95 protein-coding genes and 1 pseudogene (2 of these 96 cut by a window edge) are annotated in these 115,343 nt (G+C 67.8%); 42 read left to right on the top strand and 54 right to left on the bottom strand.

From position 1 onward, the window contains the following. From RZE79_RS05165 to groL, 4 genes are all read left to right on the top strand, one after another. A protein-coding gene (locus tag RZE79_RS05165) for a phospholipase D family protein (protein ID WP_319359292.1) crosses the window boundary here: on the top strand, positions 1–824 show its 3' portion. The gene continues 769 nt to the left of window position 1, outside the view; only the last 824 of its 1,593 coding nucleotides appear in the window; the start codon falls outside the window, past its left edge; its stop codon occupies positions 822–824. Between the two features lie 249 nt (positions 825–1,073). Next, a complete protein-coding gene (locus RZE79_RS05160; protein WP_319359291.1) occupies positions 1,074–3,245 on the top strand; it encodes a TonB-dependent siderophore receptor in 2,172 nt (723 codons plus the stop codon). Positions 3,246–3,549: 304 nt separating this feature from the next. Then, the gene (locus tag RZE79_RS05155; RefSeq protein WP_056572926.1) at positions 3,550–3,840 is read left to right on the top strand and encodes a co-chaperone GroES; all 291 of its coding nucleotides are present in this window, start codon (positions 3,550–3,552) and stop codon (positions 3,838–3,840) included. 29 nt (positions 3,841–3,869) lie between these two features. Next, complete coding sequence (gene groL, locus RZE79_RS05150; RefSeq protein WP_153280487.1) at positions 3,870–5,525, top strand: chaperonin GroEL; 1,656 nt, start codon at positions 3,870–3,872, stop codon at positions 5,523–5,525. A 183-nt stretch (positions 5,526–5,708) separates the two neighbouring features. On the opposite strand, the gene xylB is transcribed toward groL, so the two are convergent. The 11 genes from xylB to RZE79_RS05095 all read right to left on the bottom strand — a co-directional run bounded on the left by xylB (position 5,709) and on the right by RZE79_RS05095 (position 17,520). After that, positions 5,709–7,175, bottom strand: coding sequence for a xylulokinase (gene xylB / locus RZE79_RS05145; RefSeq protein WP_319359290.1), 1,467 nt, complete (start codon positions 7,173–7,175; stop codon positions 5,709–5,711). A 52-nt stretch (positions 7,176–7,227) separates the two neighbouring features. Next, positions 7,228–8,169 (bottom strand): AraC family transcriptional regulator, encoded by a 942-nt coding sequence (locus RZE79_RS05140; RefSeq protein WP_062471853.1) that lies wholly within the window; start codon positions 8,167–8,169, stop codon positions 7,228–7,230. A 15-nt stretch (positions 8,170–8,184) separates the two neighbouring features. Beyond that, the gene (locus RZE79_RS05135) at positions 8,185–9,153 is read right to left on the bottom strand and encodes a carbohydrate kinase (protein ID WP_319359289.1); all 969 of its coding nucleotides are present in this window, start codon (positions 9,151–9,153) and stop codon (positions 8,185–8,187) included. 23 nt (positions 9,154–9,176) lie between these two features. Further along, on the bottom strand, positions 9,177–9,848 hold the full coding sequence (locus RZE79_RS05130; RefSeq protein ID WP_319361098.1) for a transaldolase family protein: 672 nt from the start codon (positions 9,846–9,848) through the stop codon (positions 9,177–9,179). Between the two features lie 113 nt (positions 9,849–9,961). Beyond that, the gene (locus RZE79_RS05125) at positions 9,962–10,750 is read right to left on the bottom strand and encodes an L-iditol 2-dehydrogenase (RefSeq protein ID WP_319359288.1); all 789 of its coding nucleotides are present in this window, start codon (positions 10,748–10,750) and stop codon (positions 9,962–9,964) included. Further along, positions 10,747–12,126: a D-arabinitol 4-dehydrogenase gene (gene dalD, locus RZE79_RS05120; RefSeq protein ID WP_319361097.1), complete on the bottom strand. Its 1,380-nt coding sequence runs from the start codon at positions 12,124–12,126 to the stop codon at positions 10,747–10,749. Before dalD ends, RZE79_RS05125 begins: the two co-directional genes overlap by 4 nt. 92 nt (positions 12,127–12,218) lie before the next feature. After that, a complete protein-coding gene (locus tag RZE79_RS05115; RefSeq protein WP_319359287.1) occupies positions 12,219–13,256 on the bottom strand; it encodes a sn-glycerol-3-phosphate ABC transporter ATP-binding protein UgpC in 1,038 nt (345 codons plus the stop codon). Positions 13,257–13,274: 18 nt separating this feature from the next. Further along, positions 13,275–14,099 carry a carbohydrate ABC transporter permease gene (locus tag RZE79_RS05110; protein WP_013539656.1) on the bottom strand — a complete coding sequence of 275 codons (825 nt, stop codon included), beginning with the start codon at positions 14,097–14,099 and terminating at the stop codon, positions 13,275–13,277. A gap of 13 nt (positions 14,100–14,112) precedes the next feature. Then, positions 14,113–14,970: a sugar ABC transporter permease gene (locus RZE79_RS05105; RefSeq protein ID WP_319359286.1), complete on the bottom strand. Its 858-nt coding sequence runs from the start codon at positions 14,968–14,970 to the stop codon at positions 14,113–14,115. Positions 14,971–15,114: 144 nt separating this feature from the next. Further along, a complete protein-coding gene (locus RZE79_RS05100; protein ID WP_319359285.1) occupies positions 15,115–16,425 on the bottom strand; it encodes a sugar ABC transporter substrate-binding protein in 1,311 nt (436 codons plus the stop codon). 183 nt (positions 16,426–16,608) lie between these two features. After that, entirely contained in the window at positions 16,609–17,520 is a 912-nt protein-coding gene (locus tag RZE79_RS05095) for a LysR family transcriptional regulator (protein ID WP_319359284.1), read from the bottom strand. Between the two features lie 123 nt (positions 17,521–17,643). Between RZE79_RS05095 and RZE79_RS05090 the strand changes: the two genes are divergently transcribed. Next, on the top strand, positions 17,644–18,624 hold the full coding sequence (locus RZE79_RS05090) for a tripartite tricarboxylate transporter substrate binding protein (RefSeq protein WP_319359283.1): 981 nt from the start codon (positions 17,644–17,646) through the stop codon (positions 18,622–18,624). A 40-nt stretch (positions 18,625–18,664) separates the two neighbouring features. Then, positions 18,665–19,729 (top strand): 4-hydroxythreonine-4-phosphate dehydrogenase PdxA, encoded by a 1,065-nt coding sequence (locus tag RZE79_RS05085; RefSeq protein WP_319359282.1) that lies wholly within the window; start codon positions 18,665–18,667, stop codon positions 19,727–19,729. 55 nt (positions 19,730–19,784) lie between these two features. On the opposite strand, the gene RZE79_RS05080 is transcribed toward RZE79_RS05085, so the two are convergent. The 3 genes from RZE79_RS05080 to tal form a co-directional block, all read right to left on the bottom strand. Further along, positions 19,785–20,117, bottom strand: a complete 333-nt coding sequence (locus RZE79_RS05080; protein ID WP_062472662.1) for a DUF805 domain-containing protein — start codon at positions 20,115–20,117, stop codon at positions 19,785–19,787. 164 nt (positions 20,118–20,281) lie between these two features. Continuing rightward, on the bottom strand, positions 20,282–21,835 hold the full coding sequence (pgi, locus tag RZE79_RS05075; RefSeq protein WP_319359281.1) for a glucose-6-phosphate isomerase: 1,554 nt from the start codon (positions 21,833–21,835) through the stop codon (positions 20,282–20,284). A 2-nt stretch (positions 21,836–21,837) separates the two neighbouring features. Then, the gene (gene tal / locus RZE79_RS05070; RefSeq protein WP_153280497.1) at positions 21,838–22,794 is read right to left on the bottom strand and encodes a transaldolase; all 957 of its coding nucleotides are present in this window, start codon (positions 22,792–22,794) and stop codon (positions 21,838–21,840) included. Between the two features lie 243 nt (positions 22,795–23,037). On the opposite strand from tal, the gene RZE79_RS05065 reads away from it, so the two are divergent. Beyond that, a complete protein-coding gene (locus RZE79_RS05065; protein WP_153280498.1) occupies positions 23,038–23,706 on the top strand; it encodes a lipocalin family protein in 669 nt (222 codons plus the stop codon). Here the strand turns inward: RZE79_RS05065 and RZE79_RS05060 are convergent. The 4 genes from RZE79_RS05060 to RZE79_RS05045 are packed head-to-tail and all read right to left on the bottom strand — an operon-like array spanning position 23,652 to position 28,648. Beyond that, the gene (locus RZE79_RS05060; protein WP_153280499.1) at positions 23,652–24,314 is read right to left on the bottom strand and encodes an HAD family phosphatase; all 663 of its coding nucleotides are present in this window, start codon (positions 24,312–24,314) and stop codon (positions 23,652–23,654) included. The two genes, RZE79_RS05065 and RZE79_RS05060, sit on opposite strands and share 55 nt — an antisense overlap. 12 nt (positions 24,315–24,326) lie before the next feature. After that, positions 24,327–25,367 carry an ABC transporter ATP-binding protein gene (locus tag RZE79_RS05055; RefSeq protein ID WP_319359280.1) on the bottom strand — a complete coding sequence of 347 codons (1,041 nt, stop codon included), beginning with the start codon at positions 25,365–25,367 and terminating at the stop codon, positions 24,327–24,329. Beyond that, on the bottom strand, positions 25,364–27,637 hold the full coding sequence (locus RZE79_RS05050; RefSeq protein WP_319359279.1) for an iron ABC transporter permease: 2,274 nt from the start codon (positions 27,635–27,637) through the stop codon (positions 25,364–25,366). Before RZE79_RS05050 ends, RZE79_RS05055 begins: the two co-directional genes overlap by 4 nt. Beyond that, complete coding sequence (locus RZE79_RS05045; protein WP_319359278.1) at positions 27,638–28,648, bottom strand: ABC transporter substrate-binding protein; 1,011 nt, start codon at positions 28,646–28,648, stop codon at positions 27,638–27,640. Positions 28,649–28,792: 144 nt separating this feature from the next. On the opposite strand from RZE79_RS05045, the gene zwf reads away from it, so the two are divergent. Beyond that, the gene (gene zwf, locus RZE79_RS05040; protein WP_319359277.1) at positions 28,793–30,265 is read left to right on the top strand and encodes a glucose-6-phosphate dehydrogenase; all 1,473 of its coding nucleotides are present in this window, start codon (positions 28,793–28,795) and stop codon (positions 30,263–30,265) included. Between the two features lie 28 nt (positions 30,266–30,293). On the opposite strand, the gene ygiD is transcribed toward zwf, so the two are convergent. The 8 genes from ygiD to RZE79_RS05000 form a co-directional block, all read right to left on the bottom strand. Beyond that, entirely contained in the window at positions 30,294–31,214 is a 921-nt protein-coding gene (gene ygiD, locus RZE79_RS05035; RefSeq protein WP_319359276.1) for a 4,5-DOPA dioxygenase extradiol, read from the bottom strand. A 103-nt stretch (positions 31,215–31,317) separates the two neighbouring features. Then, positions 31,318–32,358, bottom strand: coding sequence for a dipeptide ABC transporter ATP-binding protein (locus RZE79_RS05030; RefSeq protein WP_319359275.1), 1,041 nt, complete (start codon positions 32,356–32,358; stop codon positions 31,318–31,320). Continuing rightward, positions 32,355–33,425 carry an ABC transporter ATP-binding protein gene (locus RZE79_RS05025; protein WP_153280506.1) on the bottom strand — a complete coding sequence of 357 codons (1,071 nt, stop codon included), beginning with the start codon at positions 33,423–33,425 and terminating at the stop codon, positions 32,355–32,357. The genes RZE79_RS05030 and RZE79_RS05025 overlap by 4 nt, the downstream gene beginning before the upstream one ends. A 20-nt stretch (positions 33,426–33,445) precedes the next feature. After that, entirely contained in the window at positions 33,446–34,357 is a 912-nt protein-coding gene (locus RZE79_RS05020; RefSeq protein ID WP_319359274.1) for an ABC transporter permease, read from the bottom strand. A 74-nt stretch (positions 34,358–34,431) separates the two neighbouring features. Further along, complete coding sequence (locus RZE79_RS05015) at positions 34,432–36,012, bottom strand: ABC transporter substrate-binding protein (RefSeq protein ID WP_319359273.1); 1,581 nt, start codon at positions 36,010–36,012, stop codon at positions 34,432–34,434. Between the two features lie 34 nt (positions 36,013–36,046). Beyond that, positions 36,047–37,297, bottom strand: a complete 1,251-nt coding sequence (locus RZE79_RS05010; RefSeq protein WP_319361096.1) for a M20 aminoacylase family protein — start codon at positions 37,295–37,297, stop codon at positions 36,047–36,049. Between the two features lie 25 nt (positions 37,298–37,322). Further along, positions 37,323–38,303 (bottom strand): ABC transporter permease, encoded by a 981-nt coding sequence (locus RZE79_RS05005; RefSeq protein WP_056573001.1) that lies wholly within the window; start codon positions 38,301–38,303, stop codon positions 37,323–37,325. Between the two features lie 201 nt (positions 38,304–38,504). After that, on the bottom strand, positions 38,505–39,749 hold the full coding sequence (locus RZE79_RS05000) for a porin (protein ID WP_153280509.1): 1,245 nt from the start codon (positions 39,747–39,749) through the stop codon (positions 38,505–38,507). Between the two features lie 281 nt (positions 39,750–40,030). Here RZE79_RS05000 and coq7 point away from each other — a divergent pair, with 281 nt between their 5' ends. Continuing rightward, the gene (coq7, locus tag RZE79_RS04995; RefSeq protein WP_319359272.1) at positions 40,031–40,660 is read left to right on the top strand and encodes a 2-polyprenyl-3-methyl-6-methoxy-1,4-benzoquinone monooxygenase; all 630 of its coding nucleotides are present in this window, start codon (positions 40,031–40,033) and stop codon (positions 40,658–40,660) included. 26 nt (positions 40,661–40,686) lie between these two features. Here the strand turns inward: coq7 and RZE79_RS04990 are convergent, their stop codons facing one another. Next, the gene (locus RZE79_RS04990) at positions 40,687–41,136 is read right to left on the bottom strand and encodes an OsmC family protein (protein WP_153280511.1); all 450 of its coding nucleotides are present in this window, start codon (positions 41,134–41,136) and stop codon (positions 40,687–40,689) included. A gap of 273 nt (positions 41,137–41,409) precedes the next feature. On the opposite strand from RZE79_RS04990, the gene RZE79_RS04985 reads away from it, so the two are divergent. After that, a complete protein-coding gene (locus RZE79_RS04985; RefSeq protein WP_319361094.1) occupies positions 41,410–42,693 on the top strand; it encodes a porin in 1,284 nt (427 codons plus the stop codon). Between the two features lie 95 nt (positions 42,694–42,788). Here the strand turns inward: RZE79_RS04985 and RZE79_RS04980 are convergent, their stop codons facing one another. Continuing rightward, positions 42,789–43,919 (bottom strand): hypothetical protein, encoded by a 1,131-nt coding sequence (locus tag RZE79_RS04980; protein ID WP_319359271.1) that lies wholly within the window; start codon positions 43,917–43,919, stop codon positions 42,789–42,791. A 73-nt stretch (positions 43,920–43,992) separates the two neighbouring features. Between RZE79_RS04980 and ilvA the strand changes: the two genes are divergently transcribed. Continuing rightward, the gene (ilvA, locus tag RZE79_RS04975) at positions 43,993–45,558 is read left to right on the top strand and encodes a threonine ammonia-lyase, biosynthetic (protein ID WP_319359270.1); all 1,566 of its coding nucleotides are present in this window, start codon (positions 43,993–43,995) and stop codon (positions 45,556–45,558) included. Between the two features lie 27 nt (positions 45,559–45,585). On the opposite strand, the gene RZE79_RS04970 is transcribed toward ilvA, so the two are convergent. Next, the gene (locus tag RZE79_RS04970; RefSeq protein ID WP_319359269.1) at positions 45,586–46,218 is read right to left on the bottom strand and encodes a type II secretion system protein N; all 633 of its coding nucleotides are present in this window, start codon (positions 46,216–46,218) and stop codon (positions 45,586–45,588) included. Positions 46,219–46,268: 50 nt separating this feature from the next. On the opposite strand from RZE79_RS04970, the gene gspG reads away from it, so the two are divergent. From gspG to RZE79_RS04870, 20 genes and pseudogenes are all read left to right on the top strand, one after another. Then, on the top strand, positions 46,269–46,709 hold the full coding sequence (gene gspG, locus RZE79_RS04965) for a type II secretion system major pseudopilin GspG (protein WP_056573020.1): 441 nt from the start codon (positions 46,269–46,271) through the stop codon (positions 46,707–46,709). Further along, positions 46,684–47,190, top strand: coding sequence for a prepilin-type N-terminal cleavage/methylation domain-containing protein (locus tag RZE79_RS04960; RefSeq protein WP_373696541.1), 507 nt, complete (start codon positions 46,684–46,686; stop codon positions 47,188–47,190). Before gspG ends, RZE79_RS04960 begins: the two co-directional genes overlap by 26 nt. Beyond that, entirely contained in the window at positions 47,187–47,567 is a 381-nt protein-coding gene (gspI, locus tag RZE79_RS04955) for a type II secretion system minor pseudopilin GspI (RefSeq protein WP_319359267.1), read from the top strand. Before RZE79_RS04960 ends, gspI begins: the two co-directional genes overlap by 4 nt. Beyond that, a complete protein-coding gene (locus RZE79_RS04950) occupies positions 47,567–48,256 on the top strand; it encodes a prepilin-type N-terminal cleavage/methylation domain-containing protein (protein WP_319359266.1) in 690 nt (229 codons plus the stop codon). The genes gspI and RZE79_RS04950 overlap by 1 nt, the downstream gene beginning before the upstream one ends. Next, the gene (gspK, locus tag RZE79_RS04945; protein WP_319359265.1) at positions 48,253–49,287 is read left to right on the top strand and encodes a type II secretion system minor pseudopilin GspK; all 1,035 of its coding nucleotides are present in this window, start codon (positions 48,253–48,255) and stop codon (positions 49,285–49,287) included. Before RZE79_RS04950 ends, gspK begins: the two co-directional genes overlap by 4 nt. Positions 49,288–49,416: 129 nt before the next feature. Then, entirely contained in the window at positions 49,417–50,628 is a 1,212-nt protein-coding gene (gene gspL, locus RZE79_RS04940; RefSeq protein WP_319359264.1) for a type II secretion system protein GspL, read from the top strand. Then, entirely contained in the window at positions 50,625–51,179 is a 555-nt protein-coding gene (gene gspM, locus RZE79_RS04935) for a type II secretion system protein GspM (RefSeq protein ID WP_319359263.1), read from the top strand. The genes gspL and gspM overlap by 4 nt, the downstream gene beginning before the upstream one ends. A 22-nt stretch (positions 51,180–51,201) precedes the next feature. Beyond that, on the top strand, positions 51,202–52,005 hold the full coding sequence (gene gspN, locus RZE79_RS04930) for a type II secretion system protein N (RefSeq protein ID WP_153280522.1): 804 nt from the start codon (positions 51,202–51,204) through the stop codon (positions 52,003–52,005). A 7-nt stretch (positions 52,006–52,012) separates the two neighbouring features. Beyond that, on the top strand, positions 52,013–54,343 hold the full coding sequence (gspD, locus tag RZE79_RS04925) for a type II secretion system secretin GspD (protein WP_319359262.1): 2,331 nt from the start codon (positions 52,013–52,015) through the stop codon (positions 54,341–54,343). A gap of 27 nt (positions 54,344–54,370) precedes the next feature. Continuing rightward, entirely contained in the window at positions 54,371–55,762 is a 1,392-nt protein-coding gene (locus RZE79_RS04920; RefSeq protein ID WP_319359261.1) for an ATPase, T2SS/T4P/T4SS family, read from the top strand. Positions 55,763–55,771: 9 nt separating this feature from the next. After that, positions 55,772–57,016: a type II secretion system inner membrane protein GspF gene (gene gspF / locus RZE79_RS04915; RefSeq protein ID WP_319359260.1), complete on the top strand. Its 1,245-nt coding sequence runs from the start codon at positions 55,772–55,774 to the stop codon at positions 57,014–57,016. A gap of 22 nt (positions 57,017–57,038) precedes the next feature. Beyond that, complete coding sequence (locus RZE79_RS04910; protein ID WP_319359259.1) at positions 57,039–57,938, top strand: 5'-nucleotidase; 900 nt, start codon at positions 57,039–57,041, stop codon at positions 57,936–57,938. A gap of 285 nt (positions 57,939–58,223) precedes the next feature. Beyond that, positions 58,224–59,299 (top strand): annotated as a pseudogene (locus tag RZE79_RS04905) (IS110 family transposase). Positions 59,300–59,890: 591 nt separating this feature from the next. Further along, complete coding sequence (locus RZE79_RS04900; RefSeq protein WP_319359258.1) at positions 59,891–61,948, top strand: LamG-like jellyroll fold domain-containing protein; 2,058 nt, start codon at positions 59,891–59,893, stop codon at positions 61,946–61,948. A 40-nt stretch (positions 61,949–61,988) separates the two neighbouring features. Continuing rightward, positions 61,989–62,165 carry a hypothetical protein gene (locus tag RZE79_RS04895; protein ID WP_180288492.1) on the top strand — a complete coding sequence of 59 codons (177 nt, stop codon included), beginning with the start codon at positions 61,989–61,991 and terminating at the stop codon, positions 62,163–62,165. 32 nt (positions 62,166–62,197) lie between these two features. Continuing rightward, on the top strand, positions 62,198–64,417 hold the full coding sequence (locus tag RZE79_RS04890) for a phosphocholine-specific phospholipase C (protein WP_319359257.1): 2,220 nt from the start codon (positions 62,198–62,200) through the stop codon (positions 64,415–64,417). Positions 64,418–64,432: 15 nt separating this feature from the next. Further along, positions 64,433–66,694 (top strand): phosphocholine-specific phospholipase C, encoded by a 2,262-nt coding sequence (locus RZE79_RS04885; RefSeq protein ID WP_319359256.1) that lies wholly within the window; start codon positions 64,433–64,435, stop codon positions 66,692–66,694. 48 nt (positions 66,695–66,742) lie between these two features. Then, entirely contained in the window at positions 66,743–67,645 is a 903-nt protein-coding gene (locus tag RZE79_RS04880) for a LysR substrate-binding domain-containing protein (protein ID WP_319359255.1), read from the top strand. Between the two features lie 138 nt (positions 67,646–67,783). Further along, complete coding sequence (locus RZE79_RS04875; RefSeq protein ID WP_319359254.1) at positions 67,784–69,199, top strand: nucleobase:cation symporter-2 family protein; 1,416 nt, start codon at positions 67,784–67,786, stop codon at positions 69,197–69,199. Continuing rightward, the gene (locus tag RZE79_RS04870; RefSeq protein WP_319359253.1) at positions 69,196–70,638 is read left to right on the top strand and encodes an 8-oxoguanine deaminase; all 1,443 of its coding nucleotides are present in this window, start codon (positions 69,196–69,198) and stop codon (positions 70,636–70,638) included. The genes RZE79_RS04875 and RZE79_RS04870 overlap by 4 nt, the downstream gene beginning before the upstream one ends. Before the next feature lie 21 nt (positions 70,639–70,659). Here RZE79_RS04870 and RZE79_RS04865 read toward each other — a convergent pair whose 3' ends face one another. The 3 genes from RZE79_RS04865 to RZE79_RS04855 are packed head-to-tail and all read right to left on the bottom strand — an operon-like array spanning position 70,660 to position 72,879. After that, positions 70,660–71,958 (bottom strand): c-type cytochrome, encoded by a 1,299-nt coding sequence (locus RZE79_RS04865; protein ID WP_319359252.1) that lies wholly within the window; start codon positions 71,956–71,958, stop codon positions 70,660–70,662. 7 nt (positions 71,959–71,965) lie between these two features. Further along, on the bottom strand, positions 71,966–72,691 hold the full coding sequence (locus tag RZE79_RS04860) for a c-type cytochrome (RefSeq protein WP_319359251.1): 726 nt from the start codon (positions 72,689–72,691) through the stop codon (positions 71,966–71,968). After that, positions 72,691–72,879 carry a DUF2970 domain-containing protein gene (locus RZE79_RS04855; RefSeq protein WP_056573062.1) on the bottom strand — a complete coding sequence of 63 codons (189 nt, stop codon included), beginning with the start codon at positions 72,877–72,879 and terminating at the stop codon, positions 72,691–72,693. The genes RZE79_RS04860 and RZE79_RS04855 overlap by 1 nt, the downstream gene beginning before the upstream one ends. Before the next feature lie 110 nt (positions 72,880–72,989). Between RZE79_RS04855 and RZE79_RS04850 the strand changes: the two genes are divergently transcribed. Further along, positions 72,990–74,408, top strand: a complete 1,419-nt coding sequence (locus RZE79_RS04850) for a PLP-dependent aminotransferase family protein (protein WP_319359250.1) — start codon at positions 72,990–72,992, stop codon at positions 74,406–74,408. A gap of 93 nt (positions 74,409–74,501) precedes the next feature. On the opposite strand, the gene RZE79_RS04845 is transcribed toward RZE79_RS04850, so the two are convergent. Further along, positions 74,502–75,770 (bottom strand): MFS transporter, encoded by a 1,269-nt coding sequence (locus RZE79_RS04845; protein ID WP_319359249.1) that lies wholly within the window; start codon positions 75,768–75,770, stop codon positions 74,502–74,504. A gap of 98 nt (positions 75,771–75,868) precedes the next feature. On the opposite strand from RZE79_RS04845, the gene RZE79_RS04840 reads away from it, so the two are divergent. After that, positions 75,869–76,321: a GNAT family N-acetyltransferase gene (locus tag RZE79_RS04840; RefSeq protein ID WP_319359248.1), complete on the top strand. Its 453-nt coding sequence runs from the start codon at positions 75,869–75,871 to the stop codon at positions 76,319–76,321. A gap of 41 nt (positions 76,322–76,362) precedes the next feature. Here RZE79_RS04840 and RZE79_RS04835 read toward each other — a convergent pair whose 3' ends face one another. From RZE79_RS04835 to RZE79_RS04820, 4 genes are all read right to left on the bottom strand, one after another. Then, entirely contained in the window at positions 76,363–76,509 is a 147-nt protein-coding gene (locus RZE79_RS04835; RefSeq protein WP_319359247.1) for a hypothetical protein, read from the bottom strand. A 92-nt stretch (positions 76,510–76,601) separates the two neighbouring features. Beyond that, a complete protein-coding gene (locus RZE79_RS04830; RefSeq protein WP_319359246.1) occupies positions 76,602–78,311 on the bottom strand; it encodes a putative 2-aminoethylphosphonate ABC transporter permease subunit in 1,710 nt (569 codons plus the stop codon). 326 nt (positions 78,312–78,637) lie between these two features. Then, positions 78,638–79,711, bottom strand: a complete 1,074-nt coding sequence (locus tag RZE79_RS04825; protein ID WP_319359245.1) for an ATP-binding cassette domain-containing protein — start codon at positions 79,709–79,711, stop codon at positions 78,638–78,640. A gap of 22 nt (positions 79,712–79,733) precedes the next feature. Then, positions 79,734–80,768 (bottom strand): putative 2-aminoethylphosphonate ABC transporter substrate-binding protein, encoded by a 1,035-nt coding sequence (locus RZE79_RS04820; RefSeq protein ID WP_373696540.1) that lies wholly within the window; start codon positions 80,766–80,768, stop codon positions 79,734–79,736. Between the two features lie 258 nt (positions 80,769–81,026). Between RZE79_RS04820 and RZE79_RS04815 the strand changes: the two genes are divergently transcribed. After that, positions 81,027–82,841, top strand: a complete 1,815-nt coding sequence (locus RZE79_RS04815; RefSeq protein ID WP_319359244.1) for an ABC transporter ATP-binding protein/permease — start codon at positions 81,027–81,029, stop codon at positions 82,839–82,841. Here RZE79_RS04815 and queC read toward each other — a convergent pair. From queC to RZE79_RS04800, 3 genes are all read right to left on the bottom strand, one after another. Beyond that, complete coding sequence (gene queC / locus RZE79_RS04810; protein WP_319359243.1) at positions 82,823–83,536, bottom strand: 7-cyano-7-deazaguanine synthase QueC; 714 nt, start codon at positions 83,534–83,536, stop codon at positions 82,823–82,825. The two genes, RZE79_RS04815 and queC, sit on opposite strands and share 19 nt — an antisense overlap. An 87-nt stretch (positions 83,537–83,623) precedes the next feature. After that, complete coding sequence (locus RZE79_RS04805; protein WP_319359242.1) at positions 83,624–84,112, bottom strand: DUF1854 domain-containing protein; 489 nt, start codon at positions 84,110–84,112, stop codon at positions 83,624–83,626. Further along, positions 84,112–86,169 carry an ABC transporter ATP-binding protein gene (locus RZE79_RS04800; protein ID WP_373696539.1) on the bottom strand — a complete coding sequence of 686 codons (2,058 nt, stop codon included), beginning with the start codon at positions 86,167–86,169 and terminating at the stop codon, positions 84,112–84,114. Before RZE79_RS04800 ends, RZE79_RS04805 begins: the two co-directional genes overlap by 1 nt. Between RZE79_RS04800 and RZE79_RS34765 the strand changes: the two genes are divergently transcribed. The 6 genes from RZE79_RS34765 (at position 86,152) to RZE79_RS04775 (ending at position 93,037) form a co-directional block, all read left to right on the top strand. Next, positions 86,152–86,349: a hypothetical protein gene (locus tag RZE79_RS34765; RefSeq protein ID WP_373696538.1), complete on the top strand. Its 198-nt coding sequence runs from the start codon at positions 86,152–86,154 to the stop codon at positions 86,347–86,349. The two genes, RZE79_RS04800 and RZE79_RS34765, sit on opposite strands and share 18 nt — an antisense overlap. 190 nt (positions 86,350–86,539) lie before the next feature. After that, positions 86,540–88,786, top strand: a complete 2,247-nt coding sequence (gene cphA / locus RZE79_RS04795; protein WP_319359240.1) for a cyanophycin synthetase — start codon at positions 86,540–86,542, stop codon at positions 88,784–88,786. A 90-nt stretch (positions 88,787–88,876) separates the two neighbouring features. After that, on the top strand, positions 88,877–91,444 hold the full coding sequence (cphA, locus tag RZE79_RS04790; protein WP_319359239.1) for a cyanophycin synthetase: 2,568 nt from the start codon (positions 88,877–88,879) through the stop codon (positions 91,442–91,444). Between the two features lie 206 nt (positions 91,445–91,650). Next, on the top strand, positions 91,651–92,067 hold the full coding sequence (locus RZE79_RS04785; RefSeq protein WP_153280545.1) for a hypothetical protein: 417 nt from the start codon (positions 91,651–91,653) through the stop codon (positions 92,065–92,067). A gap of 46 nt (positions 92,068–92,113) precedes the next feature. Then, positions 92,114–92,620, top strand: a complete 507-nt coding sequence (locus RZE79_RS04780) for a hypothetical protein (protein WP_101491098.1) — start codon at positions 92,114–92,116, stop codon at positions 92,618–92,620. A 147-nt stretch (positions 92,621–92,767) separates the two neighbouring features. Further along, the gene (locus RZE79_RS04775) at positions 92,768–93,037 is read left to right on the top strand and encodes a hypothetical protein (RefSeq protein WP_319359238.1); all 270 of its coding nucleotides are present in this window, start codon (positions 92,768–92,770) and stop codon (positions 93,035–93,037) included. 45 nt (positions 93,038–93,082) lie between these two features. Here RZE79_RS04775 and RZE79_RS04770 read toward each other — a convergent pair whose 3' ends face one another. From RZE79_RS04770 to RZE79_RS04725, 10 genes are all read right to left on the bottom strand, one after another. Further along, positions 93,083–94,000, bottom strand: coding sequence for a dihydrodipicolinate synthase family protein (locus RZE79_RS04770; protein ID WP_319359237.1), 918 nt, complete (start codon positions 93,998–94,000; stop codon positions 93,083–93,085). Positions 94,001–94,007: 7 nt separating this feature from the next. Further along, the gene (locus RZE79_RS04765; protein ID WP_319359236.1) at positions 94,008–95,744 is read right to left on the bottom strand and encodes an IlvD/Edd family dehydratase; all 1,737 of its coding nucleotides are present in this window, start codon (positions 95,742–95,744) and stop codon (positions 94,008–94,010) included. Positions 95,745–95,754: 10 nt separating this feature from the next. Beyond that, entirely contained in the window at positions 95,755–96,783 is a 1,029-nt protein-coding gene (gene yjfF, locus RZE79_RS04760; protein WP_319359235.1) for a galactofuranose ABC transporter, permease protein YjfF, read from the bottom strand. Then, positions 96,780–97,814 (bottom strand): ABC transporter permease, encoded by a 1,035-nt coding sequence (locus RZE79_RS04755; RefSeq protein ID WP_319359234.1) that lies wholly within the window; start codon positions 97,812–97,814, stop codon positions 96,780–96,782. Before RZE79_RS04755 ends, yjfF begins: the two co-directional genes overlap by 4 nt. Before the next feature lie 674 nt (positions 97,815–98,488). Then, on the bottom strand, positions 98,489–100,015 hold the full coding sequence (locus RZE79_RS04750) for a sugar ABC transporter ATP-binding protein (protein WP_319359233.1): 1,527 nt from the start codon (positions 100,013–100,015) through the stop codon (positions 98,489–98,491). Between the two features lie 4 nt (positions 100,016–100,019). Beyond that, entirely contained in the window at positions 100,020–101,228 is a 1,209-nt protein-coding gene (gene mmsB, locus RZE79_RS04745; RefSeq protein ID WP_319359232.1) for a multiple monosaccharide ABC transporter permease, read from the bottom strand. Further along, entirely contained in the window at positions 101,215–102,741 is a 1,527-nt protein-coding gene (gene mmsA, locus RZE79_RS04740) for a multiple monosaccharide ABC transporter ATP-binding protein (protein ID WP_319361092.1), read from the bottom strand. Before mmsA ends, mmsB begins: the two co-directional genes overlap by 14 nt. Positions 102,742–102,770: 29 nt before the next feature. Continuing rightward, a complete protein-coding gene (gene chvE / locus RZE79_RS04735) occupies positions 102,771–103,841 on the bottom strand; it encodes a multiple monosaccharide ABC transporter substrate-binding protein (protein ID WP_319359231.1) in 1,071 nt (356 codons plus the stop codon). Positions 103,842–103,853: 12 nt separating this feature from the next. Then, the gene (locus tag RZE79_RS04730) at positions 103,854–104,819 is read right to left on the bottom strand and encodes an ABC transporter substrate-binding protein (protein WP_319359230.1); all 966 of its coding nucleotides are present in this window, start codon (positions 104,817–104,819) and stop codon (positions 103,854–103,856) included. A gap of 61 nt (positions 104,820–104,880) precedes the next feature. Then, positions 104,881–106,335 (bottom strand): aldehyde dehydrogenase family protein, encoded by a 1,455-nt coding sequence (locus RZE79_RS04725; protein WP_319359229.1) that lies wholly within the window; start codon positions 106,333–106,335, stop codon positions 104,881–104,883. Positions 106,336–106,482: 147 nt separating this feature from the next. Between RZE79_RS04725 and RZE79_RS04720 the strand changes: the two genes are divergently transcribed. After that, a complete protein-coding gene (locus RZE79_RS04720) occupies positions 106,483–107,442 on the top strand; it encodes a LysR family transcriptional regulator (RefSeq protein WP_153280557.1) in 960 nt (319 codons plus the stop codon). Here RZE79_RS04720 and RZE79_RS04715 read toward each other — a convergent pair whose 3' ends face one another. Then, the gene (locus RZE79_RS04715; protein ID WP_319359228.1) at positions 107,443–108,243 is read right to left on the bottom strand and encodes an SDR family oxidoreductase; all 801 of its coding nucleotides are present in this window, start codon (positions 108,241–108,243) and stop codon (positions 107,443–107,445) included. 105 nt (positions 108,244–108,348) lie between these two features. On the opposite strand from RZE79_RS04715, the gene RZE79_RS04710 reads away from it, so the two are divergent. Beyond that, positions 108,349–109,293, top strand: coding sequence for an SMP-30/gluconolactonase/LRE family protein (locus RZE79_RS04710; RefSeq protein ID WP_319359227.1), 945 nt, complete (start codon positions 108,349–108,351; stop codon positions 109,291–109,293). Between the two features lie 13 nt (positions 109,294–109,306). Here RZE79_RS04710 and RZE79_RS04705 read toward each other — a convergent pair whose 3' ends face one another. The 3 genes in view from RZE79_RS04705 to RZE79_RS04695 are tightly spaced (each overlapping or abutting the next) and all read right to left on the bottom strand, a layout consistent with a single transcriptional unit that may run on beyond the window. Then, positions 109,307–110,359 carry an aldose epimerase family protein gene (locus tag RZE79_RS04705; RefSeq protein WP_319359226.1) on the bottom strand — a complete coding sequence of 351 codons (1,053 nt, stop codon included), beginning with the start codon at positions 110,357–110,359 and terminating at the stop codon, positions 109,307–109,309. Then, a complete protein-coding gene (locus RZE79_RS04700; RefSeq protein WP_319359225.1) occupies positions 110,356–111,306 on the bottom strand; it encodes an alpha/beta fold hydrolase in 951 nt (316 codons plus the stop codon). Before RZE79_RS04700 ends, RZE79_RS04705 begins: the two co-directional genes overlap by 4 nt. Further along, positions 111,303–115,343, bottom strand: partial view of a CapA family protein gene (locus tag RZE79_RS04695; RefSeq protein ID WP_319359224.1) — the 3' portion only. Its footprint extends 747 nt past the window's final position; 4,041 of the gene's 4,788 nt are visible here — the last part of the coding sequence; its start codon lies off the right edge, out of view; the stop codon is at positions 111,303–111,305. Before RZE79_RS04695 ends, RZE79_RS04700 begins: the two co-directional genes overlap by 4 nt.

Genomic DNA, 115,343 nt, shown 5'->3' with positions numbered 1-115,343 from the left:
AAGCCGCCTTCGACACCGCAACCTCGCCGGCCTTCGCGCCGCTGCCCGATCCGCTGGCCGCCACCGACCTGCTGGGCGACCTGCCACTGGGCGCGCAGCTCGCGAACATGAGCGAGACGCGCTGGATCCGCGCCGAGGCCGCCGCCACCGCCGACAGCCCGAACAAGGCCCTGGGCACGATGGCCCAGCCGCAGGAGTCGCTGGCGCAGCGCTTCCACGAAATGCTGGGCGCGGCGAAGTCGAACGTGGTGGTGATCTCGCCCTACTTCATTCCGGGCGACGAGGGCATGGCGCGCATCCGCATGGGCCGCGACCAGGGCCTGAGCATCACCGTGGTCACCAACTCGCTGGCCGACAGCGACGAGCCGCTGGTGAACATCAACTACAACCGCTACCGCGTCGACATGCTCAAACTGGGCGTGAACCTGTACGAGGTGAGCACGCAGCAGCTCAAGCGCAGCGGCCAGTTCCGCAGCCTGCTCAAGAAGGCGCGCGGGCGCCTGCATGCCAAGCTGGCGCTGGTCGATCGCCAGTGGGTGCTGCTCGGCTCGATGAACCTCGACCCGCGCTCGGCCCTGCTGAACACCGAGTTCGGCGTGCGCGTGCGCAGCTTCGAACTCACGCAGGCGCTGCTCTTCGCCTACCAGCTGGACGACATGGAAGGCGTGTACCGCGTCGTGCTCAAGCCCGACGGCGAGAACGTGCAGTGGATCGGCACCGGCGACGTGGACAACGAGGTGCTCGACAGCGAGCCCGACTCCAGCATGCTCACGCGGTTCCAGCTGCTGCTGTTCTCGTGGTTCGTGCCGACCGACCAGCTCTGAGCCGCCCGCCATGCGTCGCATTGCCGCGACACATGGGAACTTGTCGCATCTGCTTCTCTAGAATCCAGCCCGCCGCGCACAGCGGCCGTCACCACGGTGCCGCCGGCGGAGCTTCCGCCTGAGCGGCCCCGCCTCACCCAGATTTTTTTCAAGGCAAGGCACGACACCGCCCTTCGTCCCCTGACGAGGGCCGTGCGTGCGCGTGCGCGGCCGCCGTGCGCTCAACGCCCTTCAAAAAAACTGGACAACATGAAGCCGACTTTCCGTACCGCCCCCACGTCGCGCCCCCTGTGGCGCCTTTCCCTGCTCGCCGGCGCCGCCCTCGCGTCACTGAGCGGCACCGCGCTGGCACAAACCACCGCAGCCTCGACCCTCAAGGAAGTGACCGTCAGCGCCGAGGACGACAAGGGCTACGCCCCCGCCGCCGCGAGCACCGCCACCAAGGGCAGCGCGCCGCTGCGCGACGTGCCGCAGGCCGTCAACGTGCTGCCCGAACAGTTGCTGCGCGACCAGGGTGCCGTGTCGATGCAGGACGCCCTGCGCAACGTGCCGGGCGTGAGCTTCAACCACGGCGACGGCCAGCGCGACCAGGTCGTGATCCGCGGCTTCAGCGGCATCTCCGACTGGTTCGTCGATGGCGTGCGCGACGACGCGCTGTACTTCCGCGACCTCTCGGACACCGAGCGCATCGAGGTGCTCAAGGGCCCCGCCGCCGTGCTCTACGGCCGCGGTTCCTCGGGCGGCCTGATCAACCGCGTGACCAAGAAGCCCGTGTTCGAGCGCCGCTTCGGCGAGGTCTCGCTGGGCCTGGGCAGCCACCACTACACGCGCAGCACGATCGACCTGAACACGCCCATCGGCGAGAACATGGCGTTCCGCCTCAACGTGGCGGGCGAGAAATCGGACAGCTACCGCGACCAGCAGTTCACCGACCGCTACAACATCGCGCCCTCGCTGGCGATCAAGTTCAGCCCGCAGACCGACCTGCTGCTGCAGTACACAAACCTGCGCGACCAGCGCCTCACCGACTTCGGCATTCCGGCGCTCAACGGCCGCCCGGTCGACGTGCCCATCGGCGCCTACTACGGCTCCGCGCACGGCAAGCGCGACGACACCGTGACCAGCAAGGTGCAGACCTTCACCGCCACGCTGAACCACCGCTTCAGCGACGCGCTGAGCCTGCGCAACACCACGCGTTATTCGAGCTACCACCTCGACCGCAACAACACGCTGCCCAGCGGCACCACCGACCCGGTGCGCCTCACGGTAGGCCGCACGCGCGGCATCGTCGACCGCGACGAGAGCGGCTGGTTCAACCAGACCGACCTGACCTGGCGCAACGACCTCGGCGGCTTCAAGCAGGAGTGGCTGGTCGGCGCCGAGTTCGGCGTGCAGCGCAAGCGCCTGTTCAGTGTGTCTTCCGCGACGGGCGCCCAGCGCGTGAGCCTGTTCAATCCGGTCGCCGACCCGCTGCCGATTCCGCTCGCCACGTACCTGGCCGACGGCGCGATCCCGAGCAACAGCGAGTTCAAGACCGCGGCCGTTTACTTCCAGGACCAGATCACGCTGGCACCGCACTGGAAGGCGCTGATCGGCGGTCGCTACGACGTGTTCAAGCAGGACACCGGCTTCGAGCGCAAGCTTGCGCCGCTGGAGCGCACCGACCGCAAGTTCAGCCCGCGCGCCGGCGTGGTGTGGCAGCCTGATGCGGTGCAGTCGTACTACGTGTCGTACAGCCGCTCGTTCCAGCCTTCGGGCGAGAACTTCGCGCTGTCTACCGGCAACATCGACAACGCGCCCGAGATCACCGTCAACAAGGAAATCGGTGCCAAGTTCGACCTGCTCGACGGCGGCCTGAACCTCACGACCGCGCTGTTCAACCTGGAGCGCTCGGGCATCAAGAACACCGACCCGAACAACCCGCGCCGCCAGATCAACGTCGGCACGCAGCGCACCAACGGCCTGGAGCTCGCGCTCAACGGCCGTCTGCCGGGCCGCTGGGACGTGAGCGCGGGCTATGCGTACCTCGACGCGAAGATGACGAAGTCGCTCGCCACCGTGAGCTCGCTGCAGCTGCCGGTGGGCGCCGCCATCCCGGTGCAGGGCAAGACCGCCGCGCTCACGCCGCGCCACTCGGCCTTCGTGTGGGCCATGAAGGACCTCGGCCATGGCTTCAGCGCCGGCGGCGGCCTGAACTACGTCAGCGCGCGTTATGCGTCGCTCAGCAACCTCGTCACGCTGCCCTCGTACCTGACCGCCGACCTCGCGGCCAATTACAAGACCGAGCGCTACGAGATCGCGCTGAACCTGAAGAACATCGCGAACCGCAAGTACCACGTCTCGGCCCACGGCAGCGTGGACAACCTGATCCTGCCGGGACCGGGACGCGAGGTGCAGCTGACGCTGCGCGCGAAGTTCTGAGCGTGCGGGGCGGCTGCGTGTTCGGCACGCGGCCGCTGCATGGTCTGAGCGGCCTCATTTCACCCGGGCAAAAAACCCCGAACGTTTCGACCGATGGCACCCCGGCAGCCCCGTGTTTCCCCGGAAAAGCACAGCCGTGCGAGACGAGGGCAAGGGGCACGCTCTTGAAAGGTCATCGAATGCCCTTATGATTAGCACTCGCTGCTGACGAGTGCTAACAGCCCTCCCATCCAGTCGACAGGTCGCCGGTTTCTCCGGTGCCCGACCACAAACAAACCCGTTTCTTACCCTTCCAGGAGATGCAATGAAACTTCGTCCTTTGGCCGATCGCGTGATCGTCAAGCGTGTTGACAGCGAAACCAAGACCGCCTCCGGCATCGTCATCCCCGACGCAGCCGCCGAAAAGCCCGATCAGGGTGAAGTCCTGGCCGTGGGCCCGGGCAAGCGCAACGACAAGGGCGAGCTGGCCGCACTGACCGTCAAGGTCGGCGACCGCGTCCTGTTCGGCAAATACAGCGGCCAGACCGTCAAGGTCGACGGCGACGAACTGCTCGTCATGAAGGAAGACGACCTGTTCGCAGTCGTCGAGAAGTAATTCAACAGATCCATTCGGAGTAAATAAACATGGCAGCAAAAGACGTAGTCTTCGGCGGCGAAGCCCGCGCACGCATGGTCGAGGGTGTCAACATCCTGGCCAACGCAGTCAAGGTGACCCTGGGCCCCAAGGGCCGCAACGTGGTGCTCGAGCGTTCGTTCGGCGCCCCCACCGTGACCAAGGACGGTGTGTCCGTGGCCAAGGAAATCGAACTCAAGGACAAGCTGCAGAACATGGGCGCCCAGCTCGTGAAGGAAGTGGCTTCCAAGACTTCGGACAACGCCGGTGACGGCACCACCACCGCGACCGTGCTGGCCCAAGCCATCGTTCGCGAAGGTTTCAAGCTGGTGGCTGCCGGCATGAACCCGATGGACCTGAAGCGCGGCATCGACAAGGCTGTCACGGCCCTGGTCGCCGAGCTGAAGAAGGCTTCCAAGCCCACCACCACGTCGAAGGAAATCGCGCAAGTCGGCTCCATCTCGGCCAACAGCGACGAAACCATCGGCAAGCTCATCGCTGACGCGATGGACAAGGTCGGCAAGGAAGGCGTGATCACCGTGGAAGACGGCAAGTCGCTGGACAGCGAACTCGACGTCGTCGAAGGCATGCAGTTCGACCGCGGCTACCTGTCGCCCTACTTCATCAACAACCCCGAGAAGCAATCGGCGCTGTTGGACAACCCCTTCGTGCTGCTGTTCGACAAGAAGATCAGCAACATCCGTGACCTGCTGCCGGTGCTGGAGCAAGTTGCCAAGGCTGGCCGTCCGCTGCTGATCATTGCCGAAGAAGTCGAAGGCGAAGCCCTGGCTACGCTGGTCGTGAACACGATCCGCGGCATCCTGAAGGTTGTGGCTGTGAAGGCTCCTGGCTTCGGCGACCGCCGCAAGGCCATGCTGGAAGACATCGCCATCCTGACGGGCGGCAAGGTCATCGCTGAAGAAGTGGGCCTGACGCTCGAAAAGGTGACGCTGGCCGACCTGGGTCAAGCCAAGCGCATCGAAGTGGGCAAGGAAAACACGATCATCATCGACGGCGCTGGCGCTGCCGGTGACATCGAAGCCCGCGTGAAGCAAGTGCGCGTTCAGATCGAAGAAGCGACCAGCGACTACGACCGTGAAAAGCTGCAAGAGCGCGTGGCCAAGCTGGCCGGCGGCGTGGCAGTGATCAAGGTTGGCGCTGCCACCGAAGTCGAAATGAAGGAAAAGAAGGCTCGCGTCGAAGACGCCCTGCACGCCACCCGCGCTGCAGTGGAAGAAGGCGTTGTGGCTGGCGGCGGCGTGGCTCTGCTGCGTGCCAAGCAAGCTGTGGGCGACTCGGTCAAGGGCGACAACGCCGACCAGGAAGCCGGCATCAAGCTGGTGCTGAAGGCCATCGAAGCCCCCCTGCGCGAAATCGTGAACAACGCCGGCGGCGAAGCCTCGGTGGTGGTGAACGCTGTGTTGGCCGGCAAGGGCAACTACGGCTTCAACGCTGCGAACGACACGTACGGCGACATGCTCGAGCTGGGCATCCTGGACCCGACGAAGGTCACCCGCACCGCACTGCAGAACGCCGCCTCGGTGTCCTCGCTGCTGCTGACGACCGAAGCCATGGTTGCTGATGCACCCAAGGACGAGTCCGGCGCTGGCGGCGGCGGCATGCCCGACATGGGCGGCATGGGCGGCATGGGCGGCATGGGTATGTAATTTCGCTCGCCCCCAGGGGGATTTGGCTCGCCCCCAGGCTGCGCGGCACTTCGTGTCCGCTACGCCAACCCCCTACCGGGGGCAACACCTGCGGCCCGGCAAAGCCGGTTCCGCGGTGTTTCGCGAAATAAAAAACCCGTCTCACGACGGGTTTTTTTATGGGCGCTCGGTTTGTTGTGCCGGCTAGCGGAACTGGTCACGCAGCGCCATGTACAGCACCTGAAAACGTGCATGCCGCGTCTTGTGCCCACTGGCCCCTTCGGACGAAGGCGACAGCGTCTGCTTCACCGGCGGCAAGGTGCACACCTCGGCCACCGCGCCCCCGTCGGCCAGCCACGCCAACCGCGCCGCACCGAGTGCCCCGCCGGTCTCGCTGCCCGCATAGAGCGTGAGCTCCACCTGGAAGATGTCGGCCAGCAACTGCCCCCACCAGACACTGCGCGCACCGCCACCCACGAGCGCGACTTCGCGCAGCGGCATGTCGGCCGGCAGGCGCAGCGTGTCGAAGCCGTCGCGCAGACCGAAGCTCACGCCTTCGACCACCGCATAGGCGATCTCTGCAGGGCCGTGTGCATGCGTCAAACCGAAGAGCACGCCTTGTGCGTTCGGGTTGTTGTGCGGCGAACGCTCGCCCGACAGGTACGGCAAGAACAGCGGGCATCGCGCCCGATCCGCCAACGCGACCGACGCCGCCGCTTCGAGCAACGCCGCTTCGTCCGCGAACTTGAAGGTCTTCGCTGCCCAGCTCACCGCGCTCGCGGCCGAGAGCATCACCGACATCTGGTGCCAGCGCTGGGGCAACGCGTGGCAGAAGGCGTGCATCGCCTGCGCGGGGTTCGGCAGGAAGCGGTCGGTCGAGACGAACACCACGCCCGAGGTGCCGAGCGAGACAAAGCCCTGCCCCGGCTCGACGAGCCCCATGCCGACCGCGCTGGCGGCGTTGTCGCCTGCGCCGCCGGCGATCTTCACGCCGTCGCGCAATCCCCAGCGCGCCGCCAGTCCGGGCTTGAGCAGCGCGGAGACTTCGCTGCCTTCCACGAGCCGCGGCATGTGATCGCGCGTGAGCCCCGTGGCGGCGAGCAGTTCGTCGGACCAGTCGCGCGCACCCACGTCGAGCCACAGCGTGCCGGCCGCATCGGACATCTCGCTGACCGCCTCGCCGCTGAGCATGAAGCGCAGCCAGTCTTTGGGCAGCAGCACGCGCGCGACGCGGGCGAAGATGTCGGGCTCGTGCTCGCGCACCCACAGCAGCTTGGGCGCGGTAAAGCCCGGCATCGCGAGGTTGCCCGCAATCTCGCCCAGGCGCGGCACGGCGCGCGTGAGCGCCTCGCACTGCGCGCCGCTGCGGCCGTCATTCCAGAGGATGGCCGGGCGCAGCACCGCGCCTTCTGCATCGAGCAGCGTGGCGCCGTGCATCTGGCCCGAGAGGCCGATGGCACGCACTTGTGACAACGCCTCGGCATGTGCCGTGCGCAGTTCTGTCATTACCGCGTCGAGCGCCTGCCACCACTGGGCGGGCGCCTGTTCCGACCACAGCGGTTGCGGCCGGTCGACCGTGAGCGGCGCGCGTGCCACGCCGACGATGCGGTGATCGTCCGCGAGCAGCAACGCCTTGAGCTCGGACGTGCCGAGGTCGAGTCCCAGATACAAGATGGTCTCCCTGATGGCGCCTTCAGTGAAGGCGTGTTGGCCTTGAAAGAAATCAGCCGAAGCGCGTGTCGGCCTGGCGCCTGAATTCGCTGGGCGTCATGCCCTTGATTTCAAGGAAGCGCCGGTTGAAGTTCGCCACGTTGTTGAAGCCCACCTGGTAGCAGATGTCGGTCACGTAGTGGTCGGTCTGCATCAGCAGGTGGCAGGCGCTGTTGATGCGCACGCGGTTCACGAAGTCGGTGAAGCTGTTGCCGGTCGAGCGGCGGAAGAAGCGGCTGAAGCGGCTCTCGCTCATGCCCAGCTCGGCGGCCACGTCCGACATGGAGATCGAGTCGGTCATGTTGTTGGTGATGCGGTTCACGATGTCGTTGATCTGGTCGACCTGCGCATCGCCGTCGCTGCCCTGCACGCCCTGCATCTGCACGCTCGACAGCAGCCGGTAGTCGGTGCACTGCGCCAGATCGGCCATGAACTCGCAGAACAGGCCGAGGCGCCGCACGCCGCGCGCCGCCTTGATGGCGTCCCAGTGCGCGAGCGCCTGCGCCGACATGCCGAAGAACTCGATGCCGTGGCGCGCGCGGTCGAGCAGCGGCATCACGTCGCGCAGCTCGGGAATCTCGGCGGCCGCGCGCTCGATAGGCTCGTGGCGGAACTGGATCACGCGGTCGCGGCCGGCGGCGCCTTCTTCGGGCACGTCGAGCGAGATCCAGTTGTGCGGCAGGCGTGGCCCGCACAGCACGAGGTGGCCAGGCTGGAACGGCCCGATCCAGTCGCCGATGAAGGCCTTGCCCGAGGTCTCGGTGATCAGGTGCAGCTCGTAGTCTTCATGGAAATGCCATCGCACCAGCGGGCTCGGGAAGCCGTGCGCGAGGCAGCGCACCAGGCCGGTTTCTTCCGGGGCCTCGTAGCCCAGCGACGGGGAGCGCGCGAAATCGCGCTCCAGCTCGGGCTGGCGTTGGCGAGGGATCGCGCGTTTGCGGGTGGTCGTTGTCATGGCAGCACGGATCGATCAGGGCCGGGAAGCGACGGCCTCATTGTCTTCCTGCGAAAGCGCCGTGTGAACGGCTTCCAGCGTCGGTGGATCTGCGCCCTCGCGGGTACAGTTCAGGGCCGCAGCGGTGGCGGCGAAGCGCATCACGGCGCGCCAGGCGTCGTCGCCGAGTTCGGCCAGTTGCGCGGGATGCTCGACGCCATGGGCCAGCAGCGCCACCGACAGCCCGGCGGTGAAGGTGTCGCCCGCGCCGATGGTGTCGACCACCTCGACGCGCGGCGCGGCCACGGTGAGCGGGGCGCTGCCGGTGCGCCACAGCGTGGCACCGGCGCCGCCGCGCGTGACGACCACGGCGCGCGCGCCGGCCGTGAGGCACTCGGCCGCAAGCGCATCGACGGGCCGCCCGGGGGCGAGCAACTGGGCGTCTTCGTCGCTGAGCTTGACCAGGTCGGCCATGGCGAACCACTCGGTGACGCGGGCGCGGAAGGCGGCCATGTTCGGGATCAGGCTGGGTCGCACGTTGGGATCGAACACGATCACGCAGCGCCCGGCATGGGCCGCCACGAGGTCGGTGATGCGCGACGACGCCGGCTCCTGCAGCAGCGAGATCGAGCCGAAGTGCACAAAGCGGCATTCCGCCGGCAGCTGCGGCAGCGGCTCGGGCGCCCAGGTCGCGTCGGCACTGTCTCGTGTGTAGAAGGCGTAGCGGTTGGTCTGCGGCGTGCGCTCGACAAAGGCCAACGTCGACGGCGCGTCGCTGCGCAGGATGAGGCGGGTGTCGACGCCGTTGCGTTCGAGAAAGGCCATGAGCCGTTCGCCGAACAGGTCGGTCGAGAGCTGCGTGAGAAAGCCGGTCGGCTGCCCGAGCCGCGCGCAGGCCACGGCGGTGTTGAGCGGCGAGCCGCCCTCATGGCCCAGGAACGCGAGGGTGCCCGCTTCGCTGGCGGTGAAATCGATCAGGGCCTCGCCCGTGAGTGCTATGCGCATGGTGTGTGGATTTTGTGCTTCTGTCAGGGCAAGGCGCGGGCGTCGGCCAGGAAACCCGCCTCGGCAGCCAGGGTGGCGGGATGGTCGAGCAACTCGGCAAAGAGGCGCGGCGGGATGGTGATGGCGCCCACGCCCAGCGCCAGCAGCGACAGGTACGCCGCGCGCGACCGGATGCTCGCCACCAGCAGCCGCGTGCCCGACGCGGGACGCTGTGCGACCAGCGACTGCATCTGTGCGATGAGCCCGAGCCCGTCGATGCCGGCGTCTTCGAGCCGGCCGAGGTAGGGCGCTGCATAGGCCGCACCCAGTTGCGCGGCAAAGTGCGCCTGCTCGGGCGCGTACACGGCGGTCCAGGTGACGGGCACGCCCTGGGCGATGAGCTGCGCGCCGGCGTCCAGGCCCTGGCGCGTGGCGGGAATCTTGATGACGAGCTGACCGCGGTCGAACTGCGGCAGCAGCGCCTGCGCGTCTTCGAGCATGCCGTCGACCTCGCTCGAATAGACCTGGGCCTGCACCTGCCGCGCACCCAGCTCGATGCAGCGCTTGAGCAGCCCCGGCACCGCCGCGCGGCCCACGCCGGCGCGCTGCAGCAGCGTCGGGTTGGTCGTCACGCCGTGCACCACCGGGTGCGGCAGGCAGGCCTGCAGGTCGGCCAGGTCGGCGCTGTCGAGGTAGAGATGGAAATCGTCGTTCACGGGTCGCTCGCTGCTGAGGGTGGCCATCTTCTCATCGGGCCGGAGGCGCTTCACCGCCCGAACACGTGCGGTCTCGGTACTTTTGTGCTCTGACGGGCATGCCGGCTCCCTCTTCAGCTCATGACATTGCCGCCATCGACATTGAGGGTCTGCGCCGTGATGTAGCGCGCCTCGTCGCTGGCGAGAAAAACCGCCGCCCCTGCAATGTCGCCCGGCACGCCCATGCGCCCGAGCGGCACGTCGAGGCCGACACGCCGCTTCTTCTCGCCCGGCGCCAGCCCTTCGGCTTTGGCGAACAGGCTGTCGACATGGTCCCACATCGGCGTGTCCACCACACCGGGGGCGATGCCATTGACGCGGATGCCGTGCGGCGCCATGGCCAGCGCGGCGCTCTGCGTATAGCTGATGACGGCCGCCTTGGTCGCGCAGTAGTGCGACACCAGCGCCTCGCCGCGGCGCCCGGCCTGCGAGGCCATGTTGATGACCGACGCGCCCGGCGTGCCGGCCTCGACCATGTGGCGCAGCACGGCCTGCATCACGAAGAACATGCCCTTCACGTTGACGGCGAAGAGCCGGTCGAACGAGGCCTCGTCGCTGTCGAGCAGCGGCGCGAGGTCGAACACGGCGGCGTTGTTGAACAGCGTGTGGATCGGGCCGAAGGCGACCTGGGCTTCGGCCAGCATGTGCGTGATGGCCTGCGTGTCGGTGACGTCTGCGGCGATGTACGCGAGGCTGTCGGGGTGGCGCTGCTGCAGAGCCCGCAGTGCGTCGGGCGCGGCGGTCGCGCGGTCGATCACGCTGCAGCGCGCGCCCTCGGCGATGCAGGCCTCGGCCACGGCCAGCCCGATGCCGCCGCCGGCACCGGTCAGCAGCACATGGCGGTCCTGCAGCCGGCCGCTCATGGCGCGGCCTTCTCCGCAACGAAGCGCGTGACGCGCTCGCCGGCGCGGCGCACCGCATCGACCAGCCGGGCGTCGCCCCCAAGGCTGCCCCACAGCCCGGCATCGGCGCACAGTGCCGCCACCGGATCGGCGGCGTCGCAGATCGCGTGCGCCACGGCGACGTCCATGCTCTGGTCCTGGTAGGCGTAAGGCAGCTCGCCCCGATGCCAGCGCTGCAGGAACGCGAGGAACAGCGCAGGCAGCATCGCCACGCTGTCGATGGTCTGCCCGGCCGCCAGCCGCTCGCGCACGGTCGGCGCGATGAAGCCCGGGATCTTCGAGAAGCCGTCGGCCGCCACGCGCTGGTTGGTGTCGCGGATCGCGGGGTTGCCGAAGCGGTCGAGCACCACGTCGCGGTAGGCCGCGAGGTCGATCGGGCTCGGGCTCAGGCACGGCATGACGTCATCGGTCACGTAGTCGAAAGCCATCTTGCGGATGGCGGCGTCGTGCGTGCCCTCGTGGATGAACCCCAGCCCTGCCAGCGTGCCCGCCCAGGCGATGCAGCTGTGCGTGGCGTTGAGGATGCGGATCTTGGCCTCTTCATACGGCTGCACCGAGTCGACCAGCTCGGCACCCACGCGCCCCCAGTCGGGCCGGCCGGCGACGAAGTCGTCTTCGATCACCCACTGGATGAAGCTCTCGCCCGTGACCGCGGCGCCATCGTCGCGGCCCGTGGCGGCTTGCACGCGCGCGCGCAGTTCCGGCGGAGGACGCGGCGTGATGCGATCGACCATCGCGTTCGGGCAGCGGGTGTTGGCATCGACCCAGGCCTGCAGCGGCGCGTCGCCGACCAATGCGATGAACTCGAGCAACCCTGCGCGAAAGCGGTCGCCGTTGTGGCGCAGGTTGTCGCAGTTCAGCAGCGTCACGGGGCCCGCCTGCGCGGCACGCCGTGCCCGCAGGATCGCGCAGACCGCGCCGTAGACCGTCTCGCCGGCCTCGCCGCGCCGCGCGCGTTCGATATCGCCCGCGAGGTCGGCAAACGACAGGTCGAGCCTGCCCTTGGTGTCGAGGTAGTAGCCGGCCTCGGTCACGGTGAAGGAGACGATGCGCGTGGACGGCGCGGCGCCGCGCGCAATCACCGCGGCCAGCGACGGCTCGTACGGCAGCACTTCGCGAATGGCTTCGATCTGCGCGTAACGGTACTCGCCGGCCGGCGACACGGTCTCGAGCGTGTAGCGCCCGCCCTGGGCCTGCAACGCGGCGACGACCTCGGCCATGTCGGGCCGGATGTTGGCACCCGACAGCGACCAGCGGGTGTCGCCCGCATCGATCAGCCGCTGCAGGTAGACGGCCTGGTGCGCGCGATGGAACGAGCCGAGGCCGAGGTGAAGCACCGTGAATTCCGAAGGCGCCGGTGGGGTGGGCACGAGGGCCGCTGCTGCTGCGAGGGTCACGGGGAAGGTCCGGAAAAATGAAGAGGGTCGGGTCAGGCGGCCACTGCGCGGCCTTCGCGGCTGAACAGGTGCAGCACGGACGGATCGAGCTCGACCGCCACGTCGTCACCCGCCTGCAGCGGCGTGCGCTCGTTCTGGCGCGCGATGAGCGGCACGCCGCCCACGTCGACGTGGATCAGCGTGTCGGCGCCCAGCGCCTCGATGAGTTCGACGCGGCCCGGCACGCCGGCAGCCGCGCCCTGCTTCGGATGCACGCGCAGACCTTCGGGGCGCACGCCCAGGAAACCGTCGCTCGGCAGGCGTCCGCCGGTGGCGGCGGAGAAGCTCGGGATCGCACTTGCCGCGACCATGTTCATCGACGGCATGCCGATGAACTGCGCGACGAACTGGTTGGCCGGGCGGTCATAAAGCTCGAGCGGCGTGCCGACCTGCTCGATGAGGCCGTCCTTCAGCACCACCACGCGGTCGGCCAGCGTCATGGCCTCGACCTGGTCGTGCGTGACGTAGATGGTGGTCGCGCCGAGCGCGCGGTGCAGCTTGTGGATCTCGACGCGCGTGTTGCCGCGCAGCGCCGCATCGAGGTTCGACAGCGGCTCGTCGAACAGGAACACCTTGGGCGCGCGCACGATGGCACGGCCGATGGCCACGCGCTGGCGCTGGCCGCCCGACAGGTCCTTCGGCGTGCGGTCGAGGTACTGCGTGAGGTTCAGCGTCTTCGCCGCGTACTCGACCTTCGTCTTGATCTCGCTCTTGGGCACGCCTGCGAGCTTGAGCGCGAAGGACATGTTGTCGTACACGCTCATGTGCGGGTACAGCGCGTAGCTCTGGAACACCATCGCGAGGTCGCGCTTGCCCGAAGGCGCCCAGGTGATGTCCTTGCCGTCGAGCAGCAGGTTGCCGCTGGTGATGGGCTCGAGCCCCGCGATCAGCCGCAGCAGCGTCGACTTGCCGCAGCCCGAAGGCCCGACGAAGACGATGAATTCGCCCTTCTGGATTTCGAGGTCGACGCCCTTGATGATGTGGACGTCACCAAAGCTCTTCTTGATGTTCTTGAGTTCGAGGTAGGCCATGAGATGTCTCGCTTTTCTTTACTTGACGGCGCCGAAGGTCAGGCCTTGCACCAGTTGCTTCTGGCTGAACCAGCCGAACACGACGATGGGCGCGATGGCCATCAGCGACGCGGCCGACAACTTGGCCCAGAACAGGCCTTCGGGGCTGGAGTACGAGGCGATGAGCGTGGCCAGCGTGCCGGCCTTTGCCGACGTGAGGTTCAGCGCCCAGAAGGCCTCGTTCCAGCTCAGCACCAGGCACAGGAGGCCGGTCGATGCGAGGCCGCCAACCGACAGCGGCATCACGACATGGCGGAACTCGGTCCACAGGCTGGCGCCGTCCATGCGCGCGGCTTCGAGGATCTCGTTCGGAATGTCCTTGTAGGCGCTGTAGAGCATCCACACCATGATCGGCAGGTTCGACAGCGTGAACACGATGGTGAGCGCGGTGAGCGAATCCAGCATGCCGGCGGTCTGCGCGAGCACGTAGATCGGCACCAGCGCACCGACGGCCGGCATCATCTTGGTGGAGAGCATCCACATCAGGATGTCGCGCGTCTTCTTCGTGCGAAAGAAGGCCATCGAGTACGCGGCGGGCGCTGCGATCAGCAAGCCGAGGATGGTCGAGCCCAGGCTGGTGATCAGCGAGTTGCGTGCGTACAGCAGGTAGTCGCTGCGGCGCTGCACTTCGCCGAAGTTGTCGAGCGTGGGCTCGAAGATGAACAGCGGCGGCACATGAATGGCCTGCAGCTCCGTCTTGAAGGCCGTGAGGAACAGCCAGCCGAGCGGGAAGAACAGAAGCAGCGCCACGGCCCACGCACCGACGGTGCGCAGCAGCTGCGGAAGGAAGTTGCTGGGTTGCATGGTCGTTCCTTCTTCAGTCGAGGTTCTTGCCGATGATGCGGATGAGGAACACGGCCACGATGTTGGCCAGCACCACCGCAAACAGTGCACCGGCGGAGGCCACGCCCACATCGAAATTCATGAGCGACTGCTTGAAGATCATGTAGGTCATGTTCGTGCTCTCGTTGCCCGGGCCGCCATTGGTGGTGATGGCGATCTCGGCGAACACGCTGAGCAGGAAGATCATCTCGATCATGATCACGACGGCCATCGGGCGGCCGAGGTGTGGAATGGTGAGATAGAAGAAGCGCTGGAACGAAGTCGCGCCGTCCATGCGTGCCGCTTCCATCTGCTCGCGGTCGAGCGACTGCAGCGAGGTGATGAAGATCAGGCAGGCAAACGGCAGCCACTGCCACGCCACCATGATGATCACGGAGAACAGCGGCACATCGGTGAGCCAGTCGACCGGCTGCGCGCCGAAGAAGCGCCACAGGTCGGCGAGCACACCGTAGATGGGGTTCATCATCATGTGCTTCCACAGCAGCGCGTTCACGGCGGGCATGACGAAGAAAGGCGAGATCAGCAGCACGCGCACGATGCCGCGGCCCGGGAAGGGCTCGTTCACCAGCAGCGCGAGCAGCACGCCGAACACCACCGTGATGACGATCACGCTGCCGATGAGCAGCAGCGTGTTCCACGTGGCCGGCCAGAAGTCGGGGTCGGTGACGAAGTAGTGAAAGTTCTCGAGGCCCGCGAACGTGCGTTCGCCGGGCTGCATGAGGTTGTAGTTCACGAACGAGAAGTACAACGTCATCAGCAGCGGCACGATCATCCAGAGGAAGAGCGTGAGCACGGCGGGCGCCATGAGGGCGCGGGGCAGGAGGCGTTTCATCAGAAGGTCCTTCTTGTGTCTCTGGCTCCTTCCCTCTGGGGGAAGGCGAGGATGGGGGCTCCCTGATCGATCACCGCGGCCATGCGATACGCCGCGTGACCCCACCCCGACCCTCCCCCGGAAGGGGAGGGAGAAAGCCAAGCCTTACTTGTAGTAGCCGGCCTTCTTCATCTCGCGCTCTGCGCTCGTCTGCGAGGTCTTCAACGCCTGGTCGACCGTGACCTTGCCCGACAGTGCCGCGCTCATCTGCTGGCCCACCGCCACGCCGATGGCCTGGAACTCGGGAATGGCTGCGTACTGCACACCCACGTACGGCGACTTCGGCAAGGTGCTGTCGCTGAGGTTGGCGCTGTCGATGGCCTTCTTCTCGGCGGCGGCGAACTTGGCGACCTTCTGGAACTCGGGGTTCGCATAGGTTGACTTGCGCGTGCCGGTGGGCACCGTGCCCCAGCCATGCTCCTTGGCGACGAGGCTGACGTACTCCTTGGAGGTCGCCCACTTCACGAAGGTCTGTGCGGCCGCGCCCTTGGTCGAGCTGGCGGGAATGGCGAGGTTCCAGGTCCACAGCCAGTTCGCGCCCTTGGGCGTGACGGCGACGGGGGCCTGTGCGAAGGCCACCTTGTCGGCCACCTTCGATTGCTTAGGGTCGCTGATGAACGAGGCGGCGATGGTCGCGTCGACCCACATGCCGCACTTGCCTTCGTTGAAGAGCGCGAGGTTCTCGTTGAAGCTGTTGGCCGAGGCGCCCGGCGGGCCGTAGGCCTTCATGAGGTCGACGTAGAAGTTGATCGCGTCCTTCCATGGCTTGGTGTCGATCTGCGGCTTCCACTGCATGTCGAACCACTGGCCGCCGTTCGTGTTGACCAGCGTGGTCAGGAAGGCCATGTTGTCGCCCCAGCCCGGCTTGCCGCGCAGGCACATGGCGTACAGGCCGCCCTTCGGGTCATGGATCTTGCCGGCGAATTCCTTCACCTGCGCCCAGGTGGGCTGCTCGGGCATCTTGAAGCCGACCTTGTCGGCCAGGTCCTTGCGGTACATGAGCATCGAGCTCTCGCCGTAGAACGGCGCGGCGTAGAGCTTGCCTTCGTGCGACAGGCCGGCGCGGATGGCAGGCAGCAGGTCGTCGACGTCGTAGGCGGCATCGGTGGCGATGGGCTGCAGCCAGCCCTTCTTCGACCAGATCGGCGCTTCGTACAGGCCGATGGTCATCACGTCGAACTGGCCGCCCTTGGTGGCGATGTCGGTGGTCACGCGCTGGCGCAGCGTGCCTTCCTCGAGCGTGACCCACTTGAGCTTGATGTCGGGGTTGGCTTTTTCGAAGAAGGGCGTGAGCTTCTGCATCTCGATCATGTGGCCGTTGTTGACGGTGGCGATCACGAGTTCGGTGGCGGCGTGGGACGCGAGGCCCACGCTGGCAAGTGCGAGGACGAGGCCCGCTTTCAGAAAACGCTTCATGTTGTCTCCTAGAGGTGAGCGACGCCCTCTTGTGCTTGTCGGGTCGCCGTGCCCGGATTCTGGAGAAACGCGCTTGCAGCTTTGGTACTTCGACCGTCACCATCTGTATTCTCTTGCACCAGTTATCTAGTGAATTCCCTAGTCCAACGCAATACAGCATGGAAAACTAGCCATCGGAAGTTCTCAGGCGTGCCCGCCATCCCCCAGCAGCTGGCGCCGGAACTGCGCGGCGGCCGGCGACAGCGCGCGGTCTTCGCGGGTGATCAGGCAGATCGGCGGCACGCGCACCGGCAGCTCGACCGGCACCGTGCGCAGCACGCCCAGCCGGCCGTAGTGGTTGGCCTGCGAGGCCGGCATGACGGCGGCCATGTCGGAGTTCTCCAGCAACGCCGTGATGGCGATGGGCGATGCCGTTTCGATGATGTCCAGCCGCGCCTGGATGCCCGCCTCGCGCATCGCCGCCTCGAAGCGCCCGCGCTGCGGCGACCCCGGCGGCTGCAGCACCCACGACCAGGTCGCCATCTCGGCCAGCGTGACCGTGGCCGCGCGCTCGAACACCGGATGCGCCGCGCGCACCACGACCACCTGCGACTCGCCCAGCAGCGGCACGCTCGCGTACTTGGCCTCGTCGTGGCCGTCGGTGAGGCGGCCCAGCACGAGGTCGACATCGCCCTGCTCCAGCTGCGCCTGCATCACGTCGCTGGTCTCGACCACCACCGACACGGCCACCTGCGGATGGCGCAGGTGGTAGGCGACCAGCGCCGGTGCCAACAGCTCCGGCACGGCGCCCGGCACGCTGCCCACGCGCAGCGCCCCGCTCAGGCCCGAGCGCAGCGCGAGCATTTCCTCGCGGGCGGTGCCGAAGTCGCTGAGCACGCGGCGGGCGTAGCGGATGAGGATCTCGCCGTAGGGCGTGGGCGCCATGCCGCGCGCCGAGCGTTCGAAGAGTTGTTCGCCCAGCGACTCCTCCAGCTGCTGCAGCAGCTTGGTGGCCGCAGGCTGGCTGATGTTCATGGCCTCGGCCGCGCGGCCGAGGTGGCGATGCGCGTCGAGCCGGGCCAGCAGGAGCAGCTGGCGCGGCCGGACGTGGAGCATCAGTGAAGCGTCCGTGAGGCCTGTATTCATGCACAAAAGTATATGGAGCTTCGGCCTTTTTCGATTGGATCGCGCGCCCGAAGCTCCTTAGGCTCGGGGCCACAACAAGCAGGAGACGACGCGATGACCCTCTTTCCCATGGCCCGCCATGCCGGCGTGGCGGCGCTGCTGGCGCTGGCCGCTTGCCTGAGCGCGGGCGCACAGCCGGCCTACCCCGACAAGCCGCTGCGCATCCTGGTCGGCGCCTCGCCCGGCGGCGGCACCGACATCCTCGCGCGCGTGCTGGCCGACAAGTTCGCGCCCGTGCTCAAGCAGCCCGTGACGGTGGAAAACCGCCCCGGCGCATCGAACACCATCGCCGGCGAACTCACGGCCCGCGCGCCAGCCGATGGCGCCACGCTGCTGCTGGCCACCAACACGGCACAGGCCGTGGCACCGCACATCCTCAAGCTCAAGTACGACCCGCTGAAAGACCTGCAACCCATCGGCCTCGTGGCCGTGATGCCCAACGTGCTGGTGGTGTCGGCCAACTCGCCCTACAAATCGGTGAAGGACCTGCTGGCCGCCATGGCGGCCAAGCCGGGCGGCTTCAAGTACGCGTCGTCGGGCATCGGCAGCACGCAGCACGTCGGCGGCGAAGCCTTCAACCTGGCCACGGGCATGAGCTCGATCCACGTGCCCTACAAGGGCAGCTCGCAGGCGCACATCGACATCATCTCGGGCGAGGTCGAGATGATGTTCGACAGCACCTCCTCCGCCATGGGCCAGATCCGCGCCGGCAAGTTCCGCGCGCTCGCCGTGAGCGCGCCGCAGCGCTCGCCCGAGCTGCCCGACGTGCCCACGCTCGCCGAGCAAGGCATCAAGGGCGCCGACGTGTCGACCTGGTACGGCCTGTACGTGACGGCCGGCACGCCGCGTCCGGCGGTCGAGCGGCTGAGCGCCGAACTCACGCGCACGATGAACCTGGCCGACGTGCAGTCGCGCATCAAGGCACTCGGCGGCGAGCCCGGCACGCTGATCGGCGAGCCTTTCGCGGCGATGAACAAGCAGGAGTTCGACCACTACGGCCAGCTCGTGCGCGCGGCGCGCATCAAGGCCGAGTGAGGCCGCCCTTTTCCCTTCCTTATTCCCCAGACATCCCACCATGCCCATCCCATCTTCCACCCCGAGCGTGACCTCCGCCAAACCCCGCATCGTCGTGCTGCTGGGCGACCCCAGCGGCGTCGGCCCCGAGATGGCCGTGAAGCTGCTCGCCCGCCAACGCAACCTCGACGCCGCCCGCGTGCTGCTGATCGCCGACCCCGTCGTGCTGGCCGCGGGCGAGCGCGTGGCGGGCGTGAAGCTGGCGCCGCTGCCGGTCAACACCCTCGACGATCTGCGCTTCGAGGACGGCCGGCTCAGCTTCCTCACACGCGACTGGATGGCGGGCGAGGAGCCGGTGCTCGGCGAGTCGAACGAACGCTCAGGCCGTGCCTCGTTCCAGGCGCTCGAAGACGCGACCCTGGCCGTGCGGCGCGGCCAGGCGGATGCGATCCTCTTCGCGCCCCTCAACAAGCATTCGCTGCGGCTCGGAGGCCTGACGCACGAGGACGAGCTGCGCTACATGCAGGAGCGCTTCGCCGTGACCGGCTTCGTCTGCGAGTTCAACCTCACCGGCTCGCTGTGGACCTCGCGCGTGACCTCGCACATTCCACTGAAGGACGTGGCGCGGCACATCACCGTGGAAGGCGTGAGCGACGCCGTGAAGATCATCGCGTCGGCACTGCGCCGCGCCGGCGTGGCCCAACCGCGCATCGCGGTGACCGGGCTCAATCCGCACGCGGGCGACGGCGGCTCGATCGGCATGGAAGAGATCGAGATCATCGCGCCCGCCATCGAACAGCTGCGCGCCGAAGGCTACGACGCGCGCGGCCCGTTCTCGCCCGATACGGTGTTCATCGGCGCGCGGCGCGGCGATGTCGATGCGGTGGTGTCGATGTACCACGACCAGGGCCAGATCGCGATGAAGCTCATGGGCTTCGAGGAAGGCGTGACCTTGCACGGCGGGCTGCCGGTGCCGGTCGCCACATCGGCCAGCGGAAGCGCCTTCGACATTGCCGGCAAGGGCATGGCGCAGATCGAAGGGCTGCAGCAAGCCTTCGATCTGTGTGTGCGCATGGCGAGCGGCGCGCCTGCTGCACCTGCGTCCGTCGAAACGGCGGTGGCCTGAGCTGCTGGTGCCGCAAAAGAAAAGGGCCGCGTGTGCGGCCCTTCGGGGAGAAAGATCAGGCGCTCGGCGGTTCGCCGTAAGCATTGCTCTCCGGCTGCGACGGCTGAACGAAGAAGTAGATCAGCACGAGATTGATCAGCGGGATGATCGACAGCAGCAAGAACCAGCCGCTCTTGCCGATGTCGTGCAGGCGGCGCACGCCCACCGCGAGTGCGGGCAGAAGCAAGGCCAGCGCTGCGATGAAATACACGTATTCATGGATCAGGCCCGTCACGACGAGCACCCCGAACTGGGCCAGAAAAAACCACCAGAATTCCGAACGCGACGCACGACCGGTGAAATCGGTGTACTTCGCAATGCACGTCTTGACCGCTGTTTGAAAGTCCATTGACTCGCTCCTCTTGATGAATCCCAGGGAAATTTCCCCGGGGCCATCATATCGGCGCACTGTGCAACGACAAACTCGGCCAAACCGGCCAGCACGCTGCAAACCAATGGCCTAACGGCCTATGAAATAGCGCGTTGGACAGAGGCTTGCAGTGACGTGTGCCGTCAGGCGCTCAGCCGCTTCAGCAGGCCGGCCGTCGAGGCGTCGAGTCCCGTGACATCGCCCGAGGCCAGGCGCGGCTCGATGTCGCGCGCCAGCACCTTGCCGAGCTCCACGCCCCACTGGTCGAAGCTGTTGATGCCCCACAGCGCACCGCTGGTGAACACGCGGTGTTCGTACATCGCGAGGAAGGCGCCGAGTGCTTCGGGCGTGAGCTTCTCGAACACGAAGAAGGTGCTCGGCCGGTTGCCTGGAAAGTTCTTGTGGCCGCCTTCGTCGAGCTTGCCGACCATCAGCGCCTGCGCCTGCGCGAGCGCGTTGGCAAGCAGCTTGGGATGGTGGCCATCCAAGTCGTGCGAGGCGTCGCGCACCGCCATGAACTCGAGCGGGATCACGTCGGTGCCCTGGTGCAGCATCTGAAAGTACGCGTGCTGCCCGTTGGTGCCGGGCTCGCCCCAGAGCACGGGCGAGGTGCCGAAGTCCAGCGGCGCGCCGCTCGCATCGACCTGCTTGCCGTTGCTCTCCATCTCGAGCTGCTGCAGGTAGGCCGGCACGCGCTTCAAGGCGCTGTGGTACGGCGCGATGCTGCGGCTCGTGAAGCGGTGGAAGTTGCGGTACCAGACGTCGAGCAGGCCCAGGCGCACCGGCAGGTTCTGCTCGAGCGGCGCGATGCGAAAGTGCTCGTCCATCGCATGCGCGCCCGCCAGCAGCCGGCGGAAGCCGTCGGCGCCGATGGCCAGCGCAATCGGCAGGCCGATGGCCGACCACAACGAATAGCGACCGCCCACCCAATCCCAAAAGCCGAAGGTGGTGTCGATGCCAAATTTGTTCGCGGCTTCGACGTTGGTGGTGAGCGCGGCGAAGTGGCCGGCGATGTCGGTGCCGCCCGACTGCTCGTACCAGCGCTTGGCCGAGAGCGCGTTGGTCATCGTCTCGGCCGTGGTGAAGGTCTTCGAGGCCACCAGGAACAGCGTGTGCTCGGGCGCAAGGCCCTTCAGCACGCCCGCCAGTTCGTGGCCGTCGACGTTCGACACGAAGTGAAAGCGCTTGCCGGGCGCCACGAACTCCGCGAGCGCCAGCACGGCCATCTGGGGGCCGAGGTCGGAGCCGCCGATGCCGATGTTGACCACGTCGGTGATCGTGTGATCGGCGCGCACCTTCTCGGCGTAGGCCAGCATGGCGTCGAGCGTGGCGTGCACCTCGCGCAGTTCGTGGGCCGTGTGGTGGCCGGTGGCTGCATCGGCCGGCGCGCGCAGCAGCGTGTGCAGCACGGCGCGGTCTTCGGTGTTGTTGATGTGTGCACCCGCGAACAGCGCGTCGCGGTGGGCCTCGAGGCCGCATTCGCGCGCGAGCGTGAACAGCAGCGCCTCGGTGCGCGCGTCGATCAGGTTCTTCGACAGGTCGGCAAAGACGTGGGGCGCCTCCTGGCTGAAGCGCTCGAAGCGCCCGGCGTCGTCCACGAAGGCATGGCGAAGATCGAACTGGCGACCGGCCGTGTCGAAGCTGGACTGCAGTTGCGCCCAGGCCGGCGCGCGGTCACAGCGCAGGGTCATGGTCATGTTTACTTGCCGCTTTCCTGCATGAGCTTTTCGAGCTTCACGGCGTCGGCCGCGAAGGCGCGGATGCCCTCGGCGAGCTTCTCGGTGGCCATCGCATCTTCGTTGAGCGCGAAGCGGAAGCCGGCCTCGTCGTAGCTCAGCTTCTCGGCGGTGCCGCTCGCGGCAGCCTTGGCATCGAGCGCGTGCGCGAGCGGCTCGTTGCTCGCGGCCAGCTCGGCCAGCAGCTCGGGGCTGATGGTCAGCAGGTCGCAACCCGCCAGCGCCTGGATCTGGCCGACATTGCGGAAGCTCGCGCCCATGACCTCGGTCTTGATGCCTTGCTGCTTGTAGTAGTTGAAGATTTCGCGCACCGACTGCACGCCCGGGTCGTTCGCGCCGGCGTTGGCGGCTTCGTCCCACTTGGCACCGGCCGACTTCTTGTACCAGTCGTAGATGCGGCCCACGAAGGGCGAGATGAGCTGCACGCCGGCCGCGCCGCAGGCCACGGCCTGCGCGAACGAGAACAGCAGCGTGAGGTTGGTGCGGATGCCCTTCTGCTCGAGCAAGCGCGCGGCCTCGATGCCCTCCCAGGTAGAGGCAACCTTGATCAGCAGGCGCTTCTCGGTGTCGATGCCTTCGGCCTTGTACAGCGCCACGATGCGCTCGCCGCGGGCCACGGTGGCCACGGTGTCGAACGAGAGGCGGGCGTCGACTTCGGTCGAGACGCGGCCCGGGATGATGGAGAGGATTTCGGTGCCGAAGCGCACCAGCAGGCGGTCGATGACTTCGTCGAGCGGCTTGCCGGTGTGCGCTTTCACGGTCTCGTCGAGCAGCGGCCGGTATTCGGCCTTCTGCACGGCCTTGAGGATCAGCGACGGGTTGGTGGTCGCGTCCTGCGGCTTGGAAATGCTGAGCTGCTTGAAGTCGCCGGTGTCGGCAACGACGGTGGTCCACTGGCGGAGGGCATCGAGTTGGTTCATGAAATCAATTATCCGGGGAGGGGTGTGACAAGTCCTGCACGCAGTTGCGCGGCGGTCGATGTTTTCATGCGAACCGTAGCACGGGTTTTCGCGAAGCTCCATCAGCCTGCGGCGAGAAGGGTTGTCAGCCGCGCTGCCCTACAGGGGCTGTGGTCCGTGGCTGACGGCGACGGCCCCTGTCCGGCGGCTACCCTGAAGCGGATGCGGCAACTCTGCCGGACGACTTTCCCCTCAGGAGCCCCCATGACCTCTCGCCATCCACGCCCCGCGCCCGCCGGCCGCCCCTTCGACGACCGCCGCACCAGCAAGGCCATCGGCGTCATGGCCACGGCCTTCGTCGTGGGAGGGGTAGCCACCTGGTACGCGCTGGGCGCCGCACGCACGGCCCATGCGCAGCCGGCCGGCCCCGCCGACGGTGCCCCGCTGATGCGCGCGCCGCTGCAGGTGGTGGCGCCGGTGGACCTGCACCGCTATGCCGGCCTCTGGCACGAACAGGCACGCCTGCCCAACCGATTCCAGAAACAGTGCGCCGGCCCGGTGAGCGCCGAATACACGCCGCAGCCCGACGGCACCGTGCAGGTGCGCAACCGCTGCGTGCGCGCCGACGGCAACTTCGACGAGGCCATCGGCAGTGCGCGCGTGGTGCCCGTGGCCGGCCAACCCGGCGCGGGACGGCTGCAGGTGCGCTTTGCCCCTGCGTGGCTGAGCTGGCTGCCGATGGTGTGGGGCGACTACTGGATATTGAAGCTCGACCGCGACTACCAGGTGGCGCTGGTCGGCACGCCCGACCGTGAGTACCTTTGGGTGCTCTCGCGCGCGCCGCGCCTCGAAGACGATGCGCTGCAGGCCGAGCTGGACTACGCCCGCAGCCTGGGCTTCGACACCGACAAGGTGGTGCTCACCGGCAGGTAGCGCTGCAGCTGCGACGGCAGCATGGCCGGCGCGGTGCAATGGATGGCGTGCCAGCCGAAGGCGCGGGCCATCTCGACATTGGCGGCCGAGTCGTCGATGAACACGGTCTGCTCGGGATCGAGGCCGTGGCGCATGGCCAGCACCTCGTAGATCTCGCGCTCGGGCTTGAGAAACTTCACGTCGCCCGAGAACACGCCGCCGTCGAAACGCCGCATGAACGCATGCCGGCGCTCGAGGGCGCGGGCAAACGGCGCGGGCATGTTCGACAGGTAGTACAGCCGCAGCGGCTGGCCGGCGTCGCGGTGGGCGATGAGCTGCTCGAGCATCTCCAGCGTGACGTCGATCGGCTCCAGCCGCTCGCCCAGCCCGTCGAGCATGGCGTGCAGCGACGCGGCCGGCAGCGCCAAGCGGGCCGACATGCGGGCGATCGCATCGTCCAGCGTGCGGGTGCCGCAGTCGAAACCGGTCCAGTCGTCGTGATGGAAAAGAGCCCGGCCCAAGGCCGCGGCAGCGGCTTCAGTGGGAGCGTGAGGGGCAAGATGGGCCTGGACGAGCCGTGTCGGCTCCCAGGCGAACAGCACGGCGCCAAGATCGAAAACCACGTTCATGGCGCCATTGTTTCATGCGCCGGGCACCACGCTCACGCCATGGGCTCCGAGCGACAGGGTGGTCTGCGTACCGGCCGCCAGCGGGCGCGACAGGTCGGTCGAGACCACGAAGACCGGCCCCAGCGGCGTGTCGAAGCCGTATTCGTAGTAGCTGCCGAGGTAGGCCGCCTTGCGCAGCGTGGCGGGCAGGCCGTCGAGCGCGCCGATGTCCCAGGCCTCGGGCCGCACCGCCACCTTCACCGTGCCGGGCGCCACCGCGTAGCGCGGCTGCAGCCGCAGCGGGCCGAGCGTGACGCTGCCGTCGGCCTGCGCCACAGCCGGAAACACCATCGCCTCGCCCATGAAGCCGGCGACGAACTCGCTCTCGGGACGGCCGTAGAGCTGCTCGGGCGTGCCGCGCTGGGCGATCACGCCATGGTCCATCACGATGATCTGGTCGCTCACGGCCAGCGCCTCGCTCTGGTCGTGCGTCACGTAGGCCACGGTGAGCTTCAGGCGCTGCTGCAGCGAGCGGATTTCCTCGCGCATCTCGCGCCGCAGGCGGGCGTCGAGGTTGGACAGCGGCTCGTCGAACAGCAGCACCGCGGGCTCGAGCACCAGCGCGCGCGCCAGCGCCACGCGCTGCTGCTGGCCGCCCGAGAGCTCGCTGGGCAGGCGCTCGTCGAAACCGACGAGGCCAACGCCCCTGAGCGCCTCGCGCGCCCGCACCGTGGCCTCGTCCTTCCTCACGCCGCTCATGCGCAGGCCGTAGCCCACGTTCTCGATCACGTTCATGTGCGGGAACAGCGCGTAGCTCTGGAACATCATGCTCACGTTGCGCTCGCCCGGGCCGAGCGTGGTGACGTCGCGCCCGCCCATGAAGATCGAGCCCGAGGTGGGTGATTCGAGCCCCGCGATCATGCGCAGCGTGGTCGTCTTGCCGCAGCCCGAGGGGCCGAGGATGGTGGTGAGCGTGCCCACCGGCACCTCGAAGCTGATGCCCTTGACGGCCATCGGGCCGTTCTTGTCGGCGCCGTAGCGCTTGGCGACGTTGCGGAATTCGATGCCGTTCATACGGAGAGGCTTTCCATTTTGTGATGTCCCTGATGCGGCGGCGCAGTGCCGCGCCGCCCCAGCTTGCGCTCCCCGACCACGAACTGCACCAGCGCGATCGCCAGCGACATCAGGATCATGAGCACCGTGCAGTACGCGAGCGCGATGCCGTAGTCGCCATTGCCGACGCGGCCGATGATGTAGGTGGTGGCGAGCTCGTTCTCGGCCGTGACCAGGAAGATCACCGCGCTCACCGTCGTCATGGCGCGCACGAAGCTGTAGACCAGCGCGGCCACCAGCGCCGGCTTGAGCAGCGGCAGCACCACCTTGAACAAGGTCTGCGAGGTCGAGGCGCGCAGCATCAGCGAGGCTTCGTCGAGCGAGCGGTCGAGCTGCTTGAAGGCCGCCGTGCCGGCCCGAACACCCACCGGCAAATTGCGGAACATGAAGCACAGCACGATGATGAGCCCCGTGCCCGTGAGCTCCAGCGGCGGCACGTTGAAGGCCAGGATGTAGCTCACGCCGAGCACCGTGCCCGGAATCGCAAAGGCCAGCAGCGCGCCGAACTCGAAGATGCCCTGACCCTTGAATTCGTTGCGTGCCAGCAGCCACGCAATGAGCAAACCGAGCGCGGCGGTGATCGGCGCCGAGATGCCCGCCAGCTTCAGCGTGGTGATCAGCGAGTTCCACGCGGTGCCGGCCCACACCAGCCCGAACTGGCCCCACTCCAGCGCAAAGGCGCTCTTGAAGTGGTTGAGCGTGAAGCTGTAGTCGCGGCCCCAGGTCTGCACGAAACCGCCCGCGAAGGCGAACAGGTAGACCACGGCCGTGAACGCGATCCACGGCAGCGCGATGCACTGGATGGTGCGGCGCACGCCGTCGGGCAGCGCCATCGCGATGCCGGCGTCGCCCTTGCCGCTCACGGTCGTGTAGTTCTGCTTGCCGAGCACCCCGCGCTGCAGCGCGAACACGCCGAGCGCGAACAGCGTGAGCACCCAGGCCAGCGAGGCTGCGCGGCCCTGGTCGTACTGCGCGCCGACGATGGCAAAGAAGATGTCGGTCGACAGCACCGAGAACTGGCCACCCACCACCACCGGGTTGCCGAAGTCGGCCATGCTCTCGATGAAGCCGACCAGGAAGGCGTTGGCCAGCCCGGGCTTGAGCAGCGGCAGCGTGACGGTGAAGAAGGCGCGGCGCCGGTCGGCGCGCAGCATCTGCGCGGCTTCTTCGAGGCTGGGCGCGATCCCCTGCACCACGCCGCGCATGATCATGAAGGCGATGGGCGTGAAGGCGAACAGCTGCGCCACCAGCACGCCCGGCATGCCGTAGAACCACCGTGTGGGCTCGATGCCGAACACGCTTTCGAGCACCTGGTTGACGATGCCCGCGCGACCGAACAACAGGATCAGGCCGAGGCCGACGACGAACGGCGGCGTGATGATCGGCAACAGCGCCAGCACCCGCAGCGCGCCCTGCCCGCGCCGGTTGCCGCGCTCGGCCATCAGCGCCATCAGCGTGCCCAGGAAGGTGGTGCCGGCCGCGGTCAGCAGCGCCAGCACCAGCGTGTTCCACGCGACGCCGCAGCGCACGCCGCCCGCGAGGCATCCCATGCCCCAGATGCGCTCGGTGAACACGCGTGCGACGAAGGCCGTGATCGACCATTGCCCGTCCTCGTTGAAGAACGCGCCCGACAGCGCCTTGCTCACCGGGTAGGCGATGAACAGCGCCATCAGCACGCCGCAGCCGACGACCGCGGCAGAGACGAAGAGGTCACCCTTGAACAGGCCGAGCCGCGCGATGCCGAAAGCCGCCAGCAGCACCAGCGCCGTGAGCGCCACGAAGCCGCCCGCGCCGATGCCGAACTGGTTGACGGCCAGCTCGCCGAACTGCGTGTTGAGCGCCGCGACGCTCCAGCCGCGCGCGCCGATGGTGAAGCCCGCCACGGCCAGGCCGATGGCGCCGATCGCGCCGCCCGCCAGCAGCCAGCGCCCCTGCGCCTTGCCGGCCGGCAAGGCCGCACCGACGGCGCACAGCACCAGCCCGGCCAGCCCGATGAAGAGCCAACTGCGGCCCTGCGTCGCCGCTTGCATCAGCCCATTGGCGCCCTCTGCACTGCCGAACACCTGCGGAACGGCTTCGTACCAGGTCGCGTCCTGGATCGCATACCAGGGCAGCACGAGGTAGGCCGCAAGGCCCAGTGCGACCCAGGCCCAGATCCAGCGCCGTGCGCGCCGGGCGGCGGCGAGAGACGCCGGGTTGACCGGCGCGCCTTCGTTGGAACGCGCTTCCACTTAGCGCGGCAGCGAATTGACGTCTTTTTCCCAGCGCGCAATCAGGCGGCGGCGCTCGGCGCTGGCGCCGTACTTGGCGTAGTCGTAGTTGATGAACTTGATCTTCTTGAAGTCAGGAATGCGCGGGTCGAGCTTGGCGGTCGCGTTGCTCGGCAGCTGGAACTGCTTGTTGGCGGCGCCGAGTTCCTGCGCGGCGGGCGTGAGCGCCCATTCGTAGAACTTCCTGGCGGCGTCGAGGTTACGCGCGCCCTTGATGATGCTCATGGAGCCGATCTCGGCGCCGGTGCCGTCGCTCGGCGTGATGGTCTCGACCGGGAAGCCCTGCATCTTCTCGCCCGGGCCGTCGTGCACGAAGCTGATCGACACGGCCGTTTCGCCACGCGCCACCGCCTTGATCGGGCCGGTGCCCGAGCGGGTGTACTGGCCGACGTTCTTGTGCAGCGCCTTGAGGTAGTCGAAGGCCTTGTCCTCGCCCATGAGCTGCACCAGCGTGGCGATCATGGTGTAGGCCGTGCCGCTCGATGCCGGGTTGGCCACCTGGATGTCTCCCTTGTACTCGGGCTTGAGCAGGTCGGCCCAGGTCTTGGGCACGGGCAGCTTCTTCTTGGCCAGCAGCTCGGGGTTGTAGCCGAAGCCCAGCGGGCCCGAGTAGATGCCCACGGTCTTGTAGCCCGACTGCTTGGCCTGCTGCTGCGCCCAGGGGTGCAGCTGCGGCAGCGTGGGCGACTTGTACTCGAGCGTGAGCCCCTGCTCGGCCGCCTGCAGGTGCGGATCGCCCGTGCCGCCGAACCAGACGTCGGTCTTGGGGTTGTCCTTCTCGGCGATGAGCTGGGCCAGCGCCTCGCCCGAGCCCTTGAGCGCCATGTTGATGCGCACGCCCGTGGTGCGGGCGTAGACGGTGGAGATCACGTTGCACCACTCGGCCTGCACCGAGCAGATGACGTTGACGGTTTGCGCCGACGCTGCGGCCGACAGACCCAGCAGCGCGGCTGCCGTGAAAAGCTTCTTCATTGGTATTTCCCTGCCTCGGACATAAAAAAAGGCCTTGCGGCCTTGGGGCAGCGTAGCTTTAGTACAGGTGTGCCGAATCGGTACAAGTACCATCGCGACTGGCACATTGCCTGCTCGGCATCCAGACAAAAGGAAAGTTTTCTCATGAGCTTCGATCTCGTTCTGTTCGGCGGTACTGGCGACCTTGCGTGGCGCAAACTGATGCCCGCTTTGTTCCAGGCCTTCAGGCACGGCAGCCTGCCGCAGGACGGACGCATCGTCGGCGTGGCACGCGACGACCTGTCGGACGACCAGTACCGCGAACTGATCCAGTCGCGCTTCAGCGCCGTCGAAGGCGCCAAGCGCCCTTCTCCTGAAGAGTTCAAGAAGTTCGCGTCCATGCTGCACTACCTGCGCATGGACCTGTCCAAGCCCGCCGACTACGCCAGCCTGGCCGAGCTGCTCCAGCAGCGCGACGCAAAAACGGTCGTGATGTACGTGGCGACGGCGCCCGCGCTCTTCACGCAGGTGGTCGAGCAGATCGCCGCCGCCGGGCTCAACGGCCCGCGCACCCGCGTCGTGCTCGAAAAACCGCTGGGCCACGACCTGGCCTCCAACCGCGCGATCAACGCCGCGGTGGGCAAGGTGCTCGAGGAAAAGCAGGTCTTCCGCATCGACCACTACCTGGGCAAGCCCTCGGTGCAGAACCTGTTCGCGATGCGCTTCGGCAACGCGCTGTTCGAGCCCATCTGGCGCCGCGAGCACATCGCCAACATCCAGATCACCATGGCCGAAGACCTCGGCGTGGAAAAGCGCGGCGCCTTCTATGACCAGACCGGCGCGCTGCGCGACATGGTGCAGAACCACGCGCTGCAGCTGCTGTGCGCCGTGGCCATGGAGCCGCCGATCAACGCGCACGCCGACGCCATCCGCGACGAAAAGCTCAAGGTGCTGCGCGCCCTCAAGCCCTGGACGCCAGAGAGCCTGGGCCTGCACGCGGTGCGCGGCCAGTACACGGCCGGCACGGCCTACGGCGAGCGGGTACAGGGCTACCGCGACGAGCCGGGCGTGAACCCCGACAGCCGCACCGAAACCTTCGTGGCGCTGCGCACCGAAATCGCCAACTGGCGCTGGGCCGGCGTGCCCTTCTACATCCGCACCGGCAAGCGGCTGGCCTCGCGCGACGCGCGCATCGAAGTCAACTTCCGCCCGACGCCGCACGCGATCTACCGCGCGCCCACGGGCAACGTGAACAAGCTGGTGATCAACCTGCAGCCGAAGGACGGCCTGGAGCTGCACATGCTCGCGCAGGCCCAGGACAACCGCCAGCGCGGCGGCAACGGCCACGCCAGCGCCGCGCAACTGGCGCCGGTGCAGCTCGACCTCGACTTCGACAAGCGCTTCGGCGCCGAGCGCGTGGGCGCCTACGAACGCCTGCTGCTCGACGTGATCGACGGCCGCCTCAACCTGTTCGTGCGCAGCGACGAACAGGAAGAAGCCTGGCGCTGGGTCGAACCGCTCATCGACAGTTGGGAATCCGACGGCGGCCCGCGCCCCTATGCGGCCGGCACCTGGGGCCCCAGCGCGTCGAGCGCCATGATCGCGCGCGACGGCTTCGCCTGGGGCGAAGAGCAGTAACGCAGCAGCAAGGCTGCGCGGCCTTCCTTCAGCCGAACTGAAGGCAGCGCATGCCGAGCGTGCCCGACTGGAAGCCTTCGTAGACGGTCTTCGCACGCTCGCCCGGCGCCGCAGCGCCCAGGGCATACAGGAAGGGAAAGTAGTGGTCCGGCGTGGCCACGGCGGTCGACGCCCCTTCGAGCTTCTGGTAGTCGATGAGCGCGCGGTCGTCCCGGCCGGCCAGCGCGGCTTTCACCGCATCGTCGAAAGACTGCGCCCACGGGCGGCTGGCCTTCGGGCCATCGGGCGTGCCGCGGTCGGTCACGCGCAGGTTGTGCACGACGTTGCCGCTGCCCATCACGAGCACACCTTGGTCACGCAAGGCCGCCAGGTCACGCCCCACCGCATGGTGGAACGCCGCCGGCTTGTCGTAGTCGATGCTGAGCTGGAAGACCGGCACGTCGGCCTTCGGGTACAGGTGCTTCAGCACGCTCCAGGTGCCGTGGTCCAGCCCCCACTGCTCGGTGGCGATGACCGGCGTCTGCTTGACCGCGCCGACCGCCTCGCGCGCGAGCGCGGGATGACCCGACGCGGGGTATTCGATGTCGAACAGCGCCTGCGGAAAACCGCCGAAATCGTGGATCGTCTTGGGCCGCGTCTGCACCGTGACGCCGGTTGCGCCCTGGCTGAGCCAGTGCGCCGACACGCTGAGGATCGCCGTGGGACGCGGCAACTCGCGGCCCCAGGCGGCGAGGCGGCGCGTGAACGCGTTGTCCGCCAGCGCATTCATCGGCGAGCCGTGGCCGATGAAGATGACGGGCATGCGGCGCGCGGGTTGAGCGCCGGCCGCGCGCGCGATCTCGGTCATCGACGCCAGCGCGGCCGTCGCACCCAGCGCCGAGCCCATGAGAAAGCCGCGGCGGCCGAGCAGGCGGGTCGCCCAAGAGGAAGGGATCGTCGGAGGTGTCATGGTTTCGTTCGGGACAAGCGCCGGACTCTGCCTCAACTCTCGCGGCGCCGCAGTGCCTTTACGCACACTTCGGCCGATCTCCTTCCGCTTCGGTGACGTACCTTCAGATCCGCCCTTCCTCCACAGCGTGGCAGGCCACCTGCACGCCCTTGAGACTCATCAGCGACGGCCGCTCCGACGAGCAGCGCGCATTGGCATGCGGGCAGCGCGGATGAAAGGCGCAGCCGGTCGGCGGGTTCAACGGGTTCGGCACCTCGCCTTGCACCGGCGTGCGCGCACGGCCGGTGTGCTTCATCTGCGGGATCGCGTCGAGCAGCATGCGCGTGTACGGGTGCTGCGGCTCGGCGAAGAGCTTCTGCTTGTCCGCCACCTCGACCAGCCGGCCCAGGTACATCACGCCGACCTGGTCGGCCACGTGACGCACCACGGCAAGGTTGTGCGAGATGAAGAGGTACGTCAGGCCCTGCTCGCGCTGCAGGTCTTTCATGATGTTGAGCACCTGCGCCTGCACGCTCACGTCGAGCGCCGAGGTGGGCTCGTCGCACACCAGGAACTCGGGCTGCGTGGCGAGCGCGCGCGCAATAGAAATGCGCTGGCGCTGGCCGCCCGAGAACTGGTGCGGGTACTTGCTCATGTCCAGCGGCGAGAGGCCCACCGATTGCAGCAGCTCGCCCACGCGCTGGCGCAGCGCGTCCTTGTCGCTGAGGATGCCGTGCTCGCGCAGCGGCTCGCCGATGATGTCTTCGACGATCCAGCGCGGGTTGAGGCTCGCGTAGGGGTCCTGGAAGATCATCTGGATGCGGCGGCGCAGGGTGCGGCCCTCGGGCGTCTTGAACGCGGCGTGCGCGTCCTGCCCGTCGAACTGCAGGCCGCCGCGTGTCGGCGCATACAGGCCGACCAGCAGGCGCGCGACCGTGCTCTTGCCGCAGCCCGATTCGCCGACCAGCGCGAGCGTCTTGCCGCGCTCGATGGAAAAGCTCACGCCGTCCACCGCATGCAGCAGCACGCGCGGCTTGCGTTCGAGCACGCGGTTGAGCCAGGGCGGCGAGACGTCGAAGGTGCGCGCGAGGTCGTGCGCGACCACGAGCGGCTCGCCGGTCTTTGTGGCCGCAGCGTCCTTGCGGGGTTCGGTCACGGCGCTCATCGGGTCACCTCCGCGAGGGGTTCGGCCGCTTCGGGCGTAGCGCGCTCGCCGGACGCCAGGGCGTCGTGGTGCTGCGCGGCGATCTCGGCCTGTCCCGCATGCGGGTCGGCGGCGTCGTGCAGCCAGCAGGCGGCGCGCGTGGCGCCCGCATGCATCAGCTCGGGCCGTTCGGTCAGGCAGCGCGCAAAGGTGCGCGGGCAGCGCGGGTTGTAGGCACAGCCAGTGGGGATGGCATTGAGCCGCGGCATGGCGCCGTCGATCTGGTTGAGCCGTTCGCGATCGATCGTCATGTCGGGAATCGACGCCATCAGGCCCGAGGTGTAGGGGTGCGCAGGCTGGTGGATCACCTCGTGCACCGGGCCGATCTCGGCGATGCGGCCCGCGTACATCACGGCCACGCGGTCGCAGGTCTCGGCGATCACGCCCATGTCGTGCGTGATGAGCATCACGGCCGCGCCACGGTCTTTGCAGACCTGCTTGAGCAGCTGGATGATCTGCGCCTGGATCGACACGTCGAGCGCGGTGGTCGGCTCGTCGGCCACGATGAGCTTGGGCTCGGCCGCGAGCGCCAGGGCAATCACCACGCGCTGGCGCATGCCGCCCGAGAACTGGTGCGGGAAGTGGTCGATGCGTTGTTCGGCGGCGGGAATGCCGGTGTCCTGCAGCAGGCCGATGGCACGCTTGCGCGCTTCCGATTCAGTCACCGGCAGGTGCGTGCGGATGGTCTCGATGAGCTGGCGGCCCACCGTGTACAGCGGGTTCAGCGAGGTCAGCGGGTCTTGAAAGATCGCGCCGATCTTGCGGCCGCGAATGGGGCGCATCGCATCGAAACCGAGGTTGTCGATGCGCTGGCCTTCGAGCAGGATCTCGCCGCTGGCCACGCGGCCCGGCGGTTCGAGCAGGCCGATGATGGCCGCGCCCGTGAGCGACTTGCCCGCGCCCGACTCGCCCACCACGCCGAGGATTTCTCCGGGCGCGATGTCGAAGGAAATACGGTCGATCGCACGCAGCGTGCCGCGGCGGTGCGGAAATTCGACGACGAGGTCTTTGACCTGGAGCAGCGTCATGGGGCGTTGTCCTTTTCTGTTCAGCGCAAGCGCGGATTGAGCGCGTCGCGCAGCCAGTCGCCGAGCAGGTTCACGCTGAGTGCAATGAGCACCAGCATCAGGCCCGGGAACACCGTGATCCACCATTCGCCCGAGAACAGGTACTGGTTGCCGATGCTGATGAGCGTGCCCAGCGAGGGCGACGTCGGCGGCACGCCGACGCCCAGGAAGGACAGCGTGGCCTCGGTGATGATCGCGGTCGCGACCTGGATGGTGGCCAGCACCATCACCGGCCCCATCACGTTGGGCAGCACGTGGCGCAGCATGATGCGCAGCGGCGCCACGCCGGTGACGCGCGCGGCCTGCACGTATTCCTTGTTGCGCTCCACGAGCGTGGAGCCGCGCACGGTGCGCGCGTACTGCACCCAGCCGGTGAGCGAGATCGAGATGATCAGCACGCCGAAGGCCAGAGATTCGTGCGCACTCGGAAAGAGCGCACGGCCGACGCCGGCGATGAGCAGCGCGACGAGGATGGGCGGGAACGACAGCATCACGTCGCACACGCGCATGAGGAAGGAGTCGAGCCAGCCGCCGAAGAAACCGGCCAGCAGGCCGAGCACCACGCCGACGACGACGGACAGCACCACCGACACCACGCCGACGATCAGCGAGATGCGCGCGCCGTAGATCACGGCCGACAGAATGTCGCGGCCCTGGTCGTCGGTGCCGAGCAGGTATTTGGACGAGCCTTCGGCGTTCCAGGCCGGCGGCAGGCGGGCATCGCCGAGTTCGAGGGTGGCGAGGTCAAAAGGATTGTGCGGCGACACCCATCCGGCGAACACCGAACAGAAGACGCACACCAGCGCAATGACGGCGGCGGCGATCGCCACCGGCGAGGTTCGGAAGCTGTAGCCGACATCGCTGTCGAGCCAGCGAGCAAGGGTTTTTTTCATCGTGGGCAAAAAAGAATGGGCCCGCAGGAAGCGGGCCCATGGTCGGGCCGCTCAGGCAGCGGCCCAGGGTCGACTTACTTGATGCTCATCCACTTGAAGTACATGAAGTTGTCGGCCAGTTGCACCAGCTCGACCTTCTTGCTCACGCCCCAGGCCAGCGACTGCTGATGCAGCGGCAGGTGGCCGATGTCGTCGGAATGGACCTTGAAGGCTTCCTTGATCATCTCGTTGCGCTTGCCCTTGTCCGACTCGGACTGGATCTTCTTGGTCAGCTCGTCCAGCTTGGGGTTGCAGTAGGCGCCGAGGTTGAACTGGCCCGTGCCCTTGTCGTCGGGGCACGAGGTGAGCGAGCTCAGTGCGTTGTGCGAGTCGTACGTGGTCGGGGTCCAGCCCAGCATGTAGAAGCTGGTGTCGCGGCGCAGGATCTTCGGGAAGTAGGTGCCCTTGGTCTCGGCCACGAGGTTGATCTTCACGCCGATCTTCGCGAGGTTGGCAGCCACGCTCTGGCAGATCTGGCCGTCGTTGACGTAGCGGTCGTTCGGGCAGTTCATCGAGACTTCAAAGCCGTTCGGGTAGCCGGCTTCGGTCAGCAGCTTCTTGGCGGCATCGACGTCGAAGGGCAAGCGCTTGTCCTGGTCGGCGGTCCAGCCGTTGATGCCCGGGCCGACGAGCAGCGCGGTGGGCTTGGAGGCGCCGCGCATCACGGTGCGCTGGATGCCGGCGATGTCGATGGCCTGGTAGAAGGCCTGTCGCACGCGCTTGTCCTTGAACGGGTTCTTGCCCTTCACGTTCGAGTACTGCAGCTCGTCGCGCTTCTGGTCCATGCCCAGGAAGATGGTGCGCATCTCGGGGCCGGTGATGACGCGGGCGTTGGGCGCGGCGTTGATGCGCGCGATGTCCTGCACGGGCACGGGCTCCATCACGTCGACTTCGCTGGAGACCAGCGCGGCCACGCGGGTCGCGGGGTTGGCGATGGGCGTGAACACGATCTCCTGCGCGTTGCCGTCGATCTTGCCCCAGTAGGTGCCGTTGCGCGTGAACACGGTGCGCACGTTGGGCTGGCGTTCGCGCACGCGGAACGGGCCGGTGCCGTTGGCCTTGAACGAGGCGGTGTTCTCGATGCCCTTGCGGCGGTCGACGGGCTTGGTGGCCTGGTTTTCCTCGCACCACTTCTTGCTCATGATCATGGTGAGCGAGATCACGTCGGGCAGGATCGGGAACGGGCCGTTGGTTTCGATTTCGACGGCGAGGTCGCCGACCTTGCGCACGGCCTTGATCTCGCTGAGCGTGGCTTTCATGTCGGAGCCGTCGCCCTGCGCACGCGCGAAGCTGAACACCACGTCGTCGGCGCTGAACGGCGTGCCGTCGTGGAACACGACGCCCTTGCGCAGCTCGAAGCGCCACACGTTCGGCGAGGTCTGCTTCCAGCTCGTGGCCAGCAGCGGTGCCAAGCTCAGGTCCTTGTTGCGGCCCACGAGAGTTTCATAGACGTTGGCGGTGACGCTCAGTTGCAGCGACTCGTTGAGCGAGTGCGGGTCGAGCGACAGGGCGTCGCCCTGGTTCGCGATGCGGATGGTCTGCGCGCTGGCGACCATGCTGACGGCGCTCAGAGCGCACAGGACAGCGACCGCGGCCGCCTTCTTCTTGAAACTCATGGGAACACTCCTCGGGTTGGGATCAAAAAACACATCAAGAAGCCGCGGTGGCGGCTGCTTGCTCTGGCTGCGTACCGCGGGTGGCGGCAAGCGGCATGCCCCGCTCGATCAGCCCCGCATGCAATGCGGCGCCGAGCGGCAGGATCTCGTCGTTGAAGTCGTAGCGGCTGTTGTGCAGGAAGGCGCCGCTGCGGGCGTCCTGGCCGATGCGCAGGTAGGCACCGGCCTTCTTCTGCAGCATGAAAGAGAAATCTTCGGCGCCCATGCTGGGCTCCAGGTTGCGGTCGACGTTCTTCGCGCCGACCAGCGACTCGGCCACGTCGGCCGCGAACATCGCTTCGGGCGCGGTGTTGATCGTGGCCGGGTAGATGCGTTCGTACCTGATAGTCGCGGTCGCGCCAAAGCCGGCGGCAATGGCCGTGCACAGCTCGCTCAGTCGCTGCTCGACCTGCGCCTGCACGCGCGCGCTGAAGGTGCGCACGGTACCAACCAGCGTGGCCTCGCCCGGGATCACGCTCATGGCGCCGAGGTCGCCGGCCTGCACGGCGCAGATGCTGACGACAGCCGCGTCGATGGGGCGCACGCTGCGCGACACGATGGTCTGCGCCGCGGTGATGATGTGCGCGGCCACCACGACGGGATCGATGGTCTGGTACGCATGAGCACCATGGCCACCCTTGCCCTTGACCTCGATCGTCACGCGATCGGCCGCGGCCATCATCGCGCCGCGGTTGATGCCCACGGTGCCGGCCGGCATCGCGGGCCAGTTGTGCATCGCATAGACGGCGTTCACCGGAAAGCGGTCGAACAGGCCGTCTTCGATCATCACGCGCGCGCCGGCAAAGCCTTCTTCGCCGGGCTGGAAGATCAGCACCGCGGTGCCGTCGAAGTCGCGCGTCTCGGCCAGGTAGCGCGCGGCGCCGACGAGCATGGCGGTGTGGCCGTCGTGGCCGCAGCCGTGCATCAGGCCGTCGTTGGCGGAGCGCCAGCCGAAGTCGTTGTCCTCGCGCATGGGCAGCGCGTCCATGTCGGCACGCAGGCCGATCATGCGACCGCTGGCCGTCGACTTGCCGCGGATGACGCCGACCACGCCGGTCTTGCCGATGCCGTCGTGGATCTCGTCCACACCGCATGCGCGCAGCGCTTCGCGCACGCGACCGGCGGTGTAGACCTCCTCGAAGCCGAGCTCGGGGTGGGCATGCAGGTCGCGGCGAAAGGCCGTGATTTCGGGGTAGAAACTGGCGATGTGCGCGAAGGCCCGGCCGGAGGCCTGCAGGCGCGGCATTGCCGCTGCTGTTGCGGCACTCACCTCAATGGCCTCCCGCCTTGCCCACGCGCAGCCGCGGGTCGACCACGAAGTACAACAGGTCGACCACGAGGTTGATCACCACGAAGATCAGCGCAATCAGGCACAGGTAGGCGGCCATCACGGGGATGTCCGCGAAGGTCACGGCCTGGATGAAGAGCAGCCCCATGCCGGGCCACTGGAACACCGACTCCGTGATGATGGCAAAGGCGATCAGGCCGCCGAGTTGCAGACCCGTGATGGTCATGACTGGCACCAGCGTGTTCTTGAGCGCGTGGCCGAAATGGATCGCGCGGTTCGACAGGCCCCGTGCGCGCGCGAACTTGATGTAGTCGGTGCGCAGCACCTCGAGCATCTCGGCGCGCACCAGCCGCATGATCAGCGTGAGCTGGAAGATTGCCAGCGTCACCGCCGGCAGGATGATGTGGTGCCAGCCGTCGGCCTTGAAGAGCCCGCTGGTCCACCAGCCGAACTGCACCGTATCGCCGCGCCCGAAGCTCGGGAACCAGCCCAGCGTCACGGCGAAGACAAGGATCAGCAGGATGCCGATCAGGAAGGTGGGCAGCGACACGCCGAGCAGCGACACGGTCATGAACACCTGGCTCATGAAGGTGCCGCGGCGCAGCGCGGTGTACACGCCCATCGGGATGCCGACGAACAGCGCCAGGGCCGCGGCCACCAGTGCAAGTTCGAGCGTGGCCGGGAAGCGCTCGCCGATCAGGCGCGACACCTTGGCGCCCTGGCGCAGGCTCAGGCCGAACTCGCCTTGTGCGGCGTTGACGAGGAAATGCCAGAACTGCACGAAGAAGGGTCGGTCGAGCCCCAATGCGGCGCGCATTTCACGGATCTGGTCGGGCTTGGCGTCTTGTCCCAACAGGAACACGACCGGGTCGCCAACATATTGAAAGAGGAGGAAGGCGATGAACGCGACCGCGATCATCACGATCACGGCCTGGATCAGGCGGCGCAGTACAAAGGCAGTCATTCAACAACAATAGTGATCGCGGCATGCTAGCAGTGCAAGCAGCGTGCCCGCACGGGGGTTCCCCGGGGGTGCACACAGATGGTGCTCTTTGCCAACACTGCCCGGCCTCGCGATGACGGCGCACCAATGAAAAAAGCCACCCGGCTTGCGCCGGGTGGCTTTTGGTCTTTCGATTCGAAGCTGGCTTACGCCAGCATCAAATTAGAAAGCGTGACGGATACCGAAGTCGTAGCCGGTCGAGTTCTTCGGGGTGAAGACACCGTTGTTGATGAAAGCCGGGCCGCCAACGGTCAGAGCTGCACCGTTCTTGTTGCTCACGCGAGCAACGGTAGCGTACAGAGCCGTGCGCTTCGACAGGTTGTGCACGTAGCCGAGTGCCAGCTTGTTGGCCTTCGGGTCAGCGATACGCGGGCCGAAGAACACTTCAGGACGGTTGTAGTCGTACTTGACGTGCGAGTACGAAGCGCGGATCAGACCAGCACCGACGGGCACGGTCACGCCCAGCAGGTAACCGGTCAGGTCGACGTCAGGCGTAGCAGCCAGGGGGGTGACTTCGTAGTCAGCCTTGTTCTTGACGCGCGACAGTTCACCGAACAGCTTCACGGGACCGAAGTCGTACGAAGCGCCCAGGTTCAGCGTGTTGACCTTGTTGGTCACGCCAGCGTAGAACTGGTCACCCGAGGTGCTGCTGCCATAAGCCAGCGCGACGTCCAAAGGACCGTTGGCGTAGCCGAAGCGGCCACCGACGTAACGACCGGTGCGCGAGTTGTTCGCAACGTTAGGCGTAGCCAGACCAGGGCTGAACTTGTCCTTTTCGTGGAAGCCGTACTGCACTTGGCCGTAGAAGCCGCCCAGGTTCGGGGGCAGGAAGTAGCCGATGGTGTTGCTGGCGCGAACGTAGTTCGGGTTGCCACCGAAGCCACCCGAACCGCCGGTGGTGTTGAAACCGCTGGCCGTCGAGATCAGGTTGGTGCCAACGCCGTTGGTGCCGAACGGATCGAACACGGTGTCGTTCCAGAACGTCGGGGTGTAATCACGACCCAGGCGAACTTCACCGAAACCACCCGACAGGCTCACGGTCGAGCGACGAGCGAACGTCGACACGCCGGTTGCGCCGTCGTCATTGGTGATCGGGGCTTCGAGCCAGAAGCTGGCTGCCAGACCGCCACCCAGGTCTTCCGTACCACGGAAGCCCAGACGGCTGGAGTTGTAACCCGAGTTAGCCAGAGCCGTACGGCTGACCTTGACGCTGCCTTGGTTCAGGTAGAACGGGTTGTAGATCGGGAAGCCAGCAGCGTTGTACGTCACGCCGTTGTTCTGATCACGCGAGGTGGACGAGTAGCCGCTGATCGACGCGTCGACCACACCAAACAGAGTGACGGACGACTGAGCCGAGGCAACACCGGCAACAGCCAGGGCAGCCAGAGCAACTAGAGATTTTTTCATTGCAAGTTTCTCCAAGGTTAAACATAGGGCTCCGGTGCGAAGGGCTCACCGTGACTGGCACTTTGTGCTCCCACCGGACCCCGGGCCAACCTCCTTTTGGGAAGTTGATGCTATTGCACCAGAGCCACTGCAACAGGGCAAAACAAATCGCCCTAAATCTTGGAAGCCCCGCGTGTTTCGTTGCAGTCGTGCAACAAAGGACTTAGGCAGGTCGTTTTTCCACGATGTGAAACAAAATGTGGCCGTCTTGCATCGTCAGGCAGGTGGGTTCAAATAGGCCCATGACCGCTCTGATCGACTCGACCCTGACTGCTGCCGATGCAGCTTTGCGCACGCTTTTTGCCCGATCTCATGCCACCCGGGCGCTTCCACCCGCGATCCTGCCGCAAGGTGAATTGACCGAATCGGAGCAGCGCGAGGCTGGCGCACTGATGCGCGTGAACCATGTTGGCGAAGTGTGTGCTCAGGCGCTGTACACCGCCCAAGCCGCTGTGACGCGCGACCCGGCATTGCGGGCCCATTTCTTGGAAGCCGCCCACGAGGAAACAGATCACTTGGCGTGGACCCGGCAACGGCTGGACGATCTGGGGGCCCGCCCCTCGCTCCTGAATCCGCTCTGGTACGCAGGCGCCTTCGGTCTCGGCCTGATTGCCGGGCGCCTGGGCGATCCCTTGAGTCTCGGCTTCGTCGCCGAAACCGAGCGCCAGGTGGAAGCGCACCTCGAAAGCCACCTGGACCGCCTGCCAGCGGCCGATCACGCCTCCCGGGCCGTGGTCGAGCAGATGAAGATCGACGAAGCACGCCATGCCACGCAAGCCGTTGACGCAGGTGCGGCGGACCTACCGGCACCGGCCAAGGCACTGATGCGCGTCGCCTCGAAGGTCATGACGACCATCGCGCACCGCATCTAAGGCCCAGGTCGCGCCGCACGGCGTTTTCAGGTCTCGATCAGGTCGAAGCTGGTGGTGATTTCGGCCGTCTTCGCCAGCATGATGCTGGCCGAGCAATAGGTTTCGTGGCTCAGCGCGATCGCCCGCTCCACGGCGGTCGCCGGAATTCCCTTGCCCGCCACCGTGAAGTGCATGTGGATCTTGGTGAAGACCTTGGGGTCCTTTTCGGCGCGTTCGCTGGTCAGCTTGACGCTGCAGCGCTCGACGCGATGGCGCCCCCTCTTCAATATGAGCACCACGTCATAGGCTGTGCAACCCCCGGTGCCCGCGAGCACGGCTTCCATCGGCCGCGCGGCGAGGTTCTGCCCGCCGTTCTCGGGCTTGGCCGCATCCGGCGCGCCGTCCATCATCAGGACATGGCCGCTACCGGTTTCGGCCACGAAGCCCATGGCCGATCGGGTGCCTGCATCGCCGGTCCAACTTACTGTGCATTCCATGGTGTTCAGTTCCAATTGGGAAGAATTCGTGCGGAAAAATGCGCACCAAACATCAACTTGTGTGTGGGAAAAGCATCGCCTGCTTGTTGCATCGCAACAAAGGGTGGGTATACTCTATTTCATTGCTGCGCACTTCATGGTGTGCACCCAGTTGTCTCCTCCACCCTTCCAATTGGTGGATTTAGCCCCGAGTCGCAAGACTCGGGGCTTTTTTCTTTGTGCGTCCCGATGGCGGCGCCACTCTAGCCGCTCCCCCTCAAAAGGGCAGCTGCTCTGGCTGCCCTGGCTGTTGCCGGTGTTGCCTCGGCTCAGTCGTCCGTCACTCTGTTTGGTGTGGTCGACGCGTCGATCAGCGGCTACTCGTCCACCTCGCGTGATCAGAACAACGGCGTCACCTACGACAAGCTTGGCTTCCCGGTCTACAACCCTTTCTATGTGAACAAGGGCAGTGTCAAGGTCAGCCGTACGACTTTGGCCAACTCGGGTTACAACTCCAGCCGTCTGGGCTTCCGTGGTACGGAAGACCTGGGTGGCGGTCTGGCAGCCAGCTTCTGGCTCGAAGCCCCGATCACCAATGACGACGGCGCAACCGGCGTGTCGACGTTCGCTCGTCGCTCGACCGTGAGCCTGTCGGGTGGTTTCGGTGAAGTTCGCCTGGGTCGTGACTACACCCCGTCGTTCTGGAACGACACCGTGTTCGATCCGTTCGGCGCCAACGGTGTGGGCACTAACCTGATCTCGACGGCCGGTGGCTTCAATACCACCGGTGGTTCGGGCGGCTTCGGCGGCAACCCCAACTACGCCCGTGCCAGCAACACCATCGGCTACTTCCTGCCACCGAATCTGGGCGGCTTCTACGGCCAAGTGCAGTACGGCTTCCATGAACAGAACAAGTACGACAGCGGCGATTTCACGCCGAAGGCCAGCACAGCCTTCGTTCTGAATCCAAAGACGGGTGCGATCGAAAAAACCGACGTTGCAGCTGCGAAGAGTCGCACCGGCCGTTACATCGGTGGCCGCTTCGGCTACGCCAACGGTCCTCTGGACGTCGCGCTGGCCTATGGCAGCAGCACCTCGGATGACCAGTTCTACGCGGGCACGACCTCCAAGGTCAACACGCTGAACCTGGGCGCTTCGTACGACTTCGGTCCCGTGAAGCTGTTCGGTGAAGTGTCGCGCGTCAAGAACAAGGTCGACTACGAAGTCGCCCCGTTCACCGACACTACGCCCGACACCGATCTGACTGGCTACCTGCTGGGTGTGACTGTGCCCGTCGGTGCTGGCTTGATCCGCGCTTCGTACTCGTCCGTCAAGTACGACCTGAACCAGCCCGAGTCGTTCTTCACGCCCCGCGCTGCTGACCCTAAGGCGAACAAGCTGGCAATCGGTTACGTGCACAACCTGTCGAAGCGCACGGCTCTGTACGCGACCGTTGCCCGCGTGAGCAACAAGAACGGTGCAGCCCTGACCGTTGGCGGCCCGGCTTTCGCGTCCACGGCCGGCTTCACCCCGAAGACCTCGACCGGCTACGACTTCGGCCTCCGTCACGCCTTCTGATCGACTACGGCTCGATTCTCATGCTGGCCCTTGCCAGTTTGAATCAAGAGGCCTTCAAGCCGCCCGGCTCACGCCGGGCGGCTTTTTGTGCTTCTTCAACTCACCCGGCCACGCCTGCTCTGCAGCAGCCCCACGTTCATTTCTCCGCTCAGCACCGAGGCGTAGAAACGCTCGACCATGTTGACGCTCGTGCGTGCATTGCGCGCCAAGGTCAGCATGTCGATCCCTTGCCCATACAAGAGCCGCAACGTGATGGCCGTATGGCGCAAGCAATACAGCGTTCTCGATTGACCCAGCGGCCCCTTCTCAAGCCCCGTCTTTTCGAGCACCCAGTGAAAGAAGAAATTGAGAACCGCCAGCGCGTGCTCGCGATTCTTCAGGTGCGGCATGAAGATGTAGTCTTCCGCCCCGCCGAAGCCATGCGCCGCGCGGTGAGCGCGCAAACATTCATAGACGCGAACAGCAGGCCGCAGGCTCACGATGGGCTGACTGTGCCGCTTGGTCTCCGGCAGGTTCATCCGCAGGTAGACGTGCTTGCCGCGCACGACCTCTATGTGCTTGTGCTTCATGAGCTTGATGTCGCTGGGGCGCACGAAGGTGTTGACCATCCAGCGGATCAGCCACGGCAGCTCGTCGGGCATGACGAGCAGTTCACGTGCGATCCAGAAACGCTCGCCAGCCGTCAATCGATCAAGCACCGGATGCGATCGACCACGCAACTTGCGCGCAGCCGCAATCAAGGCGCGGTACTCCGCCACGCTGAAGCTGCCTCGCGGCTGGCTGCGCACCTTGATCTTCGGAAACACGGGCGCCTCGCGCACCGCACCGGTGTGCACACCATGCATCACGATCTTGCGCAACAACACGAGGTACTGCGCGATCGTCGTGCTGGTGAAGCCTTGCTCGCCGAGGTGGTCAATCAGTCGCTGCACGTCGGCCGTCACGAACAAGGTCGCCTGCACATCGCCCAGCAACGGAACGATGTGCGCACGCAATCTGTTGCCCATGACCTGCCATGTGGGCCGTCCGATTTCGCCGCGTTGCACGCGTGCGGCCTCGGCTTGCATCAGTCCTTTCGAAAGGTCGCTGACAGAAACTGATAACAAATTCTGCTCAACCGTTATCGAATTAGCGGGCGTATGAATCGCGGGATAGGTGCGCGCAAAAAAACCGGAATCATTTGCAGCTGGAGCCTTGCGGAATAGGTTTATGACATTTGTGTCCATGCCATTCCCCGCATGCAATACCGATGCCTCTTATGATTGATGGTTAGCAAATGAAAACTCCCTGGAAAAGATCTTGCGCAATGCACCTGTTACCGCGGCCTTAACGCCCGCCGACTATCTCAGAAAAATCCTCAATGCGCGGGTCTACGACGTGGCCGTCGAGTCCGCTCTGGAGAAGGCGCGCGCACTCAGCGAACGGCTCGGCAATACCGTATTGCTCAAGCGCGAGGATCAACAGCCCGTCTTCAGTTTCAAACTGCGCGGCGCCTATAACAAGATGGCGCACCTCAGCAAAGCGCAATTGGCGAGCGGCGTGATTTGCGCTTCAGCCGGCAACCACGCGCAAGGCGTTGCGCTCGGCGCGCGCAAGCTCGGCACGCGTGCGGTGATCGTGATGCCCGTGACCACGCCGCAATTGAAAATCGATGCGGTGCGCGGTTTCGGCGGCGAGATCGTGTTGCACGGCGACAGCTATTCCGACGCCTACCTGCATGCGCTCGAATTGCAGACGCAGCAGAGCCTGACCTTCGTCCATCCGTTCGACGACCCCGACGTCATCGCGGGCCAGGGCACCATCGCGATGGAAATCCTGCGCCAGCACCAGGGTCCGCTCGATGCGGTGTTCGTGGCGATCGGCGGCGGCGGGCTCATCTCCGGCGTGGCCAACTACATCAAGGCCGTGCGGCCCGAGATCAAGGTGATCGGCGTTCAGATGAACGACTCCGACGCGATGATGCAATCGGTCGCGGCGCACCAGCGCGTGAACCTGCCCGACGTCGGCCTGTTCTCCGACGGTACGGCCGTCAAGCTGGTCGGCGAAGAAACCTTCCGCATCGCGCAGGACCTGGTCGACAGCTACATCACGGTCGACACCGACGCCGTGTGCGCGGCCATCAAGGACGTGTTCGTCGACACACGCAGCATCGTCGAGCCGGCTGGTGCGCTGGCCGTGGCGGCCATCAAGCAGTACGTCGCCGAACACGGCCGCCAAGGCGAGACCTACGCGGCGATCCTGTGCGGCGCCAACATGAACTTCGACCGGCTGCGCTTCGTGGCCGAGCGGGCCGAGGTCGGCGAAGAGCGCGAAGCGTTGTTCGCCGTGACCATCCCCGAAGAGCGCGGCAGCTTCCGTCGTTTTTGCGAACTCATCAGCGAGTTGCCCGCCGGCGGCGCACCGCGCAGCGTGACCGAGTTCAACTACCGCATCAGTGACGCAGCCAAGGCCCACGTGTTCGTCGGTCTCACGACCTCGGCGCGCGGCGAGTCAGCCACGATCGCGAAGGTCTTCATCGAGCACGGCTTCGATGCGCTCGACCTCACGCACGACGAACTCGCCAAGGAGCATCTGCGCCACCTGGTGGGCGGTCGCACGGGGCTGGCGCATGACGAGCGCCTGCTGCGCTTCGTGTTCCCCGAACGTCCCGGTGCGTTGCTCAAGTTCCTGAGCCTGATGCGGCCGAACTGGAACATCAGTCTGTTCCATTACCGCAACCAGGGCGCCGACTACGGGCGCATCCTCGTGGGCCTGCAGGTGCCGGCCGAAGAGTCGGCGGCCTTCGACGAATTCCTCGAAACGCTGGGCTATCCGTACGTCGAGGAAACAGCCAACCCCGCCTACCGCCTGTTCCTTCAGGCCTGAAAGAAAGAAGAAAAGAGACCGCTGGGCTTACTGCGCAGGGCTCTGCGCCTGCGGCGGCGGCTCCATCGCGGCGCCCGCCGTGGCGGCAGGTTGCAGTTGCTGCTGCGGCGGCATCGCCACCGCCGGCATCGTGGCCGGCAACGGCCCGGCCGGCACAGGTGACTGCACCGTGGGCAGACCGGCAGGCGGCGTCGGCAGCCCCATGCTCAGCGGCGCACGCACCGGCAGCTGCAGCGTGAACGCCGCCGGCCCGTCGCGCTGGGCACCGAGCGTCGCCGCGCGCACGCCCACCGACTGCAGCACATAGCTCTCGCCGACCTTCGAGCCCACCCGGAACGGCCGCGGCGGCTTGCCGTCGATCGAGATCAGCGCCGCGCCCTGGTTCGACGGGTCCGCCACCACGCCCGACAGCGCGAAGCGGCTCGCGGCCTCGGGCGCCACGGGCGCGTTCGACGTCACCGTGACCACGCCCAGCAACCGGGCCACCGCCTCGGCATCGGCCGCGACCGGTGCGCGCGGCATCGTGGCCGCAGCCGCCACGGCGTCGGCCGGCGACGCCAAACGCAGCGCCCAGAACACCGCGGCGCCTGCGGCCAACGCCCAAAGCCCCGTCGTTGCAAGTGGGGCATGCCAGCGGGCTGCGGAGTAAGGACTTGTCATGGCCGCGGATTATCATGCAGCGCGCTTACTGCCTCATGTCCCCGCAAGCTATGAACAAACTCCTTCGTTCCGTCTCCCGCACCGCCCAGCGCGGCTTCACGCTGATCGAACTCATGGTGGTGCTTGTCATCATCGGCGTGCTCGCGGCCCTGATCGTGCCGAACGTGATCGAGCGCGCCGACGATGCCCGCGTCACCGCCGCCCGCACCGACATCAACAACCTGATGCAGGCGCTCAAGCTCTACCGCCTCGACAACCAGCGCTACCCGACCGCCGAACAGGGCCTGCAGTCGCTGCTGACCCGCCCCACCGCGGGCCCGGCCGCGCCCAACTGGAAGCCCTACGTCGAGAAGCTGCCCAACGACCCGTGGGGCCATCCGTACCAGTACATGAACCCGGGCATCAAGGGCGAAATCGACGTGCTCTCCTTCGGCGCCGACGGACAGAGCGGCGGCGAAGGCAAGAATGCCGACATCGGCAGCTGGCAGTAAGCGCATTGCATTCGGCCGCGTCGTGCAGCCACTCCCTCGCGCGGTGCGCGGCTTCACATTGCTGGAGCTGATCGTGGTGATCGCGATCATCGCCATCGCGACCGCCAGCGTCAGCTTCGCAATGCGCGACAGCAACGCCGCCGCGCTCGACCGCGAGGCCGACCGCCTCGCCGCCCTGCTCGAATCGGCCCGCGCCCAGTCGCGCGCCAGCGGCGTCATGGTGCGCTGGCGCCTCGTCGAAGGCGGCAGCTTCGTCTTCGACGGCCTGCCGGCCGACGCCCTGCCCACCGGCTGGATCCACGCCGGCATCACGGCCCAGCCTGTGCTCGCCGGCGGCACGCCGGTGGCGGCGCTGCAGCTCGGGCCCGACCCGATCATTCCGGCGCAGCAGGTCATGCTGCACAGCGAAGGCCCGCCCGCGCGCATGCTGCGCGTTGCCACCGACGGGCTGCGGCCCTTCACCGTGTTCGCCGTGCCATGACACCACGGCTGCGGCGCGCCGGCTCCAGCCGCGGCTTCACGCTGATCGAGGTGCTGATCGCGCTCGGCATCGTCGCGCTCGCGCTCGCGGCCGGCTCGCAAGCCACGATGTCGCTCACGCGCAATGCGCAACGCCAGTCCGACCTCGTGCTGGCCGGCCTGTGCGCCGAGAACGAACTTGCCAAGGCGCGCCTGTCGCGGCAGATGCCGGCCATCGGCGACTCGGGCTCGATCTGCCTGCAGGCCGGCCTCACCTTCCTCGTGACGACCACGACCGTGCCCACGCTCAACCCGAACTTCCGGCGCGTCGACGTGCAGGTGCGCGACGAAGGCAGCGCGCCGCTGCTGCGCGTCTCGACCGTGGTGGGGCGCGTCTGATGGCGCACATCCGCAAGCCTTCGCGCGCACGCGGCTTCACGCTGATCGAGCTGCTGGTCGCCATCGCCGTGATGGCGCTGCTTGCACTCGTGAGCTGGCGCGGCCTGGACAGCATGTCGCGCGCCACCACGCAGAACCAGCTGCGCGCCGACGCGGTGCTCACGCTGCAGGCCACGCTCGCGCAATGGAGCGCCGACCTCGACGCCGTCACCCTGCTCGCGCAGACCCGCCCGATCGACTGGGACGGCCGCGTGCTGCGCATGACGCGCCGCGGCAGCGACACCAGCACGCCGACCGTGCAGGTCGTCGCCTGGACGCTGCGCCCCGGCGCCGATGGCACGCGCTGGCGGCGCTGGCAGTCGGCGCCCTTCGCCACGCGCGGCGAATGGGTGCAGGCCTGGAACCTCGCGGCCGCCTGGGCGCAGGACGGCGCCACGCCCGCGGGCGGCGCCACCGATGTGGCGTTGATGCCGGTCAACAGCTGGCAGCTCGCGTACTTCCGCAACAACGCCTGGGTGCCGGCCGAGCCGCTGCCGCTCGCTGCGGCGAACCCGTCCAACCCGGCCGGCGCACTCGTCGCCCTGCCCGACGGCGTGCGGCTGGTGCTGACCCTGCCGCCCGGCGATGGGCTCTCGGGCACGCTCACGCGCGACTGGGTCCGGCCGACGCTCGGGGGGCCGCGCTCATGACCGCATCACGCCCTCATCGCACGACAGGTGCACGCCGCCAATCCGGCGCCGCGCTGCTCGCCGCCATGCTGACCGTGATGCTGGTCGCCACCTTTTCCGCCGCGGCGCTCTGGCAGCAGTGGCGTTCCGCCGAAGTCGAAGGCGCCGAGCGCGCGCGTGTGCAGGCGGCCTGGGTACTGATCGGCGCGCTCGACTGGTCGCGCCTGATCCTCGGCGAAGACGGCCGCGCCGGCGGCCCGGACCACCTCGGCGAGCCGTGGGCCGTGCCGCTCGAAGAGGCCCGCCTCACGAGCTTTCTCTCGGCCGAAAAGAACGTGGCCAGCGACAACCTCGAAGGCCTGCCCGACGCCTTCCTGTCGGGCCGCATCGTCGACGCGCAGTCCAAGCTCAACGTGCTGTCACTGGTAGACGCCGGCAAGCCGGTGCCCGCCAGCGTCGCCACCTTCACGCGCCTCTTCAATCTGCTGGGCCTGCCGGCCGGCGAGCTCAGCCAGATGACCGCGCGGCTCGCGAGCGCGCTGCACACCGGCACCACCGACGCCGCCTCCGCGGGTGGTGCCAGCGGCGGTGGCGCTGCCAGCGCCGACACCGGCGCCGCCCCGCTGATGCCGCAGGAAGTCGCGCAACTCGTGTGGCTCGGCCTCTCGCCCGCCACCGCCGCCGCGCTCGAGCCCTACGTGACGATCCTGCCCGAGCGCACCACGCTCAACCTCAACACGGCCAGTGCCGAGGCCATCAGTGCGAGCGTGGAGTCGCTGGGCATCGCCAGCGCGCGCCAGCTGGTGGAGCGACGCACCCGCTCCTTCTTCAAGAACATCGAGGAAGCCAACGCTGGCCTGCCCAGCGGCGGCTCGCGTTTCAACGCGGCCCAGCACGGCGTGGGCACCCAGTATTTCGAGGTGTACGGCCGGCTGCGGCTCGATCGCACGTGGGTCGAAGAGCACTCGCTGCTCTTTCGCAAGGGCCTGGCCGTGACCACCGTCTGGCGCACGCGTGGCGCGGGCGCCACCACGCCTCCGGCAAAACCCTGAGTTCCATTTACTTTTGACTGCTCAAAACACCGTCAAACGCACGTAGTCTCTGCAAGGTATGCTATTCAAACAATAGCAACAACTTGTAAGCCACCCCCTACAATCTCCGGCTTTTCCGACACCCCCTACATGACCCCGCTGCTGCTCATTGCTCCCCTCCCTCCGGCCGATGCCGCGGGTGAGTACGACTGGGCCCAGGCCGGTGAGGACGGCATCGCCCTGCGCGACCAGGGCCGTGCGCTGCTGACGCTGCTGCCGTCGGGCCCCGAAGTCACGCTCGGCATTCCGTCCGCGGCGCTTTCGTGGCACCGCGTCACGCTGCCCAGGGGCAGCATGGGCAGCACCTCGAAGCTGCGCGCCGTGCTCGACGGCCTGCTCGAAGAGCACCTGCTTGACGAGCCGGAAACCCTGCACTTCGCGCTCGCACCCGACGCCAAGGCCGGCGAGCCTGTGTGGGTCGCGGCCTGCAACCGCATCTGGCTGCGCAGCGTCGTGCAAGGGCTCGAAGCCGCCGGCCGGCGCGTCGTGCGCATCGTTCCCGAATTCACGCCGCAGCCCGCCGATGCGCCACCGCTGCTGCAGGTCACGGGCGAGGCCGAAGCGCCGCAGCTCACGGTCTGCGACGGCGACGGCGTGGTCTCGCTGCCGCTGGCCGGCGCAGGCCTGGCCCTGTCGAACAGCCTGCCGCTCGACACCGCCGTGATCAGCACCGAACCCGCCGTCGCCGAAGCGGCCGAACACCTGCTCGAGCGCCGCGTGCCGATCGTGCAGGCGCCGCAGCGCTGGCTGCACGCCACGCGCACGCCCTGGGAGCTCGCGCAGTTCGACCTCGCCGTGACGGGCCGCGCGCGCGCCGGCAAGAAGTTCGCCTCGGTACTGCAGACGCTGCGCTTCGCGCCCGAATGGCGCGCCGCGCGCTGGGGCATCGTGGTGCTGCTGCTGACGCAGCTCATCGGCCTGAACGCCTGGGCCTGGAAGGAGCGCAACGCACTCGAATCCAAGCGCCAGGCCACGCGCGCCATCCTGACGCAGACGTTCCCCTCGGTGAAGATCGTCGTCGATGCGCCGCTGCAGATGGGCCGCGAGGTCGCCGCGTTGCAACAGGCCGTGGGCGACGTGGCACCGAGCGATTTCGAACCCATGGTCGGCGCCATCGCCGCCGCCCTGCCGTCCGGCCGCTCCCCGAGCGCGATCGATTTCAGCGCCGGCCAGCTGCGCCTGCGCGGCCTCGGGCTGCAGCCGCAGGAGGTCACGCAGATCACCAGCGTGCTGTCGCCGCGCGGCTACCAGGTGCGCACCGAAGGCGATCTGCTGCTGGTGCAGGCCGAGGCCAACCGATGAACTTCAGCGAACAACTCAAGGCCCGCTGGGCCGTCCTCGGGATGCGCGAGCGCCGCCTCGTCATCGGCGCCGTCGCGCTGGTGGCACTGGCCTTGCTCTGGTGGATCGCGCTCGCCCCCGCGCTGCGCACGCTGGCCGCGGCACCGGCCGAACACGCACGGCTCGACGCCCAGCTCCAGCAGATGGCCACCTTGCAGAACCGCGCGAAGGCGCTGCAGTCGCAACCGCGGCTGGCGCGCGACGACGCGTTGCGCGCACTCGAAAGCTCGGTGCGCGAAGGCCTCGGCGTCACGAATGCCCAGCTCATGACGGCCGGTGGCGACGGCGCCGCCACCGTCACGCTGCGCGGCGCGCCCGCCCAAAACCTGGCGCAATGGCTCGCGCAGGCGCGCGGCAACGCGCACGCCGTGCCGCGCGAAGTGCACCTGACGCGCGCGCCCGTCGCACCGCCGCCGCCGGGCGCCAAGCCAGCGCCCGCCGCCACGCCCGACCAACCTCCGCAACCCCGCTGGGACGGCACGCTCGTGATGGCGCTGCCCGCCCCGCGTTAAGCATCCCCACGCACCGCACGGCATGGCGAGACGCCCTCCGGTCCCCGACCTCCAGCCGCGCCGCGGCAGCTGGCGCTGGGCCGTGCTCGGCGCCGTCACCGGCGTGCTGGTCGCGGTCGTGCTGTTCGCACCGGCACGCTGGCTGGCCTCGGCGCTCTCGGGCTGGACGCAAGGCCGCCTGCTGCTGGTCAACCCGCGCGGCACGGTCTGGAACGGCACCGCCGCTGTCGTGTTCGCCAGCGGCGCCGGCGGCGCGCAGGCCGTCTCGCTGCCCGGCCTTCTGAACTGGCGCATGTGGCCCAACTGGCGCGGCCTCTCGGCGCGCCTCGACCTGTCCTGCTGCGCGGCGCAACCGCTCGGCCTGCAAGCCAGCCCGCGCGCCGACGGCCTGCAGCTCACATGGCAGGACGCCCGCTCGCGCTGGCCCGCCACGCTGCTCACCGGCCTGGGCGCGCCCTGGAACACCCTCAAGCTCGAAGGCGCGCTCGACCTCAACACCCGCGCCTTCGCCATGCAGTGGGACGGTCCCGCATTGCGCATCGAAGGCCAGGCCACGCTCGACGCCACCGATGTCTCGTCCGCCCTGTCGACCCTGCGGCCGATGGGCAGCTACCGCCTGTCGCTCGAAGGCGGCACGCGTCCCACGCTGCTGCTGAGCACGCGCGAAGGCAGCCTCGAACTGAACGGCAGCGGCAGCTGGAGCGGCACCGCGTTGCGCTTCAACGGCGAAGCCAGCGCGGCACCGGGCCGCGAAGACGCACTTTCCAATTTGTTGAACATCATCGGGCGGCGCGACGGTGCGCGCTCGATCATCACCCTGGGTTGATCCGACCATGAAGAAGCCTCTGTCCTCGTCCGGCGCCCGCCCCGGCCTCGTCGCGCTCGCGGTACGCCTGCTGATCGCGGCGTCGTTCGTGCCGGTTCTGCCGGCCGCCTACGCGCAGACCGGCGACGCCCCGCGGCGCGGCGAACCGATCACGCTCAACTTTGCCGCCGCCGACATCGAGGCCGTGGCGCGCACCATGGCGGTGGTTACCGGGCGCGACGTGGTGGTCGATCCGCGCGTGAAGGGCACCATGAACCTGGTCACCGACCGCCCGCTGGCGCCGGCCGCCGCGTTCAACCAGTTTGCCGCTGCGCTGCGCCTGCAGGGCTTCGCGGTGGTCGAGGCCGACGGCCTGTTCAAGGTGGTGCCCGAGGCCGACGCCAAGCTGCAGACCAGCACCGTCAACACCTCCATCAGCGGCGCCAGCTCGGCCGCGGGCAACCAGATCGTCACGCAGATCTTTCGCCTGAACTACGAGTCGGCCAACAGCCTGCTGCCGGTGCTGCGCCCGCTGATTCCGCCGAACAACACCATCAACGTGAACCCGGGCAACAACTCGCTCGTGATCACCGACTACGCCGACAACATGCGCCGGCTGGCGCGCATCATCGCGTCGCTCGACGTGCCCAACGCGTCCGACATCGAAGTCATCCAGCTCAAACATTCGGTGGCCACCGACATGGTGCCGCTGGTCACGCGGCTGGTCGACGGCGGCGGTGCGAGCACGCCGGGCGCCGCCGCGCCGGGCGGGGCCGACGCCTCGTTCCGCACCACGCTGATGGCCGACCCGCGCAGCAACTCGCTGATTCTTCGCGCTGCCAACCCGGCGCGCGTGCAGCTCGTGCGCACGCTGGTCGAGAAGCTCGATCGCCCGCCCGCAGAAAGCAGCAACGGCGCGGCCGGCAACATCTACGTGGTCTACCTGAAGAACGCCGACGCGGTGCGCCTCGCAGCCACGCTGCGCGCCGCCATGGCCGCGAGCCAGCAGCAGTCGCAGGTGCCGGGCGCGCCCGGTGCCGCGGGCAGCGCCGGCTCGTCGGCGCCGCCGGCCAGCATGCCGCAGCAGATGCAGGCCAGCTTCGGCGGCAACAACCAGGGCGGCGGTTCGGCTGCGGCCAACGCGCCGCTGAACAACGCCAACCAGCCCTCCACCGGCGGCCAGATCCAGGCCGACCCGAGCACCAACTCGCTGATCATCACCGCGCCCGAACCGCAGTACCGCCAGATGCGCGCCGTGATCGACAAGCTCGACGGCCGCCGCGCACAGGTGATGATCGAAGCGCTCATCGTCGAGGTCAGCGCCAAGAAGGCCGCCAACTTCGGCGTGCAGTGGCAGAGCGCGCTGGGCAACAACGCCGTCATCGGCACCAACTCCAGCCTGGCCAGCGCCAACATCCTGGCGCTGACGCAGGCCCTGGCCACGCGCGACGTGGCCAACATCCGGCCGTCCACCGGCCTGAACCTGGGCATCGCCGGCAAGATCGGCGGCCAGTACATCCTGGGCGCCATCGCCAACTTCTTCAACAGCGACGGCGACGCCAACGTGCTGTCCACGCCCAACCTGCTGACCCTGGACAACGAAGAAGCCAAGATCGTCATCGGCCAGAACGTGCCCTTCGTGACCGGCCAGTACGCCAGCACCTCGGGCTCGGTCGGCATCAACCCGTTCACCACGGTGGAACGCAAGGACGTGGGCCTCACCCTGCGCGTGCGCCCGACGATCAACGAGAACGGCACCGTGAAGATGACCATCTTCCAGGAGACCTCCACGGTCGACCAGAACACGGCCAAGGACCCGAATGGCCCGACCACCAACAAGCGCTCCATCGAATCGAGCGTGCTGGTCGAAGACGGCGGCCTCGTGATGCTCGGCGGCCTGCTGTCGGACACCTACGGCAACAACATCGAGAAGGTGCCGGTCGCCGGCGACATCCCGGTACTCGGCAACCTGTTCAAGAACGAAACCCGTACGCGCGAAAAGAGCAACCTCATGATGTTCCTGCGCCCCGCCGTGATGCGCGACGGCGCCTCCACCGAAGCCTTCGCCTACGACCGCTACGACGAGATCCGCGGCATGCAGCAGCGCACGCAGCCCAACACCGACAACATCATGCTGCGCGGCGTCGACTCGGCGCCCGTGCTGCCCGAGGCGCCGCTGGTGCGCATCAACCGCATCAACGACGACAACAGCAAGAAGAGCGGCCAGACCCGCATGGAAGGCACGCAGCTGATCCCGCCGCCGCGCCCGGCCATCGACAACCGCCGGCTCGCACCCAGCCCGCTGCGCGGCGCGCTGCCGCCCACCTCCGACCCGACCAGCTCGCGCGAGTCGCCCTGAACCCCGTCCCGCACACGCCAGCCCCCCATGCGCTATCCCCTGCCCTACGCGTTCGCCCGCAGCCAGCAACTGCTGCTCGAAGCCACGGACGACGGCCGCCACACGCTGTGGATGTCTGCCCACCCGGCGCGCAGCGCGGTCGGTGAAGTGACCCGCAAGTACGGCGTGCAGGCCTTCGAGGTGCTCGACGCCGGCCCGCTCGCCCAACGCATCAGCGCCGCCTACGCCCAGGGCGAATCGAGCGCCGCCGCGGTGGTCAGCGAAGTGCAGAACGACGCCGACCTCTCGCGCATGATGCAGGAGCTGCCGGCCGTCGAAGACCTGCTGGCCAGCGCCGGCGACGCGCCCATCATCCGCATGCTCAACGCGCTCCTCACGCAGGCCGCGCGCGACGGCGCCAGCGACATCCACATCGAGCCCTACGAGCGCACGTCGTCCGTGCGCTTTCGCATCGACGGCACCTTGCGCGAAGTGGTGCAGCCCAACCGCGCACTGCACGCCGCGCTGATCTCGCGCCTGAAGATCATGGCCGACCTCGACATCTCCGAGAAGCGGCTGCCGCAGGACGGGCGCATCTCCTTGCGCATCGGTACGCGCGCGGTCGACGTGCGGGTGTCGACGCTGCCCAGCGCGCACGGCGAACGCGCTGTGCTGCGCCTGCTGGACAAGAGCGAATCGAAGCTCACGCTCGAATCGGTGGGCATGCAGGGCGACTCGCTGGCGCGCTTCGAAAAGCTGATTGCGCAGCCGCACGGCATCATCCTTGTGACCGGCCCCACGGGCTCGGGCAAGACCACCACGCTGTATGCCGCGCTGGCGCGCCTCGATGCGAGCCGCAGCAACATCATGACGGTCGAAGATCCGATCGAGTACGAGCTGCCGGGTGTGGGCCAGACGCAGATCAACGCGAAGATCGAACTCACCTTTGCCAAAGCCCTGCGCGCCATCCTGCGGCAAGACCCCGACGTGATCATGATCGGCGAAATCCGCGACTTCGAAACCGCGCAGATCGCCATCCAGGCCTCGCTCACCGGTCACCTCGTGCTGGCCACGCTGCACACCAACGACTCGGTGAGCGCCGTCACGCGCCTCACCGACATGGGCGTGGAGCCCTTCCTCCTGAGCTCGTCGCTGCTCGGCGTACTGGCCCAGCGCCTCGTGCGCAAGGTCTGCACGGCCTGCGGCGGCCCGGGCTGCGAGGTCTGCGGCCAGACCGGCTACCAGGGCCGCACCGGCATCTTCGAGCTGCTCGTGGCCGACGACGAGGTGCAGGCGCTCATCCACGGCAAGGCCGCAGAGAGCGCGCTGTTCGAAGCCGGCGCACGCGGCGGCCTGCGCTCCATGCGCGAAGACGGCGAACGGCTGGTGCAGGCCGGCATCACCTCGCGCGCCGAACTGCTGCGCGTCACCCGCGAGTAACGACCCGCGATGCCCGCCTATTCCTTCGAAGCCATCGATGCCAGCGGCCAGTCGCGCGAAGGCGTGCTTGAGGCCGACACCGCACGCGCCGCACGCGGCCTGCTGCGGGCGCAGGCGCTCATTCCGCTGTCGGTCAAGCCGGTCGGCAGCGGCGATGCGACCGGCGGTGGCGGTGCCGGCAGCAACGCGCTCACGCGCTGGCTCGGCGGCGGCAAGCGGGTCTTCAACTCGACGAACCTCGCCGTGTGGACGCGCCAGCTCGCCGGCCTCATTTCGGCCGGACTGCCGCTGGAACGCGCGCTCACTGCCCTCACCGACGAAGCCGAATCGGAACCCCAACGCAACCTCGTCGCCTCGCTGCGCGCCGAAGTCAACGCGGGCTCGCCCTTCGCGCGCGCGCTGTCGGCGCACCCGCGCGAGTTCTCGCCCATCTACACCGCCGTGATCGGCGCCGGCGAGCAGAGCGGCAACCTCGGGCTCGTGCTCGAACGCCTCGCCGACGACCTCGAAGAGCGCCAGGTGCTGCAACAGAAGCTGATCGGCGCCGCGCTGTACCCGGCCATCGTCACGCTGGTGGCGATCGTCATCGTGATCTTCCTCGTGAGCTACGTGGTGCCGCAAGTCGCACAGGTGTTCGCGGGCACCAAGCGCTCGCTGCCCTTTCTCACGACCGTGATGCTGTCGCTGAGCGCGGCCGTGCGCAACTACGGCTGGTGGATGCTGGGCGCCATCGTGATCGCGGCCGTCGGCGTGCGTGTCGCACTGGCGCAGGAAGCCTTCCGCCTCAAGTTCGATGCCGCCTGGCTCAAGCTGCCGCTGGTCGGCAAGCTCGCGCGCGGCTACAACGCGGCGCGCTTCGCGAGCACGCTCGCCATGCTGGCCACAGCCGGCGTGCCCATCCTGCGCGCGCTGCAGGCGGCGTCCGAAACGCTGGGCAACCGCGCCATGCGCGCCGACGCGCTCGACGCGCTGGTGCTGGTGCGCGAAGGTGCGCCGCTGGCCTCGGCGCTGGCGCAGAAAAAGCGCTTCCCTGGGCTGGTGTCGATGTTCGCGCGCCTGGGCGAGCAGACCGGCACACTGCCCGTGATGCTGCAACGCGCTGCCAACCAACTGGGCGCCGAAGTGCAGCGCCGCGCGATGCACCTGGCCACCATCCTCGAGCCGCTGCTCATCGTCGCCATGGGCGGCGTGGTCATGCTCATCGTGCTGGCCGTGATGCTGCCCATCATTCAGCTGAACCAGTTCGTCAAGTGACGACGGACGGGGAGCCCCTCACATGCCCGTAACGCTCGAAGACAAACTCGTGGTCGCGATCTCCTCGCGCGCCCTGTTCAACCTCGAAGAAGAAAACAAGATCTTCGAGGCCGGCGACAACGAGGGCTACATGAAGCTGCAGCTCGACCGCATCGACGTGCCCGCGGCCCCCGGCATCGCGTACTCGCTGATCCGCAAGCTGCTGCGCTTCAACGACGACGGCGTGCAGCGCGTCGAGGTGGTCATCCTCTCGCGCAACGACCCGGTGTCGGGCATGCGCATCTTCAAGTCGAGCGCGGCGGCCGACATCAAGCTGCAGCGCGGCGTGTTCACCCAAGGCCGCCCGCCCTTCGGCTACCTGCGACCGCTGCGCGCGCACCTGTTCCTGTCGGTCAACGCGCAAGACGTGCGTGAGGCGCTCGCCGCGGGCTTTCCCGCCGCCCGCGTGCTCGTCGAATCGGTGAAGGCCAGCGATGCATGGCCGAACGAAGTGCGCATCGCCTTCGACGGCGACGCCGTGCTGTTCAGCGACGAAGCCGAGCGCGTGTTCCAGGCCGAGGGCCTCGACGCCTTCCAGGCGCACGAACTCAGCAAGGCCGACCTGCCCCTGCCCGAAGGCCCGTTCAAGCCGCTGCTGATGGCATTGCATCGGCTGCAGATGGCCGGCAATGCGCAGATGCGCATCCGCACCGCACTGGTCACGGCGCGCAGCGCACCGGCACACGAGCGCGCGATCCGCACGCTCATGAAGTGGAACATCCGCGTCGACGAAGCGATGTTCCTCGGCGGCCTGCCCAAGGGCGAGTTCCTGCGCGAGTTCGAGCCCGACTTCTTCTTCGACGACCAGACCGGTCACGTCGACGCGGCCTCGCGGCATGTGCCTGCGGGGCATGTGTCGAGCGGCATCAGCAACGAGCCCTGACGCCGTTCAGGGCGCGATCCCGCCGACGGGGCACCTTGCTCCGCGAATGTCCCCCGCCCTTCGGGCTCCTCCTTGATTTCGCTGCGCAAGGCACCCCATCAGCGTGATCGTTGCGAGGGGCAGTCGTTGATCGGCTGCACACCAGCAGCGTGCCCTCGTGCGCAGGGCACTGGGTACTCCCCGCAGCGAAATGAATGCGAAGGGACTTCTCGCTTTCTGGTCACGGCATCGAGTGCCAAGATTGATTTGCGAAGTCAATCTGAAACCTTTGAAAGGAGAAGCCCCATGAACGAGATTACCCGAGTCGGCGTGGATTTGGCAAAGCGCGTGATCCAGGTCTTTGCGGTCGATGCCGCGGGCTTGCGCGTCACCGGGCGCGCCTTGGCACGCGATAAATTCCTGGCTTGGTGCGCGCAACTGCCCGCGGGCTGCCTGGTTGCCATGGAGGCCAGCTCCAGCGCCCATTACTGGGCGCGCAAGCTGCAGGCCTTGGGGCTGGATGCTCGCATCATCGCAGCCCCGCACGTCGTGCCCTATCGCCTGCAAGGCAAGAGCGGCAAGAACGACGCCAACGATGCCGCTGCCATCTGCGAGGCCGCCTCGCGCCCGCACATGCACTTCGTGCCGATCAAGAGCGTGGAGCAGCAAAGCATGCTGTGCATCCACCGCCTGCGAGAGGGCGTCAAGGCGGACCGTACCGCCTGCATCAACCGCATCCGGGGCCTGTTGGCGGAGTTCGGATTGGTGTTCGCCCAAAGCCCTGAGGCGTTGCGCCAGGCGCTTCCCGACGCGATGGAAGATGCCAGCAATGAACTGGGCGCTCTGGCCCGGTTGACGCTGCAGCGGGCCTATGCGCAATGGCAAGAACTCGATGCACACCTGCGATGGTGCGACGAGCGCATCGCCGCACACGGCAAGGCCAGCGATCAGGTGCGCCAGGCCGAGCAGTTGTGGGCGTGGGGCCGGTCACGGCATCCGCGGTGGTGGCTACCGTGGGCGACTTCAAGCAATTCAAGAACGGTGCGCAGTTCGGCGCCTGGCTGGGTCTGACGCCCCGACAGAATTCCAGCGGTGGCAAGAACAACCTGGGGCGCATTACCAAGCGAGGCGACGCGTACCTGCGCACGCTGCTGATCCAGGGGGCCAAGTCGATCGTGTTGACGGCGCACAGACGCGACGATCCGATCTCGCGCTGGGTGCAGGCCTTGCGCGAGCGCTCTGGCTGGCAGAAGGCCGTGGTGGCGTTGGCCAACAAGAATGCGCGCATCCTGTGGGCGGTATTCGCACGCGGGCGGGCCTTCGATGCGCACCACGTCAGTACCAAACCACCAGGCGCTGTCGCTGCGGTCATCGCGGTGTAGCGCGATCCGTTTGAAAAGCCTTTGTTGTCTATTTGTTTGCCAGACGTGAGTTCCAAGATGCAATGAACAGGTCAGACCGGCAGCGGGCAAGCTCGACTCCCCCTTGGTGATGCCGATCGAAATGGGCATCACGAGAAATGAATGGAGCCCCGCTGAGCGGTTCGTATCTGGGTCCGCACGGCCAAGTGCCAGTGCAACAAGACCGTCGGTAGATGTGCAGTCTGTTCCTCGTTTCGTTGCGCCTGGTTCCTCACCGCCTTGCAGGCAATACAGCATGGCAAGAAAACAACCCTGAACCCGTGCTTGACCGCGCGAGAAGTCCCGGTAAAGGGGGAGGCCGCAGGCCGGAGGACATTCGCGGAGGGGAGTACCCGATGTCCTGTGCTCGCGCCACAGTCCTTCTCTAGCAACCTCAAAGACCAGCGCGTTGTCACACGCGTTTCGTCCCACTGTCATCGCTCGTTCACTGCCGAGTAACGGGTTCTCCCTAGTCTTGTCGCCTGTCCGGTGCGCAGTGCCTTCGTGGCACTTTTTTTTCGCGCCGGTCTTTCACCTCCTTCGACAGACAACAAGAACCGAACGGCTTTTCCGATGCGTCCGACTCCTTCCACGCACGCCGCGCCCCTCACGCGCTGGCTGTTGCCCCTTGCAATTTCCGCCGCGCTCGCGGCCTGCGGTGGTGGAGGCGGCGGTGGCGTTGCCTTTCCCCCGATCAGTGGCACGCCAACGCCGCCTCCGGCCAGTACGCCCAACGAAGGCAAGAGCGGCCCCAAGGCGCTGATCGTCGAGATTGATGGACTCACGCATGCAGCGCTGCGCGAAGCCATCGCACAAAAGAAGGTGCCGGCCGCACTGCAATCGCTGCAGCTCGCGCCCGCATGGACCGGCGGCACCGATGGCGCGCTCAGCGAACAGCCCGCCACCGACGGCCCCGGCTGGGCCACGCTGCTGACCGGCACCTGGGTGCCGCGCCACGCGGTGCGTGCCGACACCGCGGACCAGCGCATCGACGCCAAGCTCGCGCCCTCCGTCTTCGCCTTCGTGAAGCAGAAGAAAGACGCGGGCTACCTGACCGCATCGGTCACCGCCAACACGCTGTATCCGAACCTGCTGCTCGCGGAAACCGGCACGCTCGACACCGCCGTCGACTGCGCCGGTGCCGACGCCTGCGTGACCGCCAACACCACGCGGCTCATCGGCGCGGGCTACGACCTGCTGGTCGCGCAGTACAGCGCGCCCGCCGCCGCAGCCGCCAACGGCCTGCGCAGCGACAGCTACCAGCGCGCCGTCTCCGACACCGCAGCCGCTGTCGGCCAGCTGCTCGCGCGCATCGCGCAACGCACGGCCAACGATGCGAAGGAAGACTGGCTCGTGATCCTCACGACCGGCCACGGCCTCGACACCTTCGGCGGCGTGACCAGCTTGAAGGACATCGACAACAAGACCGTCTTCATCGCCAGCAACAAGACCTTGCCCGCGCTGCCCGCCGTCGGCGCCGCCTCGCCGACCGACGACAACGCCCTGCGCCAGTCGGCCGCCGCGACCGACATCGCGCCCACGGTGCTGCGCCACCTCGGCGCACTGCCCGCAACCGCGGCCTACAACTTCAACGGCCAGGCCCTGCAAGCCACCACCGCCGTGCAGCAGCTCGCGGCCCGCACCAGCGCCGACCGCAGCAGCATCGAGCTCTCGTGGACGCTCGCAGGCGACATCGGCGGCCCCGTGCAGGTGCTGCGCGACGGCAAGCCGATCGCCACGCTGCCGGCTGGCGCCACGCGCTACACCGACCCCGTCAAGGCCGCGGCCGATGGCCTCTACGCGTTCCAGTACACGGTCGCCGCCGGTGGCGCCAGCGTCTCGATCTCCGCGCAGATCGCCTACGTGAAGGTGGGCCTGGTCAATCTGTTCCCGCTCGACGCACTGCCCGCGCTGGACCTCAACGCCACCGCGACGCTCGTGCCCATGGCTGCGGATGCGGACAGCGGTTCACTCGTGGCCGACGACAACTTCCAGCCGCCCTACCGCGTGCAGGCGTTGCGCGTGGACAGCCGCATCAAGAACGCGAGCGGCATGGCCGGCTACAAGCTGCTGCAGACGCGCGACGTGACCACGTCTGCAGCCGTGGCCGCCTTCACCTTCGGCTTCTGGCTGCGCACCGACGCCACCTGCAGCCAGGGCGTGAGCAACGGTGCCTCGGTCATCGCCAACAAGAACTACGACAGCGGCGACAACGCAGGCCTTGCGCTCGGCCTGTTCAGCAACTGCGAGCTGCGCTTCAACACCGGCACCGGCAGCGGCCGCGGCGAGATCAAGGGCAAGCACTTCCTGAGCGCAGGCCGCTGGGTCTACGTGGCGATGGTCGTCGACAAGGCCGGCAAGAACATGCGCGGCTATGTGTTCGACCCCGTGAAGGGCACGCAGGCAGGCAGCGTCGCGCTCTCTACGGCACTGGTCGCCGCGCTCGGCGGCCTGGGCAAGGGCCTCGCCCTGAACGAAGACGCCACCGGCCTGTACTACCAGCGCTGGTCGGCTTCGCCGCGCGGCGCGATGGACTTCAACGACTTCGCGATCTGGAACCGCGCGCTCACCGCCGAAGAGCTCACGGCCATCTACACCTCGGGCCAGCCGCTGTCGGTGCTCGCCCCCTGATCACCCCCGATCTCCACGACATCACAAAGAGGATCACCCCATGCTGCTTCAAGCTTCCCTCCCCACGCGGCTGCTCGCCGCCTTCCTCCTGGCTTGCACGCTGTCCGCCTGCGGCGGCAGCGACAACAACGGCGGCGGCTTCCCGCCCATCATCACGCCGCCCCCGCAGCCCCAGCCCGAGACCGGCGTGAAGCCCGAAATGCGCTGCGCCCCGTGACGCGCGACTTCATGAACAGCCACGACAAGACCATGAATTCACGCCGCAAATTCCTCACGGGCACCGCCACCACCGGCGCTGCCGCCCTCGCACTCTCGGCCTTCCCGCCGAGCATCCGCCGCGCGCTGGCCATTCCGGCCAACAACAAGACCGGCACCATCAAGGACGTCGAGCACATCGTCATCCTGATGCAGGAGAACCGTTCGTTCGACCACTACTTCGGCACGCTCATGGGCGTGCGTGGTTTCGGCGACCGCTTCACGATTCCGCTGCCGGGCGGGCGCAACGTCTGGCAGCAGGCCGACGAAACGGGCACGCCCGTGCTGCCCTACCACCTGGACCAGACCAAGGGCAACGCACAGCGCGTGGCCGGCACGCCGCACGACTGGAACGACGGCCAGAACGCCTGGGACGGCGGCCGCTCGTACCAGTGGGTCAAGTACAAGAAGACCGGCACCGCGCCGTACACCCAGGCCATGGGCTACCTCGAGCAGGCCGAGCTGCCGTACCAGTTCGCGCTGGCCAATGCCTTCACGCTGTGCGATGGCTATCACTGCAGCATGCACACCGGCACCAACTCGAACCGCATGTTCCTCTGGACCGGCACCAACGGCCCTACAGGCGCGGGCGTGGCCTCGGTCACCAACGAGTGGGACGACAGCTACACGCCGCCCTCGACCACCGGCTACGAGTGGAAGACCTTCCCCGAGCGCCTGCAGGCCGCCGGCGTCAGCTGGATCGTGTATGAAAACATGCGCGACAACTTCGGCGACAACCCGCTCACCGGCTTCAAGCAGTACCGCCTGGCCAGCGAGGCTTCGGGCAAGCCGATCAACAACACCGGCCCGGTGCCGGCCTACGACCCGGCCAGCGACGACGTCGGCAACCCGCTGTACAAGGGCATCGCCAACACCATGCCCGGCGCCAACGTGGAGGAGTACCTGAACACCTTCCGCAACGACGTGAAGAACGGCAAGCTGCCGCAGGTGTCGTGGATCGTCGCGCCCGCCACCTATTCGGAGCACCCCGGCCCGTCGAGCCCCGTGGAAGGCGGCTGGTACATCCAGGAAACGCTCGATGCGCTCACCGCCGTGCCCGAGGTGTGGAGCAAGACCGTGCTGATCATCAACTTCGACGAGAACGACGGCTACTTCGACCACTACCCGTCGCCGGCCGCGCCTTCGCTCAACCCCGACGGCTCGGCCGCCGGCAAGACGACGCTGCCCGAAGCCGACATCGCCTTCGAGCGCTTCACGCACCCCAAGCCGCCGGGCACCGTCAAGCAGCCCGCGCCCGACGGCCGCGTGTACGGCCCCGGCGTGCGCGTGCCGATGTACATCATCTCGCCCTGGAGCCGCGGCGGCTGGGTCAACTCGCAGGCCTTCGACCACACCTCGGTGATCCGCTTCATCGAGACGCGCTTCGGCGTGAAGGAGCCCAACATCAGCGCGTTCCGCCGCGCGGTGTGCGGCGACCTCACGAGCGCCTTCAACTTCGCCACGCCCAACACCGAGGCGCTGCCGACGCTGGCCGGCCGCACGACCAAGACGCAGGCGAACGACACGCGCGCGGCGCAGGAAGCCCAGGCGCAGGTGCCCATGCCCGCCGACCCGCAAATGCCGCGCCAGGCCGCCGGCACGCGCCCCTCGCGCGCCCTGCCCTACGAGCTGCACGTGAGCGCGCGCAACGACGCCACCAGCGGCAAGGTGCGGCTGCTGTTCGCCAACACGGGCAAGGCCGCCGCCGTGTTCCACGTATACGACAAGCTCAACCTGGAACGCCTGCCGCGCCGCTACATGGTCGAGGCCGGCAAGACGCTGGACGACACCTGGAACGCGATGGTCGACAACACGGGCTTCTACGACCTGTGGGTGCTCGGCCCCAACGGCTTCCACCGCCATTTCCGCGGCGACCTGAACAGCCTGCGCGCGGGCGATGCGCCCAACCCCGAAGTGCGCGTGTGCTACGACATCGCCAACGGCAATGTCTACCTGCAGATGCTCAACGGCGGGCGCAACGCCTGCAAGTTCACCGTGCGCCCCAAGGCCTACCGCACCGACGGCCCGTGGACCGCGAGCGTGGCCGGCGGCACCTCGGCCGAGCAGCACTGGGAGCTGGCCGCCAGCGGCGCCTGGTACGACTTCGAAGTGACCTGCGACGCCGACACCAGCTACTACCGGCGCTTCGCGGGCCGCGTGGAAACCGGGCGGCATTCGGTGAGCGACCCGGCCATGGGCACGGCCGGCGCCTGAGGCCAGGGTGACACCATGACCTCCCGCCGCAACTTTCTCACCGGCACCGCCACCACCGGTGCCGCCGCGCTCGCGCTCTCGGCCTTTCCGCCGAGCATCCGGCGCGCACTGGCCATTCCGGCCAACAACAAGACCGGCACCATCAACGACGTCGAACACGTCGTGATCCTGATGCAGGAGAACCGGTCGTTCGACCACTACTTCGGCACGCTCGCCGGCGTGCGTGGCTTCGGCGACCGCTTTCCCATTCCGCTGCCCAAGGGCCTCAACGTCTGGCAGCAGAGCGATGCCAACGGCAACGTGGTGCTGCCGTACCACTTCGACAGCCGCAAGGGCAATGCGCAGCGCGACGGCGGCACGCCGCACGACTGGGACGACAGCCAGCAGGCCTGGGGCGGCGGCCGCATGAACGAATGGGCGAGCTACAAGACGCCCAAGGCCATGGGGTACCACAAGGCGGCCGAGATTCCGTTCCAGTTCGCGCTGGCCGATGCCTTCACGCTGTGCGACGCGTACCACTGCGCGATGCACACCGGCACCGACGCGAACCGCTCATTCCACATCACCGGCACCAACGGCCCGACCGCGCAGGGCGTGGCCTTCGTCAGCAACGAGTGGGACTGGCTGGACGCCACGCCCAGCAAAGTCGACACCGGCTACACGTGGAAGACCTATGCCGAGCGGCTCGAAGACGCCGGCGTGAGCTGGATCTGCTACCAGAACATGCCCGACGAATGGGGCGACAACATGCTCGGCGCGTTCCGCCAGTTCCGCCGCGCCAACCGCGCGTCGCCCTACCCGGTGACGAGCGGCTACTACAAGGCGCCGTTTTCCGACACGGGCCAGAAGCTCCCCTTCCACGCCTACGACGCGGCCAGCGACAACCCGGGCAACCCGCTCTACAAGGGCATCGCCAACACGCTGCCAGGCGACAAGCCCGAGGACTACCTGGACGCGTTCCGTCGCGACATCAAGGCCGGCCGCCTGCCGAAGGTGAGCTGGATCAACGCGCCCTCCGCGTACTGCGAGCACCCCGGCCCGTCGAGCCCGGTGCAGGGCGCGTGGTTTGTGCAGGAAATCCTCGATGCGCTCACCGCCGTGCCGGAGGTCTGGAGCAAGACCGTGCTGCTGGTGAACTTCGACGAGAACGACGGCTACTTCGACCACGTGCCTTCGCCATCGGCGCCGTCGCTCAACGCAGACAAGACGCCGGCCGGCAAGACGACCCTCGCCACCGACGACCTGAAGGCCGAGTACTTCACGCAGCCCGCGCCCGAAGGCAGCACCTCGCAACCCGCACCCGACGGCCGCGTGTACGGCCCGGGCCCGCGCGTGCCGATGTACGTGATCTCTCCGTGGAGCCGCGGCGGCTGGGTCAACTCCCAGGCGTTCGACCACACCTCGGTGCTGCGCTTTCTCGAGACGCGCTTCGGCGTGAAGGAGCCGAACATCTCGCCCTTCCGGCGCGCGGTGTGCGGCGACCTCACGAGCGCCTTCAACTTCGCCACGCCGAACACCGAGGCTCAGCCCGCACTCGCAGGGCGCACGACCCGGACCGACGCCGACACGTTGAGAACCACTCAGGAGTTCGATGCAGGCGGCAAGAAGAGGCCACCCATCGCGCCCCCTGTTGATCCGCAGCTGCCGCGACAAGTCACCGGCACGCGACCGTCGCGCGCCCTGCCCTACGAGCTGCACACGAGCGCCAGGGCCGACACCCTCACCGGCACCGTGAAGCTGATCTTCTCGAACACCGGCAAGGCCGCCGCCGTGTTCCACGTGTACGACAAGCTCAACCTCGACCGCCTGCCGCGCCGCTACATGGTCGAGCCCGGCAAGACGCTCGACGACAGCTGGGCCGCGGCCACCGACAACAGCGGCTTCTACGACCTCTGGGTGCTCGGCCCCAACGGCTACCACCGCCACTTCAAGGGCGACCTCAACCGCCTGCGCGCCGGCGGCGTGGCGGCGCCCGAGGTGCGTGTCTGCTACGACATCGCCAACGGCAACGTCTACCTGCAGATGCGCAACGACGGCAAGGCCGCGTGCAAGTTCACGGTGCGTGCCAAGGCCTACCGCGACGACGGCTCGTGGAACGCGACGGTGAACGGCGGCGCGCAGGCCGAACAGCACTGGGAGCTCGCCGCCAGCGGCCAGTGGTACGACTTCGCCGTCACCTGCGACAGCGACCCGGCCTTCTACCGCCGCTTTGCCGGCCGCGTGGAAACCGGCAAGCACACGGTCAGCGATCCGGCGATGGGCTTGCCCGACCTCTGAAGACGTAGGCATGATCCCCCCGCGCCCGCCAGTGGCGCGGGGGAATTCATGCACGCCAAGGTCATTCGGTACTTCGTCGAGGTGGTTCGCGCGGGCTCGATCCGCAAGGCGGCCGAGCAGCTGCACGTGGTGCCCACGGCTGTCAACCGGCAGATCCTCAACCTCGAGGAAGAACTGGGCGCGCCGCTGTTCGAGCGCATCCACAACACGCTCAAGCTCACGCCCGTGGGCGAGATCGTGCTGGCGCATGCGCGCGGCACGCTGCGCGAGTTCGACCTCGTGCGCCAGCGCATCGAAGACATGCGCGGCCTGCGCCAGGGCGAGGTCACGCTGGCCACCACGGCCGGCCTGGCCGACGCCTTCCTGCCCGCTGTGGTGCAGCGCTTTCGCGCGGCGCACCCGGGCATCCAACTCAAGCTGCTGGGCCTGCCCATCGCGGCCGTGCTGCGCAGCGTGGCCGAAGGCGATGCCGACCTGGCGCTGGCCTACGACGTGCCCGGCACGGCCGGTTTTCGCACGCTGTTCAGCAGCGAGTGGCCGATCGGCGCGGTGGTGCCGCCGGGCCATCCGCTCACGGCGCATGCGACCACGGTGCTGGCGGAGTGCGTGGGTTACCCGCTGATCCTGCCCGCGCCCTCGCTGTCGATCCGCCCGATCCTCGATGCTGCGTTCGAACGCTCGGCCATCCGCGTATCGCCGGTGGTCGAGACCACCTCCACCGCGCTGATGCGCCGGCTGGTGCGCGACGGCGGCGGCATCACGCTGCTGAACCGCCTGGACGTGGACGAGGAGCGCAACGACGGCACGCTGGTCTTCGTGCCGCTGCGCGACACCACGCTGGGTGCGCAGACGCTCACGCTCGAGACCCGCGCCGCGCAGGCGCCGAGCGCCGCGGCCGAGCTGTTCGCGAACCATGTCGTGGCCTGCCTGGACGACCTGCTGGCGCCCTGAAACCGCGCGCATACGCTCTGGCAGCCCTTCCGATGACCGTCCACTTTTTGTGCACAGGGCGCGTCATTTATTGACTTTGCATGTGCAAAGACATCGCTCCTAGACTGCCGCGCCGGTTCATCGGCAGGAAAGGTTCCCATGTTCTCGAACGATAAAAAGACCCCCGCAGGAGACGGCGAAGGGGTCGACCAGAAGCTTCCGCTCGCCCGTTGCGGCGCATTGAGCCTGCAGCACGTGCTCGTGATGTACGCGGGCACGGTGGCCGTGCCGCTCATCGTGGGCGGTGCGCTCGGCCTCTCGAAGGCCGACATCGCCTTCCTCATCAACGCCGACCTGTTCGCCGCCGGCATTGCCACGCTGGTGCAGGCCATCGGCTTCTGGCGCTTCGGCATCCGCATGCCGGTGATGATGGGCGTGACCTTCGCGGCCGTCGGGCCGATGATCGCCATCGGCATGGACCCCTCGCTCGGGCTGCCCGCGATCTACGGCGCGACCATCGTGGCGGGCGTGTTCGGCATGCTCGTCGCGCCGCTCATGGGGCGGGTGCTGGGCGTGTTTCCGCCGCTCGTCACGGGCACGGTCATCACGCTGATCGGCGTGTCGCTCATGGGCGTGGCCATCAACTGGGCCGCGGGCGGCCAGCCCACCGCGACCCGCATGATCGACGGCGTGGCGCACGCGGTGGCCAATCCGGCCTACGGCGAGCCGGTGAACCTGGCGATTGCCGCGGCGGTGCTGGCGGTGATCATCGCGATCACGCGCTTCGGCAAGGGCCTCATCGCCAACATCGCGGTGCTGCTGGGCATCGTGTTCGGCGTGGGCGTGTCGCTGGCGCTCGGGCGCATGCACTTCGACGGGCTCGAAGCAGCGAGTTGGGTCGCCGTGACCACGCCCTTCCACTTCGGCCTGCCGCGCTTCGAGCTCACGGCCATCGCCTCGATGTGCATCGTGATGCTCATCACGCTGGTCGAGTCGACCGGCATGTTCCTAGCGCTGGGCGAGATCACCGGCCGCAAGGTGACGACCGATGCGCTCACGCGCGGGCTGCGCGCCGACGGGCTGGGCACGGTCATCGGCGGTGTGTTCAACACCTTCCCCTACACCTCGTTCTCGCAGAACGTGGGGCTGGTCACGGTGACGGGCGTGCGCTCGCGCTACGTGGCGGCGGGCGGCGGCCTGATGCTGATTGCGCTGGCGCTGTTTCCGAAGATCGCGCACATCGTGGCCTCGGTGCCGCAGTTCGTTCTCGGCGGCGCGGGTATCGTGATGTTCGGCATGGTCGCGGCCACGGGCGTGCGCATTCTGGGTGCGATCGACTACGCGCAGAACCGCCACGCGCTGTATGTGATCGCCATTTCGATCGGGCTCGGATTGATTCCCACGCTGTCGCCCAATTTCTTCCAGCACTTTCCCGCCTGGACCCATCCGCTGACGCACAGCGGCATCGTGCTGGGCACGCTGGCCGCGGTGCTGCTCAATCTTTTCTACAACGGCGTGCTGTCGAAGGAACGCTCCTTCGCGATGGCGGCGCGCACTTCGCACGGCTCCGAATGACTTTTCAACATCCATCTTCTTCCTCGCAACCGCAGCAGCGCCCGCCGCTGCTGATCGTCCGGCATGCCGACGTGCTCGTCACCATGGACGCCGCCCGGCGCGAGATCGCCGACGGCGCCGTGGTGATGGAAGGCCCCGCCGTCGCCTGGGTGGGCGCCACGGCCGAACTGCCGGCGGTGTACCTCGACGCGCTGCGCAGCGGCCAGGCCGAGGCCATCGACATGCACGGCCATGTCGTGATGCCCGGGCTGGTGAACACGCACCACCACATGTACCAGAGCCTCACGCGCGCCGTGCCCGAGGCGCAGGACGCCGAGCTCTTCGGCTGGCTCACGAACCTGTACCTGCTGTGGGCGCGGCTCACGCCCGAGATGATCCGCGTGTCGACGCAGACCGCGATGGCCGAGCTGATGCGCTCGGGCTGCACCACCACGAGCGACCACCTCTACCTGTTCCCGAACGGGTCGCGGCTCGACGATTCGATCGAGGCGGCCGACGCCATGGGCATGCGCTTCCACGCGGCGCGCGGCAGCATGAGCGTGGGCCGCAGCGCCGGCGGCCTGCCGCCCGACGAGGTGGTGGAGACCGAGGCCGCGATCCTGCGCGACAGCGAGCGGCTCATCGACCGCTGGCACAACCCCGCGCGGCATTCGATGCGCCGCATCGTGCTCGCGCCCTGCTCGCCGTTCTCGGTGTCGCGCGACCTGATGCGCCTGTCGGCCGAGCTGGCGCGCGAACGCGGCGTGTCGCTGCACACGCACCTGGCCGAGAACGACAACGACGTGGCGTACTCGCGCGAGAAGTTCGGCATGACGCCGGCCGAATACGCCGAAGACCTGGGCTGGGTGGGCCCCGACGTGTGGCACGCGCACTGCGTGAAGCTCGACGACGCCGGCATCGCGCTCTTCGGGCGCACCGGCACCGGCGTGGCGCACTGCCCGTGCTCGAACATGCGGCTGGCCTCGGGCATCGCGCCCATCGGGACGATGCGGCGCGCGGGCGTGCCCGTGGGCCTGGGCGTGGACGGCAGCGCGTCGAACGACGGCGCGCACATGCTGGGCGAGGCGCGCCAGGCGATGCTGCTGCAGCGCGTGGGCTACGGCCCCGCCGCCATGACCGCGCGCGAGGCGCTGGAGATCGCCACGGTCGGCGGCGCCCGCGTGCTGGGGCGCGACGACATCGGTGCGCTGGCCCCGGGCATGTCGGCCGACCTCGTGGCCTTCGACATGCGCGGCGTCGACCACGCCGGCGCCTGGCACGACCCGGTCGCAGCATTGGTGTTCTGCACGCCGGTGGCGGCGGCGCTGAGCGTGATCGACGGCGTGGTCCGCATCCGCGACGGCCGCTTCACGGGCTTCGAGCTGGCGCCGCTGCTGGCGACGCACCGCGGGCTGGCGCGCACGCTGTACGAAAGCGCGCGGCATCCGCACACCGCCTGAAAAGGCGGTGCGCAGTGCGCATCAGCGCCGCATCGTGTCCAGTTGCGTGACCGGCGCGGCGTTGTTGCCCCACGACCCGCGGATGTAGGTGAGCACCTCGGCCACCTCGGTGGCGTCGAGCGCGTGCCCGAACGGCGGCATGCCGTAGGGGCGCGGGTTGCCGGCCGTCGCGGGCAGGAAGCCGCCGTGCGCGATCACCTGGATCAGGTTGGCGGGCTGCGCCATGGTCACCGCGCGGTTGCCCGCGAGCGGCGGGTAGGCGCCGGCCGCGCCCTGGCCCTGGTCGCCGTGGCAGTAGGCGCAGCGCTGGTCGTAGATTTTGGCGCCACGCACCATCGTGCCGGCGTCGCGCCGCAGCGGGGCGGCGGGCGCCTTCTGGGCCTGGGGCGCGTCCTGCTTCACGGCCTCGGGCAGGTCCTTCAGGTAGATCGCCATCGCACCCAGGTCGGCATCGCTCAGGTACTGCGTGCTGCGGAACACGACGTCGGCCATCGGGCCCATCACCGAGCCGCGCGGGGCGGTGCCGGTTTTCAGCAGCGCCACGACATCGGCCGCGGGCCAGTCGGCCACGCCCGCTTCGTGCGGATCGGCCAGCGAGGGCGCGTACCAGTTCTCCACCGCGATCAGCCCGCCAGAGAGGCCGAGCTGGGTTTCGGTCGCGCCCAGCGAGTTGCGGCTGCCGTGGCAGGCGATGCAGTGGCCCAGGCCGCCGACCAGGTACGCGCCGCGGTTCCATTCGGCGGGCTTGTTCGCGTTGGCCACGAAGGGCTGCGGCTTGAACGAAAGCGCGCGCCACACCGCAAGCGCGGCCTGCGTGTCGTACGGAAAGCGCAGGCGGTGCGCCTTGTTTTCCGTGGCGGCCGGCGCCACGCTACGCAGGTAGGCGTAGAGCGCGTCGGAGTCTTCGCGCGTGACCTGCGTGAAGTTCGGGTACGGGAAGGCCGGGTACAGCAAACGCCCATCTTTGCTGCGGCCGTTGTGCATGGCGCGCCAGAAGTGCGCGCTGCTCCAGCCGCCGATGCCGTGCGTCGCATCGGGCGTGAGGTTGGTCGCGTAGATGGTGCCGAACGGCGTTTCGAGCGGCACGCCGCCCGCGTAAGGCTGGCCGCCGCGCGTGGTGTGGCAGCCGGCGCAGTTGCCCGCCAGCGCGAGGTAGCGCCCGCGCTCGACGAGTTGCGGCGTGGCGTCGAAGGCTTCGGCGCGTTCGGGCAGCGGGTCTTCGCCGCGCAGGTTCAGCGCCAGCACGACGCCGGCCAACACGGCCGCCAGGGTGACCAGGCCCAGCAGGGCCCAGCCGAAATGTCTCAATCGCGCGGTCATCGGGTTCTCAGGGTTTCGCTGCGGTCGGCATGCCGCCGCAGGTGACGGGCAACGGCGCGGGCAGCGAGGCGGCCGGGCGGGTGTCGGCCGGCATCGGCTGCACGGCCAGCCAGCTGGCCACGGCGTTGATGTCGGCGGTGGTCATGCGCTGGCCGATCTGCGCCATGCAGTCGGGCGCGGGCGCGTGGCGCTCCTTGGTGAGCCAGGCGCCGAGCTGCGACGACACATACAGCCGCGGCAGGCCTAGCAGGCCCGGAATGGCCGGCTGCACGCCCGTGAGCGCCGCGCCGTGGCACTGCACGCAGGCCGGGATGTTGCGCGCGGCATCGCCTTCGAGCGCCAGCTGGCGGCCCCGGCGCAGCTGCTCGGGCGAGGCGTCGCTCTGCGGCGAAATCGCCGCGTACGGCAGCGACAGGTTCGCGAAGTACTCGGCCATCTCGCGCAGGTAGTCGTCCGACAGGTGCTGGACCATGTAGGTCATGTCGCTGTTGAAGCGGCGCCCGTCGCGAAAACTCACGAGCTGGTTGAACAGGTAGCCCGCCGGCTTGCCCGCCAGGCGCGGGAAGAAGCCGGCGTTGGTGGTCGCGCCCTCGCGCCCGTGGCAGGCGATGCAGGCGGCCACGCGCTGTTCGATGGTGTCGGGCACGGTGGTGGTGGCGGCCTGCGCAGCGATGGGCGCAAGCGGCCACAGCAGCGCCAAAACCAGCGCTGCCCGGTGGAGCAGGGCCTTCATCACGTGCCTGCCGCGAAATGCGCCAGGGCCAGCAGGCCCGCGATCAGCAGCAGGGCCATGCACAGCCCCACGCCGATCAGCGGCAGGATGCCCAGTTGGGCGGTCCGCTTGTCGGCGTCGGCCCGGCGGCCGCCCAGCCCGATGAAGCTCCAGAGTACGGCGCGCACCGCGCGCATCAGATTGAACATGGGTCCACTGTCGCGCAAACGGATCAAAAAAAACAGATGCAGATCCAGCTCGATTCACCATATCAGATTAGAGTCCCCGCGAATGACAACGGCCCCCCGATGAGACCCCGATGAAGCGTTATGAAGCCCTGGCCTCGGACATCGAGGCCTCGATCCGCAACGGCACCCTCAAGACCGGCGACCGCCTGCCCTCCGTGCGGCACACGGGCAGCAGCCGCGGCGTGAGCGCCTCCACCGTGTTCCAAGCCTACTACCTGCTGGAGGCGCGCGGCCTCGTGCGCGCGCGTGACCGCTCGGGCTACTACGTGGCCGGCGGCGGCCTGCGCGACGCGCCGCCCGAAACCACCCTCACCTCGCGCCCCGCCGAGGGCCCGCGCGCCCTCGACGTGAGCGACCAGGTCTTCGACATCCTCGAAGCCAGCATGTCGCGCCAGGTCGTGCCCTTCGGCTCGGCCTTTCCGAGCCCGCTGCTGTTTCCGCTGGCGCGGCTGGGCCAGTTCATGGCGGCCAGCGCCAAGTCGCTCGACCCATGGCGCACGGTGGACGACCTCACGCCCGGCAGCGCGGCCCTGCGACGGCAGATCGCGCTGCGCTACCTGGCCGACGGCCTGCCGGTGCCGGCCGAGGAGATCGTCGTCACCAACGGCGCGCTCGAGGCGCTCAACCTCTGCCTCTCGGCCGTCACGCGGCCGGGCGACGCAGTGATCGTCGAATCGCCCACCTTCTACGCCGCGCTGCAGGCGCTCGAACGCATGGGCCTGCGCGCCATCGAGGTGCCGACGCACCCGGGCGAAGGCATCGACCTCGACGCGCTCGCCCAAGCCATCGCCGCGCACCAACCCACCGCCTGCTGGCTCATGACCACCTTCCAGAACCCGCTCGGCAGCCTGATGCCCGATGCGAAGAAGAAGGCGCTGGTCGAGCTGCTCGCGCGGCACGAGTTGCCGCTCATCGAGGACGACGTGTACGCCGAGCTCTACTTCGGCGAGCGCCGCCCACCGCCGGCCAAGGCCTTCGACACGCAGGGACTGGTGCTGCACTGCTCGTCGTTCTCGAAGAGCCTCGCGCCCGGCTACCGCATCGGCTGGGCCTCGGCCGGGCGCTTCGCGCGCAAGGTGGCGCGGCAAAAGCTCACGACCACGCTCAGCACCTCGGTGCCCGCGCAACTGGCGCTGGCCGACTACCTCGAGAAGGGCGGCTTCGACAAGCACCTGCGCAAGCTGCGCCAGACGCTGGCGATGCAGCAGGCCACCTTCACGCAGGCCGTGGGGCATTACTTTCCGGCGGGCACGCGCGCCACGCGGCCGCTGGGCGGGTACTTCCTGTGGGTCGAATTGCCGCCGCAGGTGAATGCGCTGGAGATCCATCGCCTGGCGCTGGAGCGCGGCATCAGCGTCGCGCCCGGGCCGATCTTCTCGGCCACGCGTGCGTTCTCGAATTGCCTGCGGCTGAACTACGGCCATGTGTGGGATGCGCACAGCGAGCAGGCCTTGCAGACGCTCGGGCGACTGGTCGCAGACGCGGCCTGAGGCCGGTGAAGGTGTCGCCGATACCAGGCCGCACGCTTCAAAAACACTGCGGGTTCTGCACATCCGGCACCAGCAACGCGACTCCCTGGAACGTCAAGCCGCCACCGCCACCCCACCCTGCCGCATCCGGCGCACCCTGAACAACAGGAACGCCGCGATGCTCACGTTCACCAGGTTCCATCCGATGCCGTTCAAGAAGGCTGCGTGGTAGCTGCCTGTCAGGTCGAAGACCTTGCCTGACATCCAGCCGCCCAGCGCCATGCCGAACAGCGTGAACATCAGCACCGTGCCCACGCGCGCGCCGGCTTCCCTGGGCGGAAAGTGTTCGCGCACGATGATCGCGTACGAGGGCACGATGCCGCCCTGGAACAGGCCGAACAGCGCCGAGATCACATACAGCGGCACCAGCCCGTCGAAGGGCAAGAACAGCAGCAGCGCCACGCACTGCAGCAGGCCGCCCAGCATCAGCGTGCGCAGCCCGCCGATGCGGTCGCAGATGGCGCCCGACACCAGCCGGCTCACGATGCCGAAGCCCAGCATCAGCGACAGCATCATCGCGCCCTGCGCCGGGCCGTAGCCCAGGTCGCCGCAGTAGGCCACGATGTGCACCTGCGGCATCGCCATCGCCACGCAGCAGGCCACGCCCGCCACGCACAACAGGCCCTGCGCCGTGCCCAGGCTCAGGCCGAAGGGCCGCGTCATGTCGCGCACCAGGGTGCTGCCTGCAACGTGCGACACCGGCGCCGCCTCGGCCAGTGCCGGCGGCCGTGCGCGGAAGAACAGCGCGAGCAGCGCCATCGTCACGCCGCAGAAGATGCCCATGCCGACGTAGGTCTGGCGCCACCCCACCTGCTCGACGAAGTGCTGCGCGATGGGCGGCCACACGGCGCCCGCGAGGTAGTTGCCGCTGGCGCACACGGCCACCGCGATGCCGCGCCGCTTGACGAACCACAGCGAGGTGTCGGCCACCAGCGGCGCAAAAGCCACCGAGCTGCCGAGCAGACCCACCAGCAGTGCCTGCGCGATGGTGAAGGACACGATGTCTTGCGACAGGCCCGTGGCGATGTAGCCGGCGGCGAGAAAGACAGAGCCCATCAGCAACGGCTTCATCACGCCGACGCGGTCGGCCAGCTTGCCCATGAGCACGCCGCCGAAACCGAAGCCCAGCATCAGCAGCGTGTAGGGCATGGAGGCATCGGCGCGCGCCACGCCGAACTCGGCCTGCACGGCGGGCAACATGACCGACACCACGTACATGCCGCTGCTGCCGACCGTCATGACCAGCAGCGTGAGCGCCAGGCGCACCATGGCGTAGCGCGAATCGGGCTGGTGGACGATGGCTGTCTCTTGGGTCGTCTTCATTCTTTTTGTCTCCACGCATGCATCGGGCAGCGCATGTCGTGTGGCATTCTCGCGGAAGGCTGCGCCGCTTGCTGCGCACGCCTTCGAAGAACGAACGCATGAACATCCTCTACCGAACTGCCGCGCCTGAAGACACCTCTGCGTGCATCGACCTGCGAGGCCGCACACGCGAGAACGCGTTCTCCGTTGACGAGTTGAAGGCCGTCGGCATCACGCACGAAAGCTGGCAGGCCGGCATCGCCGATGGCTCATTGCCCGGCTACGTCGCGCTGGTCGATGGCGAACTCGCCGGCTACTGCTTCGGCGACCGCGACACCGGCGAGATCGCCGTGCTGGCGCTGCTGCCTGCGCACGAAGGCCAGGGCATCGGCAAGGCGCTGCTTGCGTTGATGGTCGATGCGTTCAAGGGGCTGGGCTTCCAGCGCCTCTTCCTGGGCTGCTCCCCCGACCCGCAGGTTCGCTCGCACGGTTTCTACCGGCACCTGGGCTGGAAGCCCACGGGCGAGTTCGATGCGGCGGGCGATGAAGTGCTGGCGTACGTCCCGCCCTGAGACGTACCCGGTGGCCGGTGCGCGATGAACGCCCGGCAGCCTCAGCCCACGAACGGCGCGGGCATGACGACGACGACAACGCTCGACGACAAGGCCTTCGGCACCGGCACACCGGGCTTGCGCTTGCCGTCACAGGCCGCGGTCAGCAGGCCAAGACACAACAGAAGAACAAAGGCTGTGCTTCTCATGCGGCGCATGCTAGGCCTGCAACATCGCGCGTCAAGTCGGACGTGGCGCCAATCGGCATGGCGCCGCCGCCGTCAGCCGACTGCGTTGTTCGTCACCGCTGTCGCCAGGCCTGCGTGCGCTTCAGCGCCCCATGCCCCGCCAGCGCGAACAGGCCGCGGCCGACGGCAGCCGTGAGCATGATGAGCGAGGCCATGGCGGCGGCGGGCGCCACGTCGCCTGCGTCGTCCATGTTGAGCACGGCGATGGCGGCCAGCGTGGTCTGCGGCGAGTAGAGGAACACGACGGCCGACACGGTGGTCATCGCGTTGACGAAGAAGTAGCCGGCCACGTTGAGCACCGTGGGCAGCGCCACCGGCAGGTGCACGCGCCACAGCGTGCGCCAGAACGGCACGCCCATCGACTCGGACACCAGCTCGTACTCGCGGTCGAGCTGGCGCAGCGCCGTGAGCGACGTGAGGTGCGCCACCGAAAAGAAGTGTGCGACGGTGCAGACCACCAAAATCGACATGCCGCCGTAGATGCCGTGCAGCGGGTTCGCGGCCGAGTTGAAGAAGAAGATGTAGCCCACGCCGAGCACGAGCCCCGGCACCGCGAGCGGCAAATTGGCCAGCAGGTTCAGCAGCTCGCGCAGCAAGCCGAAGTGGCGCGGCTTCTCCACGAAGTAGGCCGACACGAAGGTTGCGAGCGCACCCGCCACGGCCGCGTACAGCGCGAGGCGCAGCGAGTTGCCGTAGCTTCCCCAGCCGCCGCCGTCCATGTTGCTGAAGTCGTAGTTCTTCAGCGACGGCGTGAGCTTGTAGGGCCAGTAGCTGGCGAGCGAAGCGAACACGGCCATGCCGATCATCACGACGATGGCGAGGGCGGTGAGCGTGCAGAACACGAGCAGCGCGCGGTCGCGCGACTTCACGGGCTCGGGTTGATAAGGCGTGGCGCGCGCCGACAGCGCCGCGGCCTGCTTGCGCCGCACGCGGCGCTCGACGAGGAACGACAGCACGGCCGGAATCAGCAGCACGAGGCCGACCACGGCGCCCATCTGAAAATTCTGCTGGCCGACCACCTGCTTGTAGATGTCGGTCGCGAGCACGCCGGTCTGGCCGCCCACGACCTTGGGCACGCCGAAGTCGGTGATGACGAGCACGAACACGACCATCGCGGCCACGATGAGGCCGTAGCGCGACGCCGGCAACGTGACGGTGCGGAAGATGCGCCAGCGCGAGGCGCCCAGGGTCTGCGCGGCTTCGTACAAACGCCCATCGGACGTGGCCATGGCGGTGGTGAGGATCAGCAGCGCATGCGGCAGCGTCCAGAACACCGAGCCGAGCACGATGCCCAGCGGGCCGTAGATCGACAGGTCGCCGAGCAGCCCCTTGAACAGGCCCTGGTTGCCGAACAGGTAGATCAGGCTGATGGCCGGCAGCAGCGAAGGCGCAAGCAGCGGCATGAGCGCCACGGCACGCAGCAGGCCTTTGGCGGGCATGCACGAGAGCGTGAGGCCGTAGGCGTACACGTAGGCGATAGAGGTGCACAGCACGGCGCTGATCACCGCGAGGGCGACGCTGTTGAAGGCCGACTGCACGAGCGCGGGGTTCTCGAAGTAGCGAGCGAAGTTGGTCAGGGCGACGAAGTTGCCGCTGCGGTCGTAGAAGCTCTGGCCGACGAGCGCGCCGACAGGGAGCGCGACGATCACGACGAGCAGCAACACGACGAGCAACACGGCGGCGCCGGTGAGCCAGCGTTCGCGGTCGAAGTGGATCGTGCGCGGTATTGCGATCGGGACGAGGGCTTCTGTGGGGGTGCTCATGTTGTTCTTCTTGTGGTGTCGTTGTTCAGGGCGCGTGCACAGGCCACCGGGTACTTCCCTCCGCAAATGTCCCCCGGGCTTCGCCCTCCTCTTGATTTCGCTGCGGGAAGCACCCAGTGTCCTGTGCACACCGAGCGCGGCCGTGGTGCTGTTCGATCAACGACCGCACTGAATCACGCTCACGTCGATGGGGTGCCTTGCGCAGCGAAATTAAGGAGGAGCCCGAAGGGCGGGGGACATTCGCGGAGCAAGGTACCCCGTCGGCGGGAGCGCGCCCTGAAGGACTGCGCATCGCGCGACAAGGAACCCGCACGCGCGAGGTCATTTCATTGCGCCAGCACCGACAGCGCGTTCAACGGCAGCTGGATGTGCACCATGCTGCTCGGCACCAGCGGCTCTTCACCGCCGCTGCGTGCGTCGGCGGGCAGTTCGGCTTCGATCTCGATGCCCAGCGGCTCGCAGGCCAATCGCGCCGAGGTGCGGTTGCCGAAGAACTCGGTGTCGAGCAGGCGTGCGGCGAAGCTGTTGGTGCCGAGTTCGGAACCGAAGCGCTTCACCACCACATGCTCGGGCCGAATGCCCACGGTGGCTTGCGAACCGACGCTGAGGTTGCCCGGCGCGCAGAACAGTTCGCTGTCGCGCACACGCACCTTGCCGTTGGCCAGCACGGTGGCGGGCAGCATGTTCATGCGGCCCACGAAGCCCGCCGCGAAGCGGGTGCGTGGCTGGCGGTACAGCTCGTCGGGCGTGCCGGCCTGCTCGATGCGGCCGTTGTGCATCAGCACCACGCGGTCGGCCATCGAGAGGGCTTCTTCCTGGTCGTGCGTGACCATGATGGTGACGATGCCCAGGCGCTTTTGCAGCGCGCGGATTTCGCTGCGCAAGGTGGCGCGCACCTGCGCGTCGAGCGCGGAGAGCGGCTCGTCGAGCAGCAGCAGGCGCGGGTTGGGCGCGAGCGCGCGCGCCAGTGCAATGCGCTGCTGCTGGCCGCCCGAGAGCTGCACGGGGTACTTGTCGGCATGCGCGGTGAGGCCGACGAGGTCGAGCATTTCGCGCGAACGCTTGGCCATCTCGCGTGCCAGTGCGCCCGTGGGGTGCAGGCCGTAGGCGATGTTCTGCGCCGCCGTGAGGTTGGGGAACAGCGCATACGACTGGAACACCACGCCGAAGCCGCGCGCGGCGGGCGGCAGGCCCGCGATGTCCTGGCCGCCGAGCAAAATTTGCCCGCTGTCGGCGCGTTCGATGCCGCACACGATGCGCAGCAGCGTGGTCTTGCCGCAGCCCGAAGGGCCGAGCAGGCAGACGAACTCGCCGGGCTCGATGTCCAGATCGATGCCGTCGAGCACGCGCGTGGCGCCAAAGGACTTGCCGATGCCGCGAAGGGAGAGAAAGCTGGTCATGTGCGGCTACCCGGAGTCCCGATCACATCGGCTTTTTTTCGGCCTTGGCGTCGTAGCGCTTCGACCATTCCGTCAGGATGCGGTCGCGGTTGGCGGCAGCCCAGTTGAAATCGTTCTTGGCCAGCAGCTTCTCGACGTCGCCCGGCACGAACTCGAGCTTTTCCTGGATGCCCGGCAGCGCGAGCACGGCGAAGTTCTTCGCGTACAGCTCGTTGGCCTGCTTGGTCACGGCCCAGTCGGCCAGGGCCTTGGCGGCGTCCTGCTTCTTGCTGGTCTTCATGATGCCGGTGGCTTCCATGTCCCAGCCCAGGCCTTCCTTGGGCAGCACGATGTCGATGGGCGCGCCGTCGCGCTTGGTCTTGTTGGCGCGGTATTCGAACGACATGCCGAGCGCGAACTCGCCGGCGCCGGCCTGGCGGCAGGGCTTGCTGCCCGACAGGCTGTACACGCCGATGTTCTGGTGCAGCGCGTCCATGTACTTCCAGGCCTTGTCTTCGCCCATCATCTGGATCCAGCCCGAGACCATGAGGTAGCCGGTGCCCGAGGCCGCGGGGTTGGGCATGGTGATCTGGCCCTTGTAGACCGGGTTGGTCAGGTCGGCCCAGCTGGTGGGCTTGGGCAGGCTCTTCTTCGTGGCTTCCACGGTGTTGAAGCAGATGGCCGACGACCACACGTCCATGCCGACCCACTTGGGCGGGTTGGCCGTGTCGCGCATGGTGGGCTTGATGGCCTCCAGGCCCTTGGGCGCGTAGGGCTGGAGCATTCCTTCCTTGTCCAGCAGCATCAGCGAGGTGGCGGCCAGACCCCACACCACGTCGGCCTGCGGGTTGGCCTTTTCGGCCAGCAGCTTGGCGGTGACGATGCCCGTCGAGTCGCGCACGAACTTCAGTTCGATGGCCGGGTTCTCTTTTTCGAAGGCAGCCTTGTAGGCCTGCACCTGGTCGGCTTCGAGCGCGGTGTAGACCAGCAGCTCGGTGCGGCCCTGGGCCGAGGCGGCGAAAGCCAGCGAGAACAGGGCGGCGGGCACGGCGGCCCACATCAGACGACGATGCAGCATGGGAGATTCCCTCGGGGTAAGAACGGCGGTGTACGCAAAAAGAAAACACGGCCGGGGCCGTGAACGCAGCGATGCTCGCAGCGGTATGTGACAAAGGTTTGTCACATGACACAGAGATGCCACGGCGCGGTCGCGGGCGTCACACGGCTGTCATGTCGGCAGGGTGGCGCGGGCCGCCTTCAGCCCCGCTTAAGACGCACTTGTCTACGATGGACTCCCCACGAGGTTCGGCGCACGAGCGCCTGCGAGGAAATCCGCATGTCATCTTCTGTCCCATCGCCCACCATCGCCGCGCGTGCCGGCACCTTCGTCCAGGTCGTGCGCCGCGTGTTCCGGCTCGCGGCGCCCTACTTCAACTCCGAGGAAGAGAAATGGCGGGCGCGCCTGATGTTCGCGGGCATCGTGGCGCTGAACCTGGCGTATGTGTACGCGCTGGTGCTCTTCAACCAGTGGTACGGCCGCTTCTACGACGCGCTGCAGAACAAGGACGCGACGGTCTTCTGGCGCGAGATCCGCGTGTTCGCCGTGCTGGCCTTCTTCAACATCGCGATCCAGGTGCTGAAGTTCTATGTGACGCAGATGCTCCAGCTGCGCTGGCGCGCCTGGATGACGCGCAACTACCTCGGCCGCTGGATGGCCGACCGGGCCTTCTATCACCTGGAGCTGGCGCGCTACGCGCACGCCGACGGCGCGACGCCCGACAACCCCGACCAGCGCATCCAGGAAGACATGCAGATGTTCACCAATGCCACGATGACGCTGTCGATGGACTTGATGAATGCGGTGGTCACGCTGCTGAGCTTCATCGGCATCCTGTGGGGCCTGTCAGGCACCTTCGACCTGTCGCTGGGTGGCAGCACGTACCAAATTGCCGGCTCGATGGTGTGGCTGGCGCTGGTCTACTGCGTGATCGGCACGGCCATCACGCACTTCATCGGCCGGCCGCTGATCGGCCTGAACTTCCGCCAGCAGCGTTTCGAAGCCGACTTCCGCCACCACCTGGTGCGCGTGCGCGAGTACAGCGAAGCCATTGCGCTCGACCGTGGCGAGACGGTGGAGCGCGGCCAGCTCGACGTGCGCTTCGGCGCGGTGCTGCGCAACTACCTGCAGCTGATCAAGCAGCAGAAGAACCTGGTCACGTTCACCGCGATGTTCGGACAGGCGTCGCTGATCTTCCCGTTCATCGTGTCGGCGCCGCGCTTTTTCAGCGGCGCCATTCAGCTGGGCGGCCTCATGCAGATTTCATCGGCCTTCGACAAGGTGCAGGAATCGCTGAGCTGGTTCGTCGAAAACTACGACAAGGTCGCCGTGTGGCGCGCGACCACCGATCGCCTGATCAGCTTCGACGACGCAATGCGCGCGCACGCGGCACGCGACATCGGCCTGCAACGCGACGACAACGCCCCCGCGCTCGACACCACCGGCCTCACGATCGCGCTGCCCAATGGCACGCAGCTGCTGGCCGGCGCCGCACTGGCGGTGCGCCCCGGCGACAGCGTGCTGCTGCAAGGCCCGTCGGGCAGCGGCAAGTCGACGTTGTTCCGCACCTTCGCGGGCATCTGGCCGTTCGCAAGCGGCAAGGTGCAGGCCCCGGCGGACGCGGTCTTCATGCCGCAGCGCCCGTACCTGCCCGACGGCAAGCTGCGCGAGGCGCTGACCTACCCGCACCCGGCCGCCGGCTTCAGCGACGACCAGTTGCGCCAGGCGTTGAAGGATGCATTGCTGCCCGACCTCGCGGACCGGCTCGACGACAGCGACGCCTGGAGCCAGAAGCTCTCGGGCGGCGAACAGCAGCGGCTGGCCATCGCGCGGGTGTTGCTGAAGAAACCAGCCTGGCTCTTCGCCGACGAAGTGACCAGCGCGCTCGATGCACCGGCCGAAGCCGTGCTCTACCAGCGGCTCGCCGACACGGTGCGCGCGGGCGGCGGTGCGATGGTGTCGATCGCGCACCGCCCGGCCGTGGGCGATTTCCATGGCCAGCGGTGGACGCTGGTGCCGCAGGAAGAAAGCGCGAGCGGCGGCGCGCGTTACCGGCTCGATACCGCTACCGCTGCTCAGCCCACAGCGGGCTGATCGACGTAACGCTCCCAGCCCTTCTTGCGCAAATCGCAGGCCGGGCACTCGCCGCAGCCGTAGCCCCAGGCCTGGCGGTGCTCGCGGTCGCCGAGGTAGCAGGTGTGGGTTTCTTCCACGATCAGGTCGACCAGCGGCTGGCCGCCCAGGCGGTGGGCCAGCGCCCAGGTCTCGGCCTTGTCGATCCACATGAGCGGCGTCTCGATGACGAGGCGGCGCTCCAGGCCGAGCGACAGCGCGAGCTGCATGGCCTTCATGGTGTCGTCGCGGCAGTCGGGGTAGCCCGAGAAGTCGGTTTCGCACACGCCGGTGACGATCACCTGCAGCCCGCGCCGGTAGGCCAGCGCGCCCGCGAGCGTGAGAAACAGCAGGTTGCGCCCGGGCACGAAGGTGTTGGGCAGGCCGTCGGCCTGCATGGCAAAGGCGACTTCTTCGGTGAGCGAGGAGCCGCCGAGCTGGGCCAGCGCGGCCAGCGTGAGCACGTGGTCTTCGCCCAGGCGCGGCGCCCATTCGGGAAAGCGCTCGCGCATCTGGGCGAGCACGGTGCCGCGCACGTCGAGCTCGACGCGGTGGCGCTGGCCGTAGTCGAAGCCCAGGGTTTCGACGCGTTGGTACTTGGACAGGGCCTCGGCCAGGCAGGTGGCCGAGTCCTGGCCGCCGGAAAACAGAACGAGGGCGGTGGTGTGCAGGGGCATGTCCGTCAACGGCGGGGCCGCTGTAGTGCAAATGCGTGATTTTCGCAGCCGATCGATGCGGCTGCGGGCCGCCCTGTTCGGTGGCTTCTAGAGAAAGCGCTCCAGCAGCTTGCGCGAGGCGCGGTCGAGCGTCTTGGTATCGGGAATGCGGAACTGCACGCCGTGCGCGCTCGCGATGAGCAGCGCACCGCCGTCGAGCCGGCGGATGTCTTCCTCGGCCTTGAGCACGAAGCTGGTGTCGCCGCGGTCGGTGCTCACGGTCCAGGTGCTGGGCACGCCGAAGCTCGACACGCCGTGCAGCTTCAGCAGCGTCGGCGCAAAGTCGCGCACCGCGAGTTCTTCGGTCAGCAGCGCCTGCGTGGGCGCGGGCAGCTGGTCGACGCGGTCGACCCACACGAGTTCGCGGCCTTCGCTGCCGACGAGCGACACGCCCTCGTTGGGCGCGCTCAGCGGAAAGGCGCGCACGGGCGTCACGCCCACATGGCGCTCGCCCTGTGCGTCGGTCAGCACGAGGCGGCCGAAGGTGTCGCGTGCGAGTTCAAAGCTGTTGGTGTTGGTATTGCTGGTGCTGCTCATCACACGTCCCCTGCCGGATGGGCGGCGTGGCTCACGGCCAGCGGCGCCTGTGCGTTGGCGCGCTCGTCGGCCGCGCCTTCGCTCACATCGTCTTCGTCGCCCTGGCGCAACTGCGCCTGGTACAGGCGCCAGTAGGCGCCCTGCTTGGCCATGAGCGCGTCGTGCGGCCCGACCTCGACCACCTCGCCGCGGTCCATGACCACGAGGCGGTCGGCCTTGCGCAGCGTGGACAAACGGTGCGCGATGGCGATGGTGGTGCGGCCCTGCACGAGGTTGTCGAGCGCCTTCTGGATTTCCTTTTCGGTCTCGGTGTCGACGGCCGAGGTGGCCTCGTCGAGGATCAGGATGCGCGGGTCGATGAGCAGTGCGCGCGCAATGCTGATGCGCTGGCGCTCGCCGCCCGACAGGCCCTGGCCGCGCTCGCCGACCAGCGAGTCGTAGCCGTGCGGCAGGCGCAGGATGAAGTCGTGCGCGTGGGCCGCGCGGGCTGCGGCCACGACCTCTTCGCGCGTGGCGTCGGGCTTGCCGTAGGCGATGTTCTGCGCGATGGTGCCGAAGAACAAAAACGGCTCCTGCAGCACCAGCCCCACGTGGCGGCGGTAGTCGGCCACGGCGAAGCGGCGGATGTCGGTGCCGTCGACCTTGATGGCGCCGTCGGTCACGTCGTAGAAGCGGCAGATCAGGTTGACCAGCGTGCTCTTGCCCGAGCCGCTGTGGCCCACGAGGCCGATCATTTCGCCGGGCTCGATGGTCAGGTCGAGGTCGTGGATCACGGCGCGCGAGCCGTAGCGAAAGCCCAGCCCGCTCATCTCGATGCGGCCCTGCACGCGCTCCACCTTCACGGGGTTGGCCGGCTCGGGCACGTTGCTCACGTGGTCGAGGATGTCGAAGATGCGCTTGGCGCCGGCCGCGGCCTTCTGCGTGACCGAGACGATGCGGCTCATCGAATCGAGCCGCGTGTAGAAGCGGCCGATGTAGGCGATGAACGCGGTGAGCACACCCACCGTGATGCTGCCGCGCGCCACCTGCCAGATGCCGAAGGCCCAGACCACGAGCAGGCCGATTTCGGTGAGCAGCGACACGGTCGGCGTGAACAGCGACCAGGTGCGGTTGAGCTTGTCGTTGACCTGCAGGTTGTAGGCGTTGGCGACGCGGAAGCGCTCGGCTTCGCGGCGCTCCTGCGCAAAGGCCTTGACCACGCGGATGCCGGGAATGGTGTCGGCCAGCACGTTGGTCACTTCGGACCAGACGCGGTCGATCTTCTCGAAGCCGGTGCGCAGGCGGTCGCGCACGACGTGGATCATCCAGGCAATGAACGGCAGCGGCACCAGCGTGACCACGGCCAGCAGCGGGTTGATCGAGAACAGGATGACCGCCGTCATGACGATCATCAGCACGTCGTTCGCGAAGTCGAGCGCGTGCAGCGACAGAAAGACGTTGATGCGGTCGGTTTCCGAGCCGATGCGGGCCATGAGGTCGCCGGTGCGCTTGCCGCCGAAATAGTCCAGCGGCAGGGTCAGCAGGTGCTCGTAGGTGGTGGTGCGCAGGTCGGCGCCGATGCGCTCGGACACCAGCGCCAGCAGGTAGGTGCGCGCCCAGCCAAGCCCCCAGCCGACCAGCGCCGCGATCAGCAGGCCGCCCAGGTAGAGGCCCACCCGGCCGGAGTCGATCTTCTGCCCGTTCTGGAACGGGATCAGGATGTCGTCCATCAGCGGGATGGTCAGGTACGGCGGCACCAGCGTGGCGGCCGTGGAAATCAGGGTCAGGACAAACCCGAGGATCAGCTGCTTGCGGTACGGCCCCGCAAAGCGGCCCAGGCGCAGCAGCACCCAGGTCGAGGGCGGCGTTTGCAGTTCGGTGTCGGTGCTGTCGGCCTCGAGCCCCTCGGGCACCTCTTCTGTCGCCTTCGTGACAGCCGGCGCCGCGCGCTGGCCGAACAACTTGAGCATCTTGAGTGCCGCCGGCTGGCCGGCGAGCGTGTAGCGCCAGCGGGCGAGCTGCCCGGCGGGCCCGATGAGGTCGAGGGTTCCGACGCCCGCATGGTCGGAAAGACGCATTTCCAAGGCCTGATCGGAGAGTGGCCACTCACGCCATTCGCCGCCGGGTTCCAGGGCGATGAGCCGCTGGTCGGTCAGGGCAACGAGGCCGGTGGCGAATCGAAGTTGGTCGTCGAGGTCAACCGCAAGTGTTACCGAAACGTTTTCAGCGCCTGCGAGTCGGCTTTTCAGCACGCCTGAAACCGCCTCCGTTTCGCCCGCCTGGGCGCCGACTGGATCGTGATGTTGCATTGTGTTTATTTGACTCTTGCCCGTCGCGGGCCGCAGGGACCGCGTCATGGCGTCCTTGGTCGGGCGCCGATTCTGACCGATCGCCATGGGTGCGCTTGAAGGCGCCGTGGTGCTCGGCCAAAGCACATCGAACGTTTGCATGACCCGTTTCGACGACATCCAATTGCTGCGCATTAACTATTTGCGCGGTCCCAACCTCTGGACCTACCGTCCGGTGCTCGAAGTCTGGCTCGACCTGGGTCAACTGGAAGACTTCCCCTCCAACAAGATCGACGGTTTCACCGACCGGCTGACCACCCTGCTGCCGGCGCTCATCGAGCACCACTGCGGCGTGGGCGAGCGCGGCGGCTTCATCCAGCGCCTCACCGAAGGCACCTGGTCGGGCCACGTGCTGGAGCATGTCGTGATCGAGCTGCTGAACCTGGCCGGCATGCCGACCGGCTTCGGGCAAACCCGCAGCACCTCGGAGCACGGCGTGTACCGCATGGTGTTCCGTGCCCGTGACGAGCAGGTCGCCCGCGTGGCGCTGACCGAAGGCCACCGCCTGCTGATGGCGGCCATCAACAACGACCCGTTCACCGCGGCCGACGTGCAAACGGCGGTCGAGGCGGTCAAGGCCAAGGTCGAAGACTGCTACCTCGGCCCGAGCACCGCGGCCATCGTGTCCGCCGCCACCGACCGCGGCATTCCGCACATGCGCCTGAACAGCGGCAACCTGGTGCAGCTGGGCTACGGCGCCAACCAGCAGCGCATCTGGACCGCGGAAACCGACTACACCAGCGCCATCGGCGAATCGATTGCCAGCGACAAGGAACTGACCAAGTCGCTGCTTGCGAGCTGCGGCGTGCCCGTGCCGCACGGCCAGGTCGTCGAGTCGCCCGAAGAAGCCTGGGAAGCCGCCGAAGACATCGGCCTGCCGGTGGTCGTGAAGCCGTCGGACGCCAACCATGGCCGCGGCGTGTCGCTCGAACTGACCACGCGCGAAGAAATCATGGCCGCCTTCGCGGTCGCCGAGCCCGAAGGCAGCGACGTGATGGTCGAGCGCTTCATCCGCGGCCACGAACACCGCCTGCTGGTGGTGGGCGGCGAGGTGGTGGCGGCCGCGCGCGGCGAGATCATCACCGTGACCGGCGACGGCACCAACACCGTGGCCGGGCTGATCGACAAGCAGCTCAACAGCGACCCGCGCCGCGGCGCCGAAGAAGAGTTTCCGCTCGACGTGATCGTGCTGGCCACCGACGCCAAGCTGCAGCTGGAACTCAAGCGCCAGGAACTCGACGGCACCTCGGTGCCGGCCGCCGGCCGCGTGGTCACGATCCAGCGCAACGGCAACATGGCCTACGACTGCACCGACCTCGTGCACCCCGAGGTGGCGCACGCCGCCGTGCTCGCCGCCCGCGTGGTCGGCCTGGACATCGCGGGCATCGACATGGTCGCGCAAGACATCTCCAAGCCGCTGGGCCCGCAGGGCGGCGCGATCGTCGAAGTGAACGCCGGCCCCGGCCTGCTGATGCACCTGAAGCCGGCCATCGGCTCGCCGCGCCCCGTGGGCCGCGCCATCTGCGACCACCTGTTCCCCAACGACGCGCCCGGCCGCATCCCCGTGGTGGGCGTGGCCGGTTCGCGCGACACCGCCGTGCTCGCACGCCTGGTGGCCTGGCTCATCAACCTCGGCGGGCGCCACACCGGCCTGGCCTGCCGCGACGGCCTGTTCCTCGAACGCCGCCGCGTCGACGCACGCAACAGCGCCAACTGGGACGCCGGCCACCGCCTGCTCGTGAACCGCGCCGTCGAGGCCGTGGTGATCGAGAACGGCGCCGAAACCATCCTGCGCGACGGCCTGGCCTACGACCGCTGCGAAGTCGGCATCGTGACCGACCTCGAGGGCTCCGAAGCCCTGGCCGACTACGACATCACCGAGAGCGACCAGATGGTCAAGGTGCTGCGCACCCAGGTCGACGTGGTGCTGGCCGAAGGCACGGCCGTGCTGAACGCCGACGAGCCGCGCATCGCCGCGCTGGCGCCGCTGTGCGATGGCGCCGTCATCCTCTACGGCACCGACCCGCAGGCCGCCGCGCTCACCGCGCACCAGGCCGCCGGCGGCAAGGCCGTGCTGGTCCGCCAGGACCGCGTGGTGCTGGCCAACGGCACGAGCGAATCGTTCCTGCCCGGCCTGGGCCGCCTGACCATCTGGCGCGCGACCCACGTCGGCGTGAGCCTCGAGAGCCTGCTGGCCGCCGTGGCCGCCGGCTGGGCCCTGGGCATTCCGCTCAACCTGATCGGCGCCGGCGTCGAAGCCTTCGAAGCCGACCTGCAGGCGGCCCTGGCCTCGCTGCAGCTGTCGCAGACCTCGCCACTTTCGCCTTCACAACAACAACTGGCATGACCCGATGCGCTGCCCCGCCACCCGCGGGGCCGGCGCCCACCAGGTCACTCCGCAAGATCACTGCAACCGCGCGCCCCGTGCCGTAGCCCCATGAAAGTCACCCGCATCCGCGCCCTGCGCGGCCCCAATCTCTGGAGCCGCCACACCACCATCGAGGCCGTCGTGGCCTGCGAAGGCGACGAGAACGCCGTCGGCAAGCTCGACGGGTTCGAAGCCCGTCTGCGCGCCCGCTTCCCGACCATCGGCGAGCTGCATCCGATGGTGCTCGGCCAGCCGCTGGCGCTGGCCCACGTGCTCGAAAACGCCGCCGTGGCGCTGCAGGCCCAGGCCGGCTGCGCCGTCAACTTCGGCAACACCGCACCGACGACCGAAGAAGGCGTGTACCAGGTCACCGTGCAGTACTCCGAGGAAGACGTCGGCCGCCGCGCGCTGGCCCTGGCCGAAGAACTGATCCAGGCCGCGCTGGCCGACACCCCGTTCGACGCCGACGCCGCCATCACCGAGCTGCGCGACCTCGACGAATCGGAGCGCCTGGGCCCAAGCACCGGCTCCATCGTCGATGCCGCCGTGGCGCGCGGCATTCCGTACCGCCGCCTCACGAGCGGCAGCCTGGTGCAGTTCGGCTGGGGCTCCAAGCAGCGCCGCATCCAGGCCGCCGAGATCGACAGCACCAGCGGCGTGGCCGAAGCCATCGCGCAGGACAAGGAACTCACCAAGCAACTGCTCAACGCCGCCGGCGTGCCGGTGCCGCTGGGCCGACCCGTGGTCAGTGCCGACGACGGCTGGGTTGCCGCCGAAGAAATCGGCCTGCCGGTCGTGGTGAAGCCGCAGGACGGCAACCAGGGCAAGGGCGTGACGGTGAACATCACCACGCGCGAACAACTCACCTCGGCCTACGACTCGGCCGCCGTGTACGGCGAAGTGATGGTCGAGAAATTCCTGCCCGGCTTCGACTTCCGCCTGCTCGTGGTGGGCGACCGCCTCGTGGCCGCCGCACGCCGCGACCCGCCGCAGGTCATCGGCGACGGCAGCTCGACCGTGCGCCAGCTGATCGACACCGTGAACCTCGATCCGCGCCGCGGCGAAGGCCACGCCACCTCGCTCACCAAGATCCGCCTGGACGACATCGCCATCGGCCGGCTCGAGTCGCAGGGCCTCACGCCCGAGAGCGTGCCCGAGCTGGGCCAGCGCGTCGTGCTGCGCAACAACGCCAACCTCTCGACCGGCGGCACCGCCACCGACGTGACCGACACCGTGCACCCCGAAGTGGCCGCGCGCGCCGTCGATGCGGCGCAGATGGTCGGCCTGCACATCTGCGGCGTCGACATGGTCTGCGAGAACGTGCTGCGCCCGCTCGAGGAGCAGCACGGCGGCGTGGTCGAAGTGAACGCCGCGCCCGGCCTGCGCATGCACATCTCGCCCTCGTTCGGCCGCGGCCGCGCGGTCGGCGAAGCCGTGATGGACACGCTGTTCGCGCCCGGCGACGACGGCCGCATTCCCGTGGTGGCCGTCACCGGCACCAACGGCAAGACCACCACCGCGCGCCTCATCAACCACATCATTGCCTCCAGCGGCCTGCGCACCGGCATGACGAACACCGACGGCGTGTACGTCAACGGCCGCCAGACCGACAGCGGCGACTGCAGCGGCCCCAAGAGCGCGCGCAACGTGCTGATGCACCCCGACGTCGATGCGGCCGTGTTCGAAGTGGCCCGCGGCGGCGTGCTGCGCGAGGGCCTGGGCTTCGACCGCTGCGAGGTGGCCGTGGTCACCAACATCGGCAGCGGCGATCACCTGGGCCTGAACTACATCACCACGGTGGAAGACCTGGCGGTGCTCAAGCGCGTGATCGTGCGCAACGTGGCCGCCGACGGCTACGCGGTGCTCAACGCGGCCGACGTGAACGTCGCCGCCATGGCGGCCACCTGCCCCGGCCATGTCATCTTCTTCGCTGCCGACCGCATGCACCCGGTGATGGCCACGCACCGCGCGCAGGGCAAGCGCACCGTGTACGTCGACCAGGACACGCTGGTGGCCGCCGAAGGCTCGTGGCGTGAGCGCATCGCGCTGCGCGACGTGCCCATCACGCGCGGCGGGACCATCGGCTTCCAGGTCGACAACGTGATGGCCTCGGTGGCCGCAGCCTGGGCCGTGGGCCTGGACTGGGACACCATCCGCAGCGGCCTGTCGAGCTTCATGAACGACGCGGCCGGCGTGCCCGGACGCTTCAACGTCATGGACTACCGCGGCGCCACCGTGATCGCCGACTACGGCCACAACACCGACGCCATGAAGGCGCTGGTGTCGGCCGTGGACACCATGCCCGCCAACAAGCGCTCGGTGGTCATCAGCGGCGCGGGCGACCGGCGCGATTCGGACATTCGCGACCAGACCGCAATCCTCGGCCAGGCCTTCGACGACGTGATCCTGTACCAGGACGCAGCGCAGCGCGGCCGTGCCGACGGCGAAGTCATGGCGCTGCTGCGCCAGGGCCTGCAGGGCGCGTCGCGCACGCGCCAGATCGACGAAATTCGCGGCGAGTTCGTCGCCATCGACACCGCGCTGGCGCGGCTGCAACCGGGCGACCTGTCGCTCATCCTCGTCGACCAGGTCGAAGAGGCGCTGGCCCACCTCGCGCAGCGCATCGCGCAGGGCTGATCCCCGCATCGCAGCGCAGGAGGCACGCCCTCCTTGCGCTGACGGACGTGTCCCACACGCAGGGGCGCGTCCGGCCCGCTCCACGGCGTGCGGCTTGTCCCACAGCCCCGCGCCACCGGCCGGCCCACACTGGGGACCGGTCGCGCCCTGCGTGCTTTTGTCTTCCTTTTGTTCGTTCGCACGGCGCGCCCTTTCCAGGAGCCCCGATGACGACCCATTCCCTCCGTGCCACTTTTTCGGCTGCCGCGCTCGTTGCGGTCGGCGGTTTCTTCATGGCCGGCGCACCGCTGGCCTCGGCCCAGGCGCCCGGCAGCGACGCCCGGATGCAGAAAGAACGTGCCACCTGTGACGGCGTGCAACAGGACCGCGCCGCCTGCCTGCGCGAAGCCGGCGCCGCGCGCCAGGAAGCGGGCCGCCAGGGCCTGACCACGCCGAGCGAAGGACGCGAAGACGCCAACGCGCTCGCACGCTGCCGTGAGCAACCGGTGGCTGACCGTCCGGACTGCGAAGCCCGCATCCGCGGTGGTGCGCGCACCTCGACCGAAGGCAGCGTGATGGGCGGCGGCGTGATCCGCGAAACCGTCACCCCGCTGCCGCCGCAACCCGTGCAGCCGTCGCGTTGATCGAAACGGGCCGGTCTTTCATTCCCGATACGCCAAGGAGCACACCATGCCAAACAACGCGCGTTCGATGATCTTTGCCCTGCTCGCACTCAGCGGGCTGGCCACCACCACCATCGCCACGGCCGCCCGTGGCGACGGCGGCAGCACCTACCAGCAAGAGATTGCGGTCTGCGGCCACAACCAGCAGGACCGCGCCGCCTGCATCCGCGAAGCCGGCGCCGCACGCCAGGCCGCGGCACGCGGCGGCCTCACCTCAGCGCCCGACTACCGCGCCAACGCCGTGGCCCGTTGCGGCCTGCAGCCGCCGGCCGAGCGCGCCGACTGCGAAGCGCGCGTGCTGGGCAGCGAGGGCAACATCCGCAGCAATGTCGATGGCAGCGTGATGGGCGGCGGCGTGATCCGCGAGTCGGTCTCGACCCGCGTAGTGAACATACCGGCCACCTCACTGCCGCCGCCAATGGTCGCGCCGATGCCGGCCCCCATGCCTGCGGAACCGATGCCCATGCCCATGCCGAGGCCCATGCCGCGCCCGGCACCAATGCCGCTGCAGTGACGCGATGCGCATCCCCCGGGAGCGCCTCGGTGATAACACCGACGGGCGCTCCCGTCGCGATGCCCTCGCCTGTCATGAAACCGTCACAAAAAAAAGGCAGGTGCTAGCTATAGTTCCCGGTCCCTGCCAACCGAGGAACACTTTCCCATGAATGCCATCAAGGTCGCTCGCCGATTCATCGAAACGGACCCGGCCAACGAATCGGCCAAGATCCTTGCCCAGCTGGTGCTGGCGCTCGAATCCGAACGCAGCTTCGAGCTGATCACGCTCTACAGCCTCGACTACAAGAGCTTCGAACTCGCGATGGACATCCTCAAGGAGTGGCGCCTGGACCGCTACTACGCCAGCAAGTCCAAGCTGTTCGATCTCTCGCTGCAAGTCACCGAACTCGAAGCGGGCAACGCCGCCGCTTCCTGAGCCCTTCCCATGGCGGTCCGGTCCCCGGGCCCGCCTTTTGCCTTTTCACTTCCCCCAGCGCAGCACCAACGGATCGAGCCGCTTCGCGGTCTCGATGAGGCCGGCGCGCGTCGCGGGGTGCATCGCCGGCAGCGGATGCCGCGGCGCCTCGCAAGCGATCACGCCGCCCTCCTTCATGAGCGATTTGCAGGCCAGCAGGCCCGCCTGCCGGTTCTCGTAGTTGATGAGCGGCAGCCACTGCTGGTAGAGCGCGAAGGCCTTGTCGCGGTCGCCCGCGCGGTGCGCTTCGATGATCGGGCGGATGCCGTCGGGATAACCGCCACCGGTCATCGAACCGGTCGCACCGGCATCGAGGTCGGACATCAGCGTGATGGCTTCTTCGCCGTCCCATGGGCCTTCGATGGCATCACCGCCCAGGCGAATCAGCTCCCGCAGTTTCGACGCCGCACCGGCCGTCTCGATCTTGAAGTACGCGACCTGCTCGATCTCTTGCGCCATGCGCGCAAGGAACGGCGCCGACAGCACCGTGCCGCTCGCGGGTGCGTCCTGGACCATGATCGGAATGCTCACCGCATCGGAGAGCCGCGCGTAGAACTCATGGATCTGCGGCTCCGGCACGCGGAAGGTCGCGCCGTGGTACGGCGGCATCACCATCAGCATCGCCGCGCCCATGTCCTGCGCGCGGCGGCTGCGCTCGGCGCAGACCTGCGTGCTGTAGTGCGTGGTGGTCACGATGACCGGCACGCGGCCTTTCACATGTTCAAGCACCGTGCGCGTGAGCACCTCGCGCTCGTCGTCGGACAGCACGAACTGCTCCGAGAAATTCGCGAGGATGCACAGGCCGTCGGAGCCCGCGTCGATCATGAAATCGACGCAGCGCTTCTGGCTTTCGAGGTCGAGCGCGCCCTGTTCGGTGAAGGTGGTGGGCACCACCGGGAAGATGCCGCGGTATCGGGGGGTCATGGTGAGATCAATGGGAGTGACGGGGAACGGCCGAGCCTCTGCAGCCGACCAGGAAATCGAAGTCGCAGCCTTCATCGGCCTGCAGCACATGGTTCACGTAGAGCTTCTGGTAGCCGCCGCCGCGCGTGCTCATGGGCTGCGCATCGGAGGCGGACAACGACGCGAGGCGCGACGCCAGCTCTTCATCGCTGATGTCGAGGTGCAATCGCCCCGCATCGCAATCGAGCTCGATCCAGTCGCCATCGCGCACCGCCGCGAGCGGCCCGCCGTCGGCGGCTTCGGGCGCGACGTGCAGCACCACCGTGCCATACGCCGTGCCGCTCATGCGCGCATCCGAGATGCGCACCATGTCCTTCACGCCCTGGCGCAGCAGCTTCGGCGGCAGGCCCATGTTGCCGACCTCGGCCATGCCGGGGTAGCCCTTGGGGCCGCAGTTCTTCAGCACCATCACGCAGCTCGCGTCGATGTCGAGGTCTTCATCGACGATGCGCGCCTTGTAGTGCTCCAGGCTCTCGAACACCACGGCGCGGCCGCGGTGCTTCAGCAGCTCGGGCGTGGCCGCCGAGGGCTTGAGCACCGCGCCGCGCGGCGACAGGTTGCCGCGCAGGATGCGGATGCCGCCGTCGGCGATCAGCGGGTTGTCGAGCGGGCGGATCACCTCGTCGTCGAGACTCGGCGCGTCGCGCACGTTGTCCCAGATCGACCGGCCGTTGACGGTGAGCGCATCGGGGTGCGGCAGCAGGCCGTTCTCGCCGAGGCGGCGCAGCACGGCGGGCAGGCCGCCCGCGTAATAAAACTCCTCCATGAGGAATCGGCCCGAAGGCATGAGATCGACGATGGTCGGCGTGTTGCTGCCGATGCGCGTCCAGTCTTCCAGTTCGAGCTCGACGCCGATGCGGCCCGCAATCGCCTTCAAGTGGATCACCGCGTTGGTCGATCCGCCGATGGCCGCGTTCACGCGGATCGCGTTCTCGAAGGCCTCGCGCGTGAGAATCTTCGAGAGCGTGAGCCCTTCCTTGGCCATCTGCACCGCGCGCATGCCCGACATCTGCGCGAGCACATAGCGCCGTGCATCGACCGCCGGTATCGCCGCGTTGTGCGGCAGCGAGGTGCCCAGCGCCTCGGCCATGCAGGCCATGGTCGAGGCCGTTCCCATCGTGTTGCAGGTGCCCGCCGAGCGCGACATGCCGCCCTCGGCCGAGAGGAACTGGTGCAGGTCGATCTCGCCGGCCTTCAACGATTCGTGCAGCTGCCACACAGCGGTGCCCGAGCCGATGTTCTTGCCGTCGAGCTTGCCGTTGAGCATCGGCCCGCCGGTGACGACGATGGCCGGGATGTCGCAACTCGCCGCGCCCATCAGCAGCGCGGGCGTGGTCTTGTCGCAGCCGGTGAGCAGCACCACCGCATCGACCGGGTTGCCACGAATCGCTTCTTCGACATCCATGCTCGCGAGGTTGCGCGTGAGCATCGCGGTCGGTCGCAGGTTCGACTCGCCGTTCGAGAACACCGGGAACTCGACCGGGAAACCGCCCGCCTCCGAAATGCCGCGCTTCACGTGCTCGGCGATCTTGCGGAAGTGCGCGTTGCACGGCGTGAGTTCCGACCAGGTGTTGCAGATGCCGACGATCGGCCGGCCATCGAACTCATGGTCCGGAATGCCCTGGTTCTTCATCCAGCTGCGGTACATGAAGCCGTTCTTGTCGGCGGAGCCGAACCATTCGGTCGAGCGCAATTTCTTTGTCATGGGGAAGTGGTCAGCGGCGCGGGGCGCGCAAGGTGAAGAAGCGTTGGAGCAGGCAGAACACGAAGAGCAGCGCGCCGACCACGATGCGGGTCCACCACGAGCTCAACGTGCCGTCGAAGGAAATCAGCGTCTGGATGATTCCGAGCATCAGCACGCCGAAGAGCGTGCCCGCCACATAGCCCACGCCGCCCGTGAGCAGCGTGCCGCCGATCACCACCGCCGCGATCGCGTCGAGCTCCAGCCCGACCGCGTGCAGGCCGTAGCCCGAGAGCATGTAGAAGGTGAAGATCACGCCGGCCAGCGCCGAGCAGAAGCCCGAGAGCGTGTACACGCCCACCAGCGTGCGGCGCACCGGCAGGCCCATGAGCATCGCCGAATGTTCGCTGCCGCCGATGGCGTACACCGCGCGGCCGAAGGGCGTGCAGTGCGCGATGAACACCGCGGCCAGCAGCACTGCGACGGCGATCACCGCGCTGATCGAAACCGAGGCCTCGCCCCAGATGGGAATGCGGACCTGCGAGACCTCGGAGTAGAACGCGTTGGTGATGCTGATCGAATCGATGCTGATGAGATAGCAGAGCCCGCGCGCGAGGAACATGCCCGCGAGCGTGACGATGAAAGGCTGCAGCCGGAAGCGCTCGATGAGCAGGCCCATGAACGCGCCGAAGGCCGTGCCCATCGCGAGCACCAGCGGAATCACGATGGCCGGGCTCCACCCGTGCTTCTCGACCAGCGAGGCCGACACCATCGTCGTGAGCGCAATCACCGAGCCCACCGACAGGTCGATGCCGCCCGAGAGGATCACGAAGGTCATGCCGACCGCCACGACGATGAGGAAGGCGTTGTCGATCAGCAGGTTGAGGAACACCTGCGCCGAGAAGAAGCCGTCGTAAAACACCGAGCCCAGCGTCGCCATCAGCACGAACAGCGAGATGGTCGCAGTCAGCGGCAGGTACTTCGGATTGAGCCCCTTCTTGCCCCCTCTCCCGCGCGCGGGAGAGGGTTGGGGTGAGGGTGCAGCCTCGATCACCGCGCTCATGCCCTGCTCCCGTCATGCACCGGCCGCTGCACCAGCGACCGAACCTCCGCCCTGAACTCCGGCGACTGCATCAGCATCACCACGAACACCACCACCGCCTTCACCACGAGGTTGATCTCTGGCGGCACGCCCAGCGAATAGATCGCGTAGGTCAGCGTCTGGATGATGAGCGCGCCGATCACGCTGCCCACGAGGCTGAAGCGCCCGCCGGTCAGCGCCGTGCCGCCGAGCGTGACCGCGAGGATCGCATCGAGCTCCAGCAGTTGCCCCGCGTTGTTGCCGTCCGCGCTCTTCACGTTCGAGCTGATCAAGAGGCCCGCCACGCCCGCGCACGCACCGCAGAACGCATACGCACCGACAACAAGCCGCCGCGACTGGATGCCCGCCACGCGCGCCGCTGTCGGGTTGATGCCCACCGCCTGGATGAACAGGCCGAGCGCCGTGCGCGTGATCGCCAGGTACAGCAGCACGAACACCGCCGCCACGATGAACAGCGAGAACGGCAGCCCCAGCAGGTAGCCGCTACCGAGGAAGAAGAAAGGCTTGTAGTAGATCGTGATGATCTGCCCGTCGGCAATGAGCTGCGCGATGCCGCGCCCCGCGACCATGAGGATCAGCGTCGCGATGATCGGCTGCATGCCGACCTTGGCGACCAGCACGCCGTTCCAGAGGCCGCACAGCAGCGAGACGGCAAGCGCCGCAAGGATCGCGAGCGGCATCGGGAAGCGGCTCACGTCGCTGGACACCGAGCCGCCGATCATCCAGGCCGCGACCGCTGCCGCGATGGCCACCACCGCACCGACCGAGATGTCGATGCCGCGCGTGGCGATCACGAGCGTCATGCCGAGCGAGACCAGCACCAGCGGCGCTGCGCGGTTCACGATGTCGATGAGGCTGCCGTAGAGATGGCCGTCGCGCCATTCGAGGTGCAGGAAGCTGGCGTTGAAGGCGGTGTTGATGGCGAGCAGGAGCAGCAGCGTGATGAGCGGCCACGCGAGGCGGTGGCTCATGAGGGAGGAGAGGCGATTCATGTCTTCTGCCTTGCTCCTTCCCCTTCCGGGGGAAGGCTGGGATGGGGGCACGCGGCCTCGAAGACTGCGCGGTGGTGAAGGCCGCGCGCCCCCACCCCTGCCCTCCCCCAGAGGGGGAGGGAGAAAGACAACACATCGCGGCGGTTCATGGCTTCTGCCTTGCTCCTTCCCCTTCCGGGGGAAGGCTGGGATGGGGGCACGCGGCCTCAAACGCTGCGCGGCGGTGAAGGCCGCTTGCCCCCACCCCTGCCCTCCCCCAGAGAGGGAGGGAGAAAGACAACACATCGCGGCGGTTCATGGCTTCTGCCTTGCTCCTTCCCCTTCCGGGGGAAGGCTGGGATGGGGGCACGCAGCCTCGAACGCTGCGCGGCGGTGAAGGCCGCTTGCCCCCACCCCTGCCCTCCCCCAGAGGGGGAGGGAGAAAGACAACACATCGCGGCGGTTCATGGCTTCTGCCTTGCTCCTTCCCCTTCCGGGGGAAGGCTGGGATGGGGGCACGCGGCCTTGAACACCGAGCAGCAACGCATCGGTCTTGCTCCCTCTCCCGCTTGCGGGAGAGGGTTGGGGTGAGGGTGCGGCCCACGCAAAGGCCGGCTGCTTATCGACGGCCTCTACCCTCACCCTAGCCCTCTCCCGCAAGCGGGAGAGGGGACAACGCGAAGACAGCGTGTGCGTCATGCGGCAGCAATCATTTCGTACACCTCGTCCTCGGTCGAACCACCCGGCAGTTCGCCCACCTTCTTGCGATCTCGCAGCACCACGATGCGATGCGCGACGCGCACCACCTCGCTCATTTCCGACGAGATGAAGATCACTGCCATGCCTGCGCGCGCGAGCCGCAGGATCTCTTCCATGATTTCCTGCTTGGCCGCCACGTCGATGCCGCGCGTCGGCTCATCGAGGATCAACAGGCGCGGCTCGGTCGCGAGCCAGCGCGCGATCATGGCCTTCTGCTGGTTGCCGCCCGACAGCAGGCCGATCGGCGTTTCGACGCTCGCCGTCTTGATGCCCAGCGACGCAACGAAGCGCTCGGCCATCGCGGTCTGCTCCGCGTGCGAGAGAAATTTCCGCGTGCCCAATCGAGCCTGCAGCGCGAGTGCGATGTTCTCGCGCACCGAGAGCTCGGCCACGATGCCATCCGTCTTGCGTTCTTCAGGGCACAGCGCGAGCCCTTCGCGGATCGCATCGGCCGGATTCGAGAAAGTGACCGAGCGGCCGTCGATCTTCAACACACCACGGTCCGGCGATTCGAGCCCGAACAGCAGCCGCGCAAGTTCAGTGCGCCCCGCGCCCAGCAGCCCCGCGATGCCGACGACTTCGCCCGCACGCACGCGCAGATCGGTCGCCTGCAACTGCCCGGCCTGCCCCAACCCTTCGGACTGCAGCAGCGCAGGCGCCGCTTCGTCGAACGCCGGCAATGCCGCGGGCCGCGCCGATTGCGCCGCCAGCTCGCGCCCGAGCATCGCCGCGATCAGCGCCTGCGGCCCGAGGTCCGCAGCCTTCCACTCGCCCACCCAGTGGCCATTGCGCAGCACCGTGATGCGGTCCGACACCGCGTACACCTGGTTGAGGAAGTGCGTGACGAACACGATCGCCAGCCCTTCGCTGCGCAAACGCCGCAGCACCTCGAACAGCTTCTCGACCTCGTCGTCGTCCAGGCTCGATGTCGGCTCGTCGAGGATCAGCACCTTCGACGACACGCCGAGCGCGCGCGCGATCGCCACCAGCTGCTGCACCGCAACCGAGTAGCTGGACAGCAGGCGCGTCACGTCGATATCGAGCCCGATGCGCGCCAGCAGTTCGGCCGCGCGGCGGTTCACCGCCGCCCAGTCGATGCGAAAGCCCTGCAGCGCGCCGCAGCGCGGATAGCGCCCCGCGAACACGTTCTCCGCCACCGAGAGGTTCGGGCACAGGTTCACCTCCTGGTAGACCGTGCTGATGCCCAGCTTCTGCGCCTCCAGCGGCGAGCCGGGCCGGATGGCCTGGCCGTCGAAGAACATCTCGCCGCCGCTCGATGGCAGCACGCCCGTGAGCACCTTGATCAGCGTCGACTTGCCTGCGCCGTTCTGTCCCATCAGCGCATGCACCTCGCCCGGGTACAGCCGCAGCTGGACATCGTTCAGCACCGGGATGCCGCCGAACTGCTTGCGGATGCCCCGCAGCTCGAGCACGGGGGCTGCTGTGGTCGTGTGCTCGGTCATGCGGCTACTTGTTCTTGTTGTAGACGTCGATGAACACCGCCGCCAGCAGCACCAGCCCCTTGATGACCTGCTGGTAGTCGATGCCGATCCCCAGGATCGACATGCCGTTGTTCATCACGCCCATGATGAAGGCGCCGATCACCGCGCCCATCACGCGGCCCACGCCGCCCGAAGCAGATGCGCCGCCGATGAAGCAGGCGGCAATCACATCGAGTTCGAAGCCCAGGCCCGCCTTGGGCGTGGCCGTGTTCAGGCGCGCCGCGAACACGAGGCCCGCGAGCGCGGCGAGCGCGCCCATGTTCACGAAGGTGAGGAACGCGAGCCGCTGCGTCTTCACGCCCGACAGCCGCGCGGCCTTCTCGTTGCCGCCGAGCGCGTAGATGCGCCGGCCGATGGTCGTGCGGTTGGTGACGAAGTCGTACACCACGATCAGCACCGCCATCACGATCAGCACGTTGGGCAGGCCCTTGTAGGTCGAGAGCAAATAGCTGAAGAACAGGATGATCGCCGCGAAGAACAGGTTCTTCACGAGGAAGAACGCATAGGGTTCCTGCTCCATGCCATGCGCCTTGAGCTTCGCGCGACCGCGCAGCTTGAAAAACACCAGCGCCGCGGCCGCGAGCGCGCCCACCACCAGCGAGGTGGTGCGCAAGGTGTCGCCACCGAGCGGATTGGGAATGAAGCCCGAACTCAGGCGCTGGAACTCGACCGGAAACGGCCCCACCGACTGCCCCGCGAGCAGTGCCAGCGTGAGCCCCTTGAACACCAGCATGCCCGCGAGCGTGACGATGAACGACGGGATCTTGCGGAACGCCACGAACCAGCCCTGCGCCGCACCGATGACGGCACCGGCCGCGATGCTGATGAGTGCGGTCGGCACGAAGTGCCATTCGTATTCCACCATCAGCACCGCCGCGAGCGCGCCGATGAAGCCGCACACGGAGCCCACCGACAAGTCGATGTGCCCTGCCACGATCACCAGCAGCATGCCCAGCGCCATGATGACCACGTAGCTGTTCTGCAGCAGCAGGTTGGTGAGGTTCAGCGGCCGCAGCAGCGTGCCGTCGGTCAGCACCTGGAACAGCACCATGATCGCGACCAGCGAGATCAGCATGCCGTATTCGCGCAGGTTGTTCTTCAGGAAGCCCACATGGAGCTTCGCGGCAACAACAGGAGCGGCGCCTTGCACCGCGTTGGCTTCAGGCTGAGACATGGACACTGCTCCCCGCGCTCACGATCGCATGCATGATGCGCTCCTGCGACGCCTCGGCCGCCGTGAACTCGGCCACGAAGCGGCCCTCGTTCATCACGTAGATGCGGTCGCACATGCCGAGCAACTCCGGCAGTTCGGAAGAGATCATGAGAATGCCTTTGCCCTCGCTCGCGAGCTGGTCGATGATGGTGTAGATCTCGTACTTGGCGCCCACGTCGATGCCGCGCGTGGGTTCGTCCAATATGAGCAGCTCGGGTTTCGTGAAGAGCCACTTGCTCAGCACCACCTTCTGCTGGTTGCCGCCCGACAGGTTGACCACCGGCTGCTCGACACCCGAGCAACGGATGTTCAGCGCCTTCTTGTAGTCGTTGGCGACCTTGAATTCTCGGCCGTCGTCGATCACCGAGCGCTCGGAAATCGCATCGAGGTTCGCGAGGCTGATGTTCTTGCGGATGCCTTCTTCCAGCACCAGCCCGAGGCCCTTGCGGTCTTCGGTGACGTAGGCGATGCCGTGGTCGATGGCCTTGCGCACGGTGCTCACGTCCACCGCCTTGCCATGCATGCGCACCGAACCGCTGATGCGCTGGCCGTACGACTTGCCGAACACGCTCATCGCGAGTTCGGTGCGGCCCGCGCCCATGAGGCCCGCGATGCCGACGATCTCGCCCTGGCGCACGTGCAGGTTCACGCCCTTGATCTGCTCGCGGTCGGCATGCAGCGCGTGGTGCACGCGCCAGTCGCGCACTTCGAGCACCGTCTCGCCGATCTTGGGCGAGCGCTGCGGGTAGCGGTGTTCCATGTCGCGGCCCACCATGCCGCGGATGATGCGGTCTTCGCTGATCGCCTGCTTTGCGCAGTCCATCGTCTCCACCGTCGCGCCGTCGCGCAGCACGGTGATCGCGTCGGCCACCTTGGCGATCTCGTTGAGCTTGTGCGAGATGAGGATCGAGGCGATGCCCTGGCGCTTCAGCTCGAGCAGCAGCATCAAGAGCGCATCGCTGTCGTTCTCGTTGAGGCTGGCGGTGGGCTCGTCGAGGATCAGGAGCTTCACCTCCTTGGCCAGCGCTTTCGCAATTTCCACCAGCTGCTGCTTGCCCACGCCCAGGTCGGTCACGAGCGTGGTGGGCAGCTCCTTGAGTCCCACCTTCGCCAGCAGCTCGCGCGTCTTCGCATAGGCAGCGAACCAGTCGATCACGCCGCCGCTCGCGATCTCGTTGCCGAGAAACAGGTTCTCGGCAATCGAGAGCAGCGGCACCAGCGCCAGCTCCTGATGGATGATGATGATGCCGAGCTTCTCGCTGTCGGCGATCGTCTTGAAGCGGCGCAGCTCGCCCTCGAAATAGATTTCGCCGGTGTACGAGTCGCACGGGTAGACGCCGCTCAGCACCTTCATGAGCGTCGACTTGCCCGCGCCGTTCTCGCCGACCACCGCGTGGATCTCCCCCGCGCGCACGGCGAGGTTGACGTTGCTCAGGGCCTTCACCCCGGGAAACGTCTTGGTGATCCCGCGCATCTCGAGGATCGTGCGTTCGCCTGCCTGGCTCACTTGACCTGGCTTTCCTTGTAGTAGCCGCTGTCGACCAGCACCTGCTTCCAGTTGGAGCCGTCCACGCTCACCGGCTTGAGCAGGTACGAGGGCACGACCTTGATGCCGTTGTTGTAGGTCTTGGTGTCGTTCACTTCGGGCGTCTTGCCCGAGAGCATGGCGTCGGCCATCGCCACCGTCACCTTGGCGAGTTCGCGCGTGTCCTTGAACACGGTGGAGCTTTGCTCCTTGCGCAGGATCGACTTGACCGAAGGAATCTCCGCGTCCTGCCCTGACACCACCGGCATCGGCTGCGAGCCCGAGCCGTAGCCCACGCCCTTGAGCGACGAGAGGATGCCGATCGACAGGCCGTCGTACGGCGACAGCACCGCATCGACGCGGTTCTTCGTGTAGTAGGCCGACAGCAGGTTGTCCATGCGCGCCTGCGCCACCGCGCCGTCCCAGCGCAGCGTGCCGACCTTGTCCATGCCCATCTGCTTGCTGCGCACCACCAGCTTGCCGCTGTCGATGTAGGGCTTGAGCACCGACATCGCGCCGTTGTAGAAGAAGAAGGCGTTGTTGTCGTCGGGCGAGCCGCCGAAGAGCTCGATGTTGAACGGGCCCTTGCCGCTCTTCAGGCCCAGCGCCGCTTCGATCGATTGCGCCTGCAGCACGCCGACCTGGAAGTTGTCGAAGGTGGCGTAGTAGTCGACGTTCTTCGAGCCCTTGATGAGCCGGTCGTACGCGATGACCTTCACGCCCTTGTCAGCGGCCTTCTGCAGCACGTCGGAGAGCGTGGTGCCGTCGATGGCCGCGATGACCAGCACCTTCGAGCCCTTGGTCACCATGTTCTCGATCTGCGCGAGCTGGTTCGGAATGTCGTCGTCCGCGTACTGCAGGTCGGTCTTGTAGCCCTTGTCCTTGAAGTACTTGACCATGTTCGCGCCGTCGGCGATCCAGCGCGCCGACGACTTGGTGGGCATCGAGATGGCGATGAGGCCCTTGTCCTGCGCATGGGCCAGCGGCGTGAAGCCGACGACGGCAAAGGCGAGGCCCGCGAGCGAGGCTTTGAGGAAGTTGCGTTTCATGTCGGTCGGCTCTCAGTACTTGCGGTTCGGGAATTCTTTGGCAGCGACTTCCATCGGGAAGATGCCCTCTTCGGTCACGATGCGCTTGGGCAGCGGCTTGCCGGCCTTGATGTCCTTCACCGCCTGCATGAGCTGCGGGCCGAGCAGCGGGCTGCATTCGACCGACACGTTGAGCTTGCCGGCGATCATGGCTTCGAAGGCGCCCTTCACCCCGTCGATCGAGATGATGGTGATGTCCTTCGCGGGCTTGAGGCCGGCTTCCTCGATCGCCTGGATCGCGCCGATCGCCATGTCGTCGTTGTGCGCGTAGAGCACGTTGATCTTCTTGCCTTCGGCCTTGAGGAAGGCTTCCATCACCTCCTTGCCCTTGGCACGCGTGAAGTCGCCGGTCTGCGAACGGATGATCTTGAACTTCGGATCGGCCTTGATGATTTCCTCGAAGCCCTTCTTGCGGTCGATGGCCGGGGCCGAGCCCACGGTGCCCTGCAGCTCGACGATGTTCACGTCGCCCTTCTGGCCCTTCATCTTCTCGACCAGCCAGCGACCGGCCTTGCGGCCTTCTTCGGTGAAGTCGGAGCCCATGAAGGTCACGTAGAGCGAGTCGTCCTTGGTGCTCACGGAGCGGTCGGTCAGCACGACCGGAATCTTCGCGGCCTTGGCTTCGCGCAGCACGGTCTCCCAGCCCGACTCGACCACGGGCGAGAACGCGATCACGTCGACCTTCTGCGCGATGTACGAGCGGATGGCCTTGATCTGGTTTTCCTGCTTCTGCTGCGCGTCGGAGAACTTCAGCTCGATGCCCGCCTCCTTGGCCGACGACTTGATCGACTCGGTGTTGGCCGTGCGCCATTCGCTCTCGGCGCCCACCTGCGCGAAGCCGAGCACGAGTTTTTTCTGCGCAAAGGCGGACACGGGCAGCAGGCTGCCCAGGGCTGCGGCGGCGAGCGCGGTGTGGAGGGTGCGGCGATTCATGGTCATGGTTGTCTCCTTCTTGATGAGTCTGTGGTGTGTTTGTCGTACGCGATGAAACCCCGTCCGGTCAGGCCAGCATGTAGCCGGTCTTGACCGTCGTGTAGAACTCCGCGGCGTGGCGCCCTTGTTCGCGCGGCCCGTAGCCCGACCCTTTGCGGCCGCCGAAGGGTGCATGAAAGTCCACCCCCGCGGTCGGCAGATTGACCATCGTCATGCCGACCACGGCATGGCGTCTGAAATGCATCGCGTGCTTCAGCGAGTTGGTGCAGATGCCCGCGCACAGGCCGAAGGGCGTGTCGTTGCACAGCGCGAGCGCTTCGTCGTAATCGCCGGCGCGCAGCACGCAGGCCAGCGGCCCGAAGATTTCTTCGCGTGCGATGCGGTTCTCGGGCTTCGCCAGAAAAAGCGCGGGGCTCATGTAGTGGCCGGCGGTGGCGCGCTGCAGTGCGTCGCCGCCCCACACATGCTCAGCGCCCTCTTCGCGCGCGACGTCGATCCACGCGAGGTTCTGCGCCAGCCGCTCTGCATCGGCCACGGGGCCGATGTCGATGCCGCGCTCCAGCGCGTGGCCGATCTTCAATGTCTTCAGGCGCTGGCGCAGCTTCGCCACGAAGGCGTCGTGTACGGCGGCTTCGACGATGAGGCGGCTCGACGCCGTGCAGCGCTGGCCGTTGGAAAAGTAGGCGCCCTGCACCGCGCAATCGACGGCGCGGTCGAGGTCGGCATCGGCCAGCACCACGAGCGCGTTCTTGCCGCCCATCTCCAACTGCACCTTGGCGCGCCGTGCGGTGGCGGCCTGCAGCACGCGTTCGCCATTGGCGGCCGAGCCGGTGAAGCTCAGCGCATCGACGAGCGCGCTGTCGACCAGCGCCTGGCCCGCTTCGCGCCCGCTGCCCATCACGAGGTTGAACACACCGGCCGGCAAGGTGGCGCGGCTGATGATGTCGGTCAGTGCCCAGCCGCAGGCCGGCACCAGCTCGGCCGGCTTGAAGACCACGCTGTTGCCATGCGCCAGCGCCGCGGCAATCTTGGAGGCCGGCACGGCGAAGGGCGTGTTCCACGGCGTGATGAGGCCCACCACGCCGACCGGTTCGCGCGTCACGTCGACCTGCACGCCGGCGCGCACCGACGCCACGTTCTCGCCACCGCCGCCGCGCAAGGCTTCGCCCGCGAAGAACTTGAAGATCTGGCCCGCACGCGCCACCTCGGCCACGGCCTCGGGCAGCGTCTTGCCGACCTCGCGCGCCAGCAGCAGGCCCAGGTCGTCCTTGCGTGCGAGCAGCTCGGCGCCGATGCGATCGAGCACGTCGGCGCGCCGCTGCGGCGTGCTGTGGCTCCAGTGCACGAAGGCCTCATTGGCCGCGCGGATCGCCAGCTCGACCTGGCGCCGGTCGGCACGGGCGTACTCGGCCACCACCTCGCTGGTGTCGGAAGGATTGACGCTGACACCCGTGGTCGCGCTGGTTTCCCAGCGGCCGTTGATGTACTGGCGCACGCTCTGCCGAAGCTCGCCGTGGATCACCGTGGCGTTGCCTTGTCTCTGTTGTTGTGGGTCTGGGGCGGAAGTCTAGAAACGATTTCGATATCGATCCAATCGTTTTTTAGACAAAATGCATATCAATCGGTGGATTCTGGAAAACCCCGTCAGACCTTCGTTCGCACCTTCTTCATGAACACCTACAACCACTGGTTCATTCGCGCCCGCCTCAAGACCCGCCAGCTGCTCTTGCTGGTGGCGCTGGCCGAGGAAGGCAACATCCACCGCGCGGCGCAGGTGCTCAACATGACCCAGCCCGCCGCGTCGAAGTTGCTGAAGGACCTGGAAGACGTGCTCGAGGTGCCGCTGTTCGACCGCCTGCCGCGCGGCATGCGCCCGACCTGGTACGGCGAAACCATGATCCGCCACGCCCGCGTGGCGCTGGCCAGCCTGAACCAGGCGCACGACGAACTCACCGCGCTGAAGGCCGGGCGCTTCGGCCAGGTGAACGTGGGCGCCATCACCGCGCCGGGCCTCACGCTGATGCCGCCGGCCGTGGCGATGGTCAAGCGCGAGCAGCCCGACCTGCGCGTGTCGCTCGAGATCGAGACCAGCGCGGTGCTGATGGAGCGCCTCGCGCAGGGCAAGCTCGACATCCTCGTGGCGCGGCTGTTCGCCGAGCACGACAAATCACAGCTGCGCTACGAGGCCCTGGCCGAAGAACCGGTGTGCGCGCTGGTGCGCCCCGGCCATCCGCTGCTGGGCGTGAGCGGGCTCACGCTGCGCGACGTGGTGGGCGCCGGCTGGATCGTGCCGCCCGCGGGCAGCGTGCTGCGCCACCGCTTCGAGCTGATGTTCCAGGAGGAAGGCCTCGCGCCGCCGGCCAACATCATCGAGAGCCCGGCCCTGCTGTTCATCACGCGCATGCTGCAGCAGAGCGACATGGTGGCGGTGCTCGCGAGCGACGTGGCGCGCTACTACGCGGCGCACGGCATCGTGTCGCTGCTGCCGCTGGACATGCCCTGTCACATGGACGCCTTCGGCATCATCACGCGCACCGACCGGCTGCTGTCGCCGGCCGCGAAGGTGATGATGAAGGCGCTGAAGACGGCGAGCATGAGCGTCTATGGACGCAAACTCGAGATGGACTGATCAGGTCCAGCCGGCGTCGACCGTGAACTCCTGCGCGGTGCACATCTTCGCGTCGTCCGATGCCAGGAACAGCACCATGCGCGCGATGTCTTCGGGCATCAGCTTGTCGGGCAGGCACTGGTTGCGGTGCAGCGCCTTCTCGCCCTCGTCGTCGAGCCACAGCTTCACCTGCCGCTCGGTCATCACCCAGCCGGGCGACACGGTGTTGATGCGGATGCGATCCTTGCCCAGCTCCACCGCGAGCCCGCGCGTGAGGCCGTTCACCGACGACTTGGCGATCGCGTAGCAGGGGTAGCCCGAGCCCTTGGTCTGCCAGCCCGTGGAGCCGAGGTTGACCACCGAACCGAAGCCCAGGCGCTTCATGCCCGGCACCACCGACTGGATCGCGAACAGCGCGGGCCGCTCGTTGATGGCCATGCGGTTGTCGTAGTAGTCGGGCGTGACCGATTCGAGCGTGTGGCGATCGTCGCTCGCCACGTTGTTGACCAGCACCGCGAAGTCGCCGAGTTCGGCCGCCGCCTCGGCCATGGCCCGCTGCAGCGCGCCGATGTCGCGCACGTCGCAGGCGCGCCACCACGGCGCGGCGTGGCCGGCCTCGGCGATCTGCGCGGCGAGCGCGGCGCTGGCACCTTCGGCAATGTCGATGAAGGCCACGCGCGCACCCTGCGCCGCGAAAGCCGCGACGATGGCCGCACCGATGCCACTGCCGCCGCCGGTGACGAAGACGGTGCGATTCTTCAGGCTGGGATGGATGGAAAGTTGAGGGGAATTCAAGGAAAAGGTCTCCAGGGTGCATCTCATGACATTGCAAAATCAATATCAATAGATACAGTTATTTTTGATTTCAGTTATCAATATGCCTTGATACGATCCGCCGCGTCAAGGCATGACATTCAGAAAGAACAAATGACCCAGCAAGAGACAAACGCCCCTTCTTCGCCGCTCGCGGCTCCTCGCGTGCTCGGCACGCCGGAATGCCTCTGGCCCGCCGCCGCCGACCTCGGCGAAGGCACGCTGTGGTCGGTGCGCGAACAGGCGCTGTACTGGATCGACATCCTGCAGCCGCGCCTCTTCCGCTACGACCCGGCCACCGGCGCGCAGCGCACGTGGCACTTCGACGAAGAGATCACCGCCATCGCCGAGCGCGCATCGGCGCCGGGCCTGTTCCTCACGCTGCGCCGCGGCTTCGCGCTGTTCGACACCACCGCGCCCGGCGACACCACGAAGCCGCGCTACCTGCACCAGCCCGAACCCGAGCGCACCGGCAACCGCTTCAACGACGGCAAGTGCGACAGCCGCGGCCGCTTCTGGGCCGGCAGCATGGACTTCGACTGCAAGGCGCCCACCGGCGCGCTCTACCGCTTCGACGCCGACGGCCAATGCACCCGGCACGACGACGGCTTCGAGGTGACCAACGGGCCGACGTGGTCAGGCGACGGCCGCACCATGTACTTCAACAACACGGCAATCAACCTGCTGTACGCCTACGACTTCGACATGGAGGCCGGTGCGGTGTCGAACAAGCGCGTGTGGCACCGCTTCCCGAAGGGCGACGGCCTGCCCGACGGCATGACGACCGACGCGGCTGGCCGGTTGTGGATCGCGCACTGGGACGGCGCCTGCATCACCTGCCACGACCCGGTGAGCGCCGCCGAGCTGTGCCGCATTGTGCTGCCCGCAAGCAACGTGACCGACTGCGCCTTCGGCGGCGCGGATATGCAGACGCTCTACATCACGACGGCGCGCAACAGCCGCACCGAAGAACAGCTGAAGAGCGAGCCGCTGGCCGGTGGACTCTTTGCTGTGCGCATCGACAGCCCGGGCGTGCCGGCGGCGTTGTTCGCAGGCTGAGCCGACGCGCGCTTCAGCAAACGATGAAGCGGTGCTCGGTCGTGCTGGCGAACACCTCGCCCGGCCGCAGCACCGTCGATGGAAACGCCGGCTGGTTCGGCGCATCGGGAAAGTGCTGCGTCTCCAGGCACAGGCCGTCGCCCTGGCGCAGGCTCGCGCCCGCGCTGCCGAGCAGGCTGCCGTCGAGAAAATTGCCTGAGTAGAACTGCACGCCGGGCTCGCTGGTGTGCACGTCCATCACGCGGCCCGAGGCTTCGTGGGCGAGGCGTGCGGCATGCGCCAAGCCCGTGCCGTTTCTATCAAGCACCCAGTTGTGGTCGTAGCCGTGCGCACGCAGCAGCTGTTCATGGCCTTCGCGGATGCGCTCGCCGATGCGTGTCGGCGTGCGGAAATCGAAAGGCGTGCCGGCCACGTCTTCGAGCCCGAGCGGAATGAGCGTGGCATCCACGGGGCAGTAGCGGCTCGCGGGCAGCGTCAGCACATGGTCCATGACCGAGCCCGATCCCGCGAGGTTGAAGTAGTCGTGGTGGCTCAGGTTGAGCACCGTCGGCCGGTCGGTGGTGGCGCGGTAGTCGATGCGCCAGGTGTTGGCCGTCGCGCTCAGCGTGTAGCGCACCGTCAGCTGCACTTCGCCGGGATAGCCCTCTTCGCCGTCGGCGCTGGTGTAGCGCAGTTCGAGGGCGAGGTCATCGGGCATCGGCACGATCTCCCAGTAGCGCTTGCCGAAGCCGGTGGCGCCGCCGTGCAATGTGTTCACGCCGTCGTTCAGGCCCAGCTGATGAGCAGCGCCATCGAGCGTGAAGCGGCCCGCCGCAATGCGGTTGGCATAGCGGCCGACGATGGTGCCGAAGTGCGGATGCGGCTTCAGATAGTCATCGAGCGGCGGCAAACCCAGCACCACGTTCGCGCTGCGCCCTTGCCGATCCGGCACATGCAGCGCGGTGACGATGCCGCCGAGGTTGATGGCGCTCAGTCGCAGGCCGTGGCCGTTGTCGAGCGTGTATTCGGTGACGGGCCGGCCGTCGGGCATGGTGCCGAAGGAACGTGAAGTGAGAGGCTGGGTCATTGGGTTGGCGACTGCAGCGCCTCGCGCGCGCATTGCGATGCGGTGCGCAGGCCGATGCGGTCCTTGAGGTCGTGAAAGGTCGGTGGCTCGGCCGCATGCGTCATCACTTCGACGCGGTGGCCCGCCTTGCCCACGGCATCGGCAAAGCGCCGCTGCAGCGCGAACGGGGTGTTGCGGTCGTCGGGGTTGCCGATCAGCACGATGCGACGCTGCGGGTCGCGCGCAATGCCGGCCACATGGTCCAGCGGGTCGTAGACCTGCGTGCTGCCGGTGGTGTCGGTGCGCCCGTCCTTCGAGCGGCCGAGCAGGCGCGCACGCTCCAGCAGATCGAACGCGCCCGAGGTGAGCACCGCGCAGGCCACGCGCGTGCGCCCGAGCGTGAGCAGCGCGGCGCCGGCCGTGGCGCCGCCGCTGTGGCCCAGGAGCACCACGCGCTGCAGGCGGTGGCGCTGCATCAGCGCCTCCAGCGCCGCATCGAGGGCGTGGAACTCCACCGCCTGACGCCGCTTGCGGTGGTCGCCCGACGAGCCGTAGGTGCCGGGCCGCGCCATGAAGATCCACGGCACGCCGGCACGGTCGCTCGCGGCCTGCGCATCGAGCGTGCGCAGCGGTTCGGTGTTGCCCGGAATGCGCGCGGGCGACTGGTTCATCACGCTGTCGCGGTCGCCCGAGAACTGCACGATGGCGATGCGCGCGTCGTCGATGTCGCGGCTTGCGAAGTAGCGGATGCACGACGGCCCCTCGACCGCCTGCACCCAGAGGAAGCCGGGGCGGTCGGGGCAGTGGGCGCGCACGGCGGGCTGGTTCCAGTGCAGCAGCGCGCCTTCGGGCGAGGCGGACGCCGCCGGCTCGCGCGGCGTCGAGGCCCTCGGCGCGTCCACGCGGTGCGCGCAGGCCGTCTGCACGAGCACCAGCAGCAGGCAGGCCAGGCGCGCGCAAGGCTTCATAGCTTTTGCAGCAGTTCGGGAATGAGGCCGAAGTCGGACGCCAGGCGGTCGCCCTTCACCAGCACCAGGTCGCCGTCGCGCAGGAAGTCGCCGAGGTAGCCGGTGAGCTGCGCGGCGTCTTCGAAGTGCGGGCCGAGCAGCTCGGCCGGCACCTCCTCGCGCAGCCAGCGCATCTCGGCGCCGTGCGTCACGAGGTGCGCGATGCCCGAGGCGAGCAGCGGCGCGGCCAGGCTGCGGTGCATGGCCTCGGCGTCCTTGTCGAGGTTGACGATGCGCCCGAGCACGCCGATCTTGCGCGTCACCGGCCCGTGCGCGGCCCGATCGCAGGTGCGCACGAAGTCCATCGCGTTGCGCATCGACATGACCTCGGCGCTCCAGCTGTCGTCGATGAGCGTGGCCTGCACGCCGCCCTGCGTGCGCAGCGCGCGCAGCTGCATCACCGACGCTGGCAGGCGCACGAAAGGCATGCGCGCGCATGCGGCCTCGGCGTCGAAGCCCAGCGCCAGCAGCGCGGCAAAGGCCAGCGCCGAATTGCGCACCAGCCCCGCGCTCGCGATCGGGAACAGGTACTCGACCGTGCGACCCGGCAGCGCAATGCGCACGCGGCAACCGCCGTCAGGCTCGGGCCGGGTGTCGACGATGCGGATGTTGGCGTCGGGCCCGCTGCCCACCACCCAGATGGCGCCTGCCGTGCGCGCGGCCGCCTGCACCACCTGCATCAGGCAGGGAATGTGGTCGGGCACGATGGCCACGCCGCCGGGCTCCAGCCCGAGGAAGAGGCGCGACTTGTAGTCGGCCGTCTGTTCCACCGTGGTCGCGCGGTAGGTCTGCGACAGACCGAGTTCGGTGAGGATGGCCACGTGCGGCCGCGCCACCAGCGAGATCGGCCCGCGGTCCATCCACAGCGCGCTCTGCGCCATCTCGAGCACGCACACGTCGGCGTCGGCCGCGAGGCTGGCCAGCATGGCCGGCACGCCGACGCGCGAGTTGTAGTTGTCGACCGTGGTGTGCACGCGCGCCGCCTCGGGCAGCAGGTCGCGCAGCATGGCGATGGTCGACGACTTGCCGACCGTGCCGGTCACGCCCACCACGCGCCCCGTGAAGCGCGCACGCGCGGCCACGCCCAGGTCGATCATGGCGCGGATCGGGTCGTCCACCTGCAGCAGCGGAAAGGCCGGATCGAGCCCGTCCACCCGGTGCGCGACCACGGCGCCCGCGAGCGCGCGCTGCAGCACGGGCAGGTCGTCATGGCGGTCGGGGTTGTCGGCGCGCGGCTTGCTGTAGTTCTCGTGTCTGGCGAGCGTGCGGTAGTCCGACGCGATGAACAGCCCCGGCTTCGGCAGCAGTGCCATGTGCGTCGGCCCGCGCACCACGGCGTTCGCGACCCAGTCCGGCGGCGGCGGCACGAGCCACTGCCCGCCGGTGACGCGCTGCAGCTCGTCGGCGGTCCACACGGGCGAGGCCTGCGGTGCGGCGCCCGGACGCAGCGCCGCGAGCACAGGCGCGCGGCGCTCGGGCAGCGGCGTCGGCGCCTTCAGGCGCAGGCCGCACCACACGGGCAAGCGGCGCGCGGGCGGCAGGTCGGGCAGCGCGCCGCGCACGCGCACTTCGATCTGCAGCACGTCGTCCTCGAGCAGGCCCAGGCGCGGCGCGCGCAGGCCGTAGCGGTCGCGGTAGATGCGCCCCGGCGTCCAGCGGCTGGTGGGCCACATCCAGTCGCAGGGGTCGTGGTCCATGGCCTCGCCCCAGGCCGGCATGGTGGCGCTGCGCATCGCCAGCGCGCGGAACTGCACGCGCAGGTCGGCGCTCACTGGCGCATCGGCGGTCCAGTACGACTCGACCCACAGCAGGCGTCGCCCGACGATCTGCGTCGGCGCGCAGCGGATGCCCACGAGGCGCAGCGGGCCGATCTGGATCGGGCGCATCTGCGCGTCGGCCGGCACCACATCAACCGACCACTCGGGCCGGGGCGCGAGCACGGGGCCGACCAGCGCGGGCGGGCGCGACGCCGACAGCGGCACCAGCGGCGGGCGACCGGCAGGCGCGGTGCGCTCGGGCGGCGACAGCTGCAGCGCACAGCGCCCGTCGGGCCGCGGCGTCATCTCGGTGCCGAGCGCACGGCACAGTTCAGCGAAGCGCGCGCTCGCGGCCTGCGCCGCGTCGCCCTCGCGCTGCTGCGAGAAGCCGAAGCCCACACCCACCGGCGTGAACACCACCTCCTCGACGCCATGCGGCCCGAGGCGCAGCGAGAACACGCCGGAGTCCCCGAGGTCACGGCGGATCGCGTCGAACAGCAGGTCGCCTGCGTCGTGCAGGATCGGCCGGCCCTGGTAGACCTCGATGCCTTGCAGCAGGTGGGCCGAGGTGCCGAGCACCGCGTCGGCGCCGGCCTCGACGATGGCATGGCCGACGGCGATCTCGGCGCGCGAAGGCGCGGTCTCCTGGTTATTGCCCCAGTGCACGGCCACCAGCACCACGTCGGCCTCACGGCGCGCGGCGGCGATGCGCGGCGCGAGCGTGGCGCGCCAGGCGGCCGGGTCGCTGAGCGGCAGCCAGGCCGCGCCGGGAAGCTTCGCGGTCGCGGCAAAGCTCGGCTGCGTGGCGTCGAGCGAGAACAGCGCCACACGCAACCCACCGGCCTGGCGGAAGGCGGGGCTCAGCGCCGAGTCGAGGTCGGGACCGGTGCCGGCGAAGGCGATGGCGGCGGCGTTGAGCAGCCCGTGCTGCTCCAGCAGCGCTTCGGGGCCGTAGTCGCCGCTGTGGTTGTTGGCCGTGGCGACCATGTCGATGCCGGCCTCGGTCAGCACCGACAGCATCTCGGGCCGTGCGCGGTAGTAGTACGGGCAGCCCTCGCCCTTCTCGATGCCCTGCGCGCCCGTGGTGGCGACCACGCATTCGAGATTCACGATGCGCAGGTCGGCCTCGCGCAGCGCGGGAATGTCGCCGAGCATGCGGGCCGGGCCGCCCAGTTCGTGCATGCGGTAGTGCAGGCGGCGGCCCAGGTTGACGTCGCCGCCCCACAGCACGATGCCCTCGAGGCCGCGCGGTGCAGCCGGCTCGGCCGCGGCTTGCGAGAGCTGCGCGCTCTGCTGCTGCGCCTCGCGCGCTTCGAGCAACCGGTGGTAGGCCACGTAGCCCGACAGGTAGTGCTCCACGTCGTCGATGCGCACGCGGAAGCTGTGGTGCTTGATGAAAAACGAGCCCGCGATGCGGTCGGGGTTGCGGAAGAACATCGCCAGCTCGGGCCAGAAGTGGCCGTTGGCGAGGTAGCGCGCGCGGTGCTCCAGCGCGCGGTCGAACTTGTGGCGGTCGAGGCCCGCGAGCAGCGGACGCAGCGCCGGGTCGGCTTCGAGCCGCAGCACCATCTCGCGCGCGGCCATCATGAGTTCGAGCAGCGTGGGGAAAGTGGTGATGCGCTCCAGCACGAAGTCGAGGTGGCCCGCCATGTTCTGCAGGCCGAACTGGTAGTAGCGTGTTTCGGGCTTGAAGCGCGTGAGCTCGTTGACGCAATAGCTCAGCCAGTGGTCGTGCGCGCGCCAGTGGCCCGCCGCGATGAAATGCTCGAAGGCCTTTTCGACCACCGCGAGCCAGCGCGCATCGCGCGTGAGGCCGTACAGCCGCATGAGCCCGAAGGCCGCCTCGCCGTCGTAGTAGATGATGCGAAAGGGCTCCTTCACGTCGAGCCCCGGGTGGTTGAGCACGTGCACGAAGCGGCCGGTCTGCGCGTCCTGCATGGAGCGGATGCCCAGCGCGAGCTGCTCCAGCAGCGACTGGTACTGTGTGTCGCCCGTGAGTTCGGTGTACTTCACGAAGGCCAGCAGGCACACGGCATTGCCGCCGAGCTTGATCTCGTTGCCGACGTCGACGAGGAACGCGGCCTGCGTGCCGTCGGGCAGCGTGGCGCGGCGAATCAGCCGCTGGCTCAGGAAGGCCAGCGCGCGGTCGATGGCGGCTTTCTGCGTGTCGCTGCGCGTGAGCTCCCAGCCTTCGAGCATCGCGTAGGTCGAGCTGGCGTGGCGCAGCGTGTTGTAGGTGGG

The sequence above is a fragment of the Variovorax sp. EBFNA2 genome (assembly GCF_033802765.1).
Lineage (GTDB): Bacteria > Pseudomonadota > Gammaproteobacteria > Burkholderiales > Burkholderiaceae_C > Variovorax > Variovorax paradoxus_H.
This window is presented reverse-complemented; position numbering and strand designations above follow the sequence as displayed.

Bases quoted from the DNA above. Each gene is read 5' to 3' on its own strand.
- RZE79_RS04910 (WP_319359259.1), top strand. From the start codon at position 57,039: ATGCCCGTAACGCTCGAAGACAAACTCGTGGTCGCGATCTCCTCGCGC.
- RZE79_RS04870 (WP_319359253.1), top strand. From the start codon at position 69,196: ATGACTTTTCAACATCCATCTTCTTCCTCGCAACCGCAGCAGCGCCCG.
- gspL (WP_319359264.1), top strand. From the start codon at position 49,417: ATGACCCCGCTGCTGCTCATTGCTCCCCTCCCTCCGGCCGATGCCGCG.
- groL (WP_153280487.1), top strand. From the start codon at position 3,870: ATGGCAGCAAAAGACGTAGTCTTCGGCGGCGAAGCCCGCGCACGCATG.
- RZE79_RS04800 (WP_373696539.1), bottom strand. From the start codon at position 86,169: ATGCGTCTTTCCGACCATGCGGGCGTCGGAACCCTCGACCTCATCGGG.
- RZE79_RS05100 (WP_319359285.1), bottom strand. From the start codon at position 16,425: ATGAAGCGTTTTCTGAAAGCGGGCCTCGTCCTCGCACTTGCCAGCGTG.
- RZE79_RS04755 (WP_319359234.1), bottom strand. From the start codon at position 97,814: ATGAATCGCCTCTCCTCCCTCATGAGCCACCGCCTCGCGTGGCCGCTC.
- RZE79_RS04835 (WP_319359247.1), bottom strand. From the start codon at position 76,509: ATGAGAAGCACAGCCTTTGTTCTTCTGTTGTGTCTTGGCCTGCTGACC.
- RZE79_RS04895 (WP_180288492.1), top strand. From the start codon at position 61,989: ATGCTGCTTCAAGCTTCCCTCCCCACGCGGCTGCTCGCCGCCTTCCTC.
- RZE79_RS05045 (WP_319359278.1), bottom strand. From the start codon at position 28,648: ATGAAGAAGCTTTTCACGGCAGCCGCGCTGCTGGGTCTGTCGGCCGCA.
- RZE79_RS04720 (WP_153280557.1), top strand. From the start codon at position 106,483: ATGAACACCTACAACCACTGGTTCATTCGCGCCCGCCTCAAGACCCGC.
- RZE79_RS04880 (WP_319359255.1), top strand. From the start codon at position 66,743: ATGCACGCCAAGGTCATTCGGTACTTCGTCGAGGTGGTTCGCGCGGGC.
- RZE79_RS04750 (WP_319359233.1), bottom strand. From the start codon at position 100,015: ATGACCGAGCACACGACCACAGCAGCCCCCGTGCTCGAGCTGCGGGGC.
- RZE79_RS04950 (WP_319359266.1), top strand. From the start codon at position 47,567: ATGGCGCACATCCGCAAGCCTTCGCGCGCACGCGGCTTCACGCTGATC.
- ygiD (WP_319359276.1), bottom strand. From the start codon at position 31,214: ATGACACCTCCGACGATCCCTTCCTCTTGGGCGACCCGCCTGCTCGGC.
- pgi (WP_319359281.1), bottom strand. From the start codon at position 21,835: ATGACCATGACCCTGCGCTGTGACCGCGCGCCGGCCTGGGCGCAACTG.
- RZE79_RS04890 (WP_319359257.1), top strand. From the start codon at position 62,198: ATGAATTCACGCCGCAAATTCCTCACGGGCACCGCCACCACCGGCGCT.
- RZE79_RS04710 (WP_319359227.1), top strand. From the start codon at position 108,349: ATGACCCAGCAAGAGACAAACGCCCCTTCTTCGCCGCTCGCGGCTCCT.
- RZE79_RS04840 (WP_319359248.1), top strand. From the start codon at position 75,869: ATGAACATCCTCTACCGAACTGCCGCGCCTGAAGACACCTCTGCGTGC.
- RZE79_RS05000 (WP_153280509.1), bottom strand. From the start codon at position 39,749: ATGAAAAAATCTCTAGTTGCTCTGGCTGCCCTGGCTGTTGCCGGTGTT.
- RZE79_RS04705 (WP_319359226.1), bottom strand. From the start codon at position 110,359: ATGACCCAGCCTCTCACTTCACGTTCCTTCGGCACCATGCCCGACGGC.
- cphA (WP_319359239.1), top strand. From the start codon at position 88,877: ATGAAAGTCACCCGCATCCGCGCCCTGCGCGGCCCCAATCTCTGGAGC.
- RZE79_RS04770 (WP_319359237.1), bottom strand. From the start codon at position 94,000: ATGACCCCCCGATACCGCGGCATCTTCCCGGTGGTGCCCACCACCTTC.
- RZE79_RS05155 (WP_056572926.1), top strand. From the start codon at position 3,550: ATGAAACTTCGTCCTTTGGCCGATCGCGTGATCGTCAAGCGTGTTGAC.
- gspG (WP_056573020.1), top strand. From the start codon at position 46,269: ATGAACAAACTCCTTCGTTCCGTCTCCCGCACCGCCCAGCGCGGCTTC.
- RZE79_RS05140 (WP_062471853.1), bottom strand. From the start codon at position 8,169: ATGACAACGACCACCCGCAAACGCGCGATCCCTCGCCAACGCCAGCCC.
- RZE79_RS04885 (WP_319359256.1), top strand. From the start codon at position 64,433: ATGACCTCCCGCCGCAACTTTCTCACCGGCACCGCCACCACCGGTGCC.
- gspN (WP_153280522.1), top strand. From the start codon at position 51,202: ATGGCGAGACGCCCTCCGGTCCCCGACCTCCAGCCGCGCCGCGGCAGC.
- RZE79_RS34765 (WP_373696538.1), top strand. From the start codon at position 86,152: ATGGTCGGAAAGACGCATTTCCAAGGCCTGATCGGAGAGTGGCCACTC.
- coq7 (WP_319359272.1), top strand. From the start codon at position 40,031: ATGACCGCTCTGATCGACTCGACCCTGACTGCTGCCGATGCAGCTTTG.
- RZE79_RS04805 (WP_319359242.1), bottom strand. From the start codon at position 84,112: ATGAGCAGCACCAGCAATACCAACACCAACAGCTTTGAACTCGCACGC.
- RZE79_RS04830 (WP_319359246.1), bottom strand. From the start codon at position 78,311: ATGAGCACCCCCACAGAAGCCCTCGTCCCGATCGCAATACCGCGCACG.
- RZE79_RS04970 (WP_319359269.1), bottom strand. From the start codon at position 46,218: ATGACAAGTCCTTACTCCGCAGCCCGCTGGCATGCCCCACTTGCAACG.
- RZE79_RS04850 (WP_319359250.1), top strand. From the start codon at position 72,990: ATGAAGCGTTATGAAGCCCTGGCCTCGGACATCGAGGCCTCGATCCGC.
- RZE79_RS05160 (WP_319359291.1), top strand. From the start codon at position 1,074: ATGAAGCCGACTTTCCGTACCGCCCCCACGTCGCGCCCCCTGTGGCGC.
- gspD (WP_319359262.1), top strand. From the start codon at position 52,013: ATGAAGAAGCCTCTGTCCTCGTCCGGCGCCCGCCCCGGCCTCGTCGCG.
- RZE79_RS05005 (WP_056573001.1), bottom strand. From the start codon at position 38,303: ATGACTGCCTTTGTACTGCGCCGCCTGATCCAGGCCGTGATCGTGATG.
- RZE79_RS04990 (WP_153280511.1), bottom strand. From the start codon at position 41,136: ATGGAATGCACAGTAAGTTGGACCGGCGATGCAGGCACCCGATCGGCC.
- queC (WP_319359243.1), bottom strand. From the start codon at position 83,536: ATGCCCCTGCACACCACCGCCCTCGTTCTGTTTTCCGGCGGCCAGGAC.
- RZE79_RS05080 (WP_062472662.1), bottom strand. From the start codon at position 20,117: ATGGACTTTCAAACAGCGGTCAAGACGTGCATTGCGAAGTACACCGAT.
- RZE79_RS05125 (WP_319359288.1), bottom strand. From the start codon at position 10,750: ATGAGCGGCCGGCTGCAGGACCGCCATGTGCTGCTGACCGGTGCCGGC.
- RZE79_RS04775 (WP_319359238.1), top strand. From the start codon at position 92,768: ATGAATGCCATCAAGGTCGCTCGCCGATTCATCGAAACGGACCCGGCC.
- RZE79_RS04780 (WP_101491098.1), top strand. From the start codon at position 92,114: ATGCCAAACAACGCGCGTTCGATGATCTTTGCCCTGCTCGCACTCAGC.
- RZE79_RS04875 (WP_319359254.1), top strand. From the start codon at position 67,784: ATGTTCTCGAACGATAAAAAGACCCCCGCAGGAGACGGCGAAGGGGTC.
- zwf (WP_319359277.1), top strand. From the start codon at position 28,793: ATGAGCTTCGATCTCGTTCTGTTCGGCGGTACTGGCGACCTTGCGTGG.
- RZE79_RS05110 (WP_013539656.1), bottom strand. From the start codon at position 14,099: ATGCAACCCAGCAACTTCCTTCCGCAGCTGCTGCGCACCGTCGGTGCG.
- RZE79_RS04730 (WP_319359230.1), bottom strand. From the start codon at position 104,819: ATGACCATGAATCGCCGCACCCTCCACACCGCGCTCGCCGCCGCAGCC.
- gspI (WP_319359267.1), top strand. From the start codon at position 47,187: ATGACACCACGGCTGCGGCGCGCCGGCTCCAGCCGCGGCTTCACGCTG.
- RZE79_RS05060 (WP_153280499.1), bottom strand. From the start codon at position 24,314: ATGAACGTGGTTTTCGATCTTGGCGCCGTGCTGTTCGCCTGGGAGCCG.
- chvE (WP_319359231.1), bottom strand. From the start codon at position 103,841: ATGAAACGCAACTTCCTCAAAGCCTCGCTCGCGGGCCTCGCCTTTGCC.
- gspF (WP_319359260.1), top strand. From the start codon at position 55,772: ATGCCCGCCTATTCCTTCGAAGCCATCGATGCCAGCGGCCAGTCGCGC.
- cphA (WP_319359240.1), top strand. From the start codon at position 86,540: ATGACCCGTTTCGACGACATCCAATTGCTGCGCATTAACTATTTGCGC.
- RZE79_RS05105 (WP_319359286.1), bottom strand. From the start codon at position 14,970: ATGAAACGCCTCCTGCCCCGCGCCCTCATGGCGCCCGCCGTGCTCACG.
- RZE79_RS04715 (WP_319359228.1), bottom strand. From the start codon at position 108,243: ATGAGATGCACCCTGGAGACCTTTTCCTTGAATTCCCCTCAACTTTCC.
- RZE79_RS05030 (WP_319359275.1), bottom strand. From the start codon at position 32,358: ATGAGCGCCGTGACCGAACCCCGCAAGGACGCTGCGGCCACAAAGACC.
- RZE79_RS05055 (WP_319359280.1), bottom strand. From the start codon at position 25,367: ATGAACGGCATCGAATTCCGCAACGTCGCCAAGCGCTACGGCGCCGAC.
- RZE79_RS05085 (WP_319359282.1), top strand. From the start codon at position 18,665: ATGCCCATCCCATCTTCCACCCCGAGCGTGACCTCCGCCAAACCCCGC.
- RZE79_RS05135 (WP_319359289.1), bottom strand. From the start codon at position 9,153: ATGCGCATAGCACTCACGGGCGAGGCCCTGATCGATTTCACCGCCAGC.
- RZE79_RS04865 (WP_319359252.1), bottom strand. From the start codon at position 71,958: ATGACCGCGCGATTGAGACATTTCGGCTGGGCCCTGCTGGGCCTGGTC.
- gspM (WP_319359263.1), top strand. From the start codon at position 50,625: ATGAACTTCAGCGAACAACTCAAGGCCCGCTGGGCCGTCCTCGGGATG.
- RZE79_RS05015 (WP_319359273.1), bottom strand. From the start codon at position 36,012: ATGAGTTTCAAGAAGAAGGCGGCCGCGGTCGCTGTCCTGTGCGCTCTG.
- RZE79_RS05115 (WP_319359287.1), bottom strand. From the start codon at position 13,256: ATGGCCTACCTCGAACTCAAGAACATCAAGAAGAGCTTTGGTGACGTC.
- tal (WP_153280497.1), bottom strand. From the start codon at position 22,794: ATGAACCAACTCGATGCCCTCCGCCAGTGGACCACCGTCGTTGCCGAC.
- RZE79_RS05025 (WP_153280506.1), bottom strand. From the start codon at position 33,425: ATGACGCTGCTCCAGGTCAAAGACCTCGTCGTCGAATTTCCGCACCGC.
- RZE79_RS04785 (WP_153280545.1), top strand. From the start codon at position 91,651: ATGACGACCCATTCCCTCCGTGCCACTTTTTCGGCTGCCGCGCTCGTT.
- RZE79_RS04825 (WP_319359245.1), bottom strand. From the start codon at position 79,711: ATGACCAGCTTTCTCTCCCTTCGCGGCATCGGCAAGTCCTTTGGCGCC.
- RZE79_RS05095 (WP_319359284.1), bottom strand. From the start codon at position 17,520: ATGCTCCACGTCCGGCCGCGCCAGCTGCTCCTGCTGGCCCGGCTCGAC.
- RZE79_RS04855 (WP_056573062.1), bottom strand. From the start codon at position 72,879: ATGTTCAATCTGATGCGCGCGGTGCGCGCCGTACTCTGGAGCTTCATC.
- RZE79_RS04960 (WP_373696541.1), top strand. From the start codon at position 46,684: ATGCCGACATCGGCAGCTGGCAGTAAGCGCATTGCATTCGGCCGCGTC.
- RZE79_RS05020 (WP_319359274.1), bottom strand. From the start codon at position 34,357: ATGAAAAAAACCCTTGCTCGCTGGCTCGACAGCGATGTCGGCTACAGC.
- RZE79_RS04700 (WP_319359225.1), bottom strand. From the start codon at position 111,306: ATGAAGCCTTGCGCGCGCCTGGCCTGCCTGCTGCTGGTGCTCGTGCAG.
- RZE79_RS05090 (WP_319359283.1), top strand. From the start codon at position 17,644: ATGACCCTCTTTCCCATGGCCCGCCATGCCGGCGTGGCGGCGCTGCTG.
- RZE79_RS04900 (WP_319359258.1), top strand. From the start codon at position 59,891: ATGCGTCCGACTCCTTCCACGCACGCCGCGCCCCTCACGCGCTGGCTG.
- RZE79_RS04815 (WP_319359244.1), top strand. From the start codon at position 81,027: ATGTCATCTTCTGTCCCATCGCCCACCATCGCCGCGCGTGCCGGCACC.
- gspK (WP_319359265.1), top strand. From the start codon at position 48,253: ATGACCGCATCACGCCCTCATCGCACGACAGGTGCACGCCGCCAATCC.
- RZE79_RS05065 (WP_153280498.1), top strand. From the start codon at position 23,038: ATGACCTCTCGCCATCCACGCCCCGCGCCCGCCGGCCGCCCCTTCGAC.
- RZE79_RS04845 (WP_319359249.1), bottom strand. From the start codon at position 75,770: ATGAAGACGACCCAAGAGACAGCCATCGTCCACCAGCCCGATTCGCGC.
- RZE79_RS04765 (WP_319359236.1), bottom strand. From the start codon at position 95,744: ATGACAAAGAAATTGCGCTCGACCGAATGGTTCGGCTCCGCCGACAAG.
- RZE79_RS04820 (WP_373696540.1), bottom strand. From the start codon at position 80,768: ATGCTGCATCGTCGTCTGATGTGGGCCGCCGTGCCCGCCGCCCTGTTC.
- RZE79_RS04860 (WP_319359251.1), bottom strand. From the start codon at position 72,691: ATGAAGGCCCTGCTCCACCGGGCAGCGCTGGTTTTGGCGCTGCTGTGG.
- mmsA (WP_319361092.1), bottom strand. From the start codon at position 102,741: ATGCGCGGGATCACCAAGACGTTTCCCGGGGTGAAGGCCCTGAGCAAC.
- yjfF (WP_319359235.1), bottom strand. From the start codon at position 96,783: ATGAGCGCGGTGATCGAGGCTGCACCCTCACCCCAACCCTCTCCCGCG.
- RZE79_RS05010 (WP_319361096.1), bottom strand. From the start codon at position 37,297: ATGCCGCGCCTGCAGGCCTCCGGCCGGGCCTTCGCGCACATCGCCAGT.
- RZE79_RS04920 (WP_319359261.1), top strand. From the start codon at position 54,371: ATGCGCTATCCCCTGCCCTACGCGTTCGCCCGCAGCCAGCAACTGCTG.
- mmsB (WP_319359232.1), bottom strand. From the start codon at position 101,228: ATGTCTCAGCCTGAAGCCAACGCGGTGCAAGGCGCCGCTCCTGTTGTT.
- RZE79_RS04980 (WP_319359271.1), bottom strand. From the start codon at position 43,919: ATGGACACAAATGTCATAAACCTATTCCGCAAGGCTCCAGCTGCAAAT.